We start from the raw sequence: 115343 nt of genomic DNA, 5'->3' as shown, positions 1-115343 counted from the left end.
TGAGAATGGCGTTAAGAGTGTCATTTTTTGTCCTGGAGCCATTTCAACTTCTTGGCTTTCGGCAACTTTTAGACCTGTTTTTACATCGTAAAACATTTTGGTTTCGCCGTCTGTTATTACGTAAGCGTCGCTACCTTCGATAGATTCGATTCCGGTAACTGCGATGCCTGATTTTGTTGCTAAAGTCAATTCTGGGAAAGCGTTTGCATAGAATTTCATGTCCGCATTTTCTTGAGCATCCAAAGGCATTTTTTGTGGTCCTTGAGCTTGGTAACCTTCTTTTCCGTTGAAAACTTTTTTCATGGATTGTCCCATTACTGAAAGTCCTTCGCTAGATTTTCCGGTGTTTGTGGCTTTTTTATGGTAGTCGATTGTCATGCCTTGTGCGGAACCGGTTCCTTTGATTGCGATACTTTTTATAGCTTTAACCGCTGTTTCGCCACCAATTGCTTTGATGTAATTATCGAAAACTGTTTTTGCGGTAACACCTGCCGGAACTTCTTTTTTGGCAACTGGTTTGTCGATTGGGTTACCAAATTTATCGAAATACATGATAGGCATTCCTAGTTTTTCTAAACCTGGTAATACATCGGCTGCTTTTCCTGTAATGAAAACACGCATATTATCGGCCAAGAAATATTTGTTAGCCACACGTTGAATGTCTTCTGCAGTAACAGCGTTGATGTTTTTTATGTAGTTTTCGTAGAAATCTGCTGGAAGGTTTTGCGTTTGCGTCAACAATGCATAGCGAGCGATAGTTCCTGGTTTTTGGATTTGCATTACGAAGTTTCCTACGTATCCTGCTTTAACGTTTTTCAACATTTCATCCGATACTTTTTCGGTACGGATTCTTTTGATTTCTTTGAAAAATTCTACAACAGCGCTATCAGTTACAGTGTTTCGAACTTGTGTTGAAGCTTTCCATTTTCCAACATATTTGTTTCCATAAATGCTTGATCGTGCTCCGTAAGTCCATCCGTGTGCTTCACGAAGGTTCATGTTTAGATAACTGTTGAAATCTCCACCTATTACTTGGTTGGCCAAAAGCACTGCAAAATAATCTTTGTCAGTCATTTTTAGGTTGGAAACGTTTACTAAAGCAATTTCTGATTGAACAGCGTTTGGCATGTCCACGAAATTAATTTGCGTGTATTGAACGTCTTTTGGATCGTTGTATTTAATGTTTGGAGCGGTTGCTTTTCTCCATGAACCAAAATATTTTTGGATAGATTTTTTAACGTCTTTGGTTTTTACGTCACCAATTACCACTAAGTAAGCATTTGCCGGGACAAAATACGTAGTATAGTTTAGGATTGCATCGTTTAAGGTTACGTTGTTGATGGTTTCTTCTGTTAAATATTCTCCAGAAGGGTGTGTTTTTCCGTAAAATAATACATCTTCCACACGACCTGCAACAGCCTGAACGCTTTTTTCTTGTGTTTTTAATCCTTCAATTAATTTGGCTTTTTCCTTGTCAAATTCTTCTTGAGTAAACACAGAATTTAAAGCACCATCTGCCATTAATTCCAATATTCTGTCAGAATATTTGCTTAATCCGCTGGCATATGCACCATTAGCACTGAAACCAATGTTTGCTCCAAGGAAATCGATTTCTTCATTAAACTTATCTTTGGGCATTTTTTTGGTTCCACTACCAATCAAAGCACTGGTAATATCCGAAACACCTTTTTTATTTCCTTCTGCATAAGGAGCGTTATCTAACGTTAAGTTGTAAGAAACGCGTGGTAATTTATTGTTTTCAACAACCAATACTTTTAAACCATTTTTAAGTTCAAAAGTAGTTGGTTTTCCAATATTAATTACAGGAGCTGGTCCTGGTTTTGGTTGAGGTCTGTCTTGTGCTTGCATAACCATTGTAAGAAACAAGCTTGATAGAATAAATATTTTTTTCATGATAGAATCTTAGTTTTGTGCTTTGTCTTTTGCCGGAACATAATCCAGAATCAATCGCTGGTTAGGCATCAAATATTTTTTGGCAACGTCTCTGATTTCTTCACGAGTAATCGAACGGTAGATGTCGATTTCGTTATTAATAAGGTTAACATCACCATACAATAAGTAGTATGTAGCAAGATTTTCGGCAATACCTTCCACGCTTGTGTTGCTGTTTACGTATTGGTTTTCAAATTTGTTTTGCAATTTTTGGAAATCTCTTTCAGAAATTAATTCCGTTTGAAGTTTTAAAATTTCTTCGTCGATTTCTTTAGTTAGATCTTTGGTAGTATTTGGTGCCATCGGTAATCCGTACACAAAATATACACCGTAATCTTCTTGGCTGTAATTGAAAGCACCAATTTCTAATGCCATCTTTTTATCATCTACGATTTTTTTGTAAAGGCGAGAACTTTTTCCATCACTTAAAATAGATGAAATCATGTCTAAAACTTTTGCGTCACGGGTTTTCATCGAAGGCGTTCTGTAAGCCGTTACCAACATTGGTAATTGAATGTTTGGATCTTCGTGAGTAGCATAAATTGTTTGGGTAATTGGATCTTCAACAAATTTTTGCTTCGTCAAATCCGTTGTTCCTTTAGGAATTGGCCCAAAATATTGGTTCACCCATTTCATTGTTTGAGCATAATCAATATCTCCTGCAACTACCAAAACAGCGTTATTTGGCACGTAGAATTTTTTATTGAATGCCTGGAATTCTTCAAGCGTTGCCGCGTCTAAATGTTCCATTGAGCCAATTGGAGCCCAACGGTAAGGGTGTTTTTTAAAAATATTTTCCTTTACTGCCGAAAATAAATTTCCGTAAGGTTGGTTGTCCACACGAAGTCTTTTTTCTTCTTTAACAACCTCATTTTGAGTATCTACCCCAATTTGGTTGATTACGGGATGCATTAATCTTTCTGATTCCATCCACAAACCAAGTTCCGTATTATTAGAAGGAAAAACTTCAAAATAGTAAGTTCTGTCATCAGAAGTATTGGCATTGTTAGTACCACCATTTCCTGAAACAATTTTAAACCATTCTCCTCTTTGAATGTTTTTAGTACCTTCAAATAACAGGTGTTCAAAAAAGTGAGCAAATCCGGTACGTTCCGGGTTTTCGTCTTTTGCTCCAACGTGGTACATTACCGAAGTAATTACAACTGGAGCTGATTTGTCTTGATGTAAAATAACATGCAAGCCATTGTCAAGTGTGTATTCTTCAAAAGAAACCTTTTGAGCAGAAGCCACGTTGCCAATCAATAAGGCAGAACTTAACGCCATTATAGTTTTTCTCATAACCGTTAATAATTTGTTACTGTTTTAAACATTAGTATGTTTAATTAAATTTTTGTTACGGCAAAATTAAAAAATATTTTAGTTTTTTTTCAGAAATTAATCGGAAGAGTGTTTTGAAGAATATTATTTTTTGAAAAATAATTATTTTTTTAGATAATTTTGCAATAGATAAAAAAGTCAATTATTAAAATTTTATATAAAATGAAAAAATACGCAATTGAGATTAAATGGTCAATGATTTTTATGGGAGTGAGTTTACTCTGGTTACTCATCGAAAGGTTGGTGGGATTGCACGACCAGTACATTCACCTGCATCCTTATCTTACCATGCTGTTTATCATACCGGCAATTTGGATGTACGTTTTGGCATTAAAAGACAAAAAAAATTATTGTTACGGGGGTCAAATGACTTTTGTGCAGGGGTTTTTAACTGGGATGATTATTACTTTAATCTTAACTGCAGTTTCTCCTTTAACGCAGTATGTTGTTAGTGAGTATCTTACTCCAAATTTTTTCGATAATGCAATAACTTACTCTCTAAAAACAGGTTATCACAAAACCGAAGCAGAGGCAAAAGCTTATTTTAGCTACGAAAATTATGCGTTACAATCCACTATCTCCGCATTTATTTGGGGATTACTAACTTCTCTTGTGGTGGCATTTTTTGTAAAAACAAAGAAAAATTTAATCTAATGAATCCAATTACTTTTTCAAGAAAAATAAGAGCAAGTGCCGAAGAAATTTAATGATTGATTTTAGATTCTTGGAAAATTCAAACTTAGTACTTTATAATTATAAGATAAGATACATTTTATTTCTGCAAAATGAAATTAGTGATGAATTTTTACATGGTTGCAAAATATTAAAAATCGCACCCTCAAACACTTTCGGTTATTGAGTGCGATTTTCTGCATTTAGGTGGTAAAACCATGATTGATGAGTAGCGAAAAACATGTGTAATTCAAAATTATAAATTTACCACTTTTCCTCTGACAACTTGTCATATTTTTTCGGAATACTTTGTATATTTGCAAACCAGAATTTTTGTAATTCGGGAATTGAAAAAGCATTTATGGAAAAGATTATTGAAGAAAGCAAACAAGGCGAAAGTTTAGTATTAGAACCAAAAACACACAATACAAAGAAGTTATTCATTGAAAGTTACGGCTGCTCAATGAATTTTTCCGATAGCGAAATCGTGGCTTCTATTTTATTGGAAAACGGTTTCAATACTACGCAAAATCTCGAAGAAGCTGATTTAGTGTTGGTTAATACTTGTTCTATTCGTGACAAAGCCGAACAAACTGTTCGCAAGCGTCTCGAAAAATACAACGCGGTAAAACGCTCTCTAAATCCCGGAATGAAAGTAGGGGTTTTAGGTTGTATGGCAGAACGACTCAAAAGCCAGTTTCTCGAACAAGAAAAAATTGTGGATCTTGTTGTAGGTCCAGATGCTTACAAGGATTTGCCTAACTTATTAAAAGAAGTTGATGAAGGTAGAGATGCCATCAACGTTGTACTTTCTAAAGACGAAACCTATGGTGATGTGGCGCCAATTCGTTTAAATAGCAATGGTGTTACCGCTTTAGTTTCTATCACCAGAGGATGTGATAATATGTGTACTTTTTGCGTAGTTCCGTTTACTCGAGGAAGAGAAAGAAGTCGCGAACCGCAAAGTATTTTGGAAGAAATTTCAGATTTGTACCAAAAAGGATATAAAGAAGTTACGCTTTTAGGGCAAAATGTGGACAGTTACCTTTGGTATGGTGGTGGACTCAAAAAAGATTTTGTAAAAGCTACTGAAATGCAGAAAGCAACAGCCGTAGATTTTGCACAATTATTAGACATGGTTGCCAAAGCATTCCCAAAAATGCGATTCCGTTTTTCTACTTCAAATCCGCAAGACATGCACGAAGAAGTGTTACATGTAATTGCTAATAATAATAACGTTTGTAACTACATTCACTTGCCAGTTCAATCTGGAAGCACCAGAATATTGAAAGAAATGAATCGCCAACACACGCGTGAAGAATACATGGCGTTGATTGATAAAATCCGCAATATTATTCCGGATTGTTCTATTTCGCAAGATATGATTAGCGGTTTTCCAACCGAAACCGAACAAGATCACCAAGATACTTTAACGTTGATGGAATATGTAAAATACGACTTTGGTTATATGTTTTCTTATTCTGAACGTCCCGGAACTTTAGCAGCCCGAAAAATGGAAGATGATGTTCCGGAAGAAACAAAAAAACGCCGTTTACAGGAAATTGTAGATCTTCAGCAAAAATTAAGCGCCGAAAGAACCGCCAGATTTTTAAACCAAATGGTTGAAGTATTAATTGAAAAAGAATCCAAAAAATCACCCCATTTCTGGTCAGGAAGGAACTCGCAAAACACCACCGTTGTGTTCCCAAAAGGCAATTATAAACCAGGAGATTTCGTGAATGTAAAAATCACGCATTGCACCTCCGCCACTTTAATTGGTGAAGCCCAAGGTTTTTCGGAAATGAATTAAAAAGTTTAAAGTTCAAAGTTTAAAGTGATAGCGTTAACGTGGAACTTTAAACCTTAAACCAATTTTACATGGAATCAGTACAAGCAATAAAACAGCGTTTTGAAATCATCGGGAATGATCCTAAGCTCAATCGTGCCATTGAAAAAGCCATTCAAGTAGCTCCAACTGATATTTCTGTTTTAGTAGCAGGCGAAAGTGGCGTTGGTAAAGAAAGCATCCCAAAAATAATTCATTCGTTATCCCATCGAAAACACGGAAAATATATAGCCGTAAACTGTGGTGCCATTCCCGAAGGAACCATTGATTCAGAACTTTTTGGACACGAAAAAGGCGCATTCACAGGAGCTACTTCTACTCGTGAAGGTTATTTTGAAGTAGCCGACGGGGGTACCATTTTTTTAGACGAAGTAGGAGAACTGCCTTTAACAACACAAGTTCGCTTACTTCGTGTACTCGAAAACGGCGAATTTATAAAAGTAGGATCCTCACAAGTGCAAAAAACAAATGTTCGCATCGTAGCCGCCACAAACGTCAATATGTTCGATGCCATCGAAAAAGGAAAATTTCGGGAAGACCTTTATTATCGTTTAAGTACCGTGGACATTCAATTACCACCACTTCGTGATCGTAAAGACGATATTCATTTGTTGTTTAGAAAATTTGCCTCAGATTTTGCTCACAAATATAAAATGCCACCCATTAAGTTAAATGATAATGCGGTGCAATTTCTATTACAATTTCGCTGGAGCGGAAACATTCGACAATTGCGTAACGTTGCCGAACAAATTTCTGTCCTCGAAACCAACCGCGAAATCTCGGCTAATACCTTACAATCCTACCTTCCCGCAGAAGGTTCCAATCTTCCTGCCGTAGTTCGAGACAAAAAAAGCGAAAGTGATTTTAGCAACGAACGCGAAATTCTCTACAAAGTTTTGTTTGACATGAAAAGCGATCTTAACGATCTCAAAAAACTCACGCTCGAACTCATGCAAAACGGAAGCACAAAAGTGCAGGAAAACAACAAAGGTCTTATCCAAAAAATTTATGGGAACCAACCTTCGCCCGAAAAAAGCTACAATTATCAAGAAGAAACGCCCGTTTCCGTCATCGCTACGCCAAAACACCAAGTAGAAGAATTTGACGATGAAAACGACGAAAATTTCACCTTTGCTGAAACCATCGAAGAAGAAGAAGTTTTAAAATTAGAAGAAAAAGAAATCGAAATGATTAAAAAATCACTCGAAAAAAACAAAGGCAAACGCAAAGCGGCCGCCGACGAACTCGGAATTTCTGAGCGAACACTTTACAGAAAAATCAAACAATTCAACCTGTAAAAAATGAAAACAGCACAAAAGATAATCATCGTTTTTCTCATCGCATTGAGCGTGAACAGTTGTGGCGTGTATAATTTTACAGGAACCGGAAAAATCGATGCCGAAACCTTTCAGGTGAATTTTTTTCAAAATAATGCGGATCTTATTGAACCCGGAATTGACCGTCGATTCACGCTTCGCCTGCAAGATCTCATTCAAAACCAAACCAATCTTTCCCTCACAAACGAAGGCGGAGATTTAATTTATGAAGGCGAAATTGTCGATTATCGCATCGCACCAATGACCGCAACTGCCGATCAACGTGCCGCACAAAACCGCCTCACCATTCGCATCAACGTGCGTTTCATCAACACCAAAAAAGAGGAAGAAAATTTCGAAAAACCCTTCTCTTTTTTCTACGATTACCCTGGCGAACAGCAACTTGTAGGAGCCCTTCTCAATACCGCACTCGACGAAATTTACGAACGCATCACCCAAGATATTTTCAACCAATCGTTGGCAAAATGGTAAAATAAAAATAATTTTGAGGAGCCGGGAACCCGTCGTCGCTGCAAGCCTTCAGGAAAAAAAATATTTTTCCATCTCCCGTCAGGAGCTTCTCCCGAAGGTTCGGGAGTCGCTCTGCCGGTTCGGGAAAAATAATTTTTTTTCACCTCAGGGCTTTCCGCTCTGCCGGGGCTAAGCCATACAAAAACCTAAAAAATAAAAAGTGAACATAGCCGAATTTACAAACCTGTTGAGTCAACCCACCACCATCGGTGACAGGCAAACATTTTCCATGGAAAAACTCGTGGAAGAATTTCCCTATTTTCAAAGCGCAAGAGCCATTTATTTAAAAGGACTTTACAACCAAGACAGTTTTAAATACAACCAACAACTCAAGCTTACCGCCGCTCATACAACAGACAGAAGCGTACTTTTCGAATTCATCACTTCGGAAAATTTTATGGCCATCAACAAAGCCTTCCGCGACGAAAAAGAAGCCCGAATTCGGGAAATCATGGTCAATGATTTAGAAATAATCCTTCCGCCGAAAACCGAAGAAACCCATCCCGAAAGTTTTGTTCCTAAAAATACATTGGAACAATCCATTCTCACTTCCATCAAAGAAGCAACCCCAAAAGTAGAAGAAATCGTTCCGGAAAACCTAACTGAAGACCAATCGGTAACCCGAGACACTTTTGCCGTAAAAAATAACCCAGAAACCGAAACGGCTACAGCAGAAAATCCTCAAAAAACGGCAGAAGAAAAATTACAAATTGGCAAACCGTTAGAATTTTCTCGAACCGAAACACATTCTTTCCACGAATGGTTGCAACTCGCCAGTTTCAAACCTATTGAACGTGAAGAAAAACCGGAAGTTGCGGAAAATTCTGAAGAAAAAACAGAGGCTGATCCTGAAAAATTGCAACAAGCCGCGTTGATTGATAGATTCATTGAAACCAACCCGAAGATTGTTCCATCGAAAACAATTGCCGTAAATCCGCCGGTTTTAGAGCGTTCGTCAGCTGATAACTCTTATCTCATGACCGAAACTTTAGCGAAAGTTTACCTCGAACAAAAAAAATATTCTAAAGCAATTCAAGCTTATGAAATTTTAATTTTGAAATATCCGGAAAAAAGTCATTTCTTTGCAGACCGAATTTTGGATATTAAGACGTTACAACAAAATAACAATAGTTAAAAAATGAGTACTTTCACAATTTTCTTGGTGTTGATCACCATTGTTTGTTTTTTATTAGTTCTAGTAATTATGGTGCAAAACCCTAAAGGTGGCGGTTTGTCTTCCACTCTTGGAGGTGGTGGTCAAATTGGTGGCGTTCAAAAAACGTCAGACTTTTTGGATAAAAGTACTTGGACGTTGGCTACTGCACTAATTATTTTGATTTTACTTTCTGCCTTAAGTTTTACAGGAACTTTTGGAGATTCTGGTTCAAAATTAATTGATCCAAATGCTACTCCAGCGCAACAAGTTCCTGCGGCAACTCCAGCAGATGGAACTGCTACTCCAGCAACACCAGCAACGACAGCTCCAGCAGCACCAGCAGATACAGCTCAATAATAAAAAATTGATTTTACAAAAAATGCCAACACGTCAGATGTTGGCATTTTTTTTTGTACAAAATGTCACTTTTGTCAATTGGCATAATTTCTGACTAAACAGAAACCAAACATTAATATTAAAAATTTAAAATAATTATGGCTTTAAACATTAAACCATTATCAGATCGTGTTTTGGTTGAACCTGCCGCCGCGGAGACCAAAACTGCTTCAGGAATTTTTATTCCGGATACTGCAAAAGAAAAACCGCAAAAAGGAACCGTTGTAGCGGTTGGAAATGGTACCAAAGACCATGACATGACTGTAAAAGTAGGCGATTCGGTTTTGTATGGGAAATACGCTGGTACCGAACTGAAATTAGAAGGAAAAGATTATTTGATTATGCGTGAAGATGACATCCTTGCGATAATTTAAGCCTTCTTTTATCCCGGAAAGGGGAACAAAAATTTGAAAATTAATACTTTCAAAACTTAAAACTTAAAAATAAAATTAGAAAATGGCAAAAGAAATAAAATTTGATATTGAAGCACGTGACGGTTTAAAACGTGGTGTTGATGCATTGGCAAATGCAGTAAAAGTAACGTTAGGGCCAAAAGGACGTAACGTAATTATCGGAAAATCTTTCGGTGGACCAACGGTTACTAAAGATGGTGTTTCTGTGGCGAAAGAAATTGAGTTGCAAGATACACTCGAAAATATGGGAGCTCAAATGGTAAAAGAAGTAGCGTCAAAAACTAACGATTTAGCCGGAGATGGAACAACTACAGCAACTGTTTTGGCACAAGCCATCGTGAAAGAAGGCTTGAAAAACGTTGCCGCAGGAGCCAACCCAATGGATTTAAAAAGAGGAATCGATAAAGCGGTTGAAACAATTGTTGCAGATTTAGCAAAACAGGCTACCGAAGTTGGTTCTAATACTGATAAAATCAAGCAAGTAGCATCAATTTCTGCAAACAACGATGACGTGATTGGAGAGTTAATTGCTACTGCTTTTGGAAAAGTTGGAAAAGAAGGAGTAATTACTGTTGAAGAAGCAAAAGGAACTGATACTTACGTAGATGTTGTAGAAGGAATGCAGTTTGACCGTGGCTATCTTTCTCCTTATTTTGTGACTAATTCAGAAAAAATGGAAGCAGAATTAGAAAGCCCTTACATTTTATTGTATGACAAAAAAGTTTCTTCACTTAAAGAATTGCTTCCAATTTTAGAACCAGTAGCTCAATCAGGAAAACCATTATTAATTATTGCTGAAGATGTAGATGGAGAAGCACTTTCTACATTGGTGGTAAATAAATTGAGAGGTGCGTTAAAAATTGCTGCCGTAAAAGCACCAGGTTTTGGTGACAGAAGAAAAGCACTTTTGGAAGATATTGCTATTCTTACGGGAGGAACAGTAATTGCTGAAGAGCAAGGTTATACATTAGAAAATGCTACTCTTGAGATGCTTGGAACTGCGAAAAGAGTAAACATCAACAAAGATAATACAACAATCGTAAGCGGAGCTGGCGAAACTGAAATGATTCAAAACAGAGTGAATCAAATCAAAAGCCAAATGGAAACCACAACTTCTGAATATGATAAAGAAAAGCTGCAAGAGCGTTTGGCAAAATTAGCTGGAGGAGTTGCGGTATTATACGTTGGAGCTGCTTCGGAAGTAGAAATGAAAGAGAAAAAAGATAGAGTTGAAGATGCTTTGCATGCTACTCGCGCAGCTGTTGAAGAAGGAATTGTTGCTGGAGGAGGAGTTGCTTTGTTGAGAGCAAAAAATACTTTAAAAGACATTCAAGCAGACAATGCAGATGAAGCTACGGGAATTCAGATAGTAGCTCGTGCAGTTGAAGCGCCATTAAGAACCATTGTTGAAAACGCTGGTTTGGAAGGTTCTGTTGTGGTAGCAAAAGTTGCCGAAGGTTCGGGTGATTTTGGTTACAATGCTAAAACTGACGAATATGTGGATATGCTTAACTCTGGCATCATTGATCCTAAAAAAGTAACTCGTGTGGCTTTAGAAAATGCAGCCTCAGTTTCGGGAATGATATTGACTACCGAATGTGCATTGGTTGACATTAAAGAAGAAAATCCAGGTGGCGGAATGCCAATGGGTGGCGGAATGCCGGGAATGATGTAATATTATTTTGATATTTAAAAAAAAAGACGCAACTTACCCTGCGTCTTTTTTTATGTTTAAAAATTTCAAAAAAAATATGAGCCTCCCTAATATGAGAAAAATTTTATTTTTTACCGTTTCGGTATTTTTTTTAGCGTTTTATGATGGTAACGCACAAGAAGTCGATAATAAGAAACAGGCAATAGCGAAAGCCATTGAAGACTATTTTTTCCTGGAGCGGGAAAATATTCATGTTCAATTTAGTAAGGAAGTTTACTTAACAAATGAAAAAATTTGGTTTAAAGGTTACGTTTACCATCGAAAAAATAATCTTCCATTTTATAATACTACGAACGTTTATGCAGTCTTTATGACGAAAATGGAGGAAAAGTAGCGGAGCAACTTTTGTTTTCAAGCAACGGTAATTTTACAGGGAATTTTGATTTGAACGACTCTTTGAAAAGTGGTAAGTATTATGTTCAGGTATTTACCAACTGGATGAATAATTTTCATGAAGACGAATCATCAGTATATGAAATACAAGTACTGAATAAGAAAGAGAAAGGCCTTATTTGTTCGACAGAGCCCAATAAAGCGCAATCAACTATTATGTTTTTTCCGGAAGGAGGAAAAATTATTGCAGACATTCCCAATGTTGTTGGTGTTAAAATTGTTGATTGTAATGGAAATCCTATTCCCGTTAGTGAAATGGAAATTCGCACTAATGAGGATAAATTACTTCAAAAAGTAGCAATTAATAAGTATGGCTTAGGAAAGTTCAAATTTACTGCAAATCAGACATTAAAGGCAGTTATAATCCTTGACGGTATGAAGGTAGAAAAGTTTCTTCCACCTGCAACATCTACCGGAATTGCTTTAGAGGTAAGTAATTTTTCATTAAAAGATAAAACGGTTGCTACTGTTAGAATTAATGAAAAAAGTTTGCCACATTATCAATCCAAAAAATTATTTCTACTTGTGCATCAAGATGAATCTCTCAATCTCTTTGATATTAATTTTTCAAACGAAAAGCTTGAACAAACTATAATATTTTCAAACGAAAATTTAAGAGCCGGAGTAAGTAATATCCGTGTTATCGATGACGAGAAAAATCAGCATGCGGAGCGATCGATTTTTAAATATCCAGATACCCTTCTCTCGGCTAATTTGTCCATCTTAAAAAAATCACGTGACTCAATACAATTTAAAGGAAAATTAAATTTACCTACCAATTCTATAAGTGTTTCGGTATTACCTGAACGTAGTTTAGAAACTCATGCCGAACAAAATCTACTTTCTTCGTTTTTATTATATCCTTATATAAAGAACATTTCAAAAGATACCCATTATTATTTTGAGGACATCTCAAAATTAAAACACTACGCCATAGATTTATTATTACTTACTAACAATTCGACAAAGTATAAATGGGAAAATATTATTTCAAATCCTCCCAAAGAAACCAATCCTTTTGACTTTGGTATCACGCTGAAAGGAACTATAAACCAAACTTTAAAGGATAAAAAAAAGTATAGAGTTAGAATGTTTTCTTTAGCAGCAGGAATAAACGAGTCTGCTGAGATAAATGAAAAGAACGAGTTTTACTTTAATAATCTAATTTTAGCTGATTCGACTTGGGTAAATTTTACGTTAGTGGATGAAAAAAATAAATCTACAGATCTTAAACTTTACCCACAACTTCTTTATGGGAGACGTGCGTCTAAATTCCCGTTTCACTTAAATAAATCTGAATGTTTACCCATCACAAAAGAATATGAATTACCAAAATTTTCTGAAAGATCAATAACCCTCGATGACGTAATCATTGAAGTGGATCAAAAAAACATTTTAAAGTATAATAGAGTACTAGGAAATGCTAATTTAAGAGGTTATAAGGTAGATGAAAGGGATAACACGGAGGTGCTAGACTACATCCGAAACAACGGTTTTGAAGTACCCGTAAATACAACATCACTAGTAGTGGAAATTTATGGTAGATCTAGGACAACGATCAATGGCGCCCGAAACGTTCCCATATTATTTATCGATGGCCTTCAACAAATTAATTTTGACAATTTATTAAATATGAGAATGGCCGAAATTGATGAGATATATTTAAATCCGAATGCAATTGTAGCATCAGTAAATAATAACCAAGGTATTATCAAGATTTACAAACGCAAAGGCACATTTAACAATAATCAACAAAATGATGCTAAAGTTTTCGAAATTAAGAATGCATTTTCAAAAATACAGTCTTTTAAAAATTCAACATATAATTCTTTTGATAATCCGGGGTTTCAAAATTTCGGATTAATTAATTGGATTCTGGCAATTTTGACTCACGATAAAGGCGAATTTTCATTTAATATTCCCAACTATAATCAAGAAAAGGTAAAACTAAAAATCGAAGGTTTCTCCGCTGATGGAAAATTAATCTCCGAGGTTAAGATTATTGATTTAAAATCTTAAAAAAAATATTGGTTATTGACCAAGAAGACAAATTTTAATGAAATTATGAAACCTAAATGCATTTCGATTTTAAAAGACTTTTCGTTATTTTAGTCTTGTAATTAATTTACTACTATAATGATTTTTTCAATACTAAATAACGTTATGTTATTAGGAGCAATACAAGGCATTATTCTCTCCTTATATATATTTTTAAGTAGAAAATATAACACGTTAAGTAATCTTTTTTTAGCTTTATTGATTGTTTCATTCTCTTACAATATTATACAATCTTATCTGCATATAACTGGAATAATTACAACGGAATATTATTTTAGATATTTTTACATCCCATTTTCAGCGGTATTCATGACCTTATTCTTTTTGTATGTAAAATATTATTTGTATCCTTTTGAAAAATTTCATAAAAAAAATTACCTGTTTTTCATTCCTTTTACCATTGATTTGTTGATTTGTATAACAGAAAAAATATTTTACGCTTTAGGTTTTTATAATGCTGTACATATAAAAAAGTTTGACTATATAAAAGCAAGTTTAGAATATTTCAACATCTTCTATTCAATTGCATTGATAATTTTAAGTATTAAACTCATCAATCATTATAAAAAACAAACAAAGAATAATTTTCGGTTATTTCCAGTAATGAGCATTCGATGGCTAAATATTTTAAGCTATATTTTTCTAGTAATGGCTGTTTATTGGTTAATACCATTTACTATAGAAGTTTTCATTGGAAATTATCTTCAAACATACTTTTACTATTTTCTTTGGATAGCACTATCTATATTAATCTATTTATTAGGCCATTTTGGGATTTATCATTTTGGAATAGTGCAAGAACAAAAGAATATTAAAAATTATACGCTTAAAAAAAACAATCATTTTATTAAAGATTTTACTATTGCTCCAAAAAACGAAAATTTAATAGAATTTGAAAAATATGTAAAAACAGAAAGGAATTTTACTAATCCTCTATTATCTTTAGAAATGGTTGCAGAGGAACTTAATATAAATAAAACCTATTTATCCCGACTTTTAAATACAGAATATGGAAAGAATTTTTCAAATTACATAAACGAGCTGCGTGTTGCCGAAGCAAAAAAATATCTAGAACAAGAGGAATTTGAAAATTACACCTTAATTTCAATTGGTCTTGAGGCTGGTTTTAACTCTAAGACAGCTTTTAATGCTGCATTTAAAAAATTTGAAGGAATCACTCCTTCAGAGTACAGAAAATCAAAAAAAAACACTTGATAAATAATAATTTTTATCAAGTGTTTTTTATAAACTAATCAAATAAATTAATAATGAACCGTAACTTTTGCTTTACCTGTTATTAGATAGCATCCGCTAACCACACAACCTCCATGTGTACACCAATTCACATGTACAAATAATTTATTTTCAGGGGTAATTCTAGTTACAGGAAGTCCGTTATAAACATTGTACCAATTGGTAAGGGTTTGATTTCCGTATGGACCGTTACGGATTTCTATACCAGCGTCTGCATTAAATTCATATTCAACATCGGCAGGATAAGTAGTAGGAGTTCCTTGTAAACTTCTAGCCATATCATAAAACAATACAGAATAGCTTACCGCATTCGGATCCATATCAAAAAAAACACCATCTACAAATAAACAAGTTGTAACACCATTTGTAACTGTAGTATTACCTTGTCTATCAGTTACAATATCGTAAATGTACTCTACAGAAGTTCCTGCAATTGGACCGTTGGTAGTTTGAAAATTAACCTGATTTCCATACGATGTGCCTTCGCTATTGGTTGCATAAGCTCTGATATAATAATTGGTGTTAGGTGTTAAGCCCGTTAGGTTACTGGTAAAATTTCCCGTTCCAGTTCCATCTACAGTTTTAGTGTTGTTAATTGTTGGGTTTGAAGATGTACTCCAACAAACACCTCGAGAGATAATTTCACTATTTCCTTGGCTCGAAACATTTCCGCCAGAAATTGCAGTAGTTGTGGAAATCCCGCTTACTGCAGTTGTTGATAAAGTAGGCAACCCGGGTTCATCTTCGTCAGAACCTGAACAAGAAAACATCAGCAAGGCCGATGCTAAAAATAAAATTTTAACTGATTTCATGATGTATTTGTTTTAATGTTATCCCGCTAAATTATAAGACCCTTCACCACAAAAGGTATCAATTTATTACATTTCCAAACTATCCGAACGAAATCCCTTAAATTAAATACTATCAAAAAGCAAAACCCCCAGAGAGCAACTATTTATCTGAGGGTTTTTATGTTTTAGCTTGCGCAAAATTTACTCTTGCTTGGCATTTGACTTTCGCTCATAAGCACAACAAGAATGTAGCGCTTCGTAGTTTTCGTCGGTAGCCTTTACCGTTTTGGTATCATGACCGGCTTGTGCAACAGCTTTTGAAACCAAATATGGTGAAGTTTTTTGTTCATTAATCAGCACATGCAAAGTTTGATCATCTTGATGCCACTCCGCAGATTTTACTCCTGCAACGGAATAAGCGGCTTTTTCAATTCGCTTTTTGCACATATCACAATTCCCCTGAACTTCAATATCATGTTTGGCGTTTTTTTTCTTTTTTTCCTGTGCATTTGTTGAGATTCCCATCATCAACACAATTAAAGCTACTAATAATTTTTTCATGGTTTTTAATTTATTTTATTTTAAATCGAATTCCTGCATAATACATTTGACCGAAAATTGGCGAATAGATAATTGAACTATCAAATGTTGTTCCAAAAGGATTCTCCGCTCCTAAAATAGCGCGATCTTGTTTGTAATTTCCAATGTTTTCTCCTCCTACATAAACTTCAAAGACAGATGAAAAAGTTCGAGTAACCTGAGCATTCATTAACGAAAATGACGGAGAATAATCGCCTAATTGATCAACCGTGGGATTTGTCGAAGTATTTGGCAAACGCTGTTTTCCCATCCAATTGTATGTAAAATCAAAACGCCACTGTTTCCCTTTGTTGCCAATATGCGTTTCGTAAGCCAAATTAGCAAAAAATCGGTGTTTGGCTTGCAAAGGTCTTTCAAAACTGCCGCTTAAATAATCCGTATTGATGTCGTAATATTTGTAAGCGGTTCGCAAATTGAAATGTGTTGCTAATTCATAGTTAAATTCGGCTTGCAAACTATTGGCGTACGATTTTCCACTCAAATTATAAAATACAACTTGTTGCGGACTTCCGAAAACATCTACAACCGCTTGATTTTGAAAATTCGTTCTGTACAAATCTACGCTAACTTCAGCAGATCGATTAAAAAGCGTGAAGCCTTGCAAGAAGCTCAAACCGTAATTCCAAGCAATTTCGGCGTCAAGCCCATAAATTTTCCCAGAATTATTTAAAATGTCAAACGCTCTTGAACTCGCAAAAAGATTTTGGTTTTCGGTAAAAATGTTTGCGGAACGTTTTCCTCTTCCGACAGACGCTCGCAGAACTCCTTTTTCCCACGGGTTGTAACGCATGTGCACGCGTGGCGTGAAAAAAGTTCCCAAGCGGTTGTGATGGTCAAGTCTTGCGCCAGTTACAATGCTAAAATTATCCGAATTGTCGTACGTATATTCAAAAAAAGCACCCACGGAATTGTCAATTCGGTTGAAATCACGGTTAATATCCGGAACTGCAACCCTTTCATCATATTTGTCGTAAGTAAAATTAATTCCCGTAGAAAATTTATTCAACGTATTATTGATAATTGAACTAAAAATGAAGTTCGAATACAAACTTTTTTGGTTAATGTTGTATTCATTTAATCCAAAATAAGAATCTTGGTCATGACCGCTCAAAGCAGTCTGAAATCCAATGCTTTGATAGGGAATTTCGGGAAAAACATATCCAATTTTTGCCGAAATATCATAACGTTCGCTTTTGATTTCCGAACCCCAAAAATTAGTGGTCAACTTGTCTCGATCCTTGTCAAAATCTACTTCTCCTGTTTGTTTGGCATCATTCAGATATCGAAAATTAATGAAACTCACCCAACCTTTTTCGAGATTCGCATATTGCCAACGATTCATCACATTTATTTGTTTTCCCAAAGGATTATCAAGGAAACCATCATCGTTCATGTCGTTTTTTGAAACGCGTGTATTCCCGTGAAGAAACAAACTCGAACTCCATTTGTCCGAAATTTTTTTATTGAAATGGGTGTTCAATTCAAATCGGCTATCGGTTGAACCATAAGCATTTAGGAAAAATGGTATGTCGTCATGAGGCTTGATGATTTCGGTATTGATTTGTCCGGAAATACTTTCAAATCCGTTAATTACCGAACCCGCACCTTTGGTAATTTGAATGCTTTCCACCCAAGTTCCAGGCGTAAAAGAAAGTCCGTAAGCCTGTGAAGCTCCACGAACCGACGGAATGTTTTCTTCGGTAATTAAAAGGTAAGGACTTGTTAATCCAAGCATTTTAATTTGTTTCGTTCCGGTTAATGCATCCGCAAAATTGACATCAATGGAAGGATTGGTTTCAAAACTTTCGGCTAAATTGCAACAAGCTGCTTTCAACAATTCTTTGCTTGACATATTGGTCACATTTTGTGTTTGCAGATAAGATTTTTGTAAACTTTTTCTTTCTTTTGAAACCAAAATTTCATCCAGTTGCGTTTCCTGACGAAGCGAATGGCTGATATATTGATCTGAATTCACAGCAATCGTATCAGTTGTGAACCCAACAAAACTGATTTTGAGAAATTTATGATCCTTTGAATAAGGAATCGAAAATTCACCATTTGCATCTGTTACAGTATTGATGGCAGAATTTAACCATTGTACCGTTGCACCAATTAATGGAGGATTTCCAGCACTTTCTTCGGTTATTTTTCCCGATAATTTTTCTTGTGAAAAACTTATTTGCGTTAGCAAAAGTGCCGCTAACGCATAAAAATATTTAGGCATAAAAAATGATTTAATGTTTTTTAAATGAAACACAAAGGCGTGTTTTTATTTTTTTCAAAAACAAAAAATCAGGCGTAAAGTAGGTATTGGGAATAAAGTTTAAAAAGCGGCGGAGCATTTGCATCGCAGTAATAATCAATTATAGCATTATTTCCAGATGCCAATTTGAAAAAAAACAAATCCGGTTTCCATGTATTGTCGATAGTTGCATGGTCTAAATCAACCGAAAAAGTTTTGGTAACAATCTCAACTGATTTTTTCTTTAGCTCGACTTTTTTATCAGAACAACAACTTTTGTGATTGTCTTTTGGCGTGCCACAACATTTGTCGTTTGATTTTTTTTCGGGTTTAACACAAGGTTCTTCCGCTTTATAAGAGGTTGAAACCGATGCTAATTTTCCTTCACAAAAATGCAGGCTGAAAGCCATTCCCGAACTGGAAAGTAACAGGAAAAAAGCTAAAATAAAACAGCTTGCTTTTTTGAAATTCATTGAAAAAGAGATTGTTTTGATGCAAAACTATAAAAAAATAATTCGCACGTTGTTATTTTTTCTCTAATTTTTTCTGATAAAAAATGGCTGGAAGGAACAGTATTGCAAAAAGTGGTTGGATTAAAAATCGCCTTACATAAAATAAGAAGGATTGCTGAGTGTTTTCGGAATTTGCTAAAATAAAAAATGCGACCATCAAAATCATCAAGAAAATCACCAATAAAATCCCTGCAAATTTTGTAAGATTTTTGTCTTTAAAAAGGATTTGAATTAATATTAAAGTTACAACCGAATTTAAAAAATATCGAAGTAATAAAGACAAAAATAATTTTAAACCATTAAATTCAGGATAGGGAAGATTAGTATAATCGCCTTTAAAATAGACCAAAAAAGGATCGTAATACGATGTTTCAAACATCCTGATGAGCGCAAAAATGGCCACCAAAAAAACCGAAGCCAGAATTTCTTTCCAGTATTTAAGAACTTTTTGCATGGTCAGAAAATTTTTGAACCCAGAATATCCAAAGCATAAAAACAACACCGTATATAAAAAGTGGGAAAATAACTCCGTGAAGCAAATGTTCCTGTTCCGGATAATGTTTTAAAGCTACCGCAAGCAGCGCAATTCGACTTACATTTAAAAGATGAATTATTACTATACCTGCAAGAATAAAAAGAATTGTGGATTTAATTTTTCCTTTGAAAGCCACTACAAACGCGGCAAATAATATCATCACACTTACAGCATTACAGCCTTCAACAACGCGGGCAATATACAAATCCCCCAAAAATAATTTTACACTTGGTTGTCGTTCGTGAATTACCGTGGTGGAATTTTGTCCAAAAAAATTCAGTAAACCCTCAGTTTGAGAGGCGACCATTTTGGTGATGCCGTCAGGTTCAATTTCTGGAAATTGTGCCAAATATAAATGGTACAAAATGGCCAAAAGTCCATAAATTCCGAAAAACTTCAGTAGAAATGCGAAAAATGGTTTGTATTGGATGAAGTAATTTTTCAACAGCATAATTTTTAACAAAACTATAAAATTTATCTTTCGGCAATTAAATACTTTTGTAATAAAATTATTAATACAAATGACTTTCGAAGAATTAAAACCAAAAGTTACCGATATTTTACATCACGAAAATACGCTTATCGATGATAAACTCTTACAAATTTGCCACCTTTTAAAAGACAATATTGATTATTATGATTGGGTTGGTTATTATTTTAGAAACGGCGAAAAAGAGGAGTTAATTTTAGGACCCTATGCTGGAGAAGCAACTGATCATACGGTAATTCCGTTTGGGAAAGGGATTTGTGGACAAGTTGCGGTTTCTAACGAAAATTTCGTAGTTCCAGATGTTAATGCACAAGATAATTACATTGCTTGTAGCATCACCGTAAAGTCCGAAATTGTGGTGCCAATGTTTGTGAACGGAAAAAATATCGGGCAAATAGACATCGACTCAAATGTGTTGGATGCTTTTAACGAAGCGGACGAACGATTTCTAGAATTTGTAAATGAAAATGTTGCAAAACTTTATTAAACAACCCCGAACCTAAAACCCCTGTTTTAGGTTTTTTTTATTTTGTTTGAAATGAAAAAAATAGTACTGACGATTTTTGTTTTTCTCTTGGGAATTATTGCAAAAGCACAAGATTATCAATTTCTAGAAAATATTAATTATTACGATAAAAACACAACTGATTACCAAAAAAGCCAATGTTTGCTGGATTTTTATTATCCTAAAAATCACAAAAATTTCGCCACAGTGATTTGGTTTCATGGTGGTGGCATTACCGGCGGTAAAAAAGAAATTCCCGAAGCGATTAAAAATAATGGATTTGCCGTAATTGGGGTAGGGTATAGGCTTTCGCCAAATGTAAAAGCGCCAACTTATATAGAAGATGCGGCTGCTGCTGTGGCTTGGGCTTTTCATAATGTGGAACAATATGGCGGCAATAAAAAATTAATTTTTGTAACCGGACATTCTGCTGGTGGATATTTAGGAATGATGATTGGTTTTGATAAAAAATATTTAAAAAAACACGCTGTTGACGCCAATGAAATTGCGGGATTGATTCCGTTTAGTGGTCAAGCAGTAACACATTTTACCATTAGAAAAGAAAAAGGCATTCCCGAATTACAACCTATAATTGATGAATATTCGCCACTTTTTTTTGTGCGAAAAGATTTACCTCCGTTGTTGTTAATTACCGGAGATAGAGAATTGGAAATCATGGGGAGATATGAGGAAAATGCCTATTTGGAACGCATGATGAAATTGGTAAAACACGAGAATACTAGGTTATTCGAGCTGGATGGTTTTAATCATAGTGAAATGGCAGAACCGGCTTTCCCGTTGTTAATTAAAGAGGTAAAACAACGATCACAGAAAATTTTAAAGGAGTAAATTTTTGTTTCAGGTTTGGAATTTGGAATTTCTTTATTGGAATTTCTTCTTGCCACAGATTATAGGATTTTTTTGGATTTTATTTGAAATTGAAGTTATCATTAAAATTGTGCTTTTAATGGAATTTCAACCCCAAGGTTCGCAAGGTTTTCGCAAGGTTCGCAAAGTGAAGCTTTTGGAATTTGGAGTTTTATTATTGGAATTTCCTCTTGCCACAGATTTGAGGATTTTTTTTGATTTTATTTGAAATTGAAATTGTTCTTTGTCTTCGAATAAAAAAAAAATGAAATTTCTCCTGTTGTAGCCCCGTCCCGACGCTTCGGGAGCAGCGAAAAGCGGGATTGGCTCCTGAAAAAAGGGAAAATTATTTTTGTTGTAAAAGTTTTATTCAGCTACTTGCGCTGTAAAGAAATAGTTGTATATTTGCAACCTTAAAAATTAACTAAACATCATTGTTATGTACGCAATCGTAGAGATAGCAGGGCAACAATTTAAAGTAAGCAAAGACTTAAAGGTTTATGTTCACCGTTTGGCTGATAAAGAAGGAGATGCAGTTTCTTTTGCAAAAGTTCTTTTATTGGATGACAACGGAACAATCACTTTAGGCGCCCCGGCTGTAGAAGGTGCTTCTGTTGAAGCGAAAGTTTTACAACACCTTCAAGGAGACAAAGTTATTGTTTTCAAAAAGAAAAGAAGAAAAGGTTACAAAAAGAAAAATGGTCACCGTCAGGCTTTGACACAAATCCAAATTTCTGGAATTGTAGCTCCAGGTGCTAAGAAAACTGCTGCTAAGAAAGAAGCTGCACCTGTAACTGAAGAGGCTGAAGCTCCTAAGAAAAAAGTAGCTAAAGCTAAAAAAGAAGATACTCAAGAATAATTAACATTTAAAAACTTATACGTCATGGCTCACAAGAAAGGTGTCGGTAGTTCCAAGAATGGTAGAGAATCAGAATCGAAACGTTTAGGTGTTAAGATTTATGGTGGTCAAGCTGCAATTGCTGGAAACATCATCGTTAGACAAAGAGGTTCTAAACACAATCCGGGAGAAAACGTTTACATGGGTAAAGATCATACTTTACATGCAAAAGTTGACGGAATTGTAAAGTTCCAGAAAAAAGGTGATAACAAATCTTTTGTTTCTATTCTTCCATTTGAAGCTTAAGAAATTTAGATTTTATGATAAATGAATCCCGCTTTTTGCGGGATTTTTTTTTAGAGTAAAAGAAAAGAATTAGTAAATAAAAATCCTGCCGAAGCAGGATTTTGATTTTCATAGCAATTGTGTTTGGTCTTAGTCCATTTTAGCTTTGTCTAAAGCTTTATTGTATTCAGACTTTACGTTTTCTTGTGCTTTTTTAGCTGATTCGTTAATATTTGCTTTTGCTTTGTCAGCAGACTCTTGAACATCTGTTTTTGCTTTTGCAGCAGCATCCTTTAGATCTTGATTGGCTTCTTTAGCTTCTTCAACGATTTTATCAGTTGCCGAGTTTACACCATTTTTAGTTGCTTCCCAAGCAGCTTTTGCATTGTCAACTGCTGCTTGTGCAATTTTTTCAGCCTCTTTGTCTCCTTTTGCTTTTGCTTCTGCCAATTGCGCTTCTGCAGCATCTAATTTAGTTTTAGCCTCGTCGCTTAAACCCATGTTTGTGTCAGTAGTAACAGTTGTTTCTGTAACGTTTCCTTCTGCGTCAACAGTGGTAACTTTTTCTTCTTTTTTGCAAGAAGTAGCCATTAGCATCCCGCATACAGCTACCGAAAGCATGATTTTTTTCATCTTGGTTTTTGTGTTTAAAATTTGTTACAAATGTATAATAAAAACCATGCCAAAGTTTTTTTTAACAGAAAATTTGAAAGTATGGAAGTTAGAAGGGAGAAAAAAGATTATACAGGAAAGAGAAAAGAGAAAAGAGAAAATCAATATTAAAGACATTCTACTTCAAAAAAAAATACCCCTGCCATTGCAAGGGTAAATTTTCTAAAATATTAAATTCCTATGAAATCTTAATACCAAAATCTCAAATCTTAATACTAGTATCTATAATATTCGGGTTTAAACGGTCCTTCCACTTTTACACCAATGTAAGCGGCTTGCTCATTGTTTAAAGTTTCCAATTCCACACCTAATTTTGCCAAATGTAAAGCTGCTACTTTTTCATCTAAATGTTTTGGTAACATATACACTTCATTTTTATAAGAAGCACTGTTTTTCCACAACTCAATTTGTGCCAAAGTCTGGTTTGTAAAGGAGTTACTCATTACAAAACTTGGATGTCCGGTTGCGCAACCTAAGTTTACTAAACGTCCTTCTGCCAAAATAATAATGTCGTTTCCGTTTACATTATATTTGTCAACTTGTGGTTTAATTTCAATTTTTGATGAACCGTGGTTTTGGTTCAACCAAGCCATGTCAATCTCATTGTCAAAGTGACCAATGTTACAAACGATGGTTTTGTCTTTCATTTGCTCAAAATGTTTCCCTACCACAATGTCTTTATTTCCTGTAGTAGTGATGATGATATCAGCATTTCCAACAACAGTTTCTAATTTTTTCACTTCAAAACCGTCCATTGCAGCTTGCAAAGCACAAATTGGGTCGATTTCTGTTACGGTTACAATAGAACCAGCACCACGGAAAGAAGCCGCTGTACCTTTACCTACGTCACCATAGCCACAAACTACTACACGTTTTCCGGCCAACATTACATCTGTAGCACGACGAATTGCATCAACAGCCGATTCTTTACAACCGTATTTATTGTCAAATTTCGATTTCGTAACACTATCATTTACATTGATTGCAGGCATCGGCAAGGTTCCGTTTTTCATTCTTTCGTACAATCTATGAACTCCAGTAGTCGTTTCTTCCGAAAGTCCTTTGATTCCCGCAACCAATTCAGGATAACGGTCAATTACCATATTGGTCAAATCTCCACCATCATCTAAAATCATATTCAGTGGCTGTCTGTCTTCGCCAAAAAACAAAGTTTGCTCAATACACCAGTCAAACTCTTCCTCGTTCAAACCTTTCCATGCATAAACCTGAATTCCCGCAGCGGCAATCGCAGCAGCAGCCTGATCTTGCGTAGAAAAAATATTACAAGAACTCCAAGTAACTTCCGCACCAAGAGCAATCAAAGTTTCAATCAAAACTGCCGTTTGAATCGTCATGTGCAAACATCCTGCAATTCTCGCGCCTTTTAACGGTTGTTCATCTTTATATTCAGCACGAAGTGCCATCAATCCTGGCATTTCAGCTTCCGCCAATTCAATTTCTTTTCTTCCCCAAGCCGCAAGCGAAATGTCTTTTACTTTGTAAGCCACAAAAGGTAATGTCGTAGTACTCATCTATTTTTCTATATTTGTATTATCAAAATTTTTGCAAATTTACGGAATTACTTTCTATTATAATAATCGCAAAATTTAATTTAAGGATAGTTTAATACCGCATAAGTTTTTGAATATGAAGCCAATCCCGCCTTCCGCTGCTCCCGAAGCGTCGGGACGGGGGTACCTGAAAAAAAATTCCAATAGAAAAATTCCAAATTCCATTACTGAAGCGAAATTCCAATAAAGAAATTGCTTCGCGTGTTCGCGAAGCGCTCGAGTCCAAATTCCAAACCGTTATGTTATTAAATTTTGAAATACTCTAACCACTTATTCACTAATTTTGAATTATTTTTTCGATTTTTAAATTTGAATTTTCATCAAAAATGAACAAATAGGTTTGTAATTATTTAAAATCCGAGAATTTGTGGTCAAACATTTATTCTAAACTTAAACCAAAAAAAATCAAAAAAATCTAATAATCTGTAGCAAGAAAACTGCGAAAAATTCAATTGTTAACCTGAAACCTTACACTTTAAACCTCAAACAAAAAATTGCTCTTCCAAACCATTGATATCAACCCAACAACCAAAGTCTATCTATGGAAAATCACCGAAACTTTCGATGAACTTTTTCGTGTCGTAAAACTTCGTGACGTTTCGCTCGCGCGACTCGAAAAAATGAAATCTGAAGAACACCAAAAAGGATTTCTCGCCGTTCGCATGATTTTACAACATCTTGATTTAGACGATTTCAAATTATTTTACGACGAATCAGGAAAGCCACATCTACTAGATTGTCCGCTTAAAGAAATTTCCATTTCACATTCCCATGAATTTTCTGCCGTCGCCATTAGCGAAAAACCAATAGGCCTAGACCTCGAAAAAATCAAAGAAAAAACACTTCGTATCGCACCAAGGTTTATGGACGTTTCACATTTGGAAAATCTTTCAAACGAAGAAAAAATCCTAAAAGCCACCGTAATTTGGGGGATAAAAGAAAGTATTTTTAAAATCAAAAACCAACCTGGAATCAGTTTTCCACAACATATTTCGGAAACTGCTTTTCATTTAGCTGACCAAAAAACAACCGCACAATTAAATTTTCAAAACCAAAAAGAAAACTTTCAAATTGTGTTCAACCGAGCCGAAGATTATATCTTTGTCTGTGCGTTTTCTGTTTAAAAAAATCATGACAAATCTGTACCAACAAATTCTGCAAGCCAAACAATCCGGTAAAAAATTATTGGCCATTTTGCTCGACCCCGATAAAATTGACATCAATCAAATTCTCACAACAATTGTACAAATTAACCAATCGCCAGCAACACATATCTTTGTGGGAGGAAGTTCTGGGGATGTTTCCAACATTGATTCGATTATTGTAGAAATAAAAAATAATACAAGACTTCCAGTTGTACTTTTTCCTGGAAACCCTTCGCAAATTTCTTCAAACGCTGACGCCATTTTGTTTTTAACTTTAATCTCGGGTAGAAACCCAGATTTTTTAATAGAGCATCAAGTAAAAGCAGCACCAATTCTAAAAAAATCAACTCTGGAAATTATTTCCACCGGATACATTTTAATCGAAAGTGGGAATGCAACGGCGGTATCATCAGTTAGTAAAACCATTCCATTACCACGTCATAATTCGAACATCGCTTCAGATACCGCAATTGCGGGAGAATTTTTGGGCAATAAACTTATTTATCTCGAAGCAGGAAGTGGCGCAAAATTACCCGTTCCTCTGGAAACCATCAATTTGGTAGCAAAAAATATCTCCGTTCCTCTAATTGTGGGTGGTGGTATTAACACTTTCGAAGGAATCAAGGAAGCCTATTCGGCAGGAGCTGATTTGGTGGTGATTGGGACTGCTTTTGAAAATAATATTCATTTTTTTACACACTTTACACATGATTGATTTTTTTCTCGAAGTCTACCAAGAAAAAACCACAATCGATATTATACTGGAAATTATTGTGTTTATCTTTGGTATTGCCAGCGTTTTTTTTGCCAAAAAAGAAAATATTTTAGTGTATCCCACAGGAATTATAGCTACTACAATAACCGTTTATCTCTTGTTTCAAGCAGGCTATTTTGCCGATATGACACTCAATCTGTATTTTTCGGTGATGAGTTTTTACGGTTGGATTAATTGGTCACAAACTAAAAATAACGAAAAAGTTTTTAAAATTTCTCGAACAAATACCAGCCAAAAAATCATTGGAGTTCTGTTATTTTTTCTTACTATTGTTGTAACATACGTGGTTTATCGCCTTTTTGATGCAGAAATCCGTCCCGAAAATTATATTGACATTCTAACCTCAGGAATATTTTTTACGGGAATGTGGTATATGGCGCTCAAAAAAATTGAAAACTGGACGCTGTGGATTATTGGTGATCTCATTGCTATTCCTTTATATGCCTACCGAGGATTAGGAATGTTATCATTACAATATGTGTTTTTTACAATTTTGGCTGTAATGGCTTATATCGAATGGAAGAAAATTTTAGACAACGGGAAACCGATAAAATAAAAATAGCAATTTACGGGCCAGAATCCACCGGGAAAACTACGTTGGCAAAACAGTTGTCAAGTGTTTTTCAATCGGTTTGGGTGGCGGAATTTGCTCGAGAATATTTGCAAAAAAAATGGGATGAGAAGCAACAAGTTTGCCAACCGGAAGATTTAATTCCCATTGCTTTAGGACAAATTGATTTAGAAAACAAAGCATTGGCAATGCCTGGAGATTTTGTTTTTTGCGATACTAACCTTTTGTGTACCAAAGTTTTTTCGGAAATTTATTACGGTTTTTGCGATGCTGCTATCGACAAAGCAGCTCAAAATCATCAATATGACCTCACATTTTTTACTGATATTGACGTTCCGTTTGAGCCAGATGATTTACGAGATAAGCCAAACGATCGCCCCTTGTTGCGTGAGAAATTTTTAGAAGCACTTCAAAATACAAATAATACATTTATAATTTTATCTGGAAATCAAGAACAGCGATTAGCACAAGCCACTAAGGCACTTCAAGAATTAAAATTGGCTAAACAACTTAACTTTTCCTCTAAAGATTTTTTGCAAGCATACCAAAACGGAATTTCATTCAACGATATAAAATGGCAGAAACAGCAATTTTCAGATGGAATTCCGAAAATGATCCTGCATAAACCCGCTTCCTTACAAAACGGAATTACGGCGTTGACTGCAGAAAAAGTTAATCAATATTCCCAGTTTTTTGACTCTGAAAAACACCAGTTACAGCTCCAAAAATTTGTTCCCGCATCCGGAGCCGCAAGCCGAATGTTCAAATTTTTAAGCGAATTTTTAAATGATTATAACTTAGGCAAAGAAACTATAAACGCATACATCAACCGAAGTAAATGCAATCAATTACCTGTGTTCATGGTGGGTTTAGAAAAATTTCCGTTTTACGAATCATTGCTCAATTATACCAAGGCTAAATATCAAGGTTATGACAAGTTTAGCAAAGATTTTAAAATGTATTACCTGATTAAAAGTTTGTTACATCATGATGATTTTGACTACCTCAGCAAACCTAAAGCTGTATTACCTTTTCATCAATATCCAGAACACATTGCAACCCCAATCGAGGAACACCTCAATGAAACAGTAGCTTACGCTACTTCCAATAATGCTGGAAATATTCATTTTACCCTTTCCCAAGAGCATCAAGAGGAGTTTATTGAAACGGTGGAAAAAAGTAAGCAAAAAATCGAAGAACATTCGTTGGTTTCCATCAATGTCAGTTATTCATATCAACATAAAAAAACCGATACTTTAGCAGTAGATTTTAAAAATAATGCGTTTCGCGACCAAAACCATCAACTTTTTTTCAGACCTGGAGGTCATGGAGCGTTAATAGAGAATTTAAACCATCTTTCAGCAGATATTATTTTTATCAAAAATATTGACAATGTAATCCAAAATCACATTCAAATCATCTCTAACTACAAGAAAGCTCTGGCAGGTTTATTACTCGAGTTACGGACAAAAATATTTTCGTGCTGCGAAAAGCTTGATGGCAAAATCACCGCTCAAGAAGTCAGTGAAATTAAAAAATTTATTATCGAAAATCTGTCGTTGTCAGTCAATAAAGATTTTTCAAAATTTACCTTGCAAAGCCAAATACAACATTTACAAGAAATTTTAAACAGACCTATTCGCGTGTGTGGAATGGTGCAAAATGAAGGCGAACCCGGAGGAGGGCCGTTCTGGATTTTAGACACCAATGGAAATTTTTCTTTACAAATAGTTGAATCTTCACAAGTAGATTTAACGAATTTACAACAACAAAAAATTTTCGAAAGTGCCACACATTTTAACCCGGTTGACCTAGTTTGTTCAGTAAAAAATTACCAAGGAAAAAAATTTGATCTCAAAAAATTTATCGACCCAAACAGCGGCTTTATCGTAGAAAAAACCAAAAACGGAACACCCATCAAAGCCTATGAACTTCCCGGGCTTTGGAACGGGGCAATGGCCAACTGGATCACCATTTTTGTAGAAGTACCACTCATCACTTTCAATCCTGTAAAAACCGTAAACGATTTATTAAAACCCGCACATCAACCCCAGTAATGGATCAACAAAAAATAATTTCAGAACTCAATTTCAAAGCCGTCCGAAGCAGTGGAGCTGGCGGCCAAAATGTCAATAAAGTCGCTTCAAAAGTCGTGCTTTCTTTCGATCTATTAAATTCGAAAGCCTTATCTGACCACGAAAAATTATTGCTCGAACAAAACCTCGAAAACCGTTTGACCAACGATAAAATTCTAATTCTAAACTGCGACGAAGACAGAAGCCAACTCAAAAACAAAGAAATTATAACCAAAAGATTCTTAAACCTACTTCAAAAAAATCTTGTCATCCCACAAGAACGCAAAGCCACAAAAGTACCCAGAGCCGTCATCAAAAAACGCATTCAATCCAAACGAAACCTTTCCGAAAAAAAACAAAACCGCAAAAAACCCGATTTTTAAAAATTTATAATTAATTTCGCAACGTCTCAAAGGGGTGCTCAAAAAAAAACGAGCTGAGATCATACCCAACGAACCTGGGCAGGTAATGCTGCCAAGGGAAACGACAAATCTTCAAGAGTGCACGCTTCAAAATTTGTCATAAAATAATTGTTAACCACCAGAGTAATTGCCCCTTTTATTCGTATAATTTTTTACGAATGAAACTTTTATTCCAAAAATTTTGGCATGACCACAAGGGTCAGGCTTTTCGCTTCAAGTCCTCAACAGAAAAAGCAATTTTTCCAACGCCACAAAAGGAGCTTCCGTTGGTCGCTCTTTCGCGTCGGGAAAAAAGTAGCTTTTCTGTCTCCGGGCTTTCCGCTACAATCCTTCATGCAACCGTAATGTGCTTAACCGGAACATTTTTTTCAGCGCAAGCACAAAACAATCCCGCTGCAATCGACACCACAAAAACCACCAATATTGATGAAGTTTTGGTGCAAGCCGTTCGCGTAACCTCGCAAACGCCAGTAACATTTTCAAACATCACCAAAAAAGAATTAGAAACCCGAAATCTCGGGCAAGACATTCCGTTGTTACTCAATTTTTTACCATCAGTTGTCACCACTTCCGATGCTGGAAACGGAATTGGATATTCCGCAATTTCTGTTCGAGGTTCTGACTCTCGACGCGTAAACGTCACCCTCAACGGAATTCCTTACAACGATTCGGAATCGCAAGGCACTTTTTGGGTCAACATGCCTGATTTTGCCTCATCCGTACAAAGTATTCAGTTACAACGTGGTGTAGGAACTTCTACCAATGGAGCTGGTGCTTTTGGAGCCAGTTTAAATTTATTAACTGATGTTTTTTCACATGAAGCCAATGGCGAAATTGCCAATTCCTTTGGAAGTTTTAATTCCCGAAAACACACCGTAAAGTTCAGCACAGGTTTAATGAACAACAAATTTGAATTGGCGGGAAGAGTTTCTAACATCAAGTCTGACGGATACATCGATCGCGCTTCATCCGATTTAAAATCGTATTTTTTTCAGGGAACTTTTGTTGGCGAAACTACTTTAATTAAAGCCTTGGTTTTTGGTGGGACCGAAAAAACATATCAAGCCTGGAATGGTTTGGAGGATCCGGAAAAATTACAAAACGACCGAACCTACAATACTGCCGGAGAATATTATGATGATGCAGGAAACCTTCGATTTTATGACAATGAAATTGACAATTACCAGCAAAATCATTACCAACTGCATTGGAACGAACGTTGGACTCAAAATTGGAGTACCAATTTGGCTTTTCACTATACCATCGGTCGTGGGTTTTTTGAAAATTACAAACAAGGCGAAACGTTAAGCGATTATAATATATCACCACAAATTATTGAGGGACAAGAAATTACAGAAAGTGATTTGGTGAGAAGAAAATGGTTAGACAACGATTTTTATGGAACGACTTTTTCAGCCAATTATAAAAATGAAACAGTAGATTTTATTTTGGGTGGTGGTGCAAACAAATATGAAGGCCGCCATTTTGGAAATGTTTTATACACCAGAAGCGTGGTTTTACCGGAAAATAATTATCAGTATTATGATGACGACGCTACAAAAACTGACGCCAATGTTTTTGCAAAAATTAACGTAGCCGTTTCAAAAAAATTAAGTTTGTTTGGCGATATGCAATTCCGAAATGTAACCTACAACGCCAACGGAAATGACACCGGAATCGTAAATGATAATTTTAATTTTTTTAACCCAAAAGCCGGAATCACTTACAATGCTAATGAGCAAAATAATTTGTATTTCAGTTATGCTCGTGCCAATCGTGAACCCAACCGAAGCGATTATGAATCAGGAACACCAAGACCGGAAAAATTAAATGACTTTGAATTAGGCTGGAGGTACAACACGCCAAGAGTAAAAATTAATGTAAACGGGTACTATATGGCTTATGAAGATCAACTGGTTTTAACTGGATCTTTAGATGAAGTTGGGGCTCCAATTCGTCAAAACTCCGGAAAAAGTTACCGGTTAGGTTTAGAAGTAGATGCTTTTTTATATGTTGGGGAAAAATTTATTTTCCGTCCGAATTTTACGGTAAGTTCTAACAAAAATAAAGATTTCTTCTTCGAACGCAATGGAACTTTACAGAACTTAGGCAATACAGATATTGCGTTTTCGCCAAGTCTAATTGCCGCTAATGCGGTGACTTATTTGCCTTTACCAAACTTGCAAATTTCGTTGTTGAGCAAATTTGTGGGAGAACAATTTATGGGTAATATTGACTCCGAAACGAGTAAATTGAGTAGTTATTCAGTGAGTGATCTAAATGTAGCTTATGAAATTAAAACCAATTCTATTTTCAAATCGATATTAATTAGTGGATTGGTGAATAATATATTTGATTATGAATATGAATCTAACGGATATTTTTACACGTATGATGATGAAGGAATTACTTATGAAGGTGCCGGATTTTATCCTCAGGCGGGTATTAATTTCTTGGTTGGGTTGACTTTAAAATTTTAAGCAAATATCCTGATTTGCACTTTCAACCGGCAATTTTACCACCAACTTGCCGGTTTTTTTATTTTTTGTTTTGAGCAGGGGTTGCGTGAGGGGTTGAAGCGGCATCCTTTTCTCGATTATCCGGATTTTTATCCGGGATTATGGAGAAAAGATACAGCGGAAAACCCGACCCGCCTCGGAGGGGCACGCCCAAAAAAAATTAATTGGTAATGCGTATGATATTTCCTGCAACGGTAACGCGATATTGTTTTAAAGGATACTCAAGATCGGCATTTGGTAAACCTGTGTATAAATTATATTGAACTCCATCGCAAGGGCAAATTAAATGCGGAATACTAATTTCTAAACGTGAACAAGAAGTTGGAATTTGGTTAGGACAAGTGGCGTCAAAAGCTACGATGCCATTTCCGGTATTAAAAACAATTACCCCGTTGAGACCGGAATTTCCGGTGTTGATAAGCAATGCATTTCCGGTAAATTGTAATGTATTATAAGTTGGGAGAGAGAGGTTGAGTTCTAAATTAACGGCATAGTTAGGAATGTAAGGGTTTCTGCGGTTTACACGATCGCCTTCGCAAGAAAGGAGCGTGATGATGGTGAGAAGGAGGAAGGCAATTTTTTTCATGTTTATTTTTTAGGTAAGATTTCGCTGGAACAAATTTAAATTAATTAACTTTGGTTTTCCATTGAAATAATTTTAAATTTTTATTGAAATAAAAACACTATCTTTGTTTGAAAGAAATCCCGTCGAGATGGGATTTTTTCTATTTATATAAACGATGAAATTATGAGTAACGTATCTTATTATACAGCAGAAGGCTTAAAAAAATTAAAGGAAGAACTGGAACAGCTTAAAAGCATTGAACGTCCTAAGGCTTCTGCCGCTATCGCCGAAGCTAGAGATAAAGGTGACTTGAGTGAAAATGCCGAATACGATGCTGCAAAAGAAGCTCAAGGATTATTAGAAATGAGAATTTCGAAGCTGGAAGAGGTATATGCTAACGCAAGATTAATTGATGAGTCACAACTTGATGTGTCAAAAGTATTGGTGCTTTCTAAAGTGAAAATTAAAAACCAAACCAATAATATGGAGATGACTTACACCTTGGTGGCCGAAAGTGAAGCTGACTTAAAGTCAGGCAAAATTTCGGTAACCTCGCCAATTGGTAAAGGATTGCTTGGGAAATCAGTAGGTGAAGTGGCAGAAATCAATGTTCCGAACGGCGTGTTGAAATTTGAAATTTTAGAAATCTCCAGAGATTAAATTTAAGAATTAAGAATTAAGAATTGAGATTTAGGCTATAAACTTTAAACCTTCAACCTTTAAATTTAACTCTAAACTTTAAAAACCATGAGTTCGATATTTACAAAAATTGTTAACGGCGAGATTCCGGCATATAAAGTGGCGGAAAATGATCGTTTTTTGGCTTTCTTAGATGTGAATCCAAATGCGAAAGGCCACACGCTTTGCATCCCAAAACAAGAAGTGGATAAAATTTTTGATTTAAGCGAAGATTTGTATCTGGACTTGATGCGTTTTTCTCGTAAAGTAGCAATTGCATTGGAAAAAACCATTCCGTGTAAGAGAATTGGGATGTCAGTTATAGGTTTAGAAGTGCCGCATACTCATGTTCATTTGATTCCATTGAATGAAATGGATGAAATGCGTTTTCAAAATAAAGTAAAACTTTCTAAAGAAGAATTTGAAGAATTGGCAGAAAATATCTCAAGAAATATATAGGTTGCTTTTTGCTAACGATGATAGAAAAATCACAGATTTTATTTTTAAAGTTTGTGATTTTTTTTGTTCCGGATAATGTTGATTATCAATATTTTAATCTTCGTTACTAATCGATTTTTTTTAAACTTACCAACATACAAGTTCCTTTGCCAACTTCTGATGAAAAAACTTTAATTTTTCCCGCGTGGTATTCTTCTACAATTCTTTTGGTAAGCGAAAGTCCTAATCCCCAACCGCGTTTTTTGGTGGTAAATCCGGGTTCAAAAACCCGTTTGAATTGATTTTTCGGAATGCCTTTGCCGGAATCTTTCACTTTTATTTTTACATATTTCGGATCGTCTTCAATTTCTATCGACAATTTCCCTCTACCTTTCATAGCGTCAATGGCGTTTTTTACCAAATTTTCTATGGTCCAACTGTGCAGAATAGGATTGATATTGACAAAAATTTCATGAGAAGGTGCTTTGAAACTGAAGTCTATTTGTTTTGAAAATCTAGATTTTAGATAATCAAAAGATTGTTCGGTATCGTTCACAATATTGCGTTTTTCCAAAGCCGGTTCTGAACCAATTTTTGAAAATCTATCCGCAATGGTTTGCAACCTTACCACATCTTTTTCTACTTCGGTAACTGTAGTTTCATCTACATTGTCTGCTTTCATGATTTCAATCCAACCCAAAAGCGATGACAAAGGTGTCCCAATTTGATGTGCGGTTTCTTTAGCCATTCCAGCCCAAAGTTTATTTTGCGTTGCCATTCGGTTTGCCCGGTAAAAGTTGTAAACTAAAAGCCCGAAAAGCAGTAGGATTAGCGAAAATGCAATAGGGTAATATTTTAAATTATTTAACAATTCCGAATTTCCGTAATACAATAAATTGTATTTGTTGGAATCAAACGAAATTTTAATCGGTTCGTTTTCGCTCTTAAATTGGTTGAGCATTTTTTTAGATTGAGCCACATCTTGAACGACTAATGAGTCAATATTTCGAGAATCTAAAATACTATCTTTGCTGTTCGTTAAAATCAGCGGAATGGTAGAATTATAATTTAATATTTTAAGTGGCAGTTCAACCTCGGTAAACTCATTTGCATTGAGAAGCGTTTGCTGAGCTTCCGCCCAAACCTGCATCTTCAACCGTTCCTCTTTTTTAAATATTTGAAAAAAAATGTAAGTATTCCACAAAATTAGCGTGACAATGATAAAAGAAGCAATGATGATAATCCAGCGGGTAAGATTTCTTTTTTCGGAAAACTGCATAAATTTTTATTTGGATATAAATATACTAAAACTTCAAAATTGTTTACAAGTCTTGGTGAAATTGTAATGATGACTGATTTCAAATTCTTATTTTTGTTTAAAACGAAAAAACATGATTAGTATTGATCCTAAAGAAATCACTACACCAAAACTTCACGGTTATTTGCAGTCGTCCATTGGTCCGAGACCTATTGCGTTTGCCAGTACTTTAGACGAAAACGGAAATCCAAATTTGTCACCGTTTAGTTTTTTTAATTTGTTTAGCACTAATCCACCCATCTTGATATTTTCACCATCAAGACGCGTTCGAGACAATACCGTGAAACACACTTTGCTCAACGTAGAAAAAACGCGTGAAGTGGTAATTAACGTAGTTAATTATGACATGGTGCAACAAACGTCTCTTTCGAGTACAGAATATGCCGACGGTGTAAATGAATTTTTGAAAGCGGGTTTCACACAATTATCTTCGGAGGTGGTACAACCTTTCCGGGTGAAAGAATCACCGGTTCAGTTTGAATGTAAAGTGAATGATATTGTGAGTTTAGGCGATGGAGGAGGAGCTGGAAATTTAGTAATATGCGAAATTTTGAAAATGCATATTTCCGAAGAAATTTTAGACGAAAACGGAAATATTGACCAGCACAAAATAGATTTGGTTTCACGTTTGGGCGGAAATTGGTATTCACGTTCGTCCGAAAGTTTGTTTGAAGTAGAAAAGCCTTTGACAACCTTGGGGATTGGAGTAGATAATATTCCGAAATTTATCAAAGAAAGCACGGTTTTTAATGGAAATGATTTGGGTAAATTAGGAAACGTAGAAGCTTTGCCTACAAGTGAAGAAGTTGCTATCTTTGTACAGGAAAGTTTTGCTGTGAAAGGCGTTTTAAGTTCTGATGATACCCAAAAAATTCACACTATGGCAAAAGAATTTTTAGATCAAAATGATGTGATGACAGCTTGGAAAGTGCTTTTGTCCGAAAAAAAATAAGAACAGAAAAATTGGTTTAAAAGCCAGGTAAATAAATAAAAACAATTGATATTATGGAAGTTTCAGGAAGAGTGAAAGTCGTTAATCCAGAACAACAGGTTAGCGCCTCTTTTAAAAAAAGAGAGTTGGTTGTCACTACAGAAGAGCAATATCCGCAGCACATTATGATTGAGTTTACACAAGACAAATGTGATTTGTTAAACAGTTACAACCCAGGTGAATTAGTGAAAGTTTCAATTAATCTTCGTGGTCGCGAATGGGTTAATCCACAGGGCGAAACCAAATATTTTAACAGTATTCAAGGTTGGAGAATTGAACGAGTACAACCTGCAGTTCCAGTTCAACAAGTGCAACAACCGCCAATGCCAGAAGCTCAGGCTTTTGCGCCAGCTCCAAGTTATGACGAAAATCAAGAAGATGATTTGCCGTTTTAATTTTTAGCCAATAATAATAAAAGATTAGAAATCGAGATGAGTACATTTTGGTTTCTAATTTTTTTTGTTCAAAATTATTTCCAACACGTTTATGTATTTTTTAAGCAAAGAATTATTTTTTCCTGATGTAAGTGAAGCATCGCCAGAAGGTATTTTGGCCGTTGGTGGTGATTTGTCTCCAGAAAGATTAATATTAGCTTATCGAAGCGGGATCTTTCCTTGGTTTGACGAAGATGAACCTATTTTATGGTGGTCTCCAAAAGAAAGAATGGTGGTTTTTCCTGAAGAGTTTAAGGTTTCTAAAAGCATGCGTAACATTTTAAACCGAAATATTTTCTCGGTCACTTTTAACCAAAATTTTTACGATGTCATTCAACATTGTAGCAAAATAAAACGAAGCGGACAACATGGTACTTGGATTAGCGAAGAAATGATTGCGGCTTACACACAATTGCATAATTTAGGTTTTGCAAAATCAATTGAAGTATGGCAAAATGATAAATTAGTTGGCGGTTTATACGGAATAGATTTGGGAAATATTTTTTGCGGCGAAAGTATGTTTTCAAAAGTATCGAATGCTTCAAAGGTGGCATTTACGGCTTTGGTGGGATATTTGAAACGAGAAAACTACAAATTACTAGATTGCCAAGTTCACAATTCTCATTTAGAAAGTTTGGGAGCTAGAGAAATTTCGCGGGAATTTTTTATGCAAATTGTACAATCTAAATAAATTTTTTACAAAAAAAAATGCCTCAAATTCACTTGAGGCATTTTAGTATCAATTGATTTTTATTTCAATTTTTTCTTCACTTCTACTTCTTGGTAAGCTTCTATGGTATCGTTTATTTCAATATCATTGTAGCCTTTGATTTGAATACCACAATCATATCCTTTAGAAACTTCTTTTACATCGTCTTTAAAACGTTTCAGTGTTGCCAATTCTCCAGTGTGAACTACAACGCCCTCGCGGATAATTCTGATGCGTGAATTTCTAAAGATTTTTCCATCAGTAACCATACAACCTGCAATGGTTCCCACTTTCGAAATTTTGAAAGTTTCTCTGATTTCTGCCGTTCCGGTGACCTCCTCTTTTAATTCTGGAGAAAGCATTCCTTCCATTGCATCTTTTAAATCATCAATTGCATCGTAGATAATTGAGTAACTTCTGATGTCGATCTCTTCTTTTTCAGCTAATTGTTTCGCACTTCCGGCAGGACGAACGTTAAATCCAATGATAATCGCATCTGATGCTGAAGCTAAGTTCACATCGCTTTCGGTAATGGCTCCAACTCCTTTGTGAATAATCTTGATTTCGATTTCTTCAGTAGAAAGTTTTGAGAATGAATCCGCCAATGCTTCAACCGAACCATCCACATCACCTTTAATAATGATGTTCAATTCTTTAAATTGACCTAATGCAATTCTTCGTCCAAGTTCGGCAAGTGTTGTATGTTTTTTAGTTCTTGCTGATTGTTCACGGATTAATTGTGTACGTTTAGCAGCAATTTGTTTGGCTTCTTTTTCGTCTTCGTAAACATTAAATTTATCTCCGGCTGTTGGAGCTCCATCTAAACCAAGTACTGATACTGGTGTTGAAGGTCCAGCTTCTTTGATGACATTTCCTCTTTCGTCATGCATGGCTTTAACTTTACCATGATTTTTTCCGGCCAAAAGATAATCACCTACTTTTAAAGTTCCGGCTTGTACTAAAACGGTTGTAACATATCCACGGCCTTTGTCAAGCTGTGCTTCAACCACAGTACCAACAGCTGGTTTTGTAGGATTTGCTTTTAAATCAAGAATTTCAGCTTCAAGTAAAACTTTTTCTAGTAATTCTTTCACACCCATTCCCATTTTTGCAGAGATATCGTGAGATTGGTATTTTCCACCCCAGTCTTCAACTAAAAGGTTCATAGAAGCCAATCTTTCCTTAATTTTTTCAGGATTAGCGTGAGGCTTATCTACTTTGTTAATGGCAAAAATCATTGGAACATTAGCTGCTTGAGCATGCGAGATTGCCTCTTTTGTTTGTGGCATGATGTCGTCATCGGCAGCAATTACAATAATTGCAATATCGGTAATTTGAGCACCACGAGCACGCATTGCGGTAAATGCTTCGTGACCTGGTGTATCAAGGAAAGCAATTTTTTGCCCATTTTCAAGCGTTACTCCGTAAGCTCCAATGTGTTGGGTAATTCCTCCAGATTCTCCTGCAATTACATTTTCTTTACGAATGTAATCGAGTAGGGAAGTTTTTCCGTGATCTACGTGACCCATTACGGTAACGATTGGAGCACGAGATACTAAATCTTCTTCTTTATCTTCTACAACTTCTTGAGCTTCTTCGATATCCGTTGTAATAAATTCTACTTCGTAACCAAATTCATCGGCTACAATAGATAAAGTTTCGGCATCTAACCTTTGGTTCATCGTTACCATGATTCCTAAAGCCATGCAAGTACCAATCACTTTTGTAATGGGCACATCCATCATAGTTGCAACTTCTCCAACGGTTACGAATTCTGTAACTTTAATTGTTTTGCTTCCTTCTTCTATCGCTCTTTGTTCGTCATCAGATTTTTGACGATGTGTATCTCTTTTATCTCTACGGTATTTTGCCGCTTTAGATTTTCCGCCTTTTCCTTGTAATTTTTCAAGGGTTTCGCGGATTTGGTTTTTAACTTCTTCTTCTGTAGGTTCAACTTTAGCTACAACAGGACGGTTATTTCCTTTATTAAAGCCTTGTTTTCCTCGATTGTTATTCTGTTGCCCGGGTCTGTTTTGACCTTGTTGATTTCCTTGGGTTCCTTGTCCTTGTTGAGGAGTTCCAGGTTTTCCAGGGATTCTTTTTCGCTTATTTTTATTGTTATTTGACGCATTAGCAGCTCCGGGAGTTCCAGGTTTTTGCTGTGCTTTCGGGTCTTCTTTTTTCTTTTTTGGTCGTTCAAATTGAGATAAGTCAATTGTTTTACCAGTAAAAGTTGTCCCTGATAATTTTTGGTATTGTGTTGTAATTTCATCCACCTGAGGCTGATCATTTGTAGCGGCAGGGGTTTGTTGAGGTTTTGTTTCCTCTTTAATAGGTTGTTTGGTTTCTGCCTTAACTTCTGTTGGTTTTGGCTGAGGTTTAGGTGTTTCTGAAGATGGTTTTTCTGCCTCTTTAACTTTTTCTACAAGTTCTTCCTGAGTTTTTTCAGGAGTTACAGAAGCCGGAGTTTTTGTAACGGTTTCTGGTTTTGGTGTTTCCGCAACAGTTGGCGTTTTTGGCTCAAGGTCAATTTTCCCCACTTGTTTCGGACCAGACAAAGTTGCTTTCGCTTTGATTACTTCTTGTTGTCTTTGGCGTTCCTCGTCTTGCTTGCGTTTCTCTTCAATTTCTTTTTCTCTTTCAACACGCAATGCTTCTTTTTCTTTTCTTTTTTCTTCCCCTACTTCAATAGAAGCCTCTTTGCGACCTTTATCACCCGCAAACTGGCTCTCAAGAATATTAAATTCTTGCTGCGAAATTTTGGCATTTGGATTTGCATCAATCGCAATTCCTTTGTCTTTTAAATAATCGACAGCCCTATCCAGCGAGATATTTAATTCTCGTAAAACTTTGTTTATTCTTATTACTCTTTCTTCAGACATAAAACCTTTTTATTATTACCTATTGCGTTGTGTTGTTGTTTTGTTTAGTCTTCGAACTCTTCTTTTAGAATGCGTACTACTTCTCTAATAGTTTCTTCTTCAAGATCGGTTCTTCTTACTAAATCATCTACGTCTTGACGCAGAATACTTCTTGCAGTATCTAAACCAATTTTTGCAAATTCGTCGATGATCCAACCATCGATTTCGTCCGAAAACTCTGTCAACTCTACATCGTCTTCTTCTTCTGCAATATTACCTTCGCGGATAACATCTAATTCATAACCGGTTAGCAATCCTGCTAATTTAATATTGTGTCCACCTCTTCCAATGGCTTTTGATACTTCTTCTAATTTAAGAAAAACTTCGGCTCTTTTTGTCTCTTCGTTAATTTTGATAGAAGATACTTTTGCCGGACTTAAAGCACGGGTAATGAATAGTTGTGTATTGTTAGTATAGTTAATAACGTCAATATTTTCGTTACCTAATTCTCTAACAATTCCGTGGATTCTTGATCCTTTCATCCCTACGCAAGCGCCAACAGGATCAATTCTGTCATCATAAGAATCTACCGCTACTTTTGCTTTTTCTCCCGGAATTCTTACCACTCCTTTAATGGTAATTAAGCCGTCAAATACTTCAGGAATTTCTTGCTCAAATAATTTTTCTAAGAACTTTTCAGAAGTTCTAGACATAATGATTTGTGGCTTATTTCCTTTTAATTCTACATTTTCAATAATACCACGAACGTTGTCTCCTTTTCTAAAAAAGTCCGAAGGGATTTGTTTTTCTTTTGGCAAAACAATTTCATTTCCTTCGTCGTCCACTAAAATCACAGCTCTTGGGCGAACATGGTGAACTTCCGCAGTGTAAATATCGCCAATTAAATCTTTAAATTGCTTGTAAAGATTAGTGTTGTCGTGTTCGTGAATTTTTGAAATTAAATTTTGGCGAAGTGCCAAAATTGCTCTTCGTCCTAAATCAATTAATTTTACTTCTTCCGAAACTTCTTCTCCAATTTCAAAATCCGGCTCAATTTTTCTGGCTTCAGTTAATGTGATTTCTTCGTTTTCAAAATCAAGATCTTCATCTGCCACAATCACACGTCGTCTCCAAATTTCCATATCTCCTTTATCTGGATTGATAATGATATCGAAATTATCGTCCGAGCCGTATTTTTTCTTCAATGCATTTCTAAACACATCTTCTAGAATCGCCATTAATGTTACGCGATCTATCAGCTTATCATCTTTAAACTCTGAAAATGACTCGATTAATGCAATATTCTCCATGCCAAGTTTTTTATTTTTTAAAATATTATTGTAACAACTGCTTCTTTAATTTCGGAGTAAGGAATTTCTTGTTTTTTTTCAACGGTTTCTTTTCCTTTTCCCACTTTTTTAGGTTCGCGTGCCGTCCAGGCTAACGTTATTTTATCATCATCTGCGGCTTCAAGTTTAGCTTCAATGGTTTCAGTGGCAGTTTTTACTTTTAAATTTCTGCCAATATTTTTTTTGTATTGGCGAACCAATTTCAATGGTGCTGAAATTCCAGCCGAAGCAACTTCTAACGAAAAATCTTCTTCTTCCCGATCCAAGCTTTGTTCAATGGCACGACTGATATCAATACAGTCCTGCAAATTTACGCCATTATCTCCATCTAAAGTTACAATTATTTTATTGCCTTCGGAAATGGAAAGATCGATTAGAAATAACGCCGGTTTTTCTTCTAAACCTTTGTTGACTAAATCCGCAACTTTTTCCTTAAATGTCATATTCGTATAAAAAGAGGGGACAAATGTCCCCTCATTATTTAATGGTTTTTATAAATAACGGTGCAAATATAGTTATTTTTTTTAGATATTGAAAATCATTGTGATATTGTTTCATTTGAAATAAAATTCGTACCTTTATTTTATTAAAAACAAACCGATACATACACCCTTACATTCTTAGTTTATGAAAAGAATTTTAGTCCCTACAGATTTTTCCGAGCATGCAGAAAATGCGCTGCGTGTTGCCGCCCAAATTGCCAAAAAACATGATGGTGAAATTATTTTACTTCATATGCTTGAACTTCCTGGTCAAAGCAGCGATGCCATTGGTCATGGAAGTGATATTCCTGAATTAATGTTTTTTAAGAACAAAGCTATTGAACGTGTTGAAAGCATGATGGATTTTCCTTTTCTCGAAGGAATTGAAGTTTCAGAAGTAATTCAATTTGAAAAGGCGTTTGATGGAATTATTAATATCAGCCGCAAAAATAATGTTGATTTAATTGTAATGGGATCTCACGGGGCAAGTGGTTTTCAAGAAGTTTTTATTGGGTCAAACACTGAGAAAGTGGTGCGTTCTTCGGAAATTCCAGTGTTGGTCATTAAACGTGATGAAGGAGAATTTGACGTGAGTAAATTTGTTTTTGCGTCCGATTTTTCTGATGAAATTAAAAATTCTTTTTCCAAAGTGGTGAAATTTGCGCAAAATTTTGATGCCCATCTTAATTTAGTAATGATTAATACGCCAAATAGCTTTAAATCTACGGATGTTGCGCAGAAAATAATGAACGACTTTATTTCCGGGTTTAACTTAAATAATTATTCTCTTCATATTTATAATGATACAAATGTTGAAAAAGGAGTGTTGAATTTTGCCAAAAGCATTAATGCAGATTTAATAGGAATTAGTACTCATGGGCGAAACGGTTTGGCGCATTTCTTCAACGGAAGCATTAGCGAAGACTTAGTAAATCATGCGCAAAGACCGGTGGTAACTTTTAGAATATAAATGAAATTTATCTTCATTTTTATCAATTTTATTACAAAAAATGGGGACATTAAAATCCCCATTTTCTTTTACCTATAAATTGTACCGCAATGATAAAATAATAAATCTCGGCTGAACACGGTATTGCGATGTTCGGGTAAAAAACTGGTTAAAGCTATCGTCATTTAAACTCGTTGTATTGAGTAAATTGGTAGCTGCCAATCGATATTCAAATTTGCTGTTCTTTTGCTGATATGCAATACTTGCCGAAAGAAAATCGTAAGTGTTATCCACGGTTTTTTCGCTGTTGAAATATTTGTTAAACTCGTACTCTGCTTTGAACGAAAATGCGTCCAAGAAAAAATATTCAAGGTTGGCAGAAGGGGAATGGTTATAAAAAGTAGCATTCGAATATTCGTTGATGCTAAGCGTGTAGGCAAGTTCTATACTAGGCAGGTTTTTAAAATTTGTAGAAAATCCTATGCTATAATTTTGGTTAAAAACTTCATTAACCGTTCTTAATAATTCATTTGTGTTTTGATTCAACTGAATATTATTTTGTTTTACCCAACCAAGTGAAATACTCGCATTTGCCTTGTAATATCGGGCAAAAGATTTTCCGTATGACAAAGCACCTGTAAAAGTTTCATCGGCAAAATTAGAATTAAAAGGTGTTGCCACTTGATTAATTCCTTCAAAAGCAGCAATTCTTCTTACGGCGTCAATTCTTCGGTTGTAATTTAAATTCCCGGAAATATTAGTTTGGTCAAACATATTGAATTTAAAATAGCGCAACGAATGATTTTGACTTAAAGCATTTTCAAGTGTTCTATTTCCTTGAAAAAGAGAGCGGTAACTCGAGAAAATTGTGCCTTCAGCTAATTGAGAAATATCAGTAAAATCATTTTGAAGTGAAAAATTATATGTCAATGTTTCGGATTTTTTTATTTGGTACAAAGCATAAACATCGGGTAAAACTCTGAAGAAATTTCGGTCGAAATCACCTGATTCTTGCTGGTTTTTCATAAAATAACTGTGAACTGAAAATCCCGGATTAAAAGTAAATTTTCCAGTAATAAATTTATAATGTAATCCTACAAAAACATCATTAAATGCAAAATCTACATCGTTATTATTTACCGAAGCATTTAGGTCGTTTTTTTCGGCATTGTCCAAAATTTGAAAAATATGAGAATTAAAATTTTGATAAGAATAAGTGTTTCCTAGTGTGATATTCAAGTTACTTTTTGGGGTTACCATATAATAATAATCTAACTTGGTATCAATTTTATTGGTTTTGATAAAACGATTCTGACTGATGTTATTTCTGTCTTGTCCCGCAATGTAACCCGAAATTTCAAAGGGTTGAACTAGTAAATTGGCATTGTAAAAAGGATCTTCTTCTTGATACATATGTTGTATCTCAAAGGCGAAAATATTATTTGCGTTTAGCGTATAATAATAATTTAGATTTTGATTAAAAGCAACGGGTTTTTGTTTTTTTCGGGTGTAAATATCTTGGTCAATTGTAATGTTTTGGCGGTTTTCCGAAGTAAATAATCCAACATTTTCGTCTTGGGAAGAAATTTTGAGCAAGGCGTCATAGTCAAAATGAACATTGGTGTTTGGGATGTAACTTGAGCTTAACTTGAACAATCCTAGGTTAGACCTTTGAAATGTATTTTCCCTCGAAATTTGTTCAGTATTCACATTCCCGTCAGTATCGAGAAATTGTTCCCGCGAGGCAATTTCCATTTCAGTATCGGAAGAATTGATAATCCCGAAACCGCTAATAGTCCAGCTTTTTTTAGGGTTGTAACTGAAATTTGCCGCTCCAAAACGCGTTTCAATTTCCTTTGCCCGATTATTTCTCACCATCGACAAGCCTAAATCATTGGAAGCCACGCTAAAATTTGTACCTCCTTTTCGCATAATATTTCGAAAACCACCGCTAAATTTAAAATAATCCTGAATGGTAAACGGTAATTCGCCAATATTGTTGGCATTCGCCAAAAGATTCACGCTGTATTTTGGACTGTAATAAAATAATTTTGGGTTCGCAATATAACGAGATTCTTCATGACCAACGCCAATTCCTGCCGTAACATCGCCAAACCAAAAATTCTTTTTGCCGTCTTTGAGCTTGATGTTCATAGCAATATTTTCCTCGTTGTTTTCTAGTCCTTTTAGTTGGTTCACCTCGTTGTAATTTCGCAATACCTGAACTTTATCAACTGCATCAGCCGGAATATTTTGAACGCCTAGTTTAGTATCACCGTCAAAAAAATCTTTACCATCAACCATTAATTTCTGTACAGTTTTTCCTTCAACTTCCACTTGTCCGTCTTTGTTTACTTGTACTCCCGGTAATTTTTTCAAAATGTCGCCTAATTTGCGTTCGGTACCATTGGTAAACGAATCCGAGTTGTAAATAATGGTATCGCCTTTAATGGAAACGGGCATTTCATGAACTATTTCTACTTCGTCTAGCGCCACACCTTCGGACATAACTATATTTTGGATAAGATTTTCGAATTCAGTTGTTAATTCAAATTCATTTGGGGAAAACCCAATAAAACTTGCTTTAATAATATAGGTCGTATTCGCTTTTAAATGGAGCACATATTTACCCTTATCGTTAGTGATTGCATAGGCGTCCATTGCTTTGGTAGTTTTGTTAATTGCCATTACATTTGCCATTTCAAGACCTATTGCTTTTTCATCTATTACTAAACCTTCGAGCCGAATATTTTGCGCTTGCGTAATTGAAAAAATAAAGAAAAAAATAAGGGTAAAAATTTTATGCATGGGTTTAATTTTTTGAAATAAATGAAAATGGAGTGTTACTATCCACCAACTTGAATGTTTATATTGCCTTTAGAATCTGTCATTCTCTCTAATTGCTTTTCTAAGATTTTTACGTATTCTTCACGGCTTACTTTTTTACCTTTGTTAGGGCGTTTAATCTCGGTTTTTTCTTTAGGGTTAAGGATAATTTTTGAGCACAGGTAAATGGTACTACCATTATTAGCTTCTAAAATTAATCCGGGCAAACCCCAATAATTTTTAGGCCCTAAACTTACCGGAATTTCTGGTGTAAACCATACGGTGTGAATTTGCTCTTTTGGTTCGCCCATACTAAAAATCATTGTTTCACCATTAGCTTTCTTGGCTTGCTGTTCCTTAAATCTATTCATGGCTTTAGCCGATGGTGGCACTGTTGCTGTAGCTTTAGTACAAAGGTAATTTCCTATTTTTTTAGTTTCGCTTTCAATTTTCCAGTTCCAGTTCGGTAGTGAATCAGCAATTGTAAATTCTTTACCAAATCGATCTTCAAACACAAGTAATAATTTTTCCTTGACATTTACATAAGAAATTCCGTCACTACCGCCTTTAAACATCACTGAATTTTCTCCGGCAATTGGTGTTTCTAATTTTTCTTCTTGGGTAAAAACCGATTCCGTTTTGTTGAAATTTAAAACATACGTTTTTTCAAACATTTTTACCATTTGTTCTTCCATACTCTTAATCATTTCAGGAGTCATATCTGAACTTTTAATTTTTACTTTATCCTTCATTTGCGTCTTTGATTCGTAAATGGCTTGTCCTTGAAAATCTTGCGCAAAAGCAATGTTTAAAATTGCGGTGATAGAAAAAATTGCCAAATAATAAAGTGCTCGTATCATAATTATAAAGTTTAGATTAATGTTTCAAATTTCCTTACAAAAATCCACACTTTGCGTTAACCAAAGTTAACGTTCGTTAACAGCTTAAAATCTATTGTTTTTGTTTTTATTTTTGAAACAATGAAAAAAAGCAGTTACAATATTATCATTTTATTTATTTCCATTACGATTTTGGCCACCATTAGCGTCCAAATTTTTTGGAATGTAAAAAATTATCAAGAAAATAAAACACGTTTTGTCTCCGATGTGCAAGCGGCATTTGATAATGGAATAGAGTTATACTATTCAAAAGACGCACTTAATCAGGTGGTTGCATTTGTAGGAAAAGATGGGCAAAACAGAGAGGGTTTTTTTGAAAATGTATTGAAAGATTCTGCTTTTACCAAATCTTTTCCAAAAAGAAAACTGAAGGGTAATGCGAAAGTTACAGCCATTAATTTTAGTGAAACGAGTTCGAAAGAAACGAAATCGGATGAGTTGGTACAAAGTAATTTTCCGAAAATAGAAAATCCGTCAGAAATACAAAGTATTCAAGTTCTTAAAGGGCGAAAAGAAGTTGATAGCATTTCGGGATTAGAAAATTTGGTGAATAAAATTATTATTTCTGTGAGGAATGATTCAATTGATTTTAATAAACTTTCACAAGTTTTCGAGCTGGAATCTGCGCGAAAAAATATAAATGTAGATTATGAAATTTTGCAGGTAAAAGATAAAAGAATATTAGCAAATTATCAAAGTAACAATCAAGCTGCTTTACCTTTAATGGTAGAAGGAAATTCAGGTTATTTGCGTAACGGAATGAAATTGAAACTAAAGTTTAGCAATCCTGTAATTCAGATTTTGCAACGCAGCATAATGGAAATTATCTTATCATTGGTGCTTTCTTCAGCCATAATTTTTTGTTTAATTTATTTGCTTAATATAATCAAACACCAAAAAAAAGCCGACGAAATTAAAAACGATTTGATTAGTAACATTACCCACGAATTTAAAACGCCAATTACTACTGTTGCCACAGCACTCGAAGCATTAAAACATTTTAACGAAAATAACGATCCAGAGAAAACAAGAAAATACCTTGATATTTCTCAAAATCAGTTAAAAAAATTAGAGCTAATTGTTGAGAAATTGTTAGAAACAGCTTCGATAGATACCGAAAAACTGATGTTGAAAAAAGAAACAAACGATTTGGTATTGATGGTCAAAAATCTTTGTGAAAAACATCAAATTATTGCCCAAGATAAAGTCATTAATTTTGTTTCGGAGGAAGATGAAATTGTAATTGATGCCGACTTTTTTCATTTGGAAAATGCGATTTCAAATTTAATTGACAATGCCGTGAAATACGGTGGAAACGAAATTTTAGTACGGATAAATTTTGCGAAAGCGGAAATAAAAATAAGCGTATCAGATAATGGAAAAGGAATTGATAAAAGCCAAAGTGATAAGGTTTTTGATAAGTTTTACCGCATTCCGAAAGGAAATTTACATGATGTAAAAGGCTTTGGAATTGGGCTTTTTTATGCCAAAAAAATCATTGAAAAACACAATGGTTCGCTCGAATTGCTGTCATGCTTGCCCACAACTTTTTTAATCATTTTGCCCAATGAAGGAAAAAATTAAAATTATTTTGGCGGAAGACGAGCCTGCTTTGGCGCAAATTGTTCGGGAAAGTTTGGAAACCCGCAATTTTAGCGTGGTGCATTGTGAAAATGGAGAAGAAGCTCTGGCTAAATATGCTACCGAAAAAGCTGATATTTTAGTTTTGGATGTGATGATGCCCAAAAAAGATGGATTTTCTGTCGCCAAAGAAATTCGTAAAAAAGATGCGAAAATTCCCATTATTTTCCTTACGGCAAAGTCGCAAACTCAAGATGTTGTGGACGGTTTTAACATTGGTGGAAATGATTATTTGCGAAAACCGTTTAGCATGGAAGAACTGATTGTTCGAATTCACGCGTTAGTCAACCGGAAATTTTTTGAAGGAGAAAAAATACTCGAAATAGGAAAATTCATTTTCGATTTTACAAAGCAAATTCTTACAATTGGTAAAGATATTATCTCTTTAACGCATCGCGAAGCGGAGCTATTACAACTGTTGATTGAGAATAAAAATGAGGTGGTTGATCGCTCGCTAATCTTGAAAACTATTTGGGGTGATGATGATTTTTTTAACGGACGAAGTATGGACGTTTTTATCACAAAACTCCGAAAAAAATTAAGCCACGACCCGGATATTCAAATTATAAATATTCGCAGTCATGGCTATAAATTAATTGGTTAAACGATTTAATTTCCAATTCTTAATCTTGGCGTTTGCCTTCCGTTTTGAAAATTTTGACGCATTTCCTCCATTTTTTCAACAACAATTGCATCAAATTCTTTTTGAGAAACTACTTTACCTTTGGTTGGCGCTTTGATTTCGGTTTTTTGTTTAGGGTTTAGAACTATTTTGGAACATAAAATAACCGTTTTCCCATCGGAAATTTCTAGTATTAAGCCTGGAAGTCCCCAATAATTTTCAGGTCCTTGATTCACAGCGATTTCGGGAGCATACCAAGCCGTGATTTCGATTTCTTTAGGGATTTCAACGTAATCCATAATGTTTGTAGATTTTTCAGAAGTGGCTTTTTCTTCTTCTTTTTTCGCTCGAAAATTTCTAAAATCGGATTTGCTTGCGGGTTTTAAAGCTGTGGCTTTATAGCAAGTATAACCGCCAATTTGTTTGGTTTCGCCTTCCATTTTCCATTGATAAGATGGTAAAGAATCTTGAATTAAAAATTCTTTTCCTAGAAATTCTTTGTCAACGGTAATCTTTTTTTCTTTTACATTTTTATAAAAAGTACCACCGGTTCCCATCATGGAATTCATCATTCTAAATCCGGAGTTTTGCTGTCCTGGAGCATCAAGTTTTTCTTCTTCTTTATAAATTGAAGAAGTTTTATCAAAGTTGAGTACAAAAGTTTTTTCCATAGCTTTTTTAACCCTTTCTTCTATGGATTTTTGCATTTCAGGCGTAATTTCGGGACGATTGCCTATTCTTCCTGCAAAATCTCCGATACTGGTTTTAGATTCGTAAACCGCCATTCCTTGAAATTCTTGTGAATATCCTTGAATTGAAAGTAAAACAAAAGCGCACAATATTTTTTTCATATTCTATTTTTTTTTTTAGGTATTGCCAAATTGTATGCCAATACTAAAAATTTTAAAAGAGTAATTGACAACTCTGAAGTTAATTTTTTTTTTTTTTTCGTGAAATTGACTTTGGCTAAAATAAAAAAAACCTCCCAAAAAATTGAGAGGTTAAATTTATGTTGGCCTACTAGGACTCGAACCTAGAAAGACGGCACCAAAAACCGTAGTGTTACCATTACACCATAGGCCAGCATTGCTTGATTGCGAGTGCAAATTTAGAACAAAAAATCAATTGCGCAAATTTTTTTGAACTTTTTCTGGAATATTTTTTTTTTAGCATTCCATTAAGTAAAAAAGCATTTTCTTTGCAAGTATAATTTTTATCAGGACTCTATGGTATCTTTTAATTTCAAAAAATGGAATACAATTATTGGTTGGACCGTTTTTTCGATTGCCCTCCTTGTTTACGCCTTAACTGTTGAACCCACTTTAAGTTTCTGGGATTGTGGCGAATATATATCTACCGCTGCAAAATTAGAAGTAGGACATCCTCCTGGAGCTCCGCTTTTCCAGATGATTGGTGCGTTTTTTTCCATGTTTGCTTTAGAGCCAAATCAAGTGGCTTTGATGGTAAATTTTATGTCGGTTTTATCGAGTGCGTTTACCATATTATTTATGTTTTGGTCACTTACAATGTTGCTGAAAAAATTAGTTTCTACTACAAATGAGTTTAATAATTCTAACGCAGTTGCTGTTTTAGGAAGTGCTGCCGTTGCCAGTTTGGCTTTTACTTTTTCTGATAGTTTTTGGTACAATGCCGTTGAAGCGGAAGTTTATGCCATGGCAAGTTTATTCATTGCGGTATTGCTTTGGTTGGGATTGCGTTGGGAACAAGAAATGCATTTGCCAAGAGGAAACCGGTGGTTATTGTTGATTGCTTTAGTAATTGGGCTTTCCTTTGGAGTTCACTTCATGGCGTTGTTAACGATTCCATCAATTGGATTTATTTATTATTTTAAAAATTATCCGAAAATTACTGTTAAAAATTTCATCATTGCGAATGTAGTTGTGGTTTCGGTGTTGCTTTTTATTTTCAAATTACTGTTACCGTTAACAATGGGATTCTTTGGAAACGCCGAAGTTTTTATGGTTAACAGTTTGGGATTGCCGTTTAATTCGGGAACTATATTTGTAACAGTTGCTTTAATTGCTTTCTTTTATTTTGGTTTAAAATATACTCGCGAGAAAGGAAAAGTTCAGGCCAATACGTTAATACTTTGTATTCTTTTCATCTTGATAGGTTTTTCAACGTGGATGATGTTACCGATTCGTGCTAATGCAAATGTGGTCATTAATGAAAATAAACCATCGGATGCTCGAGAAGTTTTGGCGTATTATAATCGTGAACAATATGGATCAAATCCGCTTTTTTACGGGCCACAATTTTCGGATACTTATGCAGGTTTAGATAAAGAAAATCCTTATTTGGATAAAAAACCAAACTATGAGCGTGATTACAAACTAGGTAAATATGTAATTGTCAATAATTACAAAAATGCAGAGCAAAATTCTGACGATAACCACAAAGCATTTTTGCCAAGAATGTGGAGTACTGAACATGCTGAAAATTACATGAGATTTTCTAAAGTTTTAAATTTTAGATTAGATCCTACCTACGATTACGCTTCAGATTTACCACAATATGGGATTGATCCACGCCAGCTTTCCGAAGAAGAATTGATGCATTATGGCGCACAAATTCGTCTAGAAATGGAGAAAAACGTGCAACAATTTCGGGCAGCTTACGCCTCGGGAGATATTGACGTTGACGGTTATCATAAATTTTTAAAAACTTATGGAGATTATCTAATTATCGACAAACCATCTGCTGGAGATAATTTTCAATTTTTATTTGAATACCAGTTTGGGTATATGTACTGGCGCTATTTAATGTGGAATTTCGTGGGAAGACAAAATGATAACCAAGGAAAATACGATAATTTTGACGGAAATTGGTTAAGCGGAATTAAATTTATTGACGAAGCCAGATTAGGTTCTCAAGAAAATTTACCTGACGATGCACTAAACAACAAAGGGCGAAACGTTTATTATTTCTTGCCGTTTATTTTGGCGATAATTGGATTGGTTTACCACGCTAATAAAGATTTGAAAAGCTTTTACGTTTTGCTCGTACTGTTTTTATTCACTGGATTAGTGTTAAAAATTTACCTAAACGAAAGACCTTTTGAACCACGTGAAAGAGATTATGCATTGGTAGGTTCGTTCTACGTTTTTGCGATGTGGATTGCTTACGGAGTTTACGCTATTTACGATACAGTTAAAAAATACTTGTCACCAAAAATCGCCGCTCCAATTGTTATCGCAACTACAGTGTTAGCAGCTCCAGTATTAATGGCAGCTCAAAACTGGGATGATCACGACCGCTCCGGAAAATATACGGCAATTGCCATGGCAAAAAATTATTTAGAATCGTGTGATCAAAATGCCATTCTATTTACTATAGGTGATAACGATACATTCCCACTTTGGTATGCTCAAGAAATTGAAGGAATTAGAACCGATATTAGAATCGTAAACACCAGTCTTTTTATGACCGATTGGTATATTGATCAAATGAAAGCCAAAGCATACAAATCTGAGCCATTGCCTATTTCTTTCGAACACCATCAATATGTGGGAGATAAATTAGATTATGTGATTTATCGTCCGCAAACAGAAAATCGTTGGAACATTCAAGACTTAATGTCGTTTATTTCGTTAGACGATCCGCGAACAATGGTTGATTTGCCAAACGGACAAAAAGTACACTTTTTTCCAACCAATAAAATTAGGATTCCGGTAGATAAACAAGCCGTGATAACTAATAAAGTAGTTTCAAAAAAAGCAATAGATTCAATTGTTCCTTATATCGATTTGGATATTAAAGGAAATGCCTTGTATAAAAATCGCCTCATGATGTTGAACATTGTGGCCAATAATAACTGGAAACGACCCATTTATTTCTCGCCGGGAAGTTTTGGCGATGACGATTATCTTTGGATGAAAGATTACCTGCAACTCGACGGAATTGTGTACAAATTGGTTCCTATCAAAACGCCGTTGGAAAAAGCCGCAAGCCCAATGGATATGGGACAAATTGATTCTGAAAAAATGTTTGACATTGTTTCCAAATGGGATTGGGGAAATAGTGGTAGCACCGAAATTTACCACGATCCGGAAACCCGCAAAAACAGCATCAGTTACCGCACGAATTTGGCTCGCTTGATGGAACAATTAATCAACGAAGGTAAAAACGATCAGGCCAAAAAAATTATTGAAATGGCAATGACTACTATGCCAATCGAAAAATTTGGTTTTTACAGTTTTGTGGAGCCTTTCGCTGCCGGTTATTACGAAGTAGGAGAAAAGGCAAAAGCCAGAGAAACCCTAACCAGCTTGATTAAAAAATACCAGCAAAATCTTACACACTACAAAACGTTTTCGCCAAGCGAACAAAACACCTATTATATCGAAATCATAACTGATATTGAACGTTACAGAAGTTTGCTCGAAACCATGAAAGACCGTGGGGATATGGAGTTTTACAACGCATCTAAAAAAGATTTTAATTCTTATAACGCCATGTTTAAGCAATTCAAGCGTGATTTTGAATAATAGTATAAATTCGTAAATTAGTGCCGATGCGATTCGTATCGGCATTTTTTTTTTAGTATGAAAATGGATATTATGTGGGTGAAAACCAGTAGGATAATCAAATGGATTTTTTCGGGATTGGTTTGGGAAATTCCAAACCCGGACAATAAAATTTTCCTCACTTTTGATGATGGACCAATGCCGGGAATTACGGATTTTGTTTTAGACGAATTAAAAAAAAATAACATTCAGGCCACCTTTTTTTGCATCGGAAAAAATGTTGAAGCTTACCCAGATTTATTTTTAAGAATTCTCAATGAAGGACATTCGGTAGGAAATCATACTCAAAATCATCTCAAAGGTTGGGATCAATCTTTAGAAAAATACCTTGAAAATGCTCGAGAATGTCATGATTTACTAGAAAATTTAAGCTGTAAAAAGCCGAAATTATTTCGTCCGCCTTACGGCAAAATTAAATTTTCTCAAATAAAGGCACTCAAAAAAACAGGTTACAAAATAATTATGTGGGACGTTTTGAGCGTTGACTATAATGCTAAAGTTTCTCCCGAAAAATGTTTGGACAATGTAGTTAAAAATACACAAAAAGGGAGCATTATCGTTTTTCATGACAGTTTAAAAGCTGCCACAAACGTAAAATTTGCTTTGCCAAAAGCCATCGAAATCTTGAAAAGAAAAGGATTTATTTTTGATAAAATCTAAAGTTGTTCGGTAACGATGGTGATGATAGAATTGGCATCTAATTCACCTGATTGACGCCAAACCATTTGACCATTTTTGTAAATCATCAAAGTGGGTAATCCTTTAATACGAAGCGCTTCGGCAAGCTCTTGGTTTTTATCTACATCAATTTTTATCACTTTTGCTTTGTCTCCCAAAGCAGCTGCCACGTCACGAATTACCGGATGCATCGAAACCGATTGCTCATTCCATTCGGTATAAAAGTCAATTAAAACCGGCACTTGTGCACTAATAAGTTCTCCAAATTTTGACATATAATGAAGTTTTACACGTAGATTTTATTTCTAAATTACAACAATTTTACTACAAATGTAGCATTTTTAATGAATTATGATATATTTCCTGATTTTTTTAATTCTAATACCGTAATTTCTGGCATAATCCCTACACGGCCAGGATAGGCGTGAAAGCCAAAACCGCGGTTTACATACAAATATTTTTTATTGGTTTCATACAATCCAGCCCACTGAGGATAACGGTATTGAACCGGACTCCACTTGATAAATCCTGGAATTTCAATCCCAAATTGGAAACCATGCGTGTGTCCCGAAAGTGTTAATTGATAATTTCCGGCGTGGTTTTTTACCTCAAAATCCCAATGTGACGGATCGTGGCTCATCAAAATTTTAAAATCTTTTTGCGTCAATCCTTCTGAGGCTTTCGCCAAATCTCCGGCTTGCTTAAATCCAACACCCCAGTTTTCTACTCCAACCAAGGCAATTTCCTCATTGCCTTTTTTTAACTTCAAATTTTCGTTAAGCAACAATTTAAAGTCAATCATCTGGTGTAAGTCCTTAATGTCTTCGAAATTTTTAAGTTTCGCTTGCTTTGTTGGCCAAGTGATGTATTCGCCATAATCGTGATTACCTAACACAGAAAATTTTCCGTATTCAGGCGTTTTTATTTTTTTAAAAGTGTCAATCCACGGGTGCATTTCAGTAGCGTGTGTATTGACAATGTCGCCGGTAAAAAGAATAATGTCGGCTTCTTGCTGGTTAATTAAGTCTATTGCATACTCAATTTTTTCTGTACTGTCAAAGCTACCGCTGTGAATATCCGAAATTTGTAGAATCTTAAAACCATCGAAACTGTCAGGCAAGTCAGGAAATTGAATGGTTTGTTTCCTTACTTTAAAATTATATTTGCCAATTGTCATCCCGTAAATTAAAGATAGAAAAGGTATGGCGGCAATTCCCAAGGCAGTTTGACTGACAAATTTTCTTCGTTCTGGTAAAAAATCTCCATTATTTTTGTCAGAAAATTTGCCGTAAATTCCGTAAATAATTCTCCAAATATCTTCACCAAATAAAATCACCATGATGATGATTTTCGGCAAAAGTGTCAATAAAATCAGTCCAAAAGTAATTAACGATTGGCGGTTTTGACCAACCGCACGGTCAAATTGACTCAACGAATAAATCACATATATAATAACTGCTATGGAGAGCATCTGGTAGGAAAAAACAATCCATTTGTGTTTTATGGCAGTTTTAAAAGCTTGAAAGGCGTAAATTTCTATCACCAATAAGACAGAAATAAAAAGAATCCAACGCAACATATATAAAGTTTCAACAAAGAAAATGAATTCTCAAAATCTATCGCTAAACGTTTAAACAATTTTAACGTTAGTATGAAAATTTAGTATTGTTCCTGAGATATCGGATATAATTTATAAAATGTTCTTGGTTGATTTTTTACCTGTAATGCGTTAGTTTTTGTATTTTTGAATTCATCAAAATATAAATATGTCACAACAAAAACGCCTTTTTCTGCTCGACGCTTACGCCTTAATTTTCAGAGGATATTACGCTTTTATCAAAAATCCCCGGATCAACTCCAAAGGGATGGATACTTCTGCCATCATGGGATTTATGAATTCCCTTTTGGATTTAATCAAAAGAGAGAAACCGGATCATTTGGCAGTAGCTTTTGATAAAGAGGGAAGTGCAGTACGAACCGAAATGTTCTCCGACTATAAAGCCAATCGTGATGCCACACCAGAAGCTATTTTAATTGCCATTCCATATATTCACCGTTTGCTTCAAGCGATGCATATTCCCATCATAGAATTGGCAGGTTGCGAAGCTGACGATCTCATCGGGACGATTGCCAAACAAGCCGAAAAAGAAAATTTTAAAGTGTATATGGTAACGCCAGACAAGGATTTTGCCCAGTTAGTTACCGAAAACATTTTTATGTACAAACCTGCCCGAATGGGAAATGGAATCGAAATTTGGGGAATTCCTGAAGTTTTGGAAAAATTTGAAATCGAAAGACCTGAACAAGTCATTGATTTCTTAGGAATGATGGGAGATGCGGTTGACAATATTCCGGGTTTACCAGGTGTTGGCGAAAAAACAGCCAAGAAATTTTTAAAAGAATATGGTTCGATGGAAAACCTTTTGGCCAACACACACCAGCTCAAAGGAAAGATGAAAGAAAACATCGAAGCCAATAAAGAAAAAGGAATTCTTTCGAAGAAATTAGCGACTATCATTTGCGATTGTGATGTGCAATTTAATGAAGAAGATTACCAACTATCGCGACCGAACATCGAAGAAACCGAAGCCATTTTTCAGGAACTAGAATTTCGCCGAATGGCAGAACAATTCGATAATTTGTTCCGAACTGATCCTAATGCAGCTGTGGCAAATTCGGCGGAAGCCAGATTGTACAAAAAACCGCAACCTGCAAGCGACCAATTTGATTTATTTTCGGTAAACACCCATTCAGATTCTGGCGAAAATACAAGCAGTTTTTACAAAACGCTTGAAAACACGGAACATTTTTACCAAACCGTTGAACCAGGAATGGCAACCAAATTTTTATTACAAAATTTACTCAAACAAACCGCCGTAAGTTTCGACACCGAAACCACCGGAATAGATCCGCTAACTGCCGAATTGGTTGGCATGTCATTTTCTTGGGAAAAAGGCAAAGGTTTTTACGTTCCCGTTCCTGAAAATCAAGACGAAGCTCAAAAAATTGTGGACCAGTTTATACCTTTTTTTGAAGCAGAACACATTGAAAAAATAGGTCAAAATTTAAAATATGATTTAAAAATCCTTGCCAATTATGGCATTGAGGTCAAAGGGAAGATTTTCGATACCATGATTGCGCATTATCTCATCAATCCGGATATGCGACATAACATGGATATTTTATCTGAAACTTATTTGCAATATTCGCCAAAATCCATCGAAGAATTAATTGGTAAAAAAGGCAAAAACCAAAAAAATATGCGCGATGTTCCGGTAGAAGATGTGAAAGAATATGCCGTTGAAGATGCGGATGTTACACTTCAATTGAAAGATTTTTTTGCAGAAGAATTACAACGTGCCGAAACCCGAAAATTATTTGATGAAATTGAAGTGCCGCTGGTTCCAGTTTTGGCAGATATGGAACGCGAAGGAATTAATTTAGACGTTCCGTTTTTGCAAAAACTTTCGGTAGAATTACAGGCGGATATTGACAAACTTGAAAATCAGATTTACGAAAATGCCGGCGAAAAATTCAATTTAGCTTCGCCAAAGCAATTAGGAGAAATTTTATTCGACAAGTTGAAAATTGGAGGAGCAAAACAGAAAAAAACCAAAACCGGACAATATGCAACCGGCGAAGATGTACTTTCTTATTTAGCGTTAACAAGCCCTTTTGTACAAGATATTTTAGATTGGCGCCAACTCGTAAAATTGCAAAATACTTATGTCGAAGCCTTACCATTACAGGTTTGCGGCAAAACCAATCGCGTTCATACGGATTACATGCAAACCGTGGCAGCAACGGGACGGTTGAGTTCTAATAACCCAAATTTGCAAAATATTCCTATAAGAACCGAACGGGGAAGGTTAATTAGAAAAGCGTTTATCGCCAGAGATGAAAATCACATCTTGGTTTCTGCCGATTATTCGCAAATAGAACTGAGAATTATTGCGGCTTTAAGTGGCGAAGAAAACATGATAAAATCGTTTCAAAACAACGAAGATATTCACGCTTCAACCGCTTCAAAAGTTTTTAATATTCCACTTGAAGAAGTCACTCGAGAGCAAAGAAGCCATGCAAAAACCGTTAATTTTGGTATTGTTTATGGTGTTTCGGCATTTGGGTTAAGCAACCAAACTTCGCTTACCAGAGCAGAATCTAAAGAATTGATTGATGCTTATTATGAGACCTATCCTCGTTTGAAAGCCTACATTCAGGAACAAGTCGAAATTGCTCGCGAACAAGGATTTGTACAAACCATTTCCGGAAGACGTCGTTATTTAAAAGATATCAATTCGCAAAATGCTATGGTACGAAGCGGTGCCGAAAGAAATGCCGTGAATGCGCCAATTCAGGGAAGTGCCGCAGATATTATCAAAATTGCAATGATCAATATTCATCGAAAATTAAAATCAGAAAACTGGAAAAGTAAAATGTTACTTCAGGTTCACGATGAATTAGTGTTTGATGTTCATTTAAGCGAACTCGAAAAAATCAAACCGATGATTAAATTTGAAATGGAAAATGCTTTTAAAATGGCGGTTCCATTGACTGTAGAGTTAGGCGAGGGAAGAAACTGGTTGGAAGCGCATTAATTTAATTCAATAAAATCAAAAAAATATCGTTTTGTTTAAAAATATCTTTTTTTAAAAATGAAAAAACTTGCCTTATTTTTTGTGGCGCTTTCGCTGAATGTGTTTGGGCAATCCAATGATAAATTTGGTAAAATTGATAGTTTGCTTACTTTTTTGTCGGCGAATAATAAATTTATGGGAGCCGTTGCTATTCGAGAAAACAACAACATAGTTTTTGAAAAAAATTATGGTTTTGCTGATGTGGAAAAAAAATGGAAAGCCGATAAATCTTCGGTTTATAAAATAGGTTCCATTACCAAAACCTTTACGGCTACTATGATTCAACAATTGATTGATGAAAAAAAATTAACGGCCGAAACCAAGTTGTCTAAATTTTATCCCACGATTGAAAATTCTGAAAATATTACAATTGAAAACCTGATGAATCATTCCAGCGGTATTTTTAGCATTACTGATTTTGACGATTATCCCGCTTTTGCAAAAGCACCCAAAACCCGTCAGGAATTGATGAAAAAAATCAAATTGGGCAAATCGCGTTTTCAACCTGGGGAAAAAGCAGAATACAGCAACTCGAATTATATTATTTTGGGTTGGATTATTGAAGATTTGACTAAAAAATCTTTCGAAGAAAATTTGAAAAACAGAATTACAACGCCACTGAAATTGCAAAATACTTTTGTCGCTAAAGGTAAAAATACAGAGGTTTTTTCTTATCAAAATGACGGCAAAATATGGAAAATAGCGAATAAGGAAGATATGTCAATTCCTGGTGGAGCCGGAAATATTGTGTCAACTCCAGCAGATTTAACACTGTTTGCCCACGGACTTTTTTCTGGGAAATTAGTAAAACCAGAATCGTTACAAGCCATGATGGAAGTTGAAAAAGGTTTTGGTCGTGGTTTGATGGTGATGCCTTTCGGCGAAAGAAAATTTTACGGGCACAACGGCGGAATTGAAAATTTTACGTCAACTTTAGGTTATTATCCAAAAGAAAAATTGGCAATTGCTTTAGTTCAAAATGGGCAATCTTACCCAATGAACGACATTGTGGTAGGGATTTTGAGCATTTATTACAAAATGCCTTACCGTTTTCCAAATTTGACTTCGGTAGCTGTTGACGTTTCGGTTTTAAAAAAATACGAAGGCGTTTACTCTGATACTAATTTTCCGATGAAAATTTCGATTAAGGAAGAAGATGGAGTTTTGATTTGCCAAGCAACTGGTCAAGATTCTTTTCCGTTAAATCCTTTGGCAGATAATCGGTTTAACTTTGATACAGCTGGATTAGAATTGGTTTTTGAAGGGGATTTCATGACCATCATTCAGGGTGGCATGGAGATGAAATTGAAACGCGAGTAAATTTTACGTAAGTGAAAAATTTGAAATAAAAAAACCGCCAGTTCTGGTTAGAATGGCGGTTTTTTATTGGTTTAACCTGAAAATTATTTTCAGATTTAATCTTTTATTTTATTCCCATTTTTGTCGTAAAAATGATATTCGAGAAAAGTATAAGCGTCTCGAGGAATTATTTTTACCCATTTTTTATGTTCGAAAAACCATTTTGAACGTAAAGAGGGAAATCCTTTGGTAATATAAGCCGCCACAAAAGGATGTGCATTGAGCACTAATTTTTTATGACTTTTTAATAATCTTTCCACATCCGAAGAAATTTTGTCAACGATAAGAATTGGTGCTTCAATTTCACCATTTTCGTTGTTAGGGTCTTCTTCTCGTGTTTTAATATTTACTTCCGGTCTTACCCTTTGTCGGGTAATTTGTACCAATCCAAATTTACTTGGTGGAAGTATTTTATGTTTGGCTTTATCGTCGCTCATTTCCTCACGGAGAAAATCATATAAAACTTTGCGATTTTCGGGATTAGACATGTCAATGAAATCTACCACAATAATTCCGCCCATATCACGAAGCCTGAGTTGTCTGGCAATTTCTGCAGCAGCAATTAAATTCACTTCGAGTGCGGTTTCTTCTTGATTAGAAGCTTTATTGGAGCGGTTGCCGCTGTTAACGTCTATCACGTGCAGGGCTTCGGTATGTTCAATGATCAAGTAAGCACCTTTGCTCATTGAAACTGTTTTACCAAATGAGGTTTTGATTTGTCGTTCGATACTGTATTTTTCGAAGATTGGCGTGTCTTTCGACTGATAAAATTTTACGATGGATTGTTTGGATGGAGCAATTTCTTCCAAATAATCTTTTGTTTGTTGGTACAACTCTTCATCATCTATATGAATCCCCGTAAAGGTGTCGTTAAATACGTCACGTAAAATAGAAGAAGCTCGATTAAGTTCTCCTAAAACTTTTGAGGGATGATGAGCAGTTGGTAATTTTTTACACATTGCAGTCCATCTGCTAAGCAGGTTCTGCAAATCTTTGTCTAGTTCGGCTACTTTTTTGCCTTCGGCTACTGTTCTTACAATAACACCGAATCCTTTTGGTCTGATAGATTGTACTAATCTTTTCAGCCGTTCTTTTTCTTCTTTGGTTTCAATTTTTTGGGAAATGGAAACGCGTTCAGAAAATGGAACAAGTACTATAAAACGGCCTGCAAGAGAAAGCTCTGAGCTAATTCTAGGGCCTTTGGTGGAAATTGGTTCTTTCACCACTTGTACTAAAATAGATTGATTGGCACTAATTACATCGGTAATTTGCCCGTCTTTGTCTATTTCTTTTTCAAAAGGAAAATTTTTAAGGGAGAAATCTTTTAGTTTACCTGTGCTAACAAGTTTAATGAATTTTAATTGAGAAGTAAGGTTAGGACCCAAATCATGGTAATGTAAAAAAGCATCTTTTTCGAAGCCTACATTTACAAAAGCAGCATTTAGTCCGGCAACGGGTTTGCGTATTTTTGCAATAAAAATATCACCCACCTGAAAATTGCTTTTTTCCTCTTCTTTATGTAATTCAACTAGTTTTCCATCTTTTAATAAGGCAAAATCTACCGCATCCGAACCGGACCTGATGATCAGTTCTTTGTTCACACTGTAAATTTTTATCCAAGGTGGTTGTAGTTTTTTTAAGCAAATGTTGGTAGAGAAACTCTCAACTAACTGCTTTTAACTCTCAACTAAACAAGGATGGATTAAACATTAATTAATAAGGTAAAGTTTTTTACCCGGTGGAAATTTTTGGTACTAAAGTGATTTAAAACTTCAATAATTGTTTCAAAAATTTCCGATGTCAATGAACTTTAAATGTTTCTTTAAAAAAAAGAAAAAGTAGTGAGACTACTTTTTCTTTTTGTGACGGTTAGCTCTCGCTCTTTTTTTACGTTTGTGCGTTGCTACCTTATGTCTTTTTCTTTTTTTACCACTTGGCATAATACAAGATTTTAGTGATTAATAAATTAGTTTACTTTTGCTTCAGTATTCGTTTTTACTCCTTCTACAAACACTTTTGCAGGTTTAAAAGCAGGAATGTTGTGAGCAGGAATTTTAATTGTAGTATTTTTAGAAATATTTCTACCAGTTTTCTCAGCTCTGGTTTTAATGATGAAACTTCCGAAACCTCTCAAGTAAACGTTGTCACCTGTTTCCAAAGAGTTTTTAACCTCGTCCATGAATGATTCCACTGTTGCCTGAACATCACCTTTTTCAAGGCCTAATTTTTCAGAAATTTTAGCAACGATATCTGCTTTCGTCATTTTCTTTCGTATTTAATTTTAATGTGTAATTTTTTGAGTGTGCAAATATATGAATTAAAAAAACAATATTTCAACCTTAATTGATTAAAATTTAATAACATAAACTTTTACTTTTGTAAACCAATTTTTTCCCATGAATTTTTCTAATGTGCTAATTCAGTGGTATTTGCAAAATAAACGTGATTTACCTTGGAGAAACACCACTAATCCATACCTAATTTGGCTCTCTGAGATTATCTTGCAACAAACGCGAGTAGTCCAAGGTTTGCCTTATTTTTTGGCTTTCGCCGAAAATTTTCCGACCGTTTTTGATTTGGCTTCCGCCGAAGAAGAAAAAGTGCTCAAACTTTGGCAAGGTCTAGGATATTATTCACGTGCCAGAAATTTACACCAAGCTGCAAAATTTATCGCTCAAGACTTAAAAGGAAATTTTCCAGCAAGCTATAAAGATTTACTTACTTTAAAAGGTGTTGGTGAATATACTGCTGCTGCAATTGCATCTTTTAGTTACAACGAAGTCGTTCCTGTTGTTGACGGAAATGTTTTCAGAGTACTGGCCCGTTTTTTTGATATCGAAACTGATATTTCTCAACCGAAAGCCAAAAAAGAATTTACTGAACTCGCTAATTTACTTATCCCGAAGAACAATCCAGCCATTTTCAATCAAGCTATCATGGAATTTGGGGCACTTCAATGTGTGCCAAAAAATCCAGATTGTCAACAATGTCCCCTTCAATCTGGTTGTCTGGCTTTCGCCAAAAATAAAATAGGACAACTTCCAGTGAAATCGAAAAAAATAAAACCAAAATCCCGCTACTTTAATTATTTGGTTTTTGAAGATAATTTAAAAAACACTGTCATCCAAAAAAGAACAGGAAAGGGAATTTGGCAAAATCTCTACGAATTTCCTCTTTTAGAACTTGAAAACCTTGAAAATGATTCGTATATAAGTCATGAAATTCATAAAAAATTTGGTTCAGAATACGAAATTGAGAAGATAATTCCTTTAACTATAATTCCAATTTTGCATAAGTTAACACACCAGTCCTTATATATAAGGTTTTTTAAAGTTGAAGTAAACGGGACGATTTCTAACGCAATAAGTTGGGAATCAATAGATTTATACCCTTTTCCTGTGATAATTTTCAATTTTCTTCAAAAAAAAGAACAATAATATTTTTAGGTTCGGTAAAATTACTAAATTTGAAGGTTTACTAATTTTCCCACGAAAGATTAAAAAAAGATGAACGGTACATTAAACAAAGTGATTTTAATAGGGCATTTAGGCGATGATGTGAAAATGCACTATTTTGACGGCGGAAATTGCATTGGCAGATTTCCATTGGCTACAAACGAAATTTATATCAACAAGCAAACCAACGAAAAGATTGCCTCAACAGAGTGGCACAATCTTGTGGTGCGAAATAAAGCAGCTGAAATTTGCGAGAAATATCTTTCAAAAGGAGACAAAATATACGTGGAAGGTAGAATTAAATCCAGACAGTGGCAAACAGATGAAGGAGTTACCAAATATACCACCGAAATTCAGGTAACAGAGTTTACTTTCCTCCAGACTAAAAAAGAAATTGACCAAGGAAAACAAGGTTCTTCGGTAGATGTGAAAACCGCACATTACGACTCGTCTCAAAATAACGACGACAATTATTAAAATGTTTCGCAAAAAAATCTTCGTTTTATTATTATTGGCAACAGCGTTTTTTTCATGTAAGGATGACGCAATTCCTAAACCTGCTGGTCATTTAAGGCTGGAATATCCTCTTGCTCAATACGAAATATTTGACGAAAATTGTCCGTTTACATTTGATAGAAATACAATTTCAGTTGTCAATAATAAGGGAAACTGTGACTTTACTATCAATTATCCAAAGATGAAAGCCACGATTTATTTGACTTATAAACCCATCACCGGAAATGTTGAAACCCATCTTCTCGATGCACAACAATTAACTTACAAACATACAATTAAAGCGGACGATATTGTAGAGCGACCCTTTGTAAATCCGGATGATAAAGTGTATGGAATGATGTATCGCGTTGGTGGAAATGCGGCGACGAACGCCTTGTTTTATGCCACCGACAGCACCAAACATTTTGTCAATGGTTCAGTTTATTTTTATGCAAAACCCAATTTTGACTCTATTTTACCTGCCGCAAATTATTTGCGTGAAGACGTCAAAAAAATAATGGAAACTTTAAAATGGAAATAAAAAAAAGAGAACGAAATGGTTCTCTTTTTTTATGAATTTTGATTAGAAAAATTAGGTTGTCGTTGGTTTTTTGTCCTCAGAGGCACAAGATTTTTTTCCCGCACAACAACCACCTTTAGCTTCTGCTCCTTTAGTTTCATGACAAGAGGCGGCTTTATCAGTAGATTTTTTGCCTGCTTTTTTATTTTTTTTCTTCTCTTTTTCTTTGTCAACCATCGCTTTTTCGCCAGAAGAACGCATTTCGGTTACTTTGTAAGTATCACCACCAGCAACAGCTTCAACCGTTTCGCGAATGGTTTCTGGCGTTTGTTTCGCAGCATCAAATTCTACATTGGCAGATTTGGTTTCAAAATCTACCGTAGCTTTTTGAACACCGTTAAGCGATGCTAATTTTTTTTCAATTGTTTTGGCACAACCCATCGCACAAGTCATTCCGTCAATTTTAAAAGAAGCTGTTTCAAGATTTTCGGCCGTTACTTTCGAAGTGTCAACAGCAGTTGTATCAACCGGAGTTCCTTCAGGTGTTTCTGTTTTTACTTCATTTTTACAGCTCACGAACATCATTCCGCAAAGCGCTAAAGCAAATAAAGATTTAGATAATTTCATAATATTCAATAAATTAAAATGTTCTTTCAAGAGTTCAATTGCAAATTTATATAAAAAAGAATAATAAGATGAATGTTAAAAGTGATTTTGAACGAGAAATTTTGTGCATAATGCCTTTGTACTGCAGTTGAAAAATTTATTTTTGTAAAAATTAACTTTCTTTTATGAAAAAATTAATCAGTCTTTGCCTTTTTATTTCTTTAACTATGTCAGCTCAGTTTAATTTTCAAGCTGAAATCCCCCAAAATTTGAAAGACGGCGCTAATGCTTGTGTTCGATTCGAAGAAGTTTTTATTGATGTTACGTCAAACAAAAATATGAACATAAAATCAACAAGAATTGTCACGGTGCTTAATGAAGCCGGACTTGAATTGATTGGCGCGAGTGAATTTTACAACAAATCCACGAGAATAAAATCGATGGAAGCCATTATTTACAATGCTTCGGGTTCGGAAATTAAAAAAATAAAACGTAAAGATTTTCGAGAAACATCAATTTCGGAAGGATCAATTATTACTGACAATAAGGTGGTTTTTTTAGATTACACTCCTGTCAGTTATCCGTTTACAGTTGTATTTAATAGCGAAATTGCTACTTCTAATACCGCTTTTATTCCGGCTTGGACTCCGGTTAAGAGCTATTTTGAAAGTGTTGAGAATTCAAAAATTACCGTGAGAGCTTTGCCCGAATTAGGATTTAAGTACAAAGCTTTTAACACCGATGGCGTTGTCACATCACAAGAAATCTCGAATGGCATTACGTTTTCTTTAGAAAATTTTGTTGCAATAAAAAATGAGGAATATTCCCCTAACCCAAGAAATTTCTTACCTAATGTTCTTTTTGGACTTTCAACTTTTAATCTAGAGGGTGTGGATGGCACCGCTTCTTCATGGGATGAATTTGGGAAGTGGGTTTATAATAGTTTATTGGAAGGAACTGACGAGCTAACGGTTGACACCCAATTAAAAATTAAAACTTTGGTTGGCGAGGAAAAAGATCCTGTGAAAATCGCGAGAATTGTTTACGATTTTGTGCAATCAAAAACACGATATATCAGTATTCAATTGGGAATTGGCGGTTGGAAACCCATGCTGGCAAAAGACGTGGATCGTTTGGGTTATGGTGATTGTAAAGCGTTGAGCAATTACACGCGTGCGCTTCTGAAAGTTGTAGGTGTTCCTTCGTATTACACCGTAATTTATGGTGGACAAAGACGTGATTTGCAGGAAAATTTTGTTTCTATGCAAGGCAATCATGCGATATTGGCTTTGCCAGTAAACGATAAAATTTATTGGTTAGAATGCACGAGTCAAACCAATCCGTTTGGGTATCAAGGTGATTTTACTGACAACCGTTTGGCGCTTTTGGTAAAACCTGATGGCGGACAAATTGTGAGAACCCATGAGTACATTACTTTGGAAAATACTCAAATATCTACGGGAAATTTCAGCGTTTCGCCGGAAGGAAATTTTAGAGGTGAAGTAAACATTAAATCTCGCGGAACCCAGTACGATAACAAAGCAGGAAATGAGTTGAAAAGCAATGACGATGTGATGAGTTTTTACAAAAGTTACTTTCGTAACATTAATAATTTAAACATCCAAAAAACAAATTTTGTAAACAATAAAAATGAGGTAGAATATGTGGAAGACCTTCAGTTAGAAGCCGTGAAATATGCCGATAATGTTGGCGGAAGAATGTTGATTCCGGTCAATGCTTTTAATAAACTTAGAGAAATTCCGCAGCGATACAGAACCCGAAACAACCCATTTGAATTGTCGCGTGGTTTTAAGGATTATGATGAAATTACCATCGAAATTCCGCAAGGTTATACTGTAGAAGCCAAACCTGATAATGTAGATCTTAAAGATCATTTCGGTCATTACATTGCCGAATTTAATTTGGTAAGTCCGACGAAACTAATTTACAAACGTACTTATGTATCTAACGCGGGTAAGTATGATAAAAGCGAGTATGAAAATTTTAGAAAATTCCGTGAGCAAATTGCTCGTAATGACAATGCCAAAATTGTTTTGATTAAAAACCAATAATTCAAATAACATAGAACATGAAAAAAATTTTAAGCCTTGTTTTGATTTTTGGCGCAATACAGGTTTTTGGGCAAAAAATGGAATTTGGAAAAGTTTCCGAAGACGAATTAAAAGAAACCCAACATCCAAAAGATACTTCGGCAGCGGCAGCTTATCTCTTCAAGTCCGGAAGGTATTATTTTGAGGTAAATGGTGAAGGTGCTTGGATTTTTGTTCAAGAAATAAAGAAAAAAATCAAAATTTATAAAAAAGAAGGTTACGAATATGCAACCGAAGAAGTTCCTTATTATACCGGCGGAAAACAAGTTCGGCTTTACTTTGATGATGCTGCAACATATAATTTGGTAAACGGTAAGGTCGAAAAAACCAAACTTAAAAGCGACGGAGAATTTAAAGAAGTGGTAAACGGAAATTATTCTATTAAAAAAATCGCCTTGCCAAATGTAAAAGAAGGCTCTATTATTGAATATAGTTACACGCTAAAAACGCCGTATTTTGTGGCTTTGCCAGAATTTAGATTCCAGCACTACATTCCGGTAAACTCCGTGCAGTTGCAGGTTAATATTCCGCAATATTTTATTTATTCGAGATTTTTAAGAGGTTATGCCGATGTAAAAGCTGGAACGGAAACCGTTGTTCAAGAACCTTCGAAAAGATTTAACGAATCGAAAGTAATTTACACCGCAGAAAATGTGAAAGCGTTAAAAGATGAAAATTATGTGAATAATCTTGATAATTATACCTCGATAATCAATTATGAATTGGCGTCTTACACAAGTCCGGGTGGCATGACCGAAAATTTTTCGACCGATTGGCCTTCGGTTGTAAAAACCATTTATGAAGATAAAGATTTTGGTAACGAATTAGATTATAAATCTTATTTCGAAAAAGATTTGGCACCATTAATCCAGAATGTAAGTTCGCGCCAAGAAAAAATGATGGTGGTGTTTAATTATGTAAAATCGCGCATGACTTTTAATGATAAATTTGGCTACTATTGCGATAAAGGCGTGAAAAAAGCGTACAATGAAAAAACCGGAAATGTAGCCGAAATTAATTTGATGTTAACAGCAATGTTACGCTATGCAGAACTCGATGCTAATCCTGTTTTGGTAAGTACACGATCTAATGGAGTGGCGCTTTTCCCTAACAGAACGGCTTATAATTACGTCATTGCTGCAGTAGATTTAGATGCCGAAACCAGAGTTTTGTTAGATGCGACTTCCAAAAATACAATGCCAAATATTTTGCCGCTGAGAGCCTTAAACTGGATAGGCCGTTTAATTCGTCCAAATAAAACGTCGGTGGAAATTGAATTGATGCCTCATTTTAATTCTAAAGAAGTGGTTACTGTTTTGGCTTCACTTGACAAAGAAGGAACCTTAAACGGAAAAATGAGAAGACAATATTTTGATTACAATGCTTTTTTGTTCAGAGAACATTTTTCAAAAATGGCCAAAGAATCTTATTTAGAAGGACTTGAAAAAAGATTGGCCAACAGCGAAGTGAATGAACATACAACGACTAACGAAAAGGAACTTGCAAAACCGATGATTGAAACGTTTGATTTTACACGTTCGGCATCAGCAGATATTATTGGAGACAAAATTTATTTTACACCTATGTTACAATTTTACCAAAATGAAAATCCTTTTAAACAAGAAGTTCGTGAATTTCCGGTAGAATATCCGTTCCCGTTTAATGATCGTTATCAATTTACCATCAATGTTCCGGATGGTTATGTAATCGAATCCTTGCCAAAACCAATTGTTATTTCAATGGAAAATAATATCGGAAGTTATACTTACAATATTTCCCAAAATAATAATACCATTCAATTATCAGTGTCTTTTGACATCAATTTGTACAATATCGCACCAGATTATTACCCAACATTGAAGGATTTTTACAAGGCAATGATTGAAAAACAAAATGAAAAAGTAGTATTAAAGCGCGTTTAACATGGAAATAAAAAATGCACAATTAGCAGTTGATAATTGGATTAAAAATCACGGAGTTCGTTATTTTAATGAATTGACAAATATGGCACAACTTACCGAAGAAGTAGGTGAGGTGGCGCGAATTATCGCCCGAAGATATGGCGAACAATCAGAAAAAGAATCGGATAAAAATAAAGATTTAGGCGAAGAACTAGCCGATGTAGTTTTTGTTGTTTTATGTTTGGCAAACCAAACGGGTGTTGACTTGCAGGAAGCTTTCAATAAAAAAATGGACTTGAAAACCAAACGTGATCACGATCGGCATCACAATAACGAAAAACTCAAATAATTTTTAAAAGCGTTGCGGTCTTGCAACGCTTTTTTTATTTTTGGGCATGAACATTCGCTTATCCAAATCGCAAATTATTTCAAATGCATCGCTAACCATCACGGGAAGTAAATCCGAAACCAATAGATTATTATTGCTTCAGGCATTGTTTCCAAACTTTCAAATCGAAAAAATTTCTAATTCCGATGATAGCGAAGTGATGTTGGAGGCAATAAAAAATTCTACACAAAACCCAAAAAATCCTATCCAAATAAACGTGCATCACGCCGGAACCGCCATGCGATTTCTGACTGCTTTTTTTGCGATTCAAGAAAATTGTGAAGTGATTTTAAACGGTTCCAAAAGAATGCAGGAACGGCCCATAAAAATTTTGGTCGAAGCACTCCGGGAACTTGGTGCTGCGATTTTTTATGAAAACCAGGAAGGTTATCCGCCCTTGAAAATCATCGGAAAAAATTTAAAAAAAAATAAAGTAACGCTTGCCGCCAACATCAGCAGTCAATATATTTCGGCATTGTTGCTTATCGCTCCAAAACTGGAGAACGGTTTAGAATTAATACTCGAAGGCGAAATCACTTCTGTTCCGTACATTCAAATGACTTTGGCATTGCTTAACGAAATTGGCGTAGAAACGTCTTTTGAAAGAAATATAATAAAGGTAAAGAAATTCCAATTTACAAATTCCAAATTCCAAACTCAAAACTCAAAACTCAAAACTCCAAACTCCAATCTCCTAACTGTAGAATCCGATTGGTCTTCGGCGTCTTATTTTTATTCAATTGTAGCACTATCAAACATTGGCGCACAAATCACACTTTCAAATTATAAAAAAAATAGCCTTCAAGGTGACGCGGTTGTAACGGAAATTTATCAAGATTTTGGCGTAGAAACTATTTTTTCAGAAAATTCAATTTCAATTAAAAAAACCCATTCAGAATATCCTAAATCAAAAATTATAAATCTAAAATCGTCACCTGATATTGCACAAACCATTGCGGTTACTTGTTTCGGACTCGGGGTTTCTTGTCATTTCACCGGATTACACACCCTAAAAATCAAAGAAACCGACAGATTAGAAGCCTTAAGAAACGAATTGACAAAATTAGGAGCCCATATTTCAGTTACAGATGATAGTTTAATTTTAGAAATTTCGAATAAAATCAACGAAAATATTGCTATAAAAACCTATCAAGATCATCGAATGGCAATGGCTTTTGCACCTTTGGCAATAAAAACACCTATCATCATTGAAGAAGCTGAAGTAGTATCAAAATCATATCCTACATTTTGGGAAGATTTGCAAAAAATCGGATTTAAAATTGAAAAATTTCCACCATAATTTCTTTGGCAAATTGCGCCAATCCTGCTTTCTTCAAAATAAACTCTAAAACACTTGACAACCCCTATTTGGCAATCGTATATTTGCAGGCGTTTGAATAGAAAGCGTTTGAACTTTAAACTCTAAACAAAAAATAATGAAGTTATCAAATTTCAATTTTAACCTTCCGAAGGAACTTTTAGCAGAATTCCCTGCAGAAAACCGTGATGAATCGAGATTGATGGTAGTCAATAGAAAAGCCAATACTATTGAACACAAGATGTTCAAAGATTTAATTGATTATTTCGACGAAGGTGATGTGATGATTTTGAACAATACTAAAGTTTTTCCGGCGCGTTTGTACGGAAACAAAGAAAAAACCGGAGCCAGAATCGAAGTTTTTTTACTTCGCGAGTTAAATTCTGAACAACGTCTTTGGGATGTTTTGGTAGATCCGGCTCGTAAAATTCGTATTGGTAACAAATTATATTTTGGAGATGATGATTCGCTGGTGGCTGAAGTTATTGATAACACCACTTCGCGCGGAAGAACTTTGAGATTTTTGTACGATGGTTCTTACGAAGAATTCAGAAATAAATTAACCGAACTTGGGGAAACCCCAATCCCAAAATACATCAACCGCGAGGTAACTCCCGAAGATGCTGAACGTTACCAAACGATTTATGCTAAAGAAGAAGGTGCTGTTGCGGCTCCAACTGCAGGTTTGCATTTCTCAAAACATTTGTTGAAAAGATTGGAAATTAAAGGAGTGGATTTTGCCGAAGTAACGCTTCACGTAGGTTTGGGAACGTTTAATCCTGTTGAGGTGGAAGATCTTTCTAAGCACAAAATGGATTCCGAAGAATTAAAAATCACTCCAGAAGCTTGTAACACTGTTAACAAAGCGATTGCCAATAAAAAAAGAGTTTGTGCCGTAGGAACCACAACTATGAGAGCCATCGAAAGTTCAGTTTCCTCAGCAAAAACTTTAAATCCTTACGATGGTTGGACCAACAAATTTATTTTTCCACCGTACGATTTCAGCATTGCAGATTGTATGATTACCAATTTTCATACGCCAAAATCTACTTTGTTGATGATGATTTCTGCTTTTACAGGTCATGATTTGATGAAAAAAGCTTATGAAGAAGCTATCAAAGAAGGTTATAAATTTTACAGTTATGGTGATGCAATGCTTATCATCTAATTGATAAAAGATAAGTTCACAAGAATCCCGTTTGCAAATTCGGGATTTTTTTATGCTCATAATTTTGTTTTTTCTGGCTTTCGCCGAAAGGCAAATTGCATCTTTTTTGCTATTTTTACGAACTAAAAAATTTTAAAAACCTACTGATGGATTTTCAAAATACCAGAGAATTTGCGCAACAACTCGACGCTCAAGACAAATTACACCATTATAAAAATGAATTTATTTTTCCGCAAGTTAACGGAAGAAAAGTTATTTATTTCACCGGAAATTCCCTTGGATTACAACCCAAAAGAACCAAAGCTTACATCGATGAAGTCATGGACGATTGGGCAAAACTCGCCGTAGAAGGTCATTTTTATGCCGAAAAACCTTGGTGGGATTATCACGAAAGATTTGCAGAACCGCTGAGTAAAATTGTAGGCGCGTTGCCAAGTGAAGTCACGGTGATGAATACCTTAACGGTCAACTTACACTTATTGATGGTTTCGTTTTACCGTCCTACCGAAAAAAAATATAAAATTTTGTGTGAATCAAAAGCCTTTCCGTCAGACCAATACATGTTTGAAAGTCAGGTAAAATTCCATGGCTTCAATCCAGATGATGCCATTGTAGAAATTCACCGTCGAGAAGGCGAACATAACATTCGTTTAGAAGATATTTTAGCAAAAATCGAAGAAATAGGTGAGGAATTGGCGTTAGTTTTAATCGGTGGCGTTAATTATTACACCGGACAGGTTTTTGATATCAAAAAAATAACTGAAGCAGGTCACAAAGTTGGCGCTTATGTCGGTTGGGATTTAGCTCATGCCGCCGGAAATATCAAACTCGACTTACACGATTGGGAAGTAGATTTTGCCGCTTGGTGTAGCTACAAATACATGAATTCCGGACCAGGAAATGCTTCGGGTTGTTTCATTCACGAAATTCACCATGACAATTACGAACTCAACCGTTTTTCAGGTTGGTGGGGTCAAAACAAAGAAAGAAGATTTTTAATGGAACCAAAATTTTCTCCGGAAAAAGGCGCAAACGGATGGCAAATCAGTAACCTTCCGGTATTGACTTTAGCACCATATTTGGCTTCGGTAGAAATGTTTGACGAAGTTGGAATGAATGCCTTAATCGAAAAAAGAAACCAAATCACGGCTTACCTCGAATTTATTTTACACGAAATCGACAAAGAAGTAGAGAGTACATTTGAGATAATTACCCCAAAAAATCAAGAAGAAAGAGCCAGTCAACTTTCCGTTTTTCTTCATGGCGAAGGCAGAGAATTATTTGATTATCTCATGAAAAACGGCGTGATTACCGATTGGCGCGAACCCAACGTAATCCGATTGGCACCCGTTCCGTTTTATTGTTCTTTTGAAGACATGTACGAATTCGGACAAATACTAAAAGCTGGGATTCAAGCCCCCTAACCCCCAAAGGGGAAATTCATAGATTGAGATTATAAAAAAAATAAATAATTCCGCGTAAACCTGCGTCATCCGCTAAAATCCGCGTAAAAAATCAACAATGACCAAACAAGAAAAAATAAATTCATTCGATCCGTCGCAACCAGGTCTTGCAGACCAAAGCATTTTCGGACTTCCGTTTACCGCCGAAGAAAGTGAAATCATCATCATTCCCGTGCCATGGGAAGTAACCGTGAGTTACGGAGCTGGGGCTTCATCAGGTCCAGAAGCCATACTCGACGCATCTTTTCAAGTCGATTTGCACCACCAAGAATTTCCAGAGCTTTGGAAGTTGGGAATCTATTTGGATTTAAACGAACAAACCGACAAGTGGAAATCCGACAGCGAGAAATACAAAGGTTTAGCACAACCCATCATCGAAGCCCTTGAAAGTGGCGAAGTGATTGAAAGTCATCCTGCCTTACAAGCGGATTTGGACAAAATCAACAAAATATGTCGCGAACTCCACAATCAAGTCAAAGAACGCGTGTTGCATTGGACCAAAAAAGGCAAGAAAGTGGTACTTCTCGGAGGCGATCATTCCACGCCATTGGGTTACTACGAAGCATTGGCAACACAACACGAAAATTTCGGAATCTTGCACCTCGATGCCCACATGGATTTGCGTATCGCCTACGAAGGCTTCACCTATTCTCACGCTTCAATCATGTACAACGCATTAAAAATTCCGCAAATTAGCAAAATTGTACAAGTCGGAATCCGTGATTTTTGCGAGCAAGAAGTGGAAGTCGCTTTGAAAGACCGCGTTTTAGTTCACACCGATATGGACCTCAAAGCCGAAACTTTTACCGGCACAACTTGGGCACAACAATGCGAAAAAATTATTGCGTCGCTTCCGCAAAAAGTAGTCATCAGTTTCGATATCGACGGCATGTATCCTTGGTATTGCCCCAACACGGGAACGCCCGTTCCAGGCGGATTTTCGTTTGAGCAAGCAGCGTATTTACTCAGCAAATTAGCCGACAGCGGAAAAGAAATCATTGGTTTCGACCTCGTAGAAGTCGCCCCCGGAGACGACGATTGGGACGGAAACGTTGGTGCCAGAATGCTCTTCCACATGTGTGGCGTTCTCGCCAAAAATAGCGGCTTAAACGTAGGAAAGAAAATCTCCTTCAACCGGTAAACCTTACAAAACCTGCATTTTTCTGCAGGTTTTTTTTATTTTTTTTGGGCGTGACCCAATTTACAATACAACTGCCAATTAGAAAGTTCCTGCAAAAATTGGGTCGGGCTTTCGCCACTCGCTGTTTTTTTGGTTCCACTTCGTTACACCAAAAAAACGAGCTCAAACAAAGGCTCAATCCCTCACGCGGCAGCGAGTTTTAAAGTTTCAGGTTTCAAGTTTTCTCCTAACAGTTTTCCAAAACTTGTTAGGTTTTTTTGATTTCAATGATAGAAAATATTATTCCAAATTTTCGGAATTTATAAAATGTTAACGAGTTTAACAAAGTGGGCTAAAAAATAAAGTATCTATAAGGAAGCTATGGCTTTGACTAGACTAAAATATTACGCAGAAATTGTTAACATTATCCAAAAATTATTATATTTGAAATTCTACCACGTTTGTTACCGGAACATTTAAAAACCAAATAAACATGAAACAAACAAACAAACAACGCTTATTAAAACTTTTTAGCGTTATGGTAATGCTTTTTTTTTAGCGGGATGTCAAGCTGAGGAAGTGGTCAAGGATAATCACGAACATGGAGAAAAAGTGATTGCTAAGAATGTTGATTTTAGCAGTTTTCAAAAAAAAGTTGCTTCGAAAAAATCTAATTTACAGTTTGAGAAAATAGATGTTTTGAAAAATGACGCTTCAAAACAGAGAGAAAGTGTTGGACTGATTCATACTATTTTTACCAATGAGATTTTTTATATGGAAATGGAAAACGGTATGATAACATACACTTTAAAAGCTTCAACGAATTTAGAAAACGACCAAGCCATAACTAATATTGTTTATTTTTCGCAAAATGGTAACGATTTTGATTACAAAGTAATCCGATATTTTCCTTCGGATAATTGGTTAGAAAGTTACCGTAATAATCCGAACACATTATTTTCAGGAACTATTGAAGGATTTAATTCTACACAAGTGGAATTATCCGGCGTTACTTATGCTAAGGGCGGAAGTATGCAATGCCCGATTGCTCAAATTCCGGTTTGGATATGTGCCGCAAACAATGCCCATAGCTTTGACGATTACGTAAGTGGATTATGTAGAGTTGGAGAAAATAGAATAGTCGCCTATAACACAGTTTGGGGTGATTGTCCTAACAGTGGTGGTGGCGAAGGTTCAGGTGGTGGAAACCCGGGCAACAATGAAAATCCAGGTCAAGACATTATTGAAATCCCTACAAAACCAGTTGTTTTTCAGAGCTTTTTTCAAACGTTTTATGATAACTCTTTAAATTTTGATCAACAAAAATATCTGAACGATCATCCTGATGTGAAAGCAGAGATTGAAAATTTTGTCGATGCTCAAGGTGCAATAACTGGAGTGGTGAGTGAGGAGGTTAGCGAATATATGCAAGAGATTCTAAATCACGGGTTAAGTAGTAATTTGGAAGAAGTTAATCAAGAAATTATTTACATGTTGAATATTTTAGAAGACGGATTGGTAAATGGTCAGGCGGTTGTGGACGCTCCAAATGTTCCAATCGTCAATATGCATAATTATTTAAATTGTTTTGATACTTCTGAACCTGCGACCATCACGCTTTATGCAGATCAACCTACCACTGGTTCGCATTCAATATACGGTGATGATACTGTCGGTCATGCATTTATTTCAATTAAGCAAGGAACAAAAATTAAAACGTTGGGATTTTACCCTCAGTGTTCGACATGTTCTATATTACCAAATCCTAACACAATGGATCCTCGAGACTTTATTAGTGTAGCTGGTGTTTTTGGTAATGATGAAAATCATGCTTACGACGTTAGTGTGACTACGACGATTAACGCCATACAATTATCAAACTTAATTGGTTTCATGAATAATATCGCATTGAGCAACCCGCAGTATAATCTTGGCTCAATGAACTGCACGGATTTAGCAATTCTCATTTTTGAGAGCCAAACGAATATTGACATTCCGAGTTGCGAATCTCCAAGTCCCTGGAAAGGTCAAACGCCTGGAACATTAGGAGAAATTTTAAGAAATTTATCTTTACCAATAAATGTAACCAGAAATACTAATGGAGGGACGGCTCCTACCAATAGCGATATTTAATAATCATGAAAATACTAATTTTAAAAATACTTAATACACTTTCCTTTTTAATTATAATAATTCCGACTGGAAAGATAAATTTACCTAACGGAGGAATTTTATTCGTTTCGTTGTTGCAAGTTTTCGAATATTTTCCCCAAAGTGGATTGCACTTAAATTTCGAAACGGAAACAGTTATGGCATTAACGGTGGTTATCGGACTAGTTCTGATTTTTTTGAGAAATAGAACACTTAATTTGTTAGGGATAATTATTCAATGTATATGGATTGTGTATAAATCAAAATCCGATTTTTTTACTAATTGGGAATTTATTGGGCCTACTTTAGTTTTTTTCGCTTTAAGTGTGATATTAATTGTCAACCTACTACAAACCAAACAAACTAAAATTCAGGTTTAATATCGAGTCTTTTCCACGGAATGACAATAATTTTAAAAAAAAACTTCACGATGAAGCCCAAGCTGGCTCGAGCATCTTGCTCGTGCAGAAATAGTAAAATATAATTTAAATAAATATTGCGATACTCAAACGAAATTTATGAATTGCATTATTGAAAAGAATGGTCACGAGCAAGATGCTCGTGCGAGCGAGGGAATCTTTATAAAAGCCAATTAAATATGAAAATGTTATTTTCAATAATTATCGTCACACTTATTCCCGCTAAATTATTTAGTCAAAACACAATTATCGTAAACGATTCAAGTGTAATCAATTGTGATCAAATAAAAAGTGGACTAGCAGATTTAAATATCACTGACGAAATTAATGGCAGAATGGTTCTTAGACCAAATCTGCAAGAAAACACAGTATTTTTAATGCGTAATCTTGAAGACGATACCTATTACTATGCTACAAGAAAATTAATGAAGAAAATCAAACGCTGTAAATGTAAAAATGTAAGCATCGAAAAATTACCGAAAAAAAATAGCTATAGAATGAAACAATTTTTTCTCCTAATTCTTTTCTCATTATCGTTAACTTCATGCAATTTTTTTGGAACTGTAGATAATCAGATAGAAACAAAAAATATTGACTTAGCTCGAGAAAATATCGTTGGCATCTGGCATCTGGACAAATTTTCTTACAAATTTTTGTCCTCAAAAGACAAAATTGAAAGTATTTCTATCAATTTCAATTCTAACGGCTCGTTCGTTTTAAATAATTCTAAAAATGTTTTTGTCCATAATTTCGATTTAAATGAAAATCAAGTTATAATCGACAACCAGGAAACATCTGGCAAATGGGACATTATTCACAATCAATTTCTTGATACCGACGAGTTAAATCTTTTTTTTGGTAAAGAAGAATCACGTTTGGAAGGACTAAAAGTTTACAAGAAAGGTAATCAATATCAAATTTTATGGTTTTTTAACGATCCTGATACAGGAGATCGACTTCGATTTCTTAAGAAATAGATTAGATTTTATCATCTATTATTCTTTTTTTCTATCTGCGTATAAAAGAGGCTTCACGACGAAGCCTCTTTTTCTTTTAAAACCAAAACGCAATTCCGTCGTAATAACCTTAATGCCATTTAGTAGAATTTTTTTCCGACAACCAATGCGTCCGTAAAAAGCGATTGTTTTCTGGAAAATCGTCGGTTTCCAAAAACCTATTAGGTTTTTTTAAATGACGACAAACTATTTAAGTTTATCAAAATCCCAAATTATTTAATTATCAAATTTTCAAATTATCTAATTCTTAACCTGCCAAAATAGCAGATGTTTTTTTGTGGATACATTTTTGAAGTGGTTTGGTAAATTATTACAAGCCTTTTTTATGAATGATAAAAATTTACGTTTTTCAACTTCGGTGATTGCTTGGCCTTTGGCGGCTGTTGTGGCCATTTGGGTTGTTTTTTGGGCAGAGATAAGATTCTCACTTCACCTAAACGATTGGGGAATTTTTCCAAGAACTTTGGAGGGATTGCGGGGCATTATTCTTAGTCCGTTTTTGCATGGCGATATTTCTCACCTATACAATAATACGATTCCGCTTTTCTTATTGATTGCGGCTTTGCGCTTTTTTTATCGGAATCAAGCGTTGAAAGTGATTGTGTTTGGGGTTTTGATTTCCGGGATTTTAACTTGGCTAATCGGGAGAAGTAGCTACCATATTGGGGCAAGTGGATTGATTTATGTATTGGCTTCGTTTATTTTTTTCAAAGGAATCCAGACTAAATATTTCCGATTGGTTGCGGTTTCGTTTATTATTATACTGCTTTACGGCGGGATGATTTGGTATGTTTTTCCGGATGTTGAAGATGGCATTTCGTGGGAAGGACATCTCTCTGGATTTGTGACGGGATTTGTTTTTTCGAGGTTGATGAAAACGCCGGAATACCAGAAGACGCCTGTGTTTGACTGGGAAAAACCAACTTACCGAAAGGAACAAGACGAGTTTATGCAACAGTTTGACGAAAACGGAAATTTCGCGCCTTGGCGTAAAATTGACGAAGAAATCTTTGAGGACCATTATTTTTCCTTGAGTCCGAAGTACCGTTATATTATTGTTCCCAAACCTGAACCGGAAATTTCGGAGGATGAAATGAACGTTCCGTAATTTTCCTAACGATTAAAAAAAGCCAAAAGTTTTTCAATAGCCCCGATAGAGGCGGTAGCGCTGTAGCGAAGCGGAAGCCTAAAGCCGAAAGCGGGAAAATGGATTAAAAAAATGCCTGTCCCGATGCTTTGGGATGGCTCCAAAAAAATTAACTTCTTTGGCGCAAAGTTTCGTACAAAAATGCGCCGCAAGCCACGGAAACGTTGAGGGATGCGATGCTGCCGAACATGGGGAGCTTGGCTTTTTCATCGACGATTTTGAGGACTGACGGGTTGACGCCGCGATCTTCCGAACCCATGATGATGGCCAAAGGTTGGTTGAGATTACAGTCGAAAATATTTTGGTCGGTTTTTTCTGTAGCGGCAACGGTGGTGATTCCGGAGGCCTGAAGGTGGAAAATGGCGTCTTTGATGTGCTCGACTTTGCAGATTGGCACGTTGAAAACGGCTCCTGCGGAGGTTTTTACGGTGTCGCCATTTACGGGTGCTGAACCTTGTTTTTGAACGATGATTCCGTTAACTCCTGTACATTCTGCGGTTCTAATAATCGCACCAAAATTTCTAGCGTCAGAAAGTTGGTCGAGGATTAAAAAAAGTGGCATTTTGCCCGATTCTAATACGGTTTCGATAAGGTTTTCGATGTTGTGAAAAGCGATTGGAGCAATGGAAGCCACGGCACCTTGGTGGTTGTTTGGCGTGAGTCGGTTGAGTTTTTCTACGGGAACGTATGAAAAATTAACGCTGTGTTTTTTGAGGGTTTTGAGGAGTTCTTTCATGAGGTCCCCTTGCGCGTCTTTTTGCACAAAAACTTTGTCAATTTCTTTTCCTGCTTGAATGGCCTCAATAATGGCTCTGACTCCGAAGATTTGGTGTTGCTTTTCCATTTGGCAAATATAGTACAAAGTTGGTTAAAAAAAGAAAACCACCGTTTTTGGCGGTGGTTTTGAGTTTTGGTTATTTTTTATTTTTGCGTTTTAACTTTTCAAGAAATTTTGAATTGGCAATTCTGCCTTGGAAAGCGTTGTTACCGTCAGGATCTGTGATGCTGTAAGTGTTGCCTGTTTTTTCAATTTCGAAAGTGACTAATGCAGCTCCATTTCCATCGTTTAAACCGCCATCTTGCATCGGGAAATATGCCGAAACGTCAGTGGTTTGGTTTAAATTGGTTCCTGCTTTGAAGAAGTTTACTTTTGCCGGAACGTTAATGTTTTCAGCGTATCCGCTTGTGGTCCAAAGACTGATGTCGAGATAGTAAGTGCCGTCAGGTAAATCGTCAGAAAGCATGATTAATTCTTCAGGACAATAATCGTAACTGTAATCGATTAGGTCGAAAGCAGCATCATATAGTTCCATGTCCATGTCTAATTCGCAGAAATCTATTTCCTCTCCAGCTGAATTAAAAACGCCATCCCAGTTTAATCTCATGGAAAGATTGTTAGAAGTTGCATTTTGAATGTTGATGTCGATAAATAAATTATTAACCGTACCAAGCAAAGTTCTGTTAGAAATGACTTGAAGTTTTAAGGTTTCGGTTTCTTCGGCAAATTCGTCAAGAATGGTTGTAATATCCACGGTATATTCTGTGGTATACGCCGGAATTTCGAAAATATAACCAACAGGTCCACCGTTTTCTTCAATTGCTACGCAAGTTTCGTCGTTGCTTCGACATCCTGGAATAATATAATCTTCCTGATCAGTTGCTGTGCTACTTTCTAACATTACCAAACGGTATTGAATGGGTTTGTTATGTGGCTTGTCTAATAAAAAAGATAGGGAAGCCACTTCACCTTCGGTAACATCGTATGTGGTTACTTCAGCGGTAAGGTTTGGTTTTACGGAAGTTTCGATATTAGTTGAATCATCGTCGGCACAAGAAAGCACTAACATTGGAGCAAGCAACACCGCAAACCAATTTTTTATGTTGAATTTATTTTTCATAATTTAAAAAGATTAAAGTTTGGTGTAAACTGCTTTAAATTGTCTATTTCCAGCGGCGAAAGTAATGATGTAGTACATGGTAATTGATTCTACTTCGCCAGCTTCATTTAGTGTAACGAAACCATGAGACCCGTCGGTGGTATTTCCATAAACCAAATTAGAAAAATAATCCCCTAAGTTTTGTTCTCCGATTACAATTTCCTGGCAAACATCGTTGAAGAGGAAGCCATTTCTTGGAGCGCCATCAACTGTTAAATCATCGTAAGGACCCGTGGTAGAAGTTACATAAGAACCTAATGATAACTCTGTAATTACCTCGTTAGGGAAATTGTAAACCGTATTATTGTCTAGACGGGTTACAACCAAGCTGTAAGTTCCCGCTAAATTCGAGGCACATTTTGCGATGGTAATGGTGGTCGATTGTCTTGAGGCACTTGCTACACCATTGGTTACTTGAGTTAAGTTGACCACTATTGTTAGTGGTTGGTTATCAGGTAAATTTTGCGGATTTACAGTGAAAGGAAAGGCAACAAAATTTTCTCCTGGATTAATTGTTAGTGAATTTGCGGTTCCTGTAATAGCGTAATGCGTTCCGGCAACTGCCGTACTTGAAGGGTCGATTTCAAAATTAATTGTAATTGGCTCTTCAGAAACTGTACCGTTATTTCCACCAATAAGGTTGATGTACTCTTTTTCTTGAACTGACTCTGTATTTTCATCAGTGTAAATGTAAGACGGCTGTAAGCTGTTGAAGCCTACCACATAATTTCCTTCGGAAAATGTGGCTACATCGTCGTCAACCAAGCACGAATTTAATCCGAAGGCGGTTGCGATTAACAGAAAATATATTTTAAAGTTTTTCATGGTTTTTTATTTATTCGTTCCAAAACACTCTATTCGTAAACGCTTCGCTTTCATCTTGTTGCGGCACGTTTGCAGTGTTTCCTAAAATTTCAGAACTTGGGTATAACAATCGTACTGGTCTTTGCGGTCTAATCGCAACCGGAGAAATTGGTACATGTGAAGGGAATCCAGTTCTGGTATATTCGATCCAGCTTTCAGCACCGTTGATTCCGTTTAAGGCAATCCATTTTTGATTAATAATTGCTTCTATTTCATTTCCTGCAGAACCGCTCCATCCCACTAAAGGCAATGTTTGAGAATAATAAGCCGAAGCGTCTGCAGCGGTTAAGCCAAGCAATTTGTATGATTCAGTAATTCCGCTTTCGTACAAATCTTGTGCTGAACCAGTTAGTAAACCTCTTTGAACTGCTTCTGCTTGAAGTAATAAACTTTCTGCTGCTGTGAAGACAATTCCGTCTTGAGAAGAATCAATCAACAATCCAGGTCCAATATGTGAAACCGGATAATTTGTTGCAGGAGTCAAAATGTCACCTTGTGTATGACCATCATAAGTACCGTTAGAGGCTGCATCATAAATTCTATTTCTTCTAGCATCATTAGTATTGGTTAAATAGGTAATGGTGTACTTAGTTGCTGCAGTAGAGGAATAATTGTTAACAAATGCATCATTGATATTTAGGAAAAGTGCTGCAAACGGATTTTGTTTGTCTTGAGCGGCTGTAAATCCAGGGTTAATGAAAACATTGTCATTTGGACCTAAAAATTCAGCGCCATTTAGGGTTGCCATTTGTTGAGAAACGTAAGTAGCAGAACTTGCTTTTTCTGATTCTCGCAACAAAATTCTTAGTTTTAAAGTGTTGGCAAATTTTCTCCACATATCCATGTCTCCGTTTAACATCACATCGTTAGAACCTGGATTGATAGTTCCGGCTGGAGCGTTGTCAATTAATTCAATAGCTTCGTCAATTTGAACGATTAAATCACGATAAACTTCCATGTCGTCATCATAAGTTGGCGTTAAATTATCACCACGCTTATGTGCTTCAGAGTAGGGAAGATCGCCATATAAATCTACCAAATACTGAAAATAGAAAGATTTCATGATATTAGCGATTGCTTTATAATAATCGTATCCTTCGGCTTGGGTATTCTGGATAAAAGTATAATTAGAAGTTCTTAAATATAAATTTTCCCAAATTGCCGAATAAAATTCTGAAGTGACATTATAAGTACGTTCGTTAAAATAATAACTTGAATTGGAAACTCCCACGTCTCTGGTCCAGTTGTTCATCATTAAATTTCCAAGTTGGTTCATGTCTCGAGACAAAGTTCGATAGGTATAAACTTGTGTTGCTGCCAACACAATTTCTGGCTGAACCACTTCTGACGACGGATTGTTCGGGTCTTGATTGACGTCGAGATAATCCTCGCAAGAATGTAAAAATCCTAATGTTGTGATTCCTACAAGTAAATATTTAGCTATATTTTTCATTGCTTTTTTTATTAGAAAGTAATATTAACGTTAAAACCATAGGTTCTGGTTGGTGGCGCTTCGTTTCCTGTATTGATACCTGGAAGTCTACCCACACTTGTGTCTCGGTATGTAGTGAATTCAGGGTCACCATAATTTCTGTTTTCTTTTGGAAGAATCATAAACACGTTTCTAGCATTCAACCCAACAGACAAACTGCTGATAAAGGTATTCTGCAACATTTTCTGACCGAAAGTATAAGAAAGAGCAATCTCTCTACATTTGAAAGCAGTTGCATCTACAATAAAATTTTCATCAATCTCACGGTAAATTCCAGTGTAATAATCTTGTCCGCCAGAAGTAGTAATGTTTGTGTTTTCTACAAAACCACCGTTTCCATCATCAATTACAGAACCTGGGAAAATAAATGGTTGACGACCATTTTCAGCAGTGACGATATCAGTTCCATTTTGTACCAATTGATCTTTTACCCCTGCCCAGAATACGTGTCCGGTTCTGTAATCAAAAACGCTGCTTAAAGTCCAATTTTTGTAACGGAAATTAGTACTGAAATTTAAAATATAATCAGGTGTTGTTCTTCCTAATTTCACGTTGGTTGCTGTTAAAGGGTCGCCTGTTGTAGCATCAATCACTACATTTCCTTGCTCGTCTCTTTGGTAGCCATTTCCAACTAACATCGGAAATCTTTCTCCTTCAATAGCTGTAATTCCTAATGTTCCATACGATGCTCCAACCGTTACGCTATTTGCTGTTGGCATCACACGGTCAACAGTAGTTTTTGGAACGCTGTATCCAAATTTCATGTCCCAAGTAAAATCTTCCGATTTAAAAGGAGTTACTCCTAAATCAAGTTCAATTCCGGTAGAAGTAGTTTCTCCAATATTTACTGTAGCAGTGTTGGCTCCAGAAGTCGTAGAAGGCGAAATTCCTAAAATTTGGTTGGTATTGTTCAAATAGTAATAACTTCCGTCAAGCGTAATTCTTCGGTTAAAAAATTCTAAGTTAATATTCACCTCTTTAGACAGGTTAAATTCAGGTTGTAAATTTGCATCCGTGATATTTAGAGATTGCACAAATGAATTTCCAGATTCGTAGGGGAATCCTGCCGTAGCTGCCGTTAGAAACTTGTCGTTGATATCATAAGGGTCAATTACTTTATTCCCAACCTTAACAATGTTAGCCGAAATTTTTGCATAGGTCAAAAATTCACCTCCAAAATCGTCAAATGCTTTGGTTGGTATAAATGAGACACCGGCACTTGGATAAAAATAGGAGTTGTTACCTGGTGCTAAAACTGAGGTCCATTCATTTCTGGCTGTTAAGTTCAAAAATAAATAATCTTTATAGCCAAAATCTAAGTTTGCGAAGAATGCATAAGCACGTTCTTGCGTTTTTTCATCCGCCGGATTCGTAACGTTTCCAGTGATATTTCCAATATTATAGAGACCAGGTACTACCAAACGTTGTCCGGTCATCGCTATAACGTTTGATTCCCAGTTTGTGACGTTATTTCCAACATTGGCTTTAAAAGAAATATCATCCGTCAACATGTAATCAAAATTGATGATTAAGTCTGCATAAATTCTTCTCGTATTGCTATTGCTAACGCCATATTCCGAAACTTCATCAACCGGAGATCCCCAATAAATTACGGGAGCTGTATATCCATTGAAGTATTGATACCCGTTGAAAGAAGTACTTCTGAAACCAGCACGGTAAATCGCACTGATGTTTTTATTGAATTTGTACCCTAATTCTCCCACACCTTCAAAAGTTTGTCCTTTAGAAACGATTCTTTCGTTTTTAAGTCTCCAGTATGGGCTTAATTCCCAGTATGTCCAATGGCTTTCATTTATTCCGTTTGAAAAAGCCTCGACCGGAACGTTTACCGGAACCTGATAAAGTGAGTTGTAAATGGAACCTTGAACTCCTCCGGCAGTATTTTGGTTACTGGTTGTGTAACGCATATTGGCATCGACGCTCCATTTTCCGGCGGTTTTTCCGGCACTAAAATAAAAGTTATTCTTTTTAAAAGTTTCGGTAGGAATTGTACCGTTGGTCATTTGGTTTCCAATCGATAGATTTACATAACCGTTTTGGTCTCCCGCAGAAACCGCTACTGAATTTAAAGCAGTATTTCCAGTATTAAAAAATCCTTTGTAATTATCTTTGATAAAACTGTACGGCATTAAAATTTGGTCTAAACCTGTTGGTTGCAATGATCCGTCTAATTCTGCTCCCCAACTGGTGTTTTCAACAAAATCTTGAGCACCTTGGTAACCTTGCCCATAACGATTTTGTAGTCTTGGAAGTAAAGAAATTTCTTCCATTACATACGAAGAATTTATGGAAACCGTCATTTTCTCGGCATCTTTATTCCCTTTTTTGGTGGTAACGATTAATGCACCATTAGATCCTAAAGATCCATATAGTGCAGAACCACTGGCACCTTTTAATACGTTAACCGATTCAATAATTTCCGGGTTCAGTTCCGCCAAAGCACCGGCGGTAGAAATTACACCATTGATCACAATTAACGCCTCGTTGTTTCCGGTAAGTGAACGGAATCCCCTAAGTTGGATTGTAGTTTCTGGATTTACACCATTTCCTAATGTGTTAATTTGTAAACCCGAAACCTTTCCGGTTAAACCAATTACGGCATTGGGTGCTTTGGCCTGATTTAATTCACTGCTTCTCACTACTTGCGAAGCGGTGATAATTTCATCAGGTTTTCTTCGGATTCCCAAAGCGGTAATCACTACGGTTTCTAAATCGGTAGCATTTTCGCTCAAAGTAACCGACATAGTTGTAGTCGTGGCTGGAAGTTCCTTGGTTAACATTCCTACAAATTCAAAAACCAAAATATCTGCAGGACTCGCAGAAATTTGGAAATTTCCATCCATATCCGTTTGTGTACCTCCAGTTGTTCCTTTAATAGTAACGCTTACAGCAGGAAGCGGTAAACCGGATGCGTCTGAAACCCTTCCGCTTACCAATCGTTGCTGTGCAAACGAAATTTGTGTAATCAAAACCATTAACAATAGTATTGACCACTTGATTCTTGTTTTCATTTAGAGAAAATTTTGAGTTAGTTATTTCAAAATTCTTAATAAAATTTTAACAAAACAAGTTAATTCTTAAAAAACATTTAATTACTTTAAAATAAAAGCTAAAATAATAATTAAAATTGCGCTTTAAAACTGATATGAACAAGCGAATTGGACAATTTAATTTCTTGATTACCAATAGTTCCATTAGCGTAAATGATGTTAAATATGCCATTTTTAGTTAAGATTCCAAAACCAAAACCTAATCCTAATAAATTATCGCTGATGTCTGAAGTTTTGTCTTGAAAATATCCAAAATCTACAATGGAATGTAAGTAAATGGAAGGTGCTAATTTATAACGGTACTCCGTTAATATTGATGTCAAAATATTCGCTTGAAGAAAATTTTCGTTAAAACCTCTAACAGAATTAATTCCGCCAAATCGGTGTAACTCGTTTATGATGTAATTCTCACTTTGCAGCAAATAATTTTGCGTACGTGCGTGAAAAATATTTTTTTGATTCAAATAAAAATTATAAAAAGCCTCTGCTTTTGCAAAAAACTGATTGTCGGTAAACAAGGCAGAAGTACGTTTTCCAGATCCGGCTTTCAAATAAAATTTCGATTGCTCCGGAAAGAAAAAATCTTCTCGCTTAAACTTTACAAACTCAAAACTTCCCGTTACAAACGAGTTGTCGAAATCTGCCACCAAACCAGAATTGCTGTTTTGAATATTAGTAGATTCCGTGGCTTGATAACCGAGATATGCCCGAGAATTAAAATTAATAAAATAGCCCAACTCCAATGCGGTTTCGGTGTTTTGGAAAGTGCTATCTTGCTTAAAAATATTCAGTTGCGCTTTCAACCCAAAAGGACTTTTAAAAACATACGGCAAATCTAAACTTGCGTTAAACGTAGTTTGTTCATTTCCGTCTGTTTTCCAATAGATATTCAGTTTTTCTCCTGAGTTTAAAAAATTTACCAACTGCAAATCTAAATAACCGTTTACATTCAAATCGCCTTCTTCGTTGTTCCCGAAACCAATAAAACCGTCAAACCTGTTGGGTTTTGCCTTTTCCAAAAACACAAAAATCTTAGTGCTGTCTTGCATAAACAGAATTTCCGGACTTTTTGGTTGCGTGACAAAAGAAAATTGATCAAAATCCTGCTTTACGTTTTTCAAAGTATTTTTATTGAAAATCCGTCCGCGGTATTTACGCAACATCGCTTTCTTATGACCCGCCGGAAATTTTTCGTAACCGTTCACCACAATATCGTTCAAAATCCTTTGTTTGTTAGCATCAAAAAATAAATTCGCCGTCAATTTTCCGTTTCTAACAGCAATTTTTTCGAGTTTTATTTTAGCTAACGAAAAACCTTTCGCTTCCATTGCTTGCAAAATCCGGTTCATAAACGGCTCGGTTTCGGACAGAAGTACCTTTGCCGTATCATTTTTCACATCAATTACACCCAGGTTTTGCACCTCAAAATTGCTACCTATATATATGTATAAATTTTGTGAAATTTCCCTGCACAAAATCGTACACAAAAACCGAATCATTTTCTCTTCGCGAGCCCAAAAACTTGCTTTCTAGAAAACCTCGTTTCCGTGCCTTGTCTAAAAATGCATCAGCTTCATCTAAAACGGATTTTACATTAGCATGTTTTTTCTCAAATCCAATAGAATCTGCCACTTTCATAGCTTCAATGCTTCCCTCTATTTTAAGATGCAACTGCCCAATTCCCGAAAATTGGAACATTAAAAAAACAATAAAAAAACTAAATTTCTGTAACCTCATAATTTTTTGGAGCGAATCGTCGGGACCAGTCAGCTATCCATTTTCCTGCCTTCATTCCAAAGATCCCGCCCGAAAAAAGGCGGGATGCTTTTCCCTTCAGTCAGGGCTATCAAGAAAACTTTAGGCTTATTAATAACCGTTGGTAAAAGTAACGCAAAAACTCCCGGAATAATATATTTCAACAAAACAATCATCACTCATTTGAAAATTAATGAATTAACGTTTGTTTAAAAAAAAATAATTACTACATTTGCAACCCCGTAAAAAGCGGGAAATTAAATCATAATATATTTTAGTATTAATTATGCCAACAATTCAACAATTAGTAAGAACCGGAAGAACTCAGATAACTAAGAAGAGTAAATCGGTTGCTTTGGATTCTTGTCCTCAACGAAGAGGGGTTTGTACGCGTGTTTACACTACTACACCTAAAAAACCAAACTCTGCAATGCGTAAAGTAGCGCGTGTACGTTTGACCAATGGTAATGAAGTGAATGCTTATATCCCTGGAGAAGGACACAATTTGCAAGAGCACTCGATAGTATTAGTTAGAGGTGGAAGGGTAAAAGATTTGCCAGGAGTTAGATACCACATCGTTCGTGGTGCGCTTGATACATCAGGTGTTGCAGGAAGAACGCAAAGAAGATCTAAATACGGAGCAAAACGCCCTAAAGAAGCTAAAAAGTAATTTTTTAATCAGTCGAAAGTCGAAAGTTAAAAGTCAAAAAGAAATCTTTGAGGCTTTAGATTTTAGGTTGTAGACTAAAAAGCAAAGACATGAGAAAAAGACAGGCCAAAAAAAGACCTCTTTTACCAGATCCGAAATTTAACGATCAGTTAGTAACACGTTTTGTGAACAACTTAATGTGGGATGGTAAAAAATCAACCGCTTTCAAAGTGTTCTATGATGCAATGGATATCGTAGAAAGTAAAAAACAAGACGCTGAAAAATCGTCTTTAGAAATTTGGAAAGACGCCTTGACTAACGTTATGCCTCACGTAGAAGTACGTAGCCGTAGAGTTGGTGGAGCTACATTCCAAATCCCGATGCAAATCAGACCAGACCGTAAAATATCTATGGCGATGAAATGGATGATCCTTTACGCTCGTAGAAGAAATGAGAAATCTATGGCTCAAAAACTAGCTTCTGAAGTTTTAGCTGCTGCTAAAGAAGAAGGTGCTGCTGTTAAAAAGAGAATGGATACTCACAAAATGGCTGAAGCAAATAAAGCATTCTCTCACTTTAGATTTTAATCAGAAATGGCAAGAGATTTAAAATACACAAGAAATATTGGAATCGCGGCTCACATTGATGCTGGTAAAACCACTACAACTGAGCGTATTCTTTTTTATACAGGAAAGTCACACAAAATTGGTGAAGTGCACGATGGTGCTGCAACAATGGACTGGATGGCGCAAGAGCAAGAAAGAGGTATCACCATTACTTCTGCAGCTACAACTTGTACTTGGAATTTCCCAACCGTTCAAGGAAAGGTAATTCCTGAATCTCAAGGTTACCACTTTAATATTATCGATACCCCGGGACACGTTGACTTTACAGTTGAGGTAAACCGTTCACTTCGTGTATTAGATGGATTGGTATTCTTGTTTTCTGCAGTAGATGGTGTTGAACCACAATCAGAAACTAACTGGAGATTGGCAGATCAGTACCGTGTTCCACGTATGGGATTTGTCAATAAAATGGACCGTCAAGGGTCTAACTTCTTAGGCGTTTGTCAACAAGTTAGAGACATGCTAAAATCTAATGCGGTTGCTATTACTTTGCCAATCGGAGATGAGGCTGACTTTAAAGGAGTAGTAGATTTGGTAAAAAATCAAGCTATCGTATGGCATGATGAAACTCAAGGCGCTACTTTTGATATTGTTGATATTCCTGCTGATATGGTTGATGAGGTAAAAGCTTACCGTTCAACTCTTATCGAAGCTGTTGCAGAGTATGACGAAAATCTTCTTGATAAGTATATGGAAGATGAAAACTCTATTACTGAAGAAGAAATCAATGCAGCTTTAAGAGCGGCTACAATTGACATGGCTATCATCCCGATGATTGCTGGATCTTCTTTCAAAAACAAAGGGGTTCAGTTCATGTTAGATGCTGTTTGTAAATATTTACCTTCTCCATTAGATAAAGAAGGTATCGAAGGAATCCATCCTGACGATGCTGATTTGTTAGAAGAAGATCAAACTAAAGTGTTACGTCGTCCAGATGTAAAAGAGCCGTTTGCTGCTTTAGCATTTAAGATTGCGACAGATCCATTCGTAGGTCGTTTGGCATTCTTCCGTGCTTACTCTGGTCGTTTAGATGCGGGTTCTTACGTATTAAATACACGTTCTGGAAACAAAGAAAGAATTTCTCGTATCTACCAAATGCACGCTAACAAGCAAAATCCAATCGAATTTATCGAAGCGGGAGATATTGGAGCAGCAGTTGGATTTAAAGATATCAAAACAGGAGATACTTTGTGTGATGAAAAACACCCAATTATCCTTGAGTCAATGAAATTCCCTGATCCGGTAATTGGTATCGCAATTGAGCCTAAAACTAAAGCTGACGTTGATAAAATGGGTATGGCTTTGGCAAAATTAGCTGAAGAAGATCCAACATTTACTGTTAGAACAGATGAAGCTTCAGGGCAAACTATTATTTCGGGTATGGGTGAGCTTCACTTAGATATTTTGATCGACCGTATGAAACGTGAGTTCAAAGTAGAAGTAAACCAAGGAGAGCCTCAAGTAGAGTACAAAGAAGCATTTACTAGAGCTGCTCAACACAGAGAAACTTACAAAAAACAATCTGGAGGTCGTGGTAAATTCGGTGATATCGTATTTAGAATCGAGCCTGCTGATGAAGTGGATGGTAAAGTTCCAGTTGGATTACAGTTTGTGAATGAAGTAAAAGGAGGAAACGTTCCAAAAGAATACGTTCCTGCTGTAGAAAAAGGTTTCCGTGAGGCAATGAAACAAGGTCCTTTGGCAGGTTATGCTGTTGATAGCTTAAAAGTTACATTGTTAGATGGATCTTTCCACCCTGTGGATTCTGATGCACTTTCTTTTGAATTGGCTGCGAAAATGGGATACAAAGAATCTGGTAAAGCTGCCGGAGCTGTTATCCTTGAGCCAATCATGAAAATTGAAGTAATCACTCCAGAAGAAAACATGGGTGATATTGTAGGTGATTTGAACCGTCGTCGTGGTCAAGTAAATGACATGGGAGACAGAAATGGTGCTAAAACCATCAAAGCTGATGTGCCACTTTCAGAAATGTTTGGTTATGTTACTACATTGAGAACATTGTCTTCAGGAAGAGCAACTTCAACAATGGAGTTCTCTCACTACGCAGAAACACCTTCTAATATTTCAGAAGCAGTTATCAAAAAAGCTAAAGGAAACGCTTAATTCTAAAGAAAATGAGTCAAAAAATCAGAATAAAATTAAAATCTTACGATCACAACTTGGTTGACAAGTCTGCCGAAAAAATCGTAAAAACTGTAAAAAGTACAGGTGCTGTGGTAACGGGTCCAATTCCATTGCCTACACACAAAAAGATTTTTACTGTATTACGTTCTCCACACGTAAACAAAAAATCAAGAGAGCAATTTGAAGTAATGTCTTACAAAAGATTGTTAGATATTTATTCCTCTTCCTCTAAAACCATCGATGCTCTAATGAAATTAGAGTTGCCAAGTGGTGTAGAAGTTGAGATTAAAGTATAAGTATCTCGTAATAAAAGAGACACATCTTTTAAGAAGAAAATATTTATAGGATTATAAGTAAAAAAGTTTTACTTTTGCACCTCCTAAAAAATAGCTTCCTTAAAAGGTGTGTCTATTATTTAGTATTTTAATAATTAATAATTAATATTTATGTCTGGGTTAATTGGAAAAAAAATCGGCATGACAAGCATCTTTGACGAGAACGGAAAAAACATTCCTTGTACCGTTATTGAAGCAGGTCCATGTGTCGTTACCCAAGTCAGAACCAAAGAGGTTGACGGGTATGAAGCGTTACAACTTGGTTTCGATGACAAAAATGAGAAACACTCCACTAAAGCGGCTGTAGGTCACTTTAAAAAAGCTGGAACTGTTGCGAAGAAAAAAGTCGTTGAATTCAAGTATTTCGAAGAAGAGCACAAGTTAGGAGATGTTCTAACTGTGGATCTTTTTATTGAAGGAGAATTTGTGGATGTTCAAGGTGTTTCTAAAGGGAAAGGTTTCCAAGGTGTTGTAAAACGTCACGGTTTTGGTGGTGTTGGGCAAGCTACTCACGGACAACATAACCGTTTAAGAGCGCCAGGTTCAGTAGGAGCTTCTTCTTATCCTTCTAGAGTATTCAAAGGAATGCGTATGGCGGGAAGAATGGGGACTGATAATGTAACTGTGCAAAATCTTCGCGTTTTGAAAGTAGTTGCGGATAAGAACCTGCTTTTAGTTAAAGGATGTGTTCCAGGGCACAATAACTCTTATGTAATCATTCAGAAGTAATGGAAGTAAAAGTTTTAAATATCAACGGAAAAGAAACTGGCAGAACGATTACTCTTTCTGATTCAGTATTCGCAATTGAGCCAAATAACCATGCGGTTTACCTTGATGTGAAACAATATCTTGCGAACCAAAGACAAGGAACTCATAAAGCTAAAGAAAGAGCTGAAGTTACCGGGTCAACTCGCAAGATTAAAAAGCAAAAAGGAACAGGTACAGCTCGTGCAGGAAGTGTTAAAAATCCATTGTTCAAAGGAGGAGGAACAGTTTTCGGTCCAAGACCAAGAAGTTATTCTTTCAAATTAAATAAAGGGTTGAAAAGATTGGCAAGAAAATCTGCTTTTTCAATCAAAGCTAAAGAATCTAACATAACAATTTTAGAAGACTTTACTTTTGACACTCCAAACACTAAAAATTTCATTAACGTTTTGAAAGCTTTAGGGTTAGAAAATAAAAAATCACTATTTGTGTTGGGCGATACAAATAAAAATGTATATTTGTCGTCACGCAATTTAAAATCTTCTAACGTAGTAACTTCTTCAGAATTAAGCACTTATGCAATTCTTAATGCTAATAATTTAGTGTTATTAGAAGGCTCGTTGGAAGGAATTGAAGAAAATTTAAGCAAATAATAGGGCGATGAGTATCATAATTAAACCTATCATTACAGAAAAAATTACCAAAGATGGTGAAGTTTTCAACCGTTTCGGATTTGTTGTTGACAAAAGAGCCAACAAAATCGAAATCAAGAAAGCTGTAGAAAATGCTTACGGTGTAAACGTAGTTGAAATCAATACAATGAATTACCGTGCAGATCGTTCTACAAAATACACTAAAAGTGGTATTATCAATGGAAAGACAAATGCTTACAAAAAAGCAATTGTTCAAGTACAGGACGGAGAAACAATAGATTTTTATAATAATATCTAATAAAGAGGCAGAAACATGTCAGTTAGAAAATTAAAACCTATTACCCCGGGTCAGCGTTTTAGAGTTGTTAATGGTTTTGACGCCATTACAACTGATAAGCCGGAGCGTTCATTATTAGCACCGATAAAAAACTCAGGAGGTAGAAATAGTCAAGGAAAAATGACCATGCGTTACACAGGCGGTGGTCATAAACAACGTTATCGTATCGTTGATTTTAAAAGAGCAAAGGATGGAGTTCCTGCAACTGTAAAATCAATCGAATACGATCCGAATCGTACAGCATTTATTGCGTTATTAGCTTATGCTGATGGTGCAAAAACTTACATTATTGCTCAAAACGGATTGCAAGTAGGTCAAACAGTAGTGTCTGGCTCAGAAGCAGCTCCTGAAATTGGTAACACATTACCATTGAGTAAAATTCCTTTAGGAACAGTTATTTCTTGTATTGAATTGCGTCCTGGTCAAGGAGCGGTTATCGCTCGTTCTGCAGGAACATTTGCTCAATTAATGGCAAGAGACGGAAAATATGCAACAATCAAAATGCCTTCTGGAGAAACAAGATTAATCTTGTTAACTTGTTCGGCTACCATTGGAGCAGTTTCTAACTCAGACCACCAATTAATTGTATCTGGAAAAGCAGGTAGATCAAGATGGTTAGGCAGAAGACCTAGAACAAGACCAGTAGCGATGAACCCAGTTGATCACCCAATGGGAGGTGGTGAAGGACGTTCTTCTGGAGGTCACCCACGTTCTAGAAAAGGACTTCCTGCAAAAGGTTATAGAACTCGTTCTAAAGTTAACCCGAGCAACAAGTATATTGTAGAACGCAGAAAGAAATAATAAGTAAGACATGGCACGTTCATTAAAAAAAGGACCTTTTGTTCATTACAAATTGGATAAAAAAGTTCAGGAAAATATAGAAAAAGGGAACAAAGGAGTAGTAAAGACTTGGTCTAGAGCTTCAATGATTACCCCGGATTTCGTAGGGCAAACCATCGCAGTTCACAACGGTCGTCAATTCGTACCGGTTTACGTTACTGAAAACATGGTAGGTCATAAATTAGGAGAATTTTCACCAACAAGATCTTTTAGAGGTCACGCTGGAGCAAAAAATAAAGGTAAAAAATAAGAAGCAATGGGAGTTCGTAAAAGAGAAAGAGCTGAAAGCATCAAAGAAGCTAATAAGCAGATTGCTTTCGCAAAATTGAATAACTGCCCTACTTCACCTAGAAAAATGCGCTTAGTAGCAGATCTAGTAAGAGGTCAGAAAGTGGAAAGAGCATTGAATATTTTAAGATTCAGTACTAAAGAAGCTTCAAGAAAGCTAGAAAAACTTTTGTTATCTGCTATCAACAACTGGGAACAGAAAAACGCAGAAGGAAATATGGCTGAAGCAGGCTTGTTCGTAAAAGAAATCCGTGTTGACGGAGGAATGATGTTAAAAAGACTTCGTCCTGCTCCACAAGGAAGAGCACACAGAATTAGAAAACGTTCAAACCACGTTACAATCGTGTTAGGACAATTAGATAACACACAAAGCAATTAATAAGATGGGACAAAAGACAAATCCAATTGGAAACAGACTTGGGATCATCAGAGGATGGGATTCTAACTGGTATGGTGGAAACGATTACGGCGATAAATTAGCTGAAGATCACAAAATCAGAAAGTACATCCATGCTCGTTTATCAAAAGCTAGTGTATCAAAAGTAATAATCGAGAGAACTTTGAAACTTGTAACCGTTACTATCACTACTGCAAGACCTGGAATAATCATCGGGAAAGGCGGTCAAGAGGTAGACAAGTTAAAAGAAGAACTTAAGAAAATTACTGACAAAGAGGTTCAAATCAACATCTTTGAAATTAAAAGGCCTGAATTAGATGCTTATTTAGTTGCAACAAGCATCGCACGTCAAATCGAAAGCAGAATTTCTTACAGAAGAGCAATCAAAATGGCTATCGCTGCAGCAATGCGTATGAACGCAGAAGGTGTGAAAGTAATGATCTCAGGTCGTTTGAATGGCGCAGAAATGGCACGTTCGGAAATGTTCAAAGAAGGTAGAATTCCTCTATCAACTTTCAGAGCTGATATTGATTACGCACTTGGAGAAGCCCACACTACTTACGGTAGAATGGGTATCAAAGTATGGATCATGAAAGGTGAAGTTTACGGAAAGAGAGATCTTTCTCCTCTAGTAGGGATGGACAAAAAACAAGCTGGTGCTGGTGGAAAAGGTGGCGATTCTTCAAGAGGAGATCGCAAGCCTTTCAACAAAGACAGAAAACCAGGTGGAGACCGTAAAAGAAAGTAAATTTTTTAAAAAGTAAAGAAAAATGTTACAGCCTAAAAGAACAAAATACCGCAAGGTACAGAAAGGTAGAATGAAAGGGAACTCTCAAAGAGGGCATGAACTTTCTAACGGAATGTTTGGTATTAAGTCTGTTCACGAAACTGGTATGTTCCTGACTTCACGTCAAATCGAAGCTGCACGTATCGCTGCAACTCGTTTCATGAAAAGAGAAGGTCAGTTGTGGATTAAAATTTTCCCGGACAAGCCAATTACTAAGAAACCTCTTGAGGTACGTATGGGTAAAGGAAAAGGTGCCGTTGAATATTGGGCAGCTGTTGTAAAACCCGGAAAAATTATGTTTGAAGTTGGAGGCGTGCCTTTAGCTGTTGCAAAAGAGGCTTTGCGTCTTGCAGCACAAAAACTTCCAGTAAAAACTAAATTTGTAATTGCGAGAGATTTCGAAGCATAATCTAATTTATTATGAAACAATCAGAAATTAAAGATCTATCTGTAGCTGAATTACAAGATAAACTTACTCAGTTAAGAAAGACACATGCCGACCTAAAAAATGCTCACGCAATTTCACCGATCGAAAATCCGCTTCAAATCAGAAGTCTTAGAAGATCAGTTGCAAGAATTGCTACAGAGTTAAGCAAAAGAGAGCAACAGTAATTTGTATTCTGCTAAAAGATGGAAAAAAGAAATTTAAGAAAAGAGAGAATAGGTGTTGTTACTAGTAACAAAATGGAGAAATCCATTGTCGTTTCTGAAACAAGAAAAGTAAAACACCCATTATACGGTAAGTTCGTGTTGAAAACAAAAAAATACGTTGCACACGACGAAACAAACGATTGTAACATTGGAGATACTGTGAGAATTAGCGAAACGCGACCTTTAAGTAAATCTAAATGTTGGAGATTAGTTGAAATCATTGAAAGAGCTAAATAATTATGGTACAACAAGAATCAAGACTAAAAGTAGCAGATAACACTGGAGCGAAAGAAGTTCTTACAATCCGTGTTTTAGGAGGTACCAAAAGAAGATATGCTTCTGTTGGTGATAAAATTGTAGTATCAATCAAAGACGCGACTCCAAACGGAAACGTAAAAAAAGGAGCTGTTTCAACTGCAGTAGTTGTTCGTACAAAAAAAGAGGTGAGAAGAGCCGACGGTTCTTACATCCGTTTTGACGACAACGCTTGTGTTCTTTTGAACGCAGCAGGCGAAATGAGAGGAACTCGTGTTTTTGGTCCGGTTGCAAGAGAACTTCGTGAAAAACAATTCATGAAAATTGTATCATTGGCACCAGAAGTGCTTTAATTATTTAATAAGATGATAAAGCTAAAAATCAAATCAGGAGACATCGTAAAAGTAATCGCCGGAGACCATAAAGGTACTGAGGGAAAAGTTTTACGTGTTGACAGAGAGAAAAATAAAGCGATCGTTGAAGGTGTAAACATGGTATCAAAACACACGAAACCATCTGCAAAAAACCCTCAAGGAGGAATCGTTAAGAAAGAAGCTCCAATCCATATCTCTAATTTGTCACTATTAGATCCAAAATCTAAAGAAGCAACAAAAACAGGAGTAAGAAAAGAAGGAGATAAGAACGTAAGATTTTCAAAAAAATCTAATCAAGTACTATAGTGATGGCTTATACACCTAGACTAAAACAAGAATATAAAGACAGAGTAATTTCTGCTCTTAAAGAAGAATTCGGCTACAAAAATGTAATGCAAGTTCCAAAACTTGAAAAAATCGTTTTAAGCCGTGGCGTTGGAGCTGCAGTTTCAGACAAAAAACTGATCGACTATGCAGTAGATGAGTTAACTAAAATCACCGGACAAAAAGCAGTTGCTACCATTTCTAAAAAAGACGTTGCGTCTTTTAAACTAAGAAAAGGAATGCCGATTGGCGCTAAAGTGACGCTTCGCGGAGAAAGAATGTATGAATTCTTAGATAGATTGATTACATCTTCACTTCCACGTGTTAGAGATTTTGGAGGAATTAAAGCAACTGGTTTTGACGGAAGAGGAAACTATAACCTTGGAGTTACTGAGCAAATCATTTTCCCAGAAATTGATATTGACAAAGTAAATAAAATTTCAGGGATGGATATTACTTTCGTAACTTCTGCAAAAACAGACAAAGAGGCTAAATCATTATTAGCAGAACTAGGATTACCTTTTAAAAAGAATTAAGACATGGCTAAAGAATCAATGAAAGCCCGTGAGGTGAAAAGAGAAAAAACGGTAGCAAAATACGCTGAAAAAAGAAAAGCTCTTTTAGAAGCTGGAGACTATGAAGGTCTTCAAAAATTACCAAAAAATGCTTCTCCGGTTCGTCTTCACAACCGTTGCAAACTAACAGGTCGCCCAAGAGGATATATGCGTCAATTTGGAATTTCTCGTGTAACTTTCCGTGAAATGGCCAATAACGGATTAATTCCAGGTGTGAAAAAGGCCAGTTGGTAAGAAAAATAAAAACAAGTTTTGTTATTTCGATAGATAGTTGTAAGTTTGCCGGATTTTTGCCGCGAACTGGCAACTATCTATTGATTAATAAATAAGAGTTTAATGGTTTCAGGTTCTAACGGAAAGTCCGTGACGAAAACCAAAACCGCAAATTTAATTATATGTACACAGATCCTATTGCGGATTATTTGACAAGAGTTAGAAACGCTGTGGCTGCAAAGCATAAAGTGGTTGAAATTCCTGCTTCTAATCTAAAAAAAGAAATCACAAAGATTTTATTTGATCAAGGTTATATCTTGAGCTACAAATTTGAGGAGAACACTGTTCAAGGTTCTATCAAAATCGCTTTGAAGTATGATAAAGATACTAAAGAAGCTGTTATCAAAGATATCCAAAGAATTAGTAAACCAGGTTTACGTAAGTATGCAGGTGCTGCAAAACTTCCAAGAATCCTTAACGGATTAGGGATTGCAATTGTTTCAACTTCTAAAGGTTTGATGACCGGGAAGCAAGCAAAGCAATTGAACGTTGGAGGAGAAGTAATTTGTTACGTATACTAAAAAAAGAACTTAACGATGTCAAGAATAGGAAAAAATCCAATTGTAATTCCAGCTGGCGTAACTGTTGAAGTTACTGACAACTTGGTTACAGTAAAAGGAAAATTAGGACAGCTTTCTCAGGAATTCGATAACGTTTCCGTGAAAGTAGAAGAAGGTCAGGTTCAGGTTGAAAGATCTTCTGATCAAAAAGATGAAAGAGCAAAACACGGTCTTTATAGAGCATTGATTAATAATATGATCGCTGGTGTTTCTGAAGGCTTCACTAAAGAGTTGGAATTGGTTGGAGTAGGTTATAGAGCTTCGAATCAAGGACAAAAATTGGATCTCGCTCTCGGATTCTCTCACAATATTATATTAGATATTGCACCAGAAGTGAAACTTGAGACAGTTTCGGAAAAAGGTAAAAATCCAATTGTAAAATTAACTTCTCACGACAAGCAATTGTTAGGAGCTGTAGCTGCGAAAATCAGAAGTTTCCGCAAGCCAGAGCCTTACAAAGGAAAAGGGGTTAAATTTGTTGGTGAAGTATTAAGAAGAAAAGCAGGTAAATCAGCTTAAAAATTAAAAGATCATGTCATTAACAAAATCTGAAAGAAGACAAAGAATTAAATTCAGAATCAGAAAAATTGTAAGCGGAACCGCTACAAAACCAAGACTTTCTGTTTTTAGAAGTAATAAAGAAATCTATGCTCAAATCATAGATGACGTAAATGGAGTGACTTTATTGGCAGCTTCATCAAGAGAAAAAGGAGTAGATACTAAAGGAACTAATGTAGAAGTTGCAGCAGCAGTTGGAAAATTGGTAGCAGAAAAAGCATTAAAAGCTGGTATTGAAACTGTAAATTTCGACAGAGGTGGATATTTATACCACGGACGTATTAAATCATTAGCAGAAGGCGCTCGTGCAGCCGGACTTAAATTCTAAGAAATTATGTATCATAAATACAAAAACGTAGAACTAGTAAAACCTAGTGGTCTTGAATTAAAAGATCGTTTGGTAAGTGTAAACCGTGTAACTAAAGTTACTAAAGGTGGTAGAGCTTTCGGTTTTTCTGCTATTGTTGTAGTAGGTGACGAGAATGGTGTAGTAGGACACGGACTTGGAAAATCAAAAGATGTTTCTGAAGCAATTGCAAAAGCAGTAGAAGATGCTAAGAAAAATTTGGTTAGAATTCCATTAAGTGGTCAATCAGTACCTCACGAACAAAAAGGTAAATTCGGTGGAGCACGCGTATTTTTAATGCCAGCCTCTCACGGTACCGGAGTAATCGCCGGTGGAGCTGTACGTTCGGTATTAGAGTCTGTTGGAATTCATGATGTATTGTCTAAATCTCAAGGATCATCAAACCCTCATAACGTAGTAAAAGCTACTTTTGATGCATTATTGCAAATGAGAAGTGCTTATACTGTTGCAAAACAAAGAGGTGTATCTTTAGAAAAAGTATTTAAAGGTTAATTCAGGAAAATCATGGCAAAACTATTAGTAAAACAAGTAAAAAGCAAAATCAATTGTCCTCTAACACAAAAAAGAGGTCTTGAAGCTTTAGGCCTTCGCAAACTAGGACAGGTTGTGGAGCATGAATCAAATCCTGCAATCCTTGGGATGATAAACAAAGTAAAACACTTAGTTTCTGTAGAAGAAGCTAAATAACAATCTTATTAGTTATGAACTTAAGTAACTTGCAGCCAGCAGAAGGCTCAACACACAACCAAAATAAGAGAGTAGGTAGAGGAGAAGGTTCTGGAAAAGGTGGTACTTCCGCAAGAGGACACAAAGGAGCTAAATCTCGTTCTGGTTATTCTAAAAAGATTGGTTTTGAAGGAGGTCAAATGCCACTTCAAAGACGTGTGCCTAAATTTGGTTTTAAAAATATCAATCGTAAAGAATACGAAGGAGTAAACCTTGATACGCTTCAAGCTCTAGTTGATAACGGTATCGTTACAGATAATACAATTGATATGTCTGTATTTGTAGCGACTCGTTTGGCAACTAAAAATGAAATCGTTAAGATCTTGGGTAGAGGAGAACTTAAAGCAAAATTAAAGGTAACAGCACATAAATTTACAGCATCCGCAAAAGCAGCTATCGAGGCCGCTGGTGGTGAAGCAGTAACTTTATAATAATCCCCTAAAAGTAAGATGAAGAAATTTTTTGAATCGCTTGCCAATGTTTGGAAAATTGAGGAACTAAAAAATAAAATTTTAGTAACCTTAGGTTTGTTATTAGTGTACCGTTTTGGTGCTCAAGTAACACTTCCGGGTATTGATGCGACAAAATTAAATGGACTTACTGATCAAACTAAAGAAGGGATCGGATGGTTAATCGATGTTTTTACAGGTGGTGCGTTTTCGCAAGCATCTGTATTTGCATTGGGTATTATGCCTTACATTTCAGCCTCTATTGTTGTTCAGTTGATGGGTATTGCAGTACCTTATCTACAAAAACTACAAAAAGATGGCGAGAGCGGAAGAAAAAAAATGAACCAAATTACCCGTTGGCTTACCATTTTAATTACTTTGGTACAAGCCCCGGGATATATCTTTAATCTTTACAGAACTTTACCGGGTGATGCATTTTTATCAAATGTTAACCCAGGATTGGTCTCTCCATTCGCATTCCAGTTTTTATCAGTTATTATTTTGGTAACAGGTACAATCTTTGCAATGTGGTTAGGAGAAAAAATCACAGATAAAGGTATTGGTAACGGAATTTCATTATTGATTATGGTAGGAATTATTGCTAGAATGCCACAAGCGTTCATTCAAGAGTTTTCAACTAGAGTAACAAACAATAATGGAGGTCCAATGTTATTGGTTTTCGAAGTAATTATATGGTTACTCGTAATTGTAGCGTGTGTTTTACTTGTAATGGCAGTAAGAAAGATTCCTGTTCAATATGCAAGAAGAACCGCTTCGGGCGAGTTTGAACAAGCTGGAAACAGACAATGGATTCCTTTAAAGCTCAACGCTTCTGGAGTTATGCCAATCATTTTTGCGCAAGCAATTATGTTTATCCCGGCAGCATTAGCTGGTCTTTCAAGTTCAGAAACTGCAACTTCTATCAGTACAGCCTTCCAAAATATTTTTGGTTGGCAGTATAACATAGTTTTTGCATTATTAATCATTGTTTTTACCTACTTTTACACCGCAATTACAGTACCTACAAATAAAATGGCCGACGATTTAAAAAGAAGTGGTGGTTTCATTCCTGGAATTAGACCTGGAGCAGAAACATCAGATTTCTTAGATAAAATCATGTCGTTGATTACATTTCCAGGGTCGTTATTTCTTGCATTAATTGCTGTGTTCCCAGCAATCGTTGTAAGTGTTCTGGATGTTCAACCGTCATGGGCTTTATTTTATGGAGGTACCTCGTTATTGATTATGGTTGGAGTTGCAAGTGATACTATTCAGCAAATTAATTCGTATTTGTTGAACAAGCATTACGATGGTTTGATGAAAAGTGGTAAAAATAGAAAGGCAGTAGCTTAATTTTTATGGCAAAGCAATCAGCAATAGAACAAGACGGATCCATCATTGAAGCATTATCAAATGCGATGTTCCGTGTAGAATTAGAAAATGGACATATCGTTATCGCTCACATTTCAGGAAAAATGCGCATGCACTACATCAAATTATTGCCTGGCGATAAAGTGAAACTGGAAATGAGCCCTTATGATTTGTCAAAAGCAAGAATTACGTATAGATACTAAAGCTATTAAAATGAAAGTAAGAGCATCAGTTAAAAAAAGAAGTGCCGAGTGCATTATCGTACGAAGAAAAGGAAGATTGTACGTTATTAATAAAAAGAATCCTAGATTTAAACAAAGACAAGGATAATTATGGCAAGAATTGCAGGGGTAGACATCCCAAAAAACAAAAGAGGAGTTATCGCTTTAACCTATATCTTCGGAATCGGTAAAAGCAGAGCTAGTGAAATTTTGGCTAAAGCTAATGTTAGCGAAGACAAAAAAGTTCAGGAATGGAACGATGATGAAATCGGAGCCATCCGTGATGCCGTTTCTTACTTCAAAATCGAAGGAGAACTTCGTTCGGAAATCTCATTGAACATCAAACGTTTAATGGATATCGGATGCTACAGAGGAATCCGTCATAGATCTGGTCTTCCATTAAGAGGACAAAGAACTAAAAACAACTCTAGAACAAGAAAAGGTAAAAGAAAAACTGTTGCCAACAAGAAAAAAGCAACTAAATAATAAGTAGTATGGCTAAAGCAAATACAAAAAAACGTAAAGTTGTAATTGAATCAACTGGCGAGGCTCATATTAGTTCAACTTTTAACAATATCATCATTTCTTTAACTAATAAAAAAGGAGAAGTGATTTCTTGGTCTTCAGCTGGTAAAATGGGCTTTAGAGGTTCTAAAAAGAACACTCCATATGCAGCTCAAATGGCAGCAGAAGATTGTGCAAAAGTGGCTTTGGAAGCTGGACTGAAAAAAGTGAAAGTTTATGTGAAAGGACCTGGAAACGGACGTGAGTCTGCAATCCGTTCAGTTCACAATTCAGGTATTGAAGTAACCGAAATTATAGATGTTACCCCAATGCCACACAATGGATGTCGTCCTCCAAAAAGACGTAGAGTTTAATCAATTTTTCAAGTATAACAGGATAGATTTTAGACTATCGGAGGATTTGACCTGAATTCATAGTCTCTATCCAAAATTAAATTAAAATGGCAAGATATACTGGTCCAAAAACTAAAATCGCTCGTAAATTCGGTGAAGCGATCTTCGGAGATGATAAAGCCTTCGAAAAAAGAAATTACCCTCCCGGACAACACGGTTTGGCTAAAAAAAGAGGTAAAAAATCTGAGTATGCTGTTCAGTTAATGGAAAAGCAGAAAGCTAAATATTCTTACGGAATTTTAGAAAAACAATTCAGAAACCTTTTCGAAAAAGCATCAGCAACTAAAGGTGTTACCGGTGAAGTATTACTTCAACTTTGTGAAGCAAGATTAGACAACGTAGTATTTAGAATGGGTATCGCCCCTTCAAGAAGAGCTGCTCGTCAAATCGTAGGTCACAGACACATTACCGTAAACGGAGAAGTTGTAAACATTCCGTCTTACCACTTGAAACCAGGTGACAAAGTGGCGGTTCGTGAAAAATCTAAATCTTTAGATGCTATCGAACGTTCTTTATCTAATTCAAGTCATGTTTACGAATGGATTACTTGGAACAACGACCTTAAAGAAGGAGTATTCGTTTCTGTTCCTGCAAGAATCCAAATCCCAGAAAACATTAAAGAACAACTTATCGTAGAGTTGTATAACAAATAATAGACAGTAGTCGAACATATGGCAATATTTAATTTTCAGAAGCCCGATAAAGTTATCATGATCGATTCAACCGATTTTGAAGGTAAGTTTGAATTCAGACCTTTAGAACCTGGTTACGGATTGACTGTTGGTAATGCACTTAGAAGAGTCTTGCTTTCCGCTTTAGAAGGATATGCAATAACATCTGTTCGTATCGAAGGTGTAGATCACGAATTTTCTACCATTCCAGGAGTAGTGGAAGACGTTACCGAAATTATCCTCAACCTTAAACAAGTGCGTTTTAAACGTCAGATTGAAGATATAGACAACGAATCGGTTTCAATCTCTATCTCTGGTAAAGACCAAATTACAGCCGGTGATTTCCAAAAATTCATCTCCGGATTCCAGGTATTAAACCCTGAGCTTGTGATTTGTAATCTTGACAGCAAAGTTAACATCAATATGGAGTTAACAATCGAGAAAGGAAGAGGATACGTTCCTGCTGAAGAGAACAAAAAGCAAAATGCAGCTATCGGAACCATTTTTACAGATTCTATTTTTACACCCGTAAAAAATGTAAAATATGCAATCGAAAACTTCCGTGTAGAGCAAAAAACAGATTACGAAAAATTAGTTTTTGAAATCAAAACTGATGGTTCAATCAATCCAAAAGATGCTCTAACTGAAGCCGCAAAGGTATTAATACACCATTTTATGCTTTTCTCTGACGAAAGAATTACCCTTGAAGCTGACGAAATCGCACAAACAGAATCTTACGATGAAGAATCGTTACACATGAGACAATTGCTTAAAACTAAGCTTGTTGATATGGACCTTTCTGTAAGAGCGCTAAATTGCTTAAAAGCGGCTGAAGTTGATACACTCGGAGATTTAGTATCTTTCAACAAAAACGACTTGATGAAGTTCCGTAACTTCGGTAAAAAATCGCTAACAGAGCTTGATGAGCTTGTGGCGATTAAAAACCTACACTTCGGAATGGACCTATCAAAATACAAATTAGATAAAGAATAATTTGCTTCATATTTTGCTCTCCAAAGAGGATCGCAGCAAGATGAAGTTAAACAAAAAACGTCATGAGACACGGAAAAAAAATAAATCACTTAAGCAGACAGTCAGCTCATAGAAAATCTATGTTGTCTAATATGGCTTGCTCACTTATCGAGCACAAACGTATTAACACTACTGTTGCTAAAGCAAAAGCGCTTAAACAATTTGTTGAGCCATTGATTACAAAATCAAAAGAAGATACAACTCACAACCGTCGTATCGTTTTCTCATACCTAAGAAACAAATATGCAGTTACCGATCTTTTTAGAGACGTAGCCGCTAAAGTAGGAGACCGTCCTGGAGGATACACCCGTATCATCAAGTTAGGAAACCGTCTTGGAGATAACGCAGATATGGCCATGATTGAATTAGTTGACTTCAACGAATTGTACAACGGTGGTAAAAAAGAAGTGAAAAAAGCGAAAAGCCGTCGTGGTGGAAAAGCTAAAAAAGCTGAAGAAACTGTGGAAGAAGCTCCAAAAGTTGAAACTCCAAAAGCTTCAGAAGAAACTTCAACAGACGCTGCAGAATAATGAGAAAACTCATTGCATCATAACAAAAAAGGATAAGCCATCACGGTTTATCCTTTTTTTTTTGAATTTGCAGCCAATCGTTCAGCGTTTTTTAAACGTAGTTCCCGCTTTCCGCAGTAGTTTTTTGGCAGAAAAAGCCAAAAAAGCTACAGCTTTCAATCGGGGCTAATACCATCAAAAAGCATTTTTTAAACGGGAGTTCCAAACTTTGTCAATAAATTATTATATACAATCTTGTCATCCCGACGAAGGAAGCGACTAAAAAAAGAATTAGGGGTTAGTTTCCTCCTTCGTTTTAATGACAACATAATGTAAATAATTGTTACCCGACAAACTAAAAAAAGAATTTTCAGATACCCGCAAATTGAACTAAATTTGCACCACAACAACACAAACACACTTGGCAATATTTTTGCAAGTAACACGAATACAAAAAAAATAACTACTAAAAATGAAATATACCACACGACAAAAAGCCATTATTCTCTTGGCAGACGGCACCATCTTCTACGGAAAATCTATGGGTATTGAAGGCACGACCTTTGGCGAAGTTTGCTTTAATACCGGAATGACGGGTTACCAAGAAATTTTTACCGATCCAAGTTATTTCGGGCAAATTATGGTGGCTACCAATGCCCATATCGGGAACTACGGCGTGAACCAAGAAGATATTGAAGCCGATCAAATCATGATATCAGGATTGGTTTGTAAAAATTTTTCCTTTACACGTTCGCGCGTAAACTCCACCGAAAGTTTAGAAGATTATTTTAAGAAACACAACCTGGTTTGCATCTCTGATGTAGATACCCGCGCTTTAGTGGCGTACATTCGCGACAATGGTGCACAAAATGCAGTAATTTCTACCGATGGAAAATCAATTGACGAATTAAAATCATTGTTGGCAGAAATCCCGGATATGAAAGGATTAGAGTTAGCCAGCAAAGTTTCGACCAAAACGCCTTACTTTATAGGTGAATCTGATGCCAAATATAAAATAGCCGCTTTAGATTTAGGCATTAAAAAGAATATTTTACGCAATTTGGCAAAACGCGATTGTTATATTAAAGTGTTTCCTTTTGATACGAGTTATGAGGAAATGAAAGCGTTTAATCCGGATGGGTTTTTCTTGAGTAATGGTCCCGGAGATCCGGATCCACTTTACGGTGCGATAGGTATTGCCAAAAAAATATTGGCCAACAATGATCCTGTGTTTGGGATTTGTTTAGGACATCAGGTGTTGGCTTTGGCAAACGGCATTTCTACCTACAAAATGTTCAACGGACACAGAGGCATCAACCATCCTGTAATGAATACCATTACCGGTAAAGGCGAAATTACTTCTCAAAATCACGGTTTTGCCGTAAACAGAGAAGAATTAGAAAAACATCCTGATTTTGAAATCACACATTTCCACGGAAACGATAACACTGTTGCGGGAATGCGCATGAAGAACAAGAATTGTTTTTCGGTGCAGTACCATCCGGAGGCGAGTCCGGGTCCGCATGACTCGAGTTATTTGTTTGATATTTTTATAGAAAACATTGAGCAATCTAAAAAAGAATTTGAGGAAAAGGCGCTTTAAGCGTCTTTTTTTGTGGATTTGTGTGTGTTTTTAGCCGCAAAGTCGGGAAAGTTTGCGGAGTGGGGATACACATAATTTGTTGCCTCTCTCTACCATAGAAAATCGTATAGAGAATGGTAGATTAATAGAGAATATACTAAGTCGAACAATATCAAAACCACGGATATCACAATTTTAAAAGTGTCAAGCCTGTTTCGTTTTAATAACTTTAAAGTATTCCAAATGAGGATTGCCAAGGTTATCACGAAGATAATTACTTTACTTAGTAATTCATAGTTGTACTCAGGGACACAATATTTAAAGGTTAAAATTAGTAACTGAATTAGGCTGTAGGAAAATAATATTGCCGACAGTAAATTTTTTACATAATTATTCCACTTGAAAGTTTCTGTAATAAAATGCGTTATGACGATAAAAATTAACAGCCGGAACTCATTCATAAAATACATTTTGTTTGAATTATTTAAATGATCAATTAGTAGATCATACAGTATCCAGTATAGACTGATTGAAAACACCGCAATGAATAAAGTTTCAAAAATATGAAGTGTTAATTTAATTAGATAGTTCCAGTTTAATATCATTTAAATTCTTATTTCTAAACCTGTTCGAAATTTTTATCAGGTCGTTTGTTACTACTTTATATACATCGCTGTCAGATTTGCTTGATGAAATCAAAAGAATACTGCTAATTGACTCAATGTGTTCGTCAGTGACGATAAGTGAAGAATTATTACTGGTAAACGCTGATATAATTTCATCATATTTGTCTAAATTGCTTATTAGCTCCATTGCTAAGAATAAGTCGGTAGAACTGTTCAAATGGTCAGAAATTGAATAGAACGCGTCTACAAAAAATTTACCATTATTAGTATCATTTAGTTCATCTCTTACTTCGTATGATTTTTCTATTGATATAACGCTATTGAATAGATGATAATTATCGCTTGTGGAGAACTCTTGAATGAAGTTACTCATTCCTGTACGTCCGCATGAGCGTTCCCGACATCCGCCACCAAAAGGATGACATTGTCCACCTCCACTCCAGCAATGATGTGTAATTCCGCAACCTCCCCCACTTCCATCCACTAATGATAGATCATCTAAGTGATTGTACTTATCTAGATTATAACTGCTTCTAAAATTCATTAGACTTAAATCATCATATGGCGAGTTAAAATGCATTGTTAGCAATTCTTTTATGCCAATAATTTCGATGTCGGCTCCAGGTGCCAATTCGTTTGCCACGTAGATAATGTTGTTTAAAATAATATTAGAGACAACTATATCTTGATATTCTGTTAATTCTAATTCACTCAAATTATTTATTTTGTAACAGTTGAATTTTAGAATATTGGAACTATCGTAGTGATGGGTAAATATCCAGCCCGTCACGTTTTGAAAATTTAAAAAGCCAATCGAAACAATAGTTTTATTTTCAGGGAACCCATTAAAGGAATCGTTTAAATTTTGTAAATCTATTTCCTCAGTAGAAATTGAAATTACCGAACCTAAATTACCTTTATTTTCTATCATTCGTTTGTACAATTTTGTGGCTGGTACTTCACTAGAGATTTTGTTTTGAGTTTGCTTTCTAATTATCTCTAAATATTTATTATTTAAAGAAATATTAGGGTTGTCGTTTTCAACGTGGTCATTTCCACAACCAGTGACAAAAAAGATTAGCGCTAATGATATAATTGTAGAAATTATCGTAACTTTTTTAATCCTAATTTAAAGGGTTTTCGGTTAATTATTCTCAATTTTTTTCGTACAGAACATTTATATTTATAAAATTATTGACAATTTACTAATTAAATTTGATTTAGTCGTAAATAGATTGAAAAGTTTTGAAAGGTGCAATTTAACTTTAACGTAAAGTTCCTGTTAGCGGTGCTTTGCACAAATTGAAGTATTGAATGATTGGAACGAACGCATACTTATGGCGTTGCTACAAAGTACGGTAAAAACAGTTCGCAGTACGAAATGGCGGGAGGCAAGAAAAAGGGGGAATGCAAAAACTAAAACCAAAAATAATTTAAAAAATGAAAACCATTTACGGGAGTAAATGGTTTTTCGTTTTTTGAAGTTGATTGCGGGCACGGATTGAAAATCCGCGCTATCGGGTTTTCTTTATGATTGATGCATTTTGTTTCGGGGATGATTTTTGATGAATGTGTGTTTTAAAATTTTCAAAAAAAAACCTGCAAGAGAAAATCCTGCAGGTTTTGTTGTTTTGAAAAATAGGTTTACTCTATCTTTTGAAGCTTGATCTTTGATCCTTGAACCCAATCTCCGTTTAATCGCGTTAGGATAATTTGGCTATTGTTTTCAAGCCATTCGATTTGGTATTCGCTTGGAATATCGTTATTATTACATTGTAAGGTTAGTACGTTCGCTGACGACTGGTATTGATAAGTTCCCTGATAATTGTTAACAATTGCTCCTGATTTTGAAAAGGTGGCATTGGCGCGAAACTCATAAATTTCTCCATTTTCAACGGAATGCCAAACCAGCGGTGTCGATTCTTCCTCTTCTTCTATCAAATCGTCAAACTCTTGTTGTGCGATGAGTTGCCATTTGCCGTATAAGTCAGTACTGTTATTGTTGTCGTCACTTTGGCAAGAACAAAATAACAGTACGGTTGCGATAATTAAGATTAAATTTTTCATTTTTTATAATTTATTCGATTACTATTTTGTGGGTATTTTGTTGGATTACCACGAATGCACGAATGTTTTAATTTTTTTGAATTTTGTAATTGAAATTACGCTTCGCTTTTGAATTTGGAAATTTTTTCTATTGGAATTTCTTACTCAATGTAGCTAAAGACCGGATTGAGGTATGGGCCGTTTAAAACTTGTGGCGTAGTTTGCAGTGCTTGACAGATATTGCTGAAGTTTTTATCTGTGAGTTTTTGTTGGCGTCTTTCGATTTTGCCGATATAACTTTCGCTTAGGTTGACCTATTCGCCCAATTGTTTCTGAGACAATCCGCGTGTGAGGCGGATGGCGTGAATGTTCTCTTGTACATATTTCCCCATAATTAATTATTTTAAATTTAGATTTTTAAAGATATATTGGGGAAATATGTTACAATTTTACTAAAAAAATGTTTGGGTTGTATTTTTTTGGGGTATTTTTTTTGAATTTTTTTTTGAGGGGGATTTTGAGGTTGTTGTTTTTTGCCGCAAAGTCGGGAGACTTTGCGGAGCGGTTTTTTTTTGAGGTTTATTGCGGGCACGGATTTCGCCCCACTATTGCAAAATCCTTGTTAGCTGTAGTTTTTTATCTTGTCTCAATGTCAAAAATTTTTTGTCCATTCTCTCCTAAATAATGTTTCAACAGATTCTCAAAAACGCTTCCGCCCGTGTCTGAATTTGTGAAAATCAAAAGTCCTTGTTTTGTTTTTGGTAAAATAAATACAATTGTTTGAACACCATTGTCTGAACCACCGTGAGACAAGGCTATTTCGCCATTTCCTAAATCATAAATTTCAAAACCCAAACCAAAGTGTTTTCCTTTTGTGCTGGCTACTTGATTTTTGGTCATTTCTTCAAATACATTTTTGGATAAGTCATCACCATTCATTACACTTACCAAAAAGTTTCCGTAATCTTCAATCGTTGTCAATAAATCGTCTGCTGCATTAGGTGTGGTATTTTTTACCGTTTCGTATGTGTTTCCATTTTTGTCGTAGCCAATTGCCAATCTTTTTGTGTCTACATTTTTGTCCCAAACATATCTTGTATCGGTCATTTTTAGTGGCTGAAAAATAAGTTCGTTAGCCAATTGTTGTAATGATTTATTGAACTTTTTTTCTAATGCCTTTCGCAAATATTCCATTCCTTCACCCGAATATTGATATTTCGTGCCTGGTTCAAATTGAAAGTTGAGTTTTTTATTTTCATTCATATATCGCCAATTCGGAAATCCCGTTTGGTGGCTCAAAATAATTCTTGTCGTAAGTTTTTTATTTCGTGGGTCGTTGGTAATATCTGGGTCAGTCCAATATTTATAGATTGGTTCGTCCAAGTTCCACTTACCCAAACTCACCAACTTTAACGCAACCATTGCTGTTACGGGTTTAGTTAAAGAAGCAACATTGAAAATAGTGTTGTATGGTGCAGAAATTCCTTTTGAAATTTCGCCAAAAACTTTTACTTGTTGCAGTTTACCATTTTCAATAACGCCAATTCCCAGAGTTGGTACTTTTTTTTCTTTCAACCATTTTTCAATTTCTGTTTCATTGTCAAAAATTGATTTTTCTGTTTTTTTAGTGTCGTCAGCTTGATGGTCAAAACTAAAAGAAGTTGTTAGTTTCCATTCGCCATTTTCTAATTGCCAAACGTTTGTAAACTTTGCTATTCCGCCTTGACTTTCTCTTTTTTCTGAAAATTTATGTTCTCCATTCTGAACTGCACCATAGAGAATACCATTTTTATAAAGTGGAAATATTTCGGTACTTTCTTTTACCAAAAATCGCTGAACTTGGCGATTAGTTTGGTTGTTGCAAATTCCATTTTTTAAGTCAGTTAGAAATTTTGTTTTGTCGGAAATACCGTCTTTATCGTGATAAAATTTAAGATTGTCGCTTAACAAATTTTCAAACTGTTTAATGTTGCAATGGTTAAAACCAACATCAAAAAGCAAACTGTCCTTTACAAGAATTGTTTTGTATAGGTCTGAATTTTTGTCAACCTGTGCAAAGGTGGAAAAAGTTGTCAGTAGTATGGAAAGGATTGTAAAAAGTTTCTTCATTTATTTTGTTGTTCATTTTGTAGTGTCGTTCGGTAAAATAACAGCGAACGTTCCGGCGCTTGGCGAGGTTGCGGACTAAATAAGCCCGAAACTTACGGTTTAATACTAAACTCAAAGATACAAAACCAACTTCAAATTAAGCCCAAAACACGCAATCCTGCAAAACCTGTGTTGTAGGCAGTTTTTAATTTTCTATTTTCGTTTTTATTGTATTTGGAATAATATTTATAAAATCTTTTGTTTCGTAAGAAATCGACAATGTAGGACAACAACCCGCATCTTCATTTTGATATGCAGTAAAACTTATCAAATATTTATCTTCTGTTTTCGTTATTTCGGTTCCAGTTCTTGAGCACATTCCGTTATAATTTTTCGCAACATTTTTTATTTCATTTTCAAGTTTATCATACTCTGATTTACTTAAATAATCATAAACTTGACCTAAATTAGTTACATTTTCATTTTCTACTAAAATATATGTGTAAACTTGACTCGCACCTGTTCCAAAGCTACGTTGTAAGGTTATAATGTTGTCTTTAATTGTTTCAGGAAAAGTACCGCCATTTAAAGTTCCAACAAAAGTTTCGTGCATTACTTCTGAAAGATTATATTTTTTCGTAGAAAAAACACTATCAAGTTTTGTAATTATTTGATTCCTTGTTAGTAAACCTGTAAAACTTGGAATAGAATCCATATTTTCATCTTTATTATTTGATGTATACTCGTCAATAATAATTTTACTCAATTCAATTAATGTTTTATCAGAATAATTTTTTAACTCACTTAAATCTTTATTTTCTGAATTTTTTAAATCTTCTAATTTTGCAACTAAATAAAGATGCTTATAGAAACTATATTTTTCTTTTGGTTCTGTAATTGTGTTTTTTAATTCTATTAATTCTTTTGAATTAAAAATCTGAGAATAATCATTTTTGATTTCATCATTTTTAGTTTCTTGTTTGCAAGAAACAAAGACAAATGAAATAAAAGCTAATACTAAAATTGTTTTTTTCATTTTACAGACCTTTTATATTAATTAATTTAAGTTTTGGAGAATTATATTTACTTTTTTGCGTGCAATTATTATTTGTGTTAGCATATTCAGTTACAGTTGAATTTTCAAAATCAACAATAATGATAATTGGTTTTTTTACTTCTAAATATTGTGTTCCAACTAACAATAGTTTCTTTTCGTTTACCCAAAAAACTTCATCAATTCCTTTTGAACTACCACAGCTTAATAATGTAGTTTTTGTATTTTCATTTATTTGATATAGCACAATATTTTGGTCTACATCAACTATTGCATCATATGAATTTCCATTCTTTTCCAAATTTAAATATGAATAAATGTCTATAAATTTTGACTTCTTTGGAGAATATGTTCCAATAGTTTTATATTCTTGGTTTAAATTTTTAAAAGGAACTTTTTCAGAGTATAAATCTTTAAAATTGGTTTTTTCTTCAACTTCAAACTCATCTAAATTAAAGTTTGAGTATGTGTTTTTCCATATTTTTAATTCATTATTGAAATTTTTTAGATAATCATTTGGTTTGTCTTGTGCATTAATAAGATTTAATGAAACAAGGAAAAATAGAGTTAGAATTTTTTTTGTCATTTTTATTTTTATTTAGTTTTAAGTATTCTGCGGTAAAATTGCCTACAATAAATGTATACAAGCCATTAACCACGTATACTCATTCCACAATACTACCCAAAAAAATCCAACTTTTCAATGCAAATCGATAAAGTGAAAAGAAAGTCGATAACCGTATTATTATGGTAAGGCTAAGATAAAAATGTTTTATTGAGTTTTTGTCCGGGAAGCCGTAAGGTGGGAAAGTTTTTTAGAAAAAAACTATGAGGGTTTAAAATCTATTCTCAAAATAGACTATAAAACCAAATAAATATTGATCAAAAACCAAGTTACATCGAAAACGAGTGAACAATTTATAAACTATTTTCCCTTCTCTAAGTGTAATATCAATCATTTTACACCAGTGTTAAATACTCGCAATACTTTTCAGAGCTGCAATTCTCAAATAATACTTTAGTCCGGAATGGTAATATGCGACCAGTTTTCGCCACGTTTTATCCGATAAACCTGCATTTCTGAAATGTCAAATTGTTTTGCAATTTGTCTTGCGGGTTTATTTCTTCTAAGCTGTATTTTAATATGCATCACCTCGGTGGTTGTTAGCTTTTGTCCTTTAATTTTCGCTTTTTTGGTGTATTTCCGCCATTTTTTTTCAGCAATTACGTATGGACTTTTGCTTTGATGTTGCTGATTTTCCTCTGGCGACATCCATCGTAAATTACTTACATGGTTGTTAAGTTTATTATAATCTAGATGTCCCACAACAGTTTTTTCAGGTGGTGGCGTGGGCAAAAAATATCTTGCGACCAATCGGTGTACCAGAAAATGGTGGTTGATAGTACGTTTTTTCAGGTCTTTTAAAAGTTTTTTGCTAAGCTCTAACTTTTTTGTTTCAATGTTTTTCGTAAGATGTTCGCGTGCTCTAACAGTCTCAATACTAATTTCTTGTTCA

Annotated in this window: 115 protein-coding genes and 1 tRNA gene (2 of these 116 only partly in view); 79 read left to right on the top strand and 37 right to left on the bottom strand. The window is 35.5% G+C overall.

Annotation, left to right across the window (positions count from 1 at the left end):
• Positions 1–1914 carry the 5' portion of a M16 family metallopeptidase gene (locus GV828_RS01255; RefSeq protein ID WP_166535648.1) on the bottom strand. It extends 126 nt beyond the left edge of the window, so the window shows 1914 of its 2040 coding nt (coding positions 1–1914); its start codon is at positions 1912–1914; its stop codon lies beyond the left edge, outside the window.
• Between the two features lie 9 nt (positions 1915–1923).
• A complete protein-coding gene (locus GV828_RS01250) occupies positions 1924–3252 on the bottom strand; it encodes a M16 family metallopeptidase (protein WP_166535647.1) in 1329 nt (442 codons plus the stop codon).
• A 201-nt stretch (positions 3253–3453) separates the two neighbouring features.
• Here GV828_RS01250 and GV828_RS01245 point away from each other — a divergent pair, with 201 nt between their 5' ends.
• The 11 genes from GV828_RS01245 (at position 3454) to GV828_RS01195 (ending at position 15001) form a co-directional block, all read left to right on the top strand.
• Entirely contained in the window at positions 3454–3945 is a 492-nt protein-coding gene (locus GV828_RS01245) for a DUF4199 domain-containing protein (protein WP_166535646.1), read from the top strand.
• 379 nt (positions 3946–4324) lie between these two features.
• Complete coding sequence (gene miaB / locus GV828_RS01240) at positions 4325–5773, top strand: tRNA (N6-isopentenyl adenosine(37)-C2)-methylthiotransferase MiaB (protein ID WP_166535645.1); 1449 nt, start codon at positions 4325–4327, stop codon at positions 5771–5773.
• A gap of 68 nt (positions 5774–5841) precedes the next feature.
• On the top strand, positions 5842–7107 hold the full coding sequence (locus tag GV828_RS01235; protein WP_166535644.1) for a sigma-54 interaction domain-containing protein: 1266 nt from the start codon (positions 5842–5844) through the stop codon (positions 7105–7107).
• 3 nt (positions 7108–7110) lie between these two features.
• Entirely contained in the window at positions 7111–7617 is a 507-nt protein-coding gene (locus tag GV828_RS01230) for an LptE family protein (protein WP_166535643.1), read from the top strand.
• A 199-nt stretch (positions 7618–7816) separates the two neighbouring features.
• Complete coding sequence (locus GV828_RS01225) at positions 7817–8791, top strand: tetratricopeptide repeat protein (RefSeq protein WP_166535642.1); 975 nt, start codon at positions 7817–7819, stop codon at positions 8789–8791.
• A gap of 3 nt (positions 8792–8794) precedes the next feature.
• Positions 8795–9169, top strand: a complete 375-nt coding sequence (gene secG / locus GV828_RS01220; RefSeq protein WP_166535641.1) for a preprotein translocase subunit SecG — start codon at positions 8795–8797, stop codon at positions 9167–9169.
• Positions 9170–9306: 137 nt separating this feature from the next.
• Entirely contained in the window at positions 9307–9582 is a 276-nt protein-coding gene (locus GV828_RS01215; RefSeq protein WP_166535640.1) for a co-chaperone GroES, read from the top strand.
• An 82-nt stretch (positions 9583–9664) separates the two neighbouring features.
• Positions 9665–11296 (top strand): chaperonin GroEL, encoded by a 1632-nt coding sequence (gene groL / locus GV828_RS01210; RefSeq protein ID WP_166535639.1) that lies wholly within the window; start codon positions 9665–9667, stop codon positions 11294–11296.
• A gap of 91 nt (positions 11297–11387) precedes the next feature.
• Positions 11388–11669 carry a hypothetical protein gene (locus GV828_RS01205; protein WP_166535638.1) on the top strand — a complete coding sequence of 94 codons (282 nt, stop codon included), beginning with the start codon at positions 11388–11390 and terminating at the stop codon, positions 11667–11669.
• A 104-nt stretch (positions 11670–11773) separates the two neighbouring features.
• Positions 11774–13747: a hypothetical protein gene (locus GV828_RS01200; RefSeq protein WP_166535637.1), complete on the top strand. Its 1974-nt coding sequence runs from the start codon at positions 11774–11776 to the stop codon at positions 13745–13747.
• 144 nt (positions 13748–13891) lie between these two features.
• Positions 13892–15001, top strand: coding sequence for a helix-turn-helix domain-containing protein (locus GV828_RS01195; protein ID WP_166535636.1), 1110 nt, complete (start codon positions 13892–13894; stop codon positions 14999–15001).
• Positions 15002–15048: 47 nt separating this feature from the next.
• Here GV828_RS01195 and GV828_RS01190 read toward each other — a convergent pair whose 3' ends face one another.
• The 6 genes from GV828_RS01190 to xrtF form a co-directional block, all read right to left on the bottom strand.
• The gene (locus GV828_RS01190) at positions 15049–15852 is read right to left on the bottom strand and encodes a fibronectin type III domain-containing protein (protein ID WP_166535635.1); all 804 of its coding nucleotides are present in this window, start codon (positions 15850–15852) and stop codon (positions 15049–15051) included.
• Positions 15853–16032: 180 nt separating this feature from the next.
• Positions 16033–16392, bottom strand: a complete 360-nt coding sequence (locus GV828_RS01185) for a heavy-metal-associated domain-containing protein (protein ID WP_166535634.1) — start codon at positions 16390–16392, stop codon at positions 16033–16035.
• A gap of 10 nt (positions 16393–16402) precedes the next feature.
• Positions 16403–18655, bottom strand: a complete 2253-nt coding sequence (locus GV828_RS01180; RefSeq protein WP_166535633.1) for a TonB-dependent receptor — start codon at positions 18653–18655, stop codon at positions 16403–16405.
• Between the two features lie 68 nt (positions 18656–18723).
• Positions 18724–19146, bottom strand: a complete 423-nt coding sequence (locus GV828_RS01175; RefSeq protein WP_166535632.1) for an HYC_CC_PP family protein — start codon at positions 19144–19146, stop codon at positions 18724–18726.
• 52 nt (positions 19147–19198) lie between these two features.
• Complete coding sequence (locus GV828_RS01170) at positions 19199–19639, bottom strand: exosortase F system-associated membrane protein (protein WP_166535631.1); 441 nt, start codon at positions 19637–19639, stop codon at positions 19199–19201.
• A complete protein-coding gene (gene xrtF / locus GV828_RS01165; protein ID WP_317163799.1) occupies positions 19623–20171 on the bottom strand; it encodes an exosortase family protein XrtF in 549 nt (182 codons plus the stop codon). Before xrtF ends, GV828_RS01170 begins: the two co-directional genes overlap by 17 nt.
• Before the next feature lie 70 nt (positions 20172–20241).
• On the opposite strand from xrtF, the gene GV828_RS01160 reads away from it, so the two are divergent.
• The 4 genes from GV828_RS01160 to rpmA all read left to right on the top strand — a co-directional run bounded on the left by GV828_RS01160 (position 20242) and on the right by rpmA (position 22726).
• Positions 20242–20697: a GAF domain-containing protein gene (locus GV828_RS01160; RefSeq protein WP_166535629.1), complete on the top strand. Its 456-nt coding sequence runs from the start codon at positions 20242–20244 to the stop codon at positions 20695–20697.
• Between the two features lie 51 nt (positions 20698–20748).
• The gene (locus GV828_RS01155; RefSeq protein ID WP_166535628.1) at positions 20749–21564 is read left to right on the top strand and encodes an alpha/beta hydrolase; all 816 of its coding nucleotides are present in this window, start codon (positions 20749–20751) and stop codon (positions 21562–21564) included.
• A gap of 457 nt (positions 21565–22021) precedes the next feature.
• Positions 22022–22441 (top strand): 50S ribosomal protein L21, encoded by a 420-nt coding sequence (gene rplU, locus GV828_RS01150; protein ID WP_166535627.1) that lies wholly within the window; start codon positions 22022–22024, stop codon positions 22439–22441.
• A 24-nt stretch (positions 22442–22465) separates the two neighbouring features.
• Positions 22466–22726 carry a 50S ribosomal protein L27 gene (gene rpmA / locus GV828_RS01145; RefSeq protein WP_131474614.1) on the top strand — a complete coding sequence of 87 codons (261 nt, stop codon included), beginning with the start codon at positions 22466–22468 and terminating at the stop codon, positions 22724–22726.
• A gap of 129 nt (positions 22727–22855) precedes the next feature.
• Here rpmA and GV828_RS01140 read toward each other — a convergent pair whose 3' ends face one another.
• Together GV828_RS01140 and ahcY are read right to left on the bottom strand one after the other, a co-directional pair.
• A complete protein-coding gene (locus tag GV828_RS01140) occupies positions 22856–23338 on the bottom strand; it encodes a hypothetical protein (RefSeq protein ID WP_166535626.1) in 483 nt (160 codons plus the stop codon).
• Positions 23339–23592: 254 nt separating this feature from the next.
• On the bottom strand, positions 23593–24909 hold the full coding sequence (ahcY, locus tag GV828_RS01130) for an adenosylhomocysteinase (RefSeq protein WP_166535624.1): 1317 nt from the start codon (positions 24907–24909) through the stop codon (positions 23593–23595).
• Positions 24910–25442: 533 nt separating this feature from the next.
• Between ahcY and GV828_RS01125 the strand changes: the two genes are divergently transcribed.
• From GV828_RS01125 to GV828_RS01100, 6 genes are all read left to right on the top strand, one after another.
• The gene (locus GV828_RS01125) at positions 25443–26072 is read left to right on the top strand and encodes a 4'-phosphopantetheinyl transferase family protein (protein ID WP_166535623.1); all 630 of its coding nucleotides are present in this window, start codon (positions 25443–25445) and stop codon (positions 26070–26072) included.
• Between the two features lie 7 nt (positions 26073–26079).
• Positions 26080–26808: a geranylgeranylglyceryl/heptaprenylglyceryl phosphate synthase gene (locus tag GV828_RS01120; RefSeq protein ID WP_166535622.1), complete on the top strand. Its 729-nt coding sequence runs from the start codon at positions 26080–26082 to the stop codon at positions 26806–26808.
• Entirely contained in the window at positions 26801–27424 is a 624-nt protein-coding gene (pnuC, locus tag GV828_RS01115; protein ID WP_166535621.1) for a nicotinamide riboside transporter PnuC, read from the top strand. The genes GV828_RS01120 and pnuC overlap by 8 nt, the downstream gene beginning before the upstream one ends.
• Positions 27385–29496 (top strand): DUF4301 family protein, encoded by a 2112-nt coding sequence (locus tag GV828_RS01110; RefSeq protein ID WP_166535620.1) that lies wholly within the window; start codon positions 27385–27387, stop codon positions 29494–29496. Before pnuC ends, GV828_RS01110 begins: the two co-directional genes overlap by 40 nt.
• Positions 29496–29897, top strand: coding sequence for an alternative ribosome rescue aminoacyl-tRNA hydrolase ArfB (gene arfB, locus GV828_RS01105; RefSeq protein WP_166535619.1), 402 nt, complete (start codon positions 29496–29498; stop codon positions 29895–29897). Before GV828_RS01110 ends, arfB begins: the two co-directional genes overlap by 1 nt.
• A gap of 383 nt (positions 29898–30280) precedes the next feature.
• Positions 30281–32416, top strand: coding sequence for a TonB-dependent receptor (locus GV828_RS01100; protein WP_166535731.1), 2136 nt, complete (start codon positions 30281–30283; stop codon positions 32414–32416).
• A gap of 199 nt (positions 32417–32615) precedes the next feature.
• Here GV828_RS01100 and GV828_RS01095 read toward each other — a convergent pair whose 3' ends face one another.
• On the bottom strand, positions 32616–33041 hold the full coding sequence (locus tag GV828_RS01095; RefSeq protein WP_166535618.1) for a Rieske (2Fe-2S) protein: 426 nt from the start codon (positions 33039–33041) through the stop codon (positions 32616–32618).
• Positions 33042–33203: 162 nt separating this feature from the next.
• Between GV828_RS01095 and greA the strand changes: the two genes are divergently transcribed.
• Together greA and GV828_RS01085 are read left to right on the top strand one after the other, a co-directional pair.
• Complete coding sequence (gene greA / locus GV828_RS01090) at positions 33204–33680, top strand: transcription elongation factor GreA (RefSeq protein WP_166535617.1); 477 nt, start codon at positions 33204–33206, stop codon at positions 33678–33680.
• Between the two features lie 87 nt (positions 33681–33767).
• Positions 33768–34157: an HIT family protein gene (locus GV828_RS01085; RefSeq protein ID WP_166535616.1), complete on the top strand. Its 390-nt coding sequence runs from the start codon at positions 33768–33770 to the stop codon at positions 34155–34157.
• A 106-nt stretch (positions 34158–34263) separates the two neighbouring features.
• Here the strand turns inward: GV828_RS01085 and GV828_RS01080 are convergent, their stop codons facing one another.
• Positions 34264–35415, bottom strand: a complete 1152-nt coding sequence (locus GV828_RS01080; protein WP_166535615.1) for a sensor histidine kinase — start codon at positions 35413–35415, stop codon at positions 34264–34266.
• A 112-nt stretch (positions 35416–35527) separates the two neighbouring features.
• Here GV828_RS01080 and GV828_RS01075 point away from each other — a divergent pair, with 112 nt between their 5' ends.
• The 3 genes from GV828_RS01075 to aat all read left to right on the top strand — a co-directional run bounded on the left by GV828_RS01075 (position 35528) and on the right by aat (position 37570).
• On the top strand, positions 35528–36406 hold the full coding sequence (locus GV828_RS01075; protein WP_166535614.1) for a flavin reductase family protein: 879 nt from the start codon (positions 35528–35530) through the stop codon (positions 36404–36406).
• Positions 36407–36459: 53 nt separating this feature from the next.
• Positions 36460–36840, top strand: a complete 381-nt coding sequence (locus GV828_RS01070; protein ID WP_166535613.1) for a DUF3127 domain-containing protein — start codon at positions 36460–36462, stop codon at positions 36838–36840.
• A gap of 91 nt (positions 36841–36931) precedes the next feature.
• The gene (aat, locus tag GV828_RS01065; protein WP_166535612.1) at positions 36932–37570 is read left to right on the top strand and encodes a leucyl/phenylalanyl-tRNA--protein transferase; all 639 of its coding nucleotides are present in this window, start codon (positions 36932–36934) and stop codon (positions 37568–37570) included.
• 59 nt (positions 37571–37629) lie between these two features.
• Here aat and infB read toward each other — a convergent pair whose 3' ends face one another.
• The 3 genes from infB to rimP are packed head-to-tail and all read right to left on the bottom strand — an operon-like array spanning position 37630 to position 42241.
• A complete protein-coding gene (gene infB, locus GV828_RS01060) occupies positions 37630–40470 on the bottom strand; it encodes a translation initiation factor IF-2 (protein WP_166535611.1) in 2841 nt (946 codons plus the stop codon).
• Positions 40471–40514: 44 nt separating this feature from the next.
• On the bottom strand, positions 40515–41759 hold the full coding sequence (gene nusA / locus GV828_RS01055; protein WP_166535610.1) for a transcription termination factor NusA: 1245 nt from the start codon (positions 41757–41759) through the stop codon (positions 40515–40517).
• A 17-nt stretch (positions 41760–41776) separates the two neighbouring features.
• The gene (gene rimP / locus GV828_RS01050) at positions 41777–42241 is read right to left on the bottom strand and encodes a ribosome assembly cofactor RimP (protein WP_166535609.1); all 465 of its coding nucleotides are present in this window, start codon (positions 42239–42241) and stop codon (positions 41777–41779) included.
• 184 nt (positions 42242–42425) lie between these two features.
• Here rimP and GV828_RS01045 point away from each other — a divergent pair, with 184 nt between their 5' ends.
• Positions 42426–43250, top strand: a complete 825-nt coding sequence (locus GV828_RS01045) for a universal stress protein (protein ID WP_166535608.1) — start codon at positions 42426–42428, stop codon at positions 43248–43250.
• 72 nt (positions 43251–43322) lie between these two features.
• Here GV828_RS01045 and GV828_RS01040 read toward each other — a convergent pair whose 3' ends face one another.
• Together GV828_RS01040 and GV828_RS01035 are read right to left on the bottom strand one after the other, a co-directional pair.
• The gene (locus GV828_RS01040; protein ID WP_166535607.1) at positions 43323–46037 is read right to left on the bottom strand and encodes a carboxypeptidase-like regulatory domain-containing protein; all 2715 of its coding nucleotides are present in this window, start codon (positions 46035–46037) and stop codon (positions 43323–43325) included.
• A gap of 38 nt (positions 46038–46075) precedes the next feature.
• On the bottom strand, positions 46076–46915 hold the full coding sequence (locus tag GV828_RS01035) for a GLPGLI family protein (protein ID WP_166535606.1): 840 nt from the start codon (positions 46913–46915) through the stop codon (positions 46076–46078).
• Positions 46916–47035: 120 nt separating this feature from the next.
• Here GV828_RS01035 and GV828_RS01030 point away from each other — a divergent pair, with 120 nt between their 5' ends.
• Entirely contained in the window at positions 47036–48538 is a 1503-nt protein-coding gene (locus GV828_RS01030) for a sensor histidine kinase (RefSeq protein WP_166535605.1), read from the top strand.
• Complete coding sequence (locus GV828_RS01025) at positions 48522–49199, top strand: response regulator transcription factor (RefSeq protein ID WP_166535604.1); 678 nt, start codon at positions 48522–48524, stop codon at positions 49197–49199. Before GV828_RS01030 ends, GV828_RS01025 begins: the two co-directional genes overlap by 17 nt.
• A 5-nt stretch (positions 49200–49204) precedes the next feature.
• Here GV828_RS01025 and GV828_RS01020 read toward each other — a convergent pair whose 3' ends face one another.
• Positions 49205–50068, bottom strand: a complete 864-nt coding sequence (locus GV828_RS01020) for a GLPGLI family protein (RefSeq protein ID WP_166535603.1) — start codon at positions 50066–50068, stop codon at positions 49205–49207.
• Positions 50069–50229: 161 nt separating this feature from the next.
• Positions 50230–50300 (bottom strand) — tRNA-Gln (locus tag GV828_RS01015).
• Positions 50301–50443: 143 nt separating this feature from the next.
• Here GV828_RS01015 and GV828_RS01010 point away from each other — a divergent pair.
• Complete coding sequence (locus tag GV828_RS01010) at positions 50444–53725, top strand: glycosyltransferase family 117 protein (RefSeq protein ID WP_166535602.1); 3282 nt, start codon at positions 50444–50446, stop codon at positions 53723–53725.
• Between the two features lie 63 nt (positions 53726–53788).
• Entirely contained in the window at positions 53789–54424 is a 636-nt protein-coding gene (locus GV828_RS01005; protein ID WP_166535601.1) for a polysaccharide deacetylase family protein, read from the top strand.
• On the opposite strand, the gene GV828_RS01000 is transcribed toward GV828_RS01005, so the two are convergent.
• Both GV828_RS01000 and GV828_RS00995 read right to left on the bottom strand, forming a co-directional pair.
• Positions 54421–54717: a thioredoxin family protein gene (locus GV828_RS01000; RefSeq protein WP_166535600.1), complete on the bottom strand. Its 297-nt coding sequence runs from the start codon at positions 54715–54717 to the stop codon at positions 54421–54423. The two genes, GV828_RS01005 and GV828_RS01000, sit on opposite strands and share 4 nt — an antisense overlap.
• 74 nt (positions 54718–54791) lie before the next feature.
• Positions 54792–56021 (bottom strand): metallophosphoesterase, encoded by a 1230-nt coding sequence (locus GV828_RS00995; RefSeq protein WP_166535599.1) that lies wholly within the window; start codon positions 56019–56021, stop codon positions 54792–54794.
• A gap of 187 nt (positions 56022–56208) precedes the next feature.
• On the opposite strand from GV828_RS00995, the gene polA reads away from it, so the two are divergent.
• Complete coding sequence (gene polA / locus GV828_RS00990) at positions 56209–59040, top strand: DNA polymerase I (protein ID WP_166535598.1); 2832 nt, start codon at positions 56209–56211, stop codon at positions 59038–59040.
• Between the two features lie 57 nt (positions 59041–59097).
• A complete protein-coding gene (locus tag GV828_RS00985) occupies positions 59098–60399 on the top strand; it encodes a serine hydrolase domain-containing protein (RefSeq protein WP_166535597.1) in 1302 nt (433 codons plus the stop codon).
• A 95-nt stretch (positions 60400–60494) separates the two neighbouring features.
• Here GV828_RS00985 and GV828_RS00980 read toward each other — a convergent pair whose 3' ends face one another.
• Both GV828_RS00980 and GV828_RS00975 read right to left on the bottom strand, forming a co-directional pair.
• Positions 60495–62039 (bottom strand): Rne/Rng family ribonuclease, encoded by a 1545-nt coding sequence (locus GV828_RS00980; RefSeq protein WP_166535596.1) that lies wholly within the window; start codon positions 62037–62039, stop codon positions 60495–60497.
• Between the two features lie 365 nt (positions 62040–62404).
• The gene (locus GV828_RS00975) at positions 62405–62701 is read right to left on the bottom strand and encodes an HU family DNA-binding protein (RefSeq protein ID WP_056067901.1); all 297 of its coding nucleotides are present in this window, start codon (positions 62699–62701) and stop codon (positions 62405–62407) included.
• A gap of 133 nt (positions 62702–62834) precedes the next feature.
• Here GV828_RS00975 and mutY point away from each other — a divergent pair, with 133 nt between their 5' ends.
• The 3 genes from mutY to gldD all read left to right on the top strand — a co-directional run bounded on the left by mutY (position 62835) and on the right by gldD (position 64929).
• Positions 62835–63875 carry an A/G-specific adenine glycosylase gene (gene mutY, locus GV828_RS00970; protein WP_166535595.1) on the top strand — a complete coding sequence of 347 codons (1041 nt, stop codon included), beginning with the start codon at positions 62835–62837 and terminating at the stop codon, positions 63873–63875.
• Between the two features lie 69 nt (positions 63876–63944).
• Entirely contained in the window at positions 63945–64370 is a 426-nt protein-coding gene (locus GV828_RS00965) for a single-stranded DNA-binding protein (protein ID WP_166535594.1), read from the top strand.
• Position 64371: 1 nt separating this feature from the next.
• A complete protein-coding gene (gene gldD / locus GV828_RS00960; protein WP_166535593.1) occupies positions 64372–64929 on the top strand; it encodes a gliding motility lipoprotein GldD in 558 nt (185 codons plus the stop codon).
• Positions 64930–64980: 51 nt separating this feature from the next.
• Here the strand turns inward: gldD and GV828_RS00955 are convergent, their stop codons facing one another.
• A complete protein-coding gene (locus GV828_RS00955) occupies positions 64981–65535 on the bottom strand; it encodes a heavy-metal-associated domain-containing protein (RefSeq protein WP_166535592.1) in 555 nt (184 codons plus the stop codon).
• 164 nt (positions 65536–65699) lie between these two features.
• Between GV828_RS00955 and GV828_RS00950 the strand changes: the two genes are divergently transcribed.
• The 10 genes from GV828_RS00950 (at position 65700) to GV828_RS00905 (ending at position 79677) form a co-directional block, all read left to right on the top strand.
• Positions 65700–67586: a DUF3857 domain-containing protein gene (locus GV828_RS00950; RefSeq protein WP_166535591.1), complete on the top strand. Its 1887-nt coding sequence runs from the start codon at positions 65700–65702 to the stop codon at positions 67584–67586.
• A gap of 17 nt (positions 67587–67603) precedes the next feature.
• Positions 67604–69547, top strand: a complete 1944-nt coding sequence (locus tag GV828_RS00945; protein ID WP_166535590.1) for a DUF3858 domain-containing protein — start codon at positions 67604–67606, stop codon at positions 69545–69547.
• Between the two features lies 1 nt (position 69548).
• A complete protein-coding gene (locus tag GV828_RS00940) occupies positions 69549–69875 on the top strand; it encodes a nucleotide pyrophosphohydrolase (RefSeq protein ID WP_166535589.1) in 327 nt (108 codons plus the stop codon).
• 46 nt (positions 69876–69921) lie between these two features.
• Positions 69922–71214, top strand: coding sequence for a 3-phosphoshikimate 1-carboxyvinyltransferase (locus GV828_RS00935; protein WP_166535588.1), 1293 nt, complete (start codon positions 69922–69924; stop codon positions 71212–71214).
• Positions 71215–71350: 136 nt separating this feature from the next.
• On the top strand, positions 71351–72400 hold the full coding sequence (gene queA / locus GV828_RS00930) for a tRNA preQ1(34) S-adenosylmethionine ribosyltransferase-isomerase QueA (RefSeq protein WP_166535587.1): 1050 nt from the start codon (positions 71351–71353) through the stop codon (positions 72398–72400).
• 146 nt (positions 72401–72546) lie between these two features.
• Complete coding sequence (gene kynU, locus GV828_RS00925) at positions 72547–73824, top strand: kynureninase (RefSeq protein WP_166535586.1); 1278 nt, start codon at positions 72547–72549, stop codon at positions 73822–73824.
• A 97-nt stretch (positions 73825–73921) separates the two neighbouring features.
• A complete protein-coding gene (locus GV828_RS00920) occupies positions 73922–75004 on the top strand; it encodes an agmatinase family protein (protein ID WP_166535585.1) in 1083 nt (360 codons plus the stop codon).
• Between the two features lie 558 nt (positions 75005–75562).
• Complete coding sequence (locus GV828_RS00915; RefSeq protein ID WP_166535584.1) at positions 75563–77116, top strand: hypothetical protein; 1554 nt, start codon at positions 75563–75565, stop codon at positions 77114–77116.
• Positions 77117–77732: 616 nt separating this feature from the next.
• Entirely contained in the window at positions 77733–78530 is a 798-nt protein-coding gene (locus GV828_RS00910) for a hypothetical protein (protein WP_166535583.1), read from the top strand.
• Positions 78531–78894: 364 nt separating this feature from the next.
• The gene (locus GV828_RS00905) at positions 78895–79677 is read left to right on the top strand and encodes a rhomboid family intramembrane serine protease (protein WP_166535582.1); all 783 of its coding nucleotides are present in this window, start codon (positions 78895–78897) and stop codon (positions 79675–79677) included.
• 148 nt (positions 79678–79825) lie between these two features.
• Here GV828_RS00905 and rlmB read toward each other — a convergent pair whose 3' ends face one another.
• The 7 genes from rlmB to GV828_RS13140 all read right to left on the bottom strand — a co-directional run bounded on the left by rlmB (position 79826) and on the right by GV828_RS13140 (position 88817).
• Positions 79826–80560, bottom strand: coding sequence for a 23S rRNA (guanosine(2251)-2'-O)-methyltransferase RlmB (gene rlmB / locus GV828_RS00900; RefSeq protein WP_166535581.1), 735 nt, complete (start codon positions 80558–80560; stop codon positions 79826–79828).
• Between the two features lie 70 nt (positions 80561–80630).
• Positions 80631–81614 (bottom strand): hypothetical protein, encoded by a 984-nt coding sequence (locus GV828_RS00895; RefSeq protein WP_166535580.1) that lies wholly within the window; start codon positions 81612–81614, stop codon positions 80631–80633.
• Between the two features lie 12 nt (positions 81615–81626).
• Complete coding sequence (locus GV828_RS00890; RefSeq protein WP_166535579.1) at positions 81627–82478, bottom strand: hypothetical protein; 852 nt, start codon at positions 82476–82478, stop codon at positions 81627–81629.
• Positions 82479–82488: 10 nt separating this feature from the next.
• Positions 82489–83970 (bottom strand): SusD/RagB family nutrient-binding outer membrane lipoprotein, encoded by a 1482-nt coding sequence (locus tag GV828_RS00885; RefSeq protein ID WP_166535578.1) that lies wholly within the window; start codon positions 83968–83970, stop codon positions 82489–82491.
• Between the two features lie 11 nt (positions 83971–83981).
• Entirely contained in the window at positions 83982–87041 is a 3060-nt protein-coding gene (locus GV828_RS00880; protein ID WP_166535577.1) for a SusC/RagA family TonB-linked outer membrane protein, read from the bottom strand.
• A 110-nt stretch (positions 87042–87151) separates the two neighbouring features.
• Positions 87152–88429, bottom strand: coding sequence for a BamA/TamA family outer membrane protein (locus GV828_RS00875; RefSeq protein WP_235935394.1), 1278 nt, complete (start codon positions 88427–88429; stop codon positions 87152–87154).
• An 82-nt stretch (positions 88430–88511) separates the two neighbouring features.
• Positions 88512–88817, bottom strand: coding sequence for a hypothetical protein (locus GV828_RS13140; RefSeq protein WP_235935393.1), 306 nt, complete (start codon positions 88815–88817; stop codon positions 88512–88514).
• A 304-nt stretch (positions 88818–89121) separates the two neighbouring features.
• Here GV828_RS13140 and rpsL point away from each other — a divergent pair, with 304 nt between their 5' ends.
• From rpsL to carA, 33 genes are all read left to right on the top strand, one after another.
• Positions 89122–89505, top strand: a complete 384-nt coding sequence (gene rpsL, locus GV828_RS00870; RefSeq protein WP_007136570.1) for a 30S ribosomal protein S12 — start codon at positions 89122–89124, stop codon at positions 89503–89505.
• Between the two features lie 89 nt (positions 89506–89594).
• On the top strand, positions 89595–90071 hold the full coding sequence (rpsG, locus tag GV828_RS00865; RefSeq protein WP_166535576.1) for a 30S ribosomal protein S7: 477 nt from the start codon (positions 89595–89597) through the stop codon (positions 90069–90071).
• A 6-nt stretch (positions 90072–90077) separates the two neighbouring features.
• The gene (gene fusA, locus GV828_RS00860; RefSeq protein ID WP_166535575.1) at positions 90078–92234 is read left to right on the top strand and encodes an elongation factor G; all 2157 of its coding nucleotides are present in this window, start codon (positions 90078–90080) and stop codon (positions 92232–92234) included.
• An 11-nt stretch (positions 92235–92245) separates the two neighbouring features.
• A complete protein-coding gene (gene rpsJ / locus GV828_RS00855) occupies positions 92246–92551 on the top strand; it encodes a 30S ribosomal protein S10 (protein WP_056068841.1) in 306 nt (101 codons plus the stop codon).
• 150 nt (positions 92552–92701) lie between these two features.
• Positions 92702–93319, top strand: a complete 618-nt coding sequence (gene rplC / locus GV828_RS00850; RefSeq protein WP_166535574.1) for a 50S ribosomal protein L3 — start codon at positions 92702–92704, stop codon at positions 93317–93319.
• Positions 93319–93948 (top strand): 50S ribosomal protein L4, encoded by a 630-nt coding sequence (rplD, locus tag GV828_RS00845; protein WP_166535573.1) that lies wholly within the window; start codon positions 93319–93321, stop codon positions 93946–93948. The genes rplC and rplD overlap by 1 nt, the downstream gene beginning before the upstream one ends.
• A gap of 7 nt (positions 93949–93955) precedes the next feature.
• Complete coding sequence (rplW, locus tag GV828_RS00840; protein WP_166535572.1) at positions 93956–94246, top strand: 50S ribosomal protein L23; 291 nt, start codon at positions 93956–93958, stop codon at positions 94244–94246.
• A 15-nt stretch (positions 94247–94261) separates the two neighbouring features.
• The gene (gene rplB, locus GV828_RS00835) at positions 94262–95086 is read left to right on the top strand and encodes a 50S ribosomal protein L2 (RefSeq protein ID WP_166535571.1); all 825 of its coding nucleotides are present in this window, start codon (positions 94262–94264) and stop codon (positions 95084–95086) included.
• A 10-nt stretch (positions 95087–95096) separates the two neighbouring features.
• Positions 95097–95375 (top strand): 30S ribosomal protein S19, encoded by a 279-nt coding sequence (gene rpsS / locus GV828_RS00830; protein ID WP_014085019.1) that lies wholly within the window; start codon positions 95097–95099, stop codon positions 95373–95375.
• Positions 95376–95381: 6 nt separating this feature from the next.
• On the top strand, positions 95382–95792 hold the full coding sequence (gene rplV / locus GV828_RS00825) for a 50S ribosomal protein L22 (protein ID WP_166535570.1): 411 nt from the start codon (positions 95382–95384) through the stop codon (positions 95790–95792).
• Between the two features lie 4 nt (positions 95793–95796).
• Positions 95797–96558: a 30S ribosomal protein S3 gene (rpsC, locus tag GV828_RS00820; RefSeq protein WP_166535569.1), complete on the top strand. Its 762-nt coding sequence runs from the start codon at positions 95797–95799 to the stop codon at positions 96556–96558.
• A gap of 22 nt (positions 96559–96580) precedes the next feature.
• Positions 96581–97006 (top strand): 50S ribosomal protein L16, encoded by a 426-nt coding sequence (gene rplP, locus GV828_RS00815; RefSeq protein WP_166535568.1) that lies wholly within the window; start codon positions 96581–96583, stop codon positions 97004–97006.
• Positions 97007–97017: 11 nt separating this feature from the next.
• Positions 97018–97209, top strand: a complete 192-nt coding sequence (rpmC, locus tag GV828_RS00810) for a 50S ribosomal protein L29 (RefSeq protein ID WP_166535567.1) — start codon at positions 97018–97020, stop codon at positions 97207–97209.
• A gap of 18 nt (positions 97210–97227) precedes the next feature.
• On the top strand, positions 97228–97485 hold the full coding sequence (gene rpsQ, locus GV828_RS00805; RefSeq protein WP_166535566.1) for a 30S ribosomal protein S17: 258 nt from the start codon (positions 97228–97230) through the stop codon (positions 97483–97485).
• Between the two features lie 2 nt (positions 97486–97487).
• Positions 97488–97856 (top strand): 50S ribosomal protein L14, encoded by a 369-nt coding sequence (rplN, locus tag GV828_RS00800; protein WP_007803649.1) that lies wholly within the window; start codon positions 97488–97490, stop codon positions 97854–97856.
• Between the two features lie 12 nt (positions 97857–97868).
• On the top strand, positions 97869–98183 hold the full coding sequence (rplX, locus tag GV828_RS00795) for a 50S ribosomal protein L24 (RefSeq protein ID WP_166535565.1): 315 nt from the start codon (positions 97869–97871) through the stop codon (positions 98181–98183).
• Between the two features lie 2 nt (positions 98184–98185).
• Positions 98186–98737 (top strand): 50S ribosomal protein L5, encoded by a 552-nt coding sequence (gene rplE / locus GV828_RS00790; protein ID WP_166535564.1) that lies wholly within the window; start codon positions 98186–98188, stop codon positions 98735–98737.
• Positions 98738–98740: 3 nt separating this feature from the next.
• Entirely contained in the window at positions 98741–99010 is a 270-nt protein-coding gene (gene rpsN, locus GV828_RS00785; protein ID WP_035637316.1) for a 30S ribosomal protein S14, read from the top strand.
• 161 nt (positions 99011–99171) lie between these two features.
• On the top strand, positions 99172–99570 hold the full coding sequence (rpsH, locus tag GV828_RS00780) for a 30S ribosomal protein S8 (protein WP_166535563.1): 399 nt from the start codon (positions 99172–99174) through the stop codon (positions 99568–99570).
• A 15-nt stretch (positions 99571–99585) separates the two neighbouring features.
• A complete protein-coding gene (rplF, locus tag GV828_RS00775) occupies positions 99586–100128 on the top strand; it encodes a 50S ribosomal protein L6 (RefSeq protein ID WP_166535562.1) in 543 nt (180 codons plus the stop codon).
• A gap of 13 nt (positions 100129–100141) precedes the next feature.
• A complete protein-coding gene (gene rplR / locus GV828_RS00770) occupies positions 100142–100495 on the top strand; it encodes a 50S ribosomal protein L18 (RefSeq protein ID WP_166535561.1) in 354 nt (117 codons plus the stop codon).
• 6 nt (positions 100496–100501) lie between these two features.
• Positions 100502–101026 (top strand): 30S ribosomal protein S5, encoded by a 525-nt coding sequence (gene rpsE, locus GV828_RS00765; RefSeq protein ID WP_166535560.1) that lies wholly within the window; start codon positions 100502–100504, stop codon positions 101024–101026.
• A 12-nt stretch (positions 101027–101038) separates the two neighbouring features.
• On the top strand, positions 101039–101221 hold the full coding sequence (rpmD, locus tag GV828_RS00760) for a 50S ribosomal protein L30 (RefSeq protein ID WP_166535559.1): 183 nt from the start codon (positions 101039–101041) through the stop codon (positions 101219–101221).
• 14 nt (positions 101222–101235) lie between these two features.
• Positions 101236–101691, top strand: a complete 456-nt coding sequence (gene rplO, locus GV828_RS00755; RefSeq protein ID WP_166535558.1) for a 50S ribosomal protein L15 — start codon at positions 101236–101238, stop codon at positions 101689–101691.
• An 18-nt stretch (positions 101692–101709) separates the two neighbouring features.
• Positions 101710–103062, top strand: a complete 1353-nt coding sequence (gene secY, locus GV828_RS00750) for a preprotein translocase subunit SecY (RefSeq protein WP_166535557.1) — start codon at positions 101710–101712, stop codon at positions 103060–103062.
• Positions 103063–103067: 5 nt separating this feature from the next.
• Positions 103068–103283 (top strand): translation initiation factor IF-1, encoded by a 216-nt coding sequence (gene infA, locus GV828_RS00745; protein ID WP_007136545.1) that lies wholly within the window; start codon positions 103068–103070, stop codon positions 103281–103283.
• A 10-nt stretch (positions 103284–103293) separates the two neighbouring features.
• Positions 103294–103410 carry a type B 50S ribosomal protein L36 gene (ykgO, locus tag GV828_RS00740; RefSeq protein WP_002987490.1) on the top strand — a complete coding sequence of 39 codons (117 nt, stop codon included), beginning with the start codon at positions 103294–103296 and terminating at the stop codon, positions 103408–103410.
• A gap of 2 nt (positions 103411–103412) precedes the next feature.
• Positions 103413–103787 (top strand): 30S ribosomal protein S13, encoded by a 375-nt coding sequence (rpsM, locus tag GV828_RS00735; protein ID WP_166535556.1) that lies wholly within the window; start codon positions 103413–103415, stop codon positions 103785–103787.
• An 8-nt stretch (positions 103788–103795) separates the two neighbouring features.
• Complete coding sequence (gene rpsK / locus GV828_RS00730; RefSeq protein ID WP_166535555.1) at positions 103796–104179, top strand: 30S ribosomal protein S11; 384 nt, start codon at positions 103796–103798, stop codon at positions 104177–104179.
• Between the two features lie 86 nt (positions 104180–104265).
• Positions 104266–104871, top strand: coding sequence for a 30S ribosomal protein S4 (rpsD, locus tag GV828_RS00725; RefSeq protein ID WP_166535554.1), 606 nt, complete (start codon positions 104266–104268; stop codon positions 104869–104871).
• Between the two features lie 18 nt (positions 104872–104889).
• Positions 104890–105882, top strand: a complete 993-nt coding sequence (locus GV828_RS00720) for a DNA-directed RNA polymerase subunit alpha (RefSeq protein ID WP_166535553.1) — start codon at positions 104890–104892, stop codon at positions 105880–105882.
• A 62-nt stretch (positions 105883–105944) separates the two neighbouring features.
• The gene (gene rplQ, locus GV828_RS00715) at positions 105945–106451 is read left to right on the top strand and encodes a 50S ribosomal protein L17 (protein ID WP_166535552.1); all 507 of its coding nucleotides are present in this window, start codon (positions 105945–105947) and stop codon (positions 106449–106451) included.
• Between the two features lie 451 nt (positions 106452–106902).
• A complete protein-coding gene (gene carA / locus GV828_RS00710; protein ID WP_166535551.1) occupies positions 106903–108033 on the top strand; it encodes a glutamine-hydrolyzing carbamoyl-phosphate synthase small subunit in 1131 nt (376 codons plus the stop codon).
• Between the two features lie 555 nt (positions 108034–108588).
• Here the strand turns inward: carA and GV828_RS00705 are convergent.
• The 6 genes from GV828_RS00705 to GV828_RS00680 form a co-directional block, all read right to left on the bottom strand.
• Positions 108589–109569: a hypothetical protein gene (locus GV828_RS00705; protein WP_166535550.1), complete on the bottom strand. Its 981-nt coding sequence runs from the start codon at positions 109567–109569 to the stop codon at positions 108589–108591.
• A 713-nt stretch (positions 109570–110282) separates the two neighbouring features.
• Complete coding sequence (locus GV828_RS00700) at positions 110283–110705, bottom strand: hypothetical protein (RefSeq protein WP_166535549.1); 423 nt, start codon at positions 110703–110705, stop codon at positions 110283–110285.
• A gap of 615 nt (positions 110706–111320) precedes the next feature.
• Entirely contained in the window at positions 111321–112793 is a 1473-nt protein-coding gene (locus GV828_RS00695) for a serine hydrolase (RefSeq protein WP_166535548.1), read from the bottom strand.
• Positions 112794–112977: 184 nt separating this feature from the next.
• Positions 112978–113808, bottom strand: coding sequence for a hypothetical protein (locus GV828_RS00690; protein WP_166535547.1), 831 nt, complete (start codon positions 113806–113808; stop codon positions 112978–112980).
• 1 nt (position 113809) lies between these two features.
• Positions 113810–114412: a hypothetical protein gene (locus GV828_RS00685; protein ID WP_166535546.1), complete on the bottom strand. Its 603-nt coding sequence runs from the start codon at positions 114410–114412 to the stop codon at positions 113810–113812.
• Positions 114413–114844: 432 nt separating this feature from the next.
• Positions 114845–115343 carry the 3' portion of an HNH endonuclease gene (locus GV828_RS00680; RefSeq protein WP_166535545.1) on the bottom strand. The gene runs 260 nt beyond the window's last position, so only the last 499 of its 759 coding nucleotides appear in the window; its start codon lies off the right edge, out of view; it ends in the stop codon at positions 114845–114847.

Source organism: Flavobacterium ichthyis, from assembly GCF_009915155.1.
Classification (GTDB): Bacteria; Bacteroidota; Bacteroidia; order Flavobacteriales; family Flavobacteriaceae; genus Flavobacterium; species Flavobacterium ichthyis.
Note: the sequence above shows the minus strand (reverse complement) of the source record. Positions and strands in the feature narration are given on the sequence as shown.

Excerpts from the sequence above, each read along its gene's own strand:
- GV828_RS01035 (WP_166535606.1), bottom strand. The coding sequence starts at position 46,915 with ATGATACGAGCACTTTATTATTTGGCAATTTTTTCTATCACCGCAATT.
- rplO (WP_166535558.1), top strand. The coding sequence starts at position 101,236 with ATGAACTTAAGTAACTTGCAGCCAGCAGAAGGCTCAACACACAACCAA.
- groL (WP_166535639.1), top strand. The coding sequence starts at position 9,665 with ATGGCAAAAGAAATAAAATTTGATATTGAAGCACGTGACGGTTTAAAA.
- GV828_RS01200 (WP_166535637.1), top strand. The coding sequence starts at position 11,774 with ATGAATAATTTTCATGAAGACGAATCATCAGTATATGAAATACAAGTA.
- rplN (WP_007803649.1), top strand. The coding sequence starts at position 97,488 with ATGGTACAACAAGAATCAAGACTAAAAGTAGCAGATAACACTGGAGCG.
- rpsN (WP_035637316.1), top strand. The coding sequence starts at position 98,741 with ATGGCTAAAGAATCAATGAAAGCCCGTGAGGTGAAAAGAGAAAAAACG.
- GV828_RS01120 (WP_166535622.1), top strand. The coding sequence starts at position 26,080 with ATGACAAATCTGTACCAACAAATTCTGCAAGCCAAACAATCCGGTAAA.
- GV828_RS01100 (WP_166535731.1), top strand. The coding sequence starts at position 30,281 with ATGTGCTTAACCGGAACATTTTTTTCAGCGCAAGCACAAAACAATCCC.
- carA (WP_166535551.1), top strand. The coding sequence starts at position 106,903 with ATGAAATATACCACACGACAAAAAGCCATTATTCTCTTGGCAGACGGC.
- GV828_RS00705 (WP_166535550.1), bottom strand. The coding sequence starts at position 109,569 with ATGATAGAAAATAAAGGTAATTTAGGTTCGGTAATTTCAATTTCTACT.
- GV828_RS01245 (WP_166535646.1), top strand. The coding sequence starts at position 3,454 with ATGAAAAAATACGCAATTGAGATTAAATGGTCAATGATTTTTATGGGA.
- ykgO (WP_002987490.1), top strand. The coding sequence starts at position 103,294 with ATGAAAGTAAGAGCATCAGTTAAAAAAAGAAGTGCCGAGTGCATTATC.
- GV828_RS01190 (WP_166535635.1), bottom strand. The coding sequence starts at position 15,852 with ATGAAATCAGTTAAAATTTTATTTTTAGCATCGGCCTTGCTGATGTTT.
- polA (WP_166535598.1), top strand. The coding sequence starts at position 56,209 with ATGTCACAACAAAAACGCCTTTTTCTGCTCGACGCTTACGCCTTAATT.
- rpsG (WP_166535576.1), top strand. The coding sequence starts at position 89,595 with ATGAGAAAAAGACAGGCCAAAAAAAGACCTCTTTTACCAGATCCGAAA.
- GV828_RS00685 (WP_166535546.1), bottom strand. The coding sequence starts at position 114,412 with ATGACAAAAAAAATTCTAACTCTATTTTTCCTTGTTTCATTAAATCTT.
- GV828_RS00890 (WP_166535579.1), bottom strand. The coding sequence starts at position 82,478 with ATGAAAAACTTTAAAATATATTTTCTGTTAATCGCAACCGCCTTCGGA.
- rplX (WP_166535565.1), top strand. The coding sequence starts at position 97,869 with ATGATAAAGCTAAAAATCAAATCAGGAGACATCGTAAAAGTAATCGCC.
- queA (WP_166535587.1), top strand. The coding sequence starts at position 71,351 with ATGAAGTTATCAAATTTCAATTTTAACCTTCCGAAGGAACTTTTAGCA.
- rplB (WP_166535571.1), top strand. The coding sequence starts at position 94,262 with ATGTCAGTTAGAAAATTAAAACCTATTACCCCGGGTCAGCGTTTTAGA.
- rplC (WP_166535574.1), top strand. The coding sequence starts at position 92,702 with ATGTCTGGGTTAATTGGAAAAAAAATCGGCATGACAAGCATCTTTGAC.
- GV828_RS01110 (WP_166535620.1), top strand. The coding sequence starts at position 27,385 with ATGGAAGAAAATTTTAGACAACGGGAAACCGATAAAATAAAAATAGCA.
- GV828_RS01005 (WP_166535601.1), top strand. The coding sequence starts at position 53,789 with ATGGATATTATGTGGGTGAAAACCAGTAGGATAATCAAATGGATTTTT.
- GV828_RS01070 (WP_166535613.1), top strand. The coding sequence starts at position 36,460 with ATGGAAGTTTCAGGAAGAGTGAAAGTCGTTAATCCAGAACAACAGGTT.
- rimP (WP_166535609.1), bottom strand. The coding sequence starts at position 42,241 with ATGACATTTAAGGAAAAAGTTGCGGATTTAGTCAACAAAGGTTTAGAA.
- GV828_RS00975 (WP_056067901.1), bottom strand. The coding sequence starts at position 62,701 with ATGACGAAAGCAGATATCGTTGCTAAAATTTCTGAAAAATTAGGCCTT.
- rplP (WP_166535568.1), top strand. The coding sequence starts at position 96,581 with ATGTTACAGCCTAAAAGAACAAAATACCGCAAGGTACAGAAAGGTAGA.
- rpmC (WP_166535567.1), top strand. The coding sequence starts at position 97,018 with ATGAAACAATCAGAAATTAAAGATCTATCTGTAGCTGAATTACAAGAT.
- rpmA (WP_131474614.1), top strand. The coding sequence starts at position 22,466 with ATGGCTCACAAGAAAGGTGTCGGTAGTTCCAAGAATGGTAGAGAATCA.
- rpsL (WP_007136570.1), top strand. The coding sequence starts at position 89,122 with ATGCCAACAATTCAACAATTAGTAAGAACCGGAAGAACTCAGATAACT.
- GV828_RS00935 (WP_166535588.1), top strand. The coding sequence starts at position 69,922 with ATGAACATTCGCTTATCCAAATCGCAAATTATTTCAAATGCATCGCTA.
- GV828_RS01080 (WP_166535615.1), bottom strand. The coding sequence starts at position 35,415 with ATGCAGTTTTCCGAAAAAAGAAATCTTACCCGCTGGATTATCATCATT.
- GV828_RS00950 (WP_166535591.1), top strand. The coding sequence starts at position 65,700 with ATGAAAAAATTAATCAGTCTTTGCCTTTTTATTTCTTTAACTATGTCA.
- rlmB (WP_166535581.1), bottom strand. The coding sequence starts at position 80,560 with ATGGAAAAGCAACACCAAATCTTCGGAGTCAGAGCCATTATTGAGGCC.
- gldD (WP_166535593.1), top strand. The coding sequence starts at position 64,372 with ATGTTTCGCAAAAAAATCTTCGTTTTATTATTATTGGCAACAGCGTTT.
- GV828_RS01170 (WP_166535631.1), bottom strand. The coding sequence starts at position 19,639 with ATGCAAAAAGTTCTTAAATACTGGAAAGAAATTCTGGCTTCGGTTTTT.
- GV828_RS01175 (WP_166535632.1), bottom strand. The coding sequence starts at position 19,146 with ATGAATTTCAAAAAAGCAAGCTGTTTTATTTTAGCTTTTTTCCTGTTA.
- GV828_RS01020 (WP_166535603.1), bottom strand. The coding sequence starts at position 50,068 with ATGAAAAAAATATTGTGCGCTTTTGTTTTACTTTCAATTCAAGGATAT.
- rpsE (WP_166535560.1), top strand. The coding sequence starts at position 100,502 with ATGTATCATAAATACAAAAACGTAGAACTAGTAAAACCTAGTGGTCTT.
- GV828_RS01180 (WP_166535633.1), bottom strand. The coding sequence starts at position 18,655 with ATGCCTAAATATTTTTATGCGTTAGCGGCACTTTTGCTAACGCAAATA.
- GV828_RS01010 (WP_166535602.1), top strand. The coding sequence starts at position 50,444 with ATGGTATCTTTTAATTTCAAAAAATGGAATACAATTATTGGTTGGACC.
- GV828_RS01095 (WP_166535618.1), bottom strand. The coding sequence starts at position 33,041 with ATGAAAAAAATTGCCTTCCTCCTTCTCACCATCATCACGCTCCTTTCT.
- GV828_RS00945 (WP_166535590.1), top strand. The coding sequence starts at position 67,604 with ATGAAAAAAATTTTAAGCCTTGTTTTGATTTTTGGCGCAATACAGGTT.
- rplW (WP_166535572.1), top strand. The coding sequence starts at position 93,956 with ATGAGTATCATAATTAAACCTATCATTACAGAAAAAATTACCAAAGAT.
- rpsH (WP_166535563.1), top strand. The coding sequence starts at position 99,172 with ATGTACACAGATCCTATTGCGGATTATTTGACAAGAGTTAGAAACGCT.
- rplD (WP_166535573.1), top strand. The coding sequence starts at position 93,319 with ATGGAAGTAAAAGTTTTAAATATCAACGGAAAAGAAACTGGCAGAACG.
- GV828_RS01250 (WP_166535647.1), bottom strand. The coding sequence starts at position 3,252 with ATGAGAAAAACTATAATGGCGTTAAGTTCTGCCTTATTGATTGGCAAC.
- GV828_RS01230 (WP_166535643.1), top strand. The coding sequence starts at position 7,111 with ATGAAAACAGCACAAAAGATAATCATCGTTTTTCTCATCGCATTGAGC.
- GV828_RS00985 (WP_166535597.1), top strand. The coding sequence starts at position 59,098 with ATGAAAAAACTTGCCTTATTTTTTGTGGCGCTTTCGCTGAATGTGTTT.
- GV828_RS00695 (WP_166535548.1), bottom strand. The coding sequence starts at position 112,793 with ATGAAGAAACTTTTTACAATCCTTTCCATACTACTGACAACTTTTTCC.
- rplE (WP_166535564.1), top strand. The coding sequence starts at position 98,186 with ATGGCTTATACACCTAGACTAAAACAAGAATATAAAGACAGAGTAATT.
- GV828_RS01205 (WP_166535638.1), top strand. The coding sequence starts at position 11,388 with ATGAGAAAAATTTTATTTTTTACCGTTTCGGTATTTTTTTTAGCGTTT.
- GV828_RS00690 (WP_166535547.1), bottom strand. The coding sequence starts at position 113,808 with ATGAAAAAAACAATTTTAGTATTAGCTTTTATTTCATTTGTCTTTGTT.
- GV828_RS13140 (WP_235935393.1), bottom strand. The coding sequence starts at position 88,817 with ATGAGGTTACAGAAATTTAGTTTTTTTATTGTTTTTTTAATGTTCCAA.
- rplV (WP_166535570.1), top strand. The coding sequence starts at position 95,382 with ATGGGAGTTCGTAAAAGAGAAAGAGCTGAAAGCATCAAAGAAGCTAAT.
- GV828_RS01140 (WP_166535626.1), bottom strand. The coding sequence starts at position 23,338 with ATGAAAAAAATCATGCTTTCGGTAGCTGTATGCGGGATGCTAATGGCT.
- rpsS (WP_014085019.1), top strand. The coding sequence starts at position 95,097 with ATGGCACGTTCATTAAAAAAAGGACCTTTTGTTCATTACAAATTGGAT.
- GV828_RS01075 (WP_166535614.1), top strand. The coding sequence starts at position 35,528 with ATGATTAGTATTGATCCTAAAGAAATCACTACACCAAAACTTCACGGT.
- infA (WP_007136545.1), top strand. The coding sequence starts at position 103,068 with ATGGCAAAGCAATCAGCAATAGAACAAGACGGATCCATCATTGAAGCA.
- GV828_RS01000 (WP_166535600.1), bottom strand. The coding sequence starts at position 54,717 with ATGTCAAAATTTGGAGAACTTATTAGTGCACAAGTGCCGGTTTTAATT.
- GV828_RS00940 (WP_166535589.1), top strand. The coding sequence starts at position 69,549 with ATGGAAATAAAAAATGCACAATTAGCAGTTGATAATTGGATTAAAAAT.
- GV828_RS01185 (WP_166535634.1), bottom strand. The coding sequence starts at position 16,392 with ATGAAAAAATTATTAGTAGCTTTAATTGTGTTGATGATGGGAATCTCA.
- secY (WP_166535557.1), top strand. The coding sequence starts at position 101,710 with ATGAAGAAATTTTTTGAATCGCTTGCCAATGTTTGGAAAATTGAGGAA.
- mutY (WP_166535595.1), top strand. The coding sequence starts at position 62,835 with ATGAATTTTTCTAATGTGCTAATTCAGTGGTATTTGCAAAATAAACGT.
- fusA (WP_166535575.1), top strand. The coding sequence starts at position 90,078 with ATGGCAAGAGATTTAAAATACACAAGAAATATTGGAATCGCGGCTCAC.
- rpsM (WP_166535556.1), top strand. The coding sequence starts at position 103,413 with ATGGCAAGAATTGCAGGGGTAGACATCCCAAAAAACAAAAGAGGAGTT.
- GV828_RS01025 (WP_166535604.1), top strand. The coding sequence starts at position 48,522 with ATGAAGGAAAAAATTAAAATTATTTTGGCGGAAGACGAGCCTGCTTTG.
- GV828_RS01030 (WP_166535605.1), top strand. The coding sequence starts at position 47,036 with ATGAAAAAAAGCAGTTACAATATTATCATTTTATTTATTTCCATTACG.
- greA (WP_166535617.1), top strand. The coding sequence starts at position 33,204 with ATGAGTAACGTATCTTATTATACAGCAGAAGGCTTAAAAAAATTAAAG.
- GV828_RS00875 (WP_235935394.1), bottom strand. The coding sequence starts at position 88,429 with ATGAACCGGATTTTGCAAGCAATGGAAGCGAAAGGTTTTTCGTTAGCT.
- GV828_RS01045 (WP_166535608.1), top strand. The coding sequence starts at position 42,426 with ATGAAAAGAATTTTAGTCCCTACAGATTTTTCCGAGCATGCAGAAAAT.
- GV828_RS00965 (WP_166535594.1), top strand. The coding sequence starts at position 63,945 with ATGAACGGTACATTAAACAAAGTGATTTTAATAGGGCATTTAGGCGAT.
- GV828_RS01085 (WP_166535616.1), top strand. The coding sequence starts at position 33,768 with ATGAGTTCGATATTTACAAAAATTGTTAACGGCGAGATTCCGGCATAT.
- GV828_RS01160 (WP_166535629.1), top strand. The coding sequence starts at position 20,242 with ATGACTTTCGAAGAATTAAAACCAAAAGTTACCGATATTTTACATCAC.
- GV828_RS01195 (WP_166535636.1), top strand. The coding sequence starts at position 13,892 with ATGTTATTAGGAGCAATACAAGGCATTATTCTCTCCTTATATATATTT.
- rpsK (WP_166535555.1), top strand. The coding sequence starts at position 103,796 with ATGGCTAAAGCAAATACAAAAAAACGTAAAGTTGTAATTGAATCAACT.
- ahcY (WP_166535624.1), bottom strand. The coding sequence starts at position 24,909 with ATGAGTACTACGACATTACCTTTTGTGGCTTACAAAGTAAAAGACATT.
- rplU (WP_166535627.1), top strand. The coding sequence starts at position 22,022 with ATGTACGCAATCGTAGAGATAGCAGGGCAACAATTTAAAGTAAGCAAA.
- nusA (WP_166535610.1), bottom strand. The coding sequence starts at position 41,759 with ATGGAGAATATTGCATTAATCGAGTCATTTTCAGAGTTTAAAGATGAT.
- GV828_RS00720 (WP_166535553.1), top strand. The coding sequence starts at position 104,890 with ATGGCAATATTTAATTTTCAGAAGCCCGATAAAGTTATCATGATCGAT.
- rpsC (WP_166535569.1), top strand. The coding sequence starts at position 95,797 with ATGGGACAAAAGACAAATCCAATTGGAAACAGACTTGGGATCATCAGA.
- rpsD (WP_166535554.1), top strand. The coding sequence starts at position 104,266 with ATGGCAAGATATACTGGTCCAAAAACTAAAATCGCTCGTAAATTCGGT.
- arfB (WP_166535619.1), top strand. The coding sequence starts at position 29,496 with ATGGATCAACAAAAAATAATTTCAGAACTCAATTTCAAAGCCGTCCGA.
- GV828_RS00885 (WP_166535578.1), bottom strand. The coding sequence starts at position 83,970 with ATGAAAAATATAGCTAAATATTTACTTGTAGGAATCACAACATTAGGA.
- secG (WP_166535641.1), top strand. The coding sequence starts at position 8,795 with ATGAGTACTTTCACAATTTTCTTGGTGTTGATCACCATTGTTTGTTTT.
- GV828_RS00910 (WP_166535583.1), top strand. The coding sequence starts at position 77,733 with ATGAAAATGTTATTTTCAATAATTATCGTCACACTTATTCCCGCTAAA.
- rplQ (WP_166535552.1), top strand. The coding sequence starts at position 105,945 with ATGAGACACGGAAAAAAAATAAATCACTTAAGCAGACAGTCAGCTCAT.
- xrtF (WP_317163799.1), bottom strand. The coding sequence starts at position 20,171 with ATGCTGTTGAAAAATTACTTCATCCAATACAAACCATTTTTCGCATTT.
- GV828_RS01155 (WP_166535628.1), top strand. The coding sequence starts at position 20,749 with ATGAAAAAAATAGTACTGACGATTTTTGTTTTTCTCTTGGGAATTATT.
- infB (WP_166535611.1), bottom strand. The coding sequence starts at position 40,470 with ATGTCTGAAGAAAGAGTAATAAGAATAAACAAAGTTTTACGAGAATTA.
- rplF (WP_166535562.1), top strand. The coding sequence starts at position 99,586 with ATGTCAAGAATAGGAAAAAATCCAATTGTAATTCCAGCTGGCGTAACT.
- rpmD (WP_166535559.1), top strand. The coding sequence starts at position 101,039 with ATGGCAAAACTATTAGTAAAACAAGTAAAAAGCAAAATCAATTGTCCT.
- aat (WP_166535612.1), top strand. The coding sequence starts at position 36,932 with ATGTATTTTTTAAGCAAAGAATTATTTTTTCCTGATGTAAGTGAAGCA.
- GV828_RS00905 (WP_166535582.1), top strand. The coding sequence starts at position 78,895 with ATGAATGATAAAAATTTACGTTTTTCAACTTCGGTGATTGCTTGGCCT.
- GV828_RS00895 (WP_166535580.1), bottom strand. The coding sequence starts at position 81,614 with ATGAAAAATAAATTCAACATAAAAAATTGGTTTGCGGTGTTGCTTGCT.
- GV828_RS01235 (WP_166535644.1), top strand. The coding sequence starts at position 5,842 with ATGGAATCAGTACAAGCAATAAAACAGCGTTTTGAAATCATCGGGAAT.
- rpsJ (WP_056068841.1), top strand. The coding sequence starts at position 92,246 with ATGAGTCAAAAAATCAGAATAAAATTAAAATCTTACGATCACAACTTG.
- GV828_RS00955 (WP_166535592.1), bottom strand. The coding sequence starts at position 65,535 with ATGAAATTATCTAAATCTTTATTTGCTTTAGCGCTTTGCGGAATGATG.
- GV828_RS00995 (WP_166535599.1), bottom strand. The coding sequence starts at position 56,021 with ATGTTGCGTTGGATTCTTTTTATTTCTGTCTTATTGGTGATAGAAATT.
- rplR (WP_166535561.1), top strand. The coding sequence starts at position 100,142 with ATGTCATTAACAAAATCTGAAAGAAGACAAAGAATTAAATTCAGAATC.
- rpsQ (WP_166535566.1), top strand. The coding sequence starts at position 97,228 with ATGGAAAAAAGAAATTTAAGAAAAGAGAGAATAGGTGTTGTTACTAGT.
- GV828_RS00920 (WP_166535585.1), top strand. The coding sequence starts at position 73,922 with ATGACCAAACAAGAAAAAATAAATTCATTCGATCCGTCGCAACCAGGT.
- miaB (WP_166535645.1), top strand. The coding sequence starts at position 4,325 with ATGGAAAAGATTATTGAAGAAAGCAAACAAGGCGAAAGTTTAGTATTA.
- GV828_RS00880 (WP_166535577.1), bottom strand. The coding sequence starts at position 87,041 with ATGAAAACAAGAATCAAGTGGTCAATACTATTGTTAATGGTTTTGATT.
- GV828_RS01040 (WP_166535607.1), bottom strand. The coding sequence starts at position 46,037 with ATGCATAAAATTTTTACCCTTATTTTTTTCTTTATTTTTTCAATTACG.
- kynU (WP_166535586.1), top strand. The coding sequence starts at position 72,547 with ATGGATTTTCAAAATACCAGAGAATTTGCGCAACAACTCGACGCTCAA.
- pnuC (WP_166535621.1), top strand. The coding sequence starts at position 26,801 with ATGATTGATTTTTTTCTCGAAGTCTACCAAGAAAAAACCACAATCGAT.
- GV828_RS01215 (WP_166535640.1), top strand. The coding sequence starts at position 9,307 with ATGGCTTTAAACATTAAACCATTATCAGATCGTGTTTTGGTTGAACCT.
- GV828_RS00700 (WP_166535549.1), bottom strand. The coding sequence starts at position 110,705 with ATGAAAAATTTAATCTTAATTATCGCAACCGTACTGTTATTTTGTTCT.